This window comes from Inquilinus sp. NPDC058860, assembly GCF_042743185.1.
Classification (GTDB): domain Bacteria; phylum Pseudomonadota; class Alphaproteobacteria; order DSM-16000; family Inquilinaceae; genus Inquilinus.
On the sequence record NZ_JBHYMS010000018.1, the window covers coordinates 11,274 to 120,608 of the forward strand.

108 protein-coding genes are annotated in these 109,335 nt (G+C 70.9%); 51 read left to right on the plus strand and 57 right to left on the minus strand.

What is annotated here, in order from left to right; translation table 11 throughout:
* Positions 1–122: 122 nt before the first annotated feature.
* Both ACFW16_RS14620 and ACFW16_RS14625 read right to left on the minus strand, forming a co-directional pair.
* Positions 123–686 (minus strand): HNH endonuclease, encoded by a 564-nt coding sequence (locus ACFW16_RS14620; protein ID WP_342237145.1) that lies wholly within the window; start codon positions 684–686, stop codon positions 123–125.
* 118 nt (positions 687–804) lie between these two features.
* The gene (locus tag ACFW16_RS14625) at positions 805–1,497 is read right to left on the minus strand and encodes an alpha/beta hydrolase (RefSeq protein WP_380306115.1); all 693 of its coding nucleotides are present in this window, start codon (positions 1,495–1,497) and stop codon (positions 805–807) included.
* A 68-nt stretch (positions 1,498–1,565) separates the two neighbouring features.
* Here ACFW16_RS14625 and gluQRS point away from each other — a divergent pair, with 68 nt between their 5' ends.
* Complete coding sequence (gene gluQRS, locus ACFW16_RS14630) at positions 1,566–2,423, plus strand: tRNA glutamyl-Q(34) synthetase GluQRS (RefSeq protein ID WP_380306117.1); 858 nt, start codon at positions 1,566–1,568, stop codon at positions 2,421–2,423.
* A gap of 35 nt (positions 2,424–2,458) precedes the next feature.
* Positions 2,459–2,920 (plus strand): GNAT family N-acetyltransferase, encoded by a 462-nt coding sequence (locus ACFW16_RS14635; protein WP_380306118.1) that lies wholly within the window; start codon positions 2,459–2,461, stop codon positions 2,918–2,920.
* A 16-nt stretch (positions 2,921–2,936) separates the two neighbouring features.
* On the opposite strand, the gene ACFW16_RS14640 is transcribed toward ACFW16_RS14635, so the two are convergent.
* Both ACFW16_RS14640 and ACFW16_RS14645 read right to left on the minus strand, forming a co-directional pair.
* Positions 2,937–3,137 (minus strand): SHOCT domain-containing protein, encoded by a 201-nt coding sequence (locus ACFW16_RS14640; protein WP_380306120.1) that lies wholly within the window; start codon positions 3,135–3,137, stop codon positions 2,937–2,939.
* Between the two features lie 56 nt (positions 3,138–3,193).
* Positions 3,194–4,072, minus strand: a complete 879-nt coding sequence (locus tag ACFW16_RS14645) for a DUF4743 domain-containing protein (protein WP_380306122.1) — start codon at positions 4,070–4,072, stop codon at positions 3,194–3,196.
* Positions 4,073–4,226: 154 nt separating this feature from the next.
* Between ACFW16_RS14645 and ACFW16_RS14650 the strand changes: the two genes are divergently transcribed.
* From ACFW16_RS14650 to ACFW16_RS14665, 4 genes are all read left to right on the plus strand, one after another.
* Positions 4,227–5,372 (plus strand): hypothetical protein, encoded by a 1,146-nt coding sequence (locus ACFW16_RS14650; RefSeq protein ID WP_380306124.1) that lies wholly within the window; start codon positions 4,227–4,229, stop codon positions 5,370–5,372.
* A gap of 68 nt (positions 5,373–5,440) precedes the next feature.
* Positions 5,441–5,632 carry a twin transmembrane helix small protein gene (locus tag ACFW16_RS14655; protein ID WP_380306126.1) on the plus strand — a complete coding sequence of 64 codons (192 nt, stop codon included), beginning with the start codon at positions 5,441–5,443 and terminating at the stop codon, positions 5,630–5,632.
* A 13-nt stretch (positions 5,633–5,645) separates the two neighbouring features.
* Complete coding sequence (locus ACFW16_RS14660) at positions 5,646–6,209, plus strand: cob(I)yrinic acid a,c-diamide adenosyltransferase (RefSeq protein WP_380306128.1); 564 nt, start codon at positions 5,646–5,648, stop codon at positions 6,207–6,209.
* Between the two features lie 151 nt (positions 6,210–6,360).
* Positions 6,361–7,233 carry a 3-hydroxybutyryl-CoA dehydrogenase gene (locus ACFW16_RS14665; RefSeq protein WP_380306130.1) on the plus strand — a complete coding sequence of 291 codons (873 nt, stop codon included), beginning with the start codon at positions 6,361–6,363 and terminating at the stop codon, positions 7,231–7,233.
* A 15-nt stretch (positions 7,234–7,248) separates the two neighbouring features.
* Here ACFW16_RS14665 and ACFW16_RS14670 read toward each other — a convergent pair whose 3' ends face one another.
* Complete coding sequence (locus ACFW16_RS14670) at positions 7,249–7,761, minus strand: anthrone oxygenase family protein (RefSeq protein WP_380306132.1); 513 nt, start codon at positions 7,759–7,761, stop codon at positions 7,249–7,251.
* A gap of 79 nt (positions 7,762–7,840) precedes the next feature.
* Here ACFW16_RS14670 and ACFW16_RS14675 point away from each other — a divergent pair, with 79 nt between their 5' ends.
* Positions 7,841–8,458: a TetR/AcrR family transcriptional regulator gene (locus ACFW16_RS14675; protein WP_380306134.1), complete on the plus strand. Its 618-nt coding sequence runs from the start codon at positions 7,841–7,843 to the stop codon at positions 8,456–8,458.
* Positions 8,459–8,462: 4 nt separating this feature from the next.
* Here the strand turns inward: ACFW16_RS14675 and ACFW16_RS14680 are convergent, their stop codons facing one another.
* Entirely contained in the window at positions 8,463–8,960 is a 498-nt protein-coding gene (locus ACFW16_RS14680) for an Lrp/AsnC family transcriptional regulator (protein ID WP_380306136.1), read from the minus strand.
* Between the two features lie 114 nt (positions 8,961–9,074).
* Here ACFW16_RS14680 and glyA point away from each other — a divergent pair, with 114 nt between their 5' ends.
* Positions 9,075–10,433: a serine hydroxymethyltransferase gene (gene glyA, locus ACFW16_RS14685; RefSeq protein ID WP_380306138.1), complete on the plus strand. Its 1,359-nt coding sequence runs from the start codon at positions 9,075–9,077 to the stop codon at positions 10,431–10,433.
* 70 nt (positions 10,434–10,503) lie between these two features.
* Here glyA and ACFW16_RS14690 read toward each other — a convergent pair whose 3' ends face one another.
* From ACFW16_RS14690 to fsa, 3 genes are all read right to left on the minus strand, one after another.
* Positions 10,504–11,445 carry a tyrosine recombinase XerC gene (locus tag ACFW16_RS14690; RefSeq protein ID WP_380306140.1) on the minus strand — a complete coding sequence of 314 codons (942 nt, stop codon included), beginning with the start codon at positions 11,443–11,445 and terminating at the stop codon, positions 10,504–10,506.
* Positions 11,446–11,611: 166 nt separating this feature from the next.
* Complete coding sequence (locus tag ACFW16_RS14695) at positions 11,612–12,322, minus strand: DUF484 family protein (protein WP_380306142.1); 711 nt, start codon at positions 12,320–12,322, stop codon at positions 11,612–11,614.
* Positions 12,323–12,332: 10 nt separating this feature from the next.
* Entirely contained in the window at positions 12,333–13,034 is a 702-nt protein-coding gene (fsa, locus tag ACFW16_RS14700) for a fructose-6-phosphate aldolase (protein WP_380306144.1), read from the minus strand.
* A gap of 79 nt (positions 13,035–13,113) precedes the next feature.
* Here fsa and ACFW16_RS14705 point away from each other — a divergent pair, with 79 nt between their 5' ends.
* Positions 13,114–15,333, plus strand: a complete 2,220-nt coding sequence (locus ACFW16_RS14705) for a primosomal protein N' (RefSeq protein WP_380306146.1) — start codon at positions 13,114–13,116, stop codon at positions 15,331–15,333.
* Positions 15,334–15,349: 16 nt separating this feature from the next.
* Here ACFW16_RS14705 and ACFW16_RS14710 read toward each other — a convergent pair whose 3' ends face one another.
* Together ACFW16_RS14710 and ACFW16_RS14715 are read right to left on the minus strand one after the other, a co-directional pair.
* A complete protein-coding gene (locus tag ACFW16_RS14710; protein WP_380306148.1) occupies positions 15,350–15,724 on the minus strand; it encodes a VOC family protein in 375 nt (124 codons plus the stop codon).
* A gap of 52 nt (positions 15,725–15,776) precedes the next feature.
* Positions 15,777–16,580 (minus strand): AraC family transcriptional regulator, encoded by an 804-nt coding sequence (locus tag ACFW16_RS14715; RefSeq protein WP_380306150.1) that lies wholly within the window; start codon positions 16,578–16,580, stop codon positions 15,777–15,779.
* Positions 16,581–16,676: 96 nt separating this feature from the next.
* Here ACFW16_RS14715 and ACFW16_RS14720 point away from each other — a divergent pair, with 96 nt between their 5' ends.
* Positions 16,677–17,114 carry a hypothetical protein gene (locus ACFW16_RS14720; protein ID WP_380306151.1) on the plus strand — a complete coding sequence of 146 codons (438 nt, stop codon included), beginning with the start codon at positions 16,677–16,679 and terminating at the stop codon, positions 17,112–17,114.
* Here the strand turns inward: ACFW16_RS14720 and ACFW16_RS14725 are convergent.
* The 3 genes from ACFW16_RS14725 to gpmI form a co-directional block, all read right to left on the minus strand.
* A complete protein-coding gene (locus ACFW16_RS14725; RefSeq protein WP_380306153.1) occupies positions 17,111–17,608 on the minus strand; it encodes an RNA pyrophosphohydrolase in 498 nt (165 codons plus the stop codon). The genes ACFW16_RS14720 and ACFW16_RS14725 overlap by 4 nt on opposite strands.
* Positions 17,609–17,619: 11 nt before the next feature.
* Positions 17,620–19,071 carry a S41 family peptidase gene (locus ACFW16_RS14730; RefSeq protein WP_380306155.1) on the minus strand — a complete coding sequence of 484 codons (1,452 nt, stop codon included), beginning with the start codon at positions 19,069–19,071 and terminating at the stop codon, positions 17,620–17,622.
* Between the two features lie 189 nt (positions 19,072–19,260).
* Entirely contained in the window at positions 19,261–20,838 is a 1,578-nt protein-coding gene (gene gpmI / locus ACFW16_RS14735) for a 2,3-bisphosphoglycerate-independent phosphoglycerate mutase (RefSeq protein ID WP_380306157.1), read from the minus strand.
* Between the two features lie 69 nt (positions 20,839–20,907).
* Here gpmI and ACFW16_RS14740 point away from each other — a divergent pair, with 69 nt between their 5' ends.
* Genes ACFW16_RS14740 through ACFW16_RS14750 form a run of 3 tightly spaced genes read left to right on the plus strand, consistent with a single transcriptional unit; the run spans position 20,908 to position 22,247 of the window.
* Positions 20,908–21,315, plus strand: a complete 408-nt coding sequence (locus ACFW16_RS14740) for a hypothetical protein (RefSeq protein ID WP_380306159.1) — start codon at positions 20,908–20,910, stop codon at positions 21,313–21,315.
* Position 21,316: 1 nt separating this feature from the next.
* Positions 21,317–21,745 carry a hypothetical protein gene (locus tag ACFW16_RS14745; RefSeq protein WP_380306160.1) on the plus strand — a complete coding sequence of 143 codons (429 nt, stop codon included), beginning with the start codon at positions 21,317–21,319 and terminating at the stop codon, positions 21,743–21,745.
* Between the two features lie 25 nt (positions 21,746–21,770).
* Positions 21,771–22,247, plus strand: coding sequence for a hypothetical protein (locus ACFW16_RS14750; protein WP_380306162.1), 477 nt, complete (start codon positions 21,771–21,773; stop codon positions 22,245–22,247).
* A gap of 3 nt (positions 22,248–22,250) precedes the next feature.
* Here the strand turns inward: ACFW16_RS14750 and ACFW16_RS14755 are convergent, their stop codons facing one another.
* The 6 genes from ACFW16_RS14755 to ACFW16_RS14780 all read right to left on the minus strand — a co-directional run bounded on the left by ACFW16_RS14755 (position 22,251) and on the right by ACFW16_RS14780 (position 27,668).
* The gene (locus ACFW16_RS14755) at positions 22,251–22,661 is read right to left on the minus strand and encodes a DUF2306 domain-containing protein (RefSeq protein ID WP_380306164.1); all 411 of its coding nucleotides are present in this window, start codon (positions 22,659–22,661) and stop codon (positions 22,251–22,253) included.
* 27 nt (positions 22,662–22,688) lie between these two features.
* A complete protein-coding gene (gene rlmH, locus ACFW16_RS14760; protein ID WP_380306166.1) occupies positions 22,689–23,147 on the minus strand; it encodes a 23S rRNA (pseudouridine(1915)-N(3))-methyltransferase RlmH in 459 nt (152 codons plus the stop codon).
* 20 nt (positions 23,148–23,167) lie between these two features.
* A complete protein-coding gene (rsfS, locus tag ACFW16_RS14765) occupies positions 23,168–23,617 on the minus strand; it encodes a ribosome silencing factor (RefSeq protein ID WP_306770139.1) in 450 nt (149 codons plus the stop codon).
* Positions 23,598–24,263 carry a nicotinate-nucleotide adenylyltransferase gene (locus ACFW16_RS14770; protein WP_380306168.1) on the minus strand — a complete coding sequence of 222 codons (666 nt, stop codon included), beginning with the start codon at positions 24,261–24,263 and terminating at the stop codon, positions 23,598–23,600. Before ACFW16_RS14770 ends, rsfS begins: the two co-directional genes overlap by 20 nt.
* Positions 24,264–24,388: 125 nt before the next feature.
* Positions 24,389–25,672, minus strand: coding sequence for a glutamate-5-semialdehyde dehydrogenase (locus ACFW16_RS14775; protein WP_380306170.1), 1,284 nt, complete (start codon positions 25,670–25,672; stop codon positions 24,389–24,391).
* A gap of 52 nt (positions 25,673–25,724) precedes the next feature.
* Positions 25,725–27,668, minus strand: coding sequence for a glycoside hydrolase family 15 protein (locus ACFW16_RS14780; RefSeq protein ID WP_380306172.1), 1,944 nt, complete (start codon positions 27,666–27,668; stop codon positions 25,725–25,727).
* A 250-nt stretch (positions 27,669–27,918) separates the two neighbouring features.
* Here ACFW16_RS14780 and ACFW16_RS14785 point away from each other — a divergent pair, with 250 nt between their 5' ends.
* The 6 genes from ACFW16_RS14785 (at position 27,919) to ACFW16_RS14810 (ending at position 34,137) form a co-directional block, all read left to right on the plus strand.
* Complete coding sequence (locus tag ACFW16_RS14785) at positions 27,919–28,482, plus strand: tetratricopeptide repeat protein (protein ID WP_380306174.1); 564 nt, start codon at positions 27,919–27,921, stop codon at positions 28,480–28,482.
* Between the two features lie 193 nt (positions 28,483–28,675).
* Positions 28,676–29,233 (plus strand): tetratricopeptide repeat protein, encoded by a 558-nt coding sequence (locus tag ACFW16_RS14790; RefSeq protein WP_380306176.1) that lies wholly within the window; start codon positions 28,676–28,678, stop codon positions 29,231–29,233.
* Between the two features lie 94 nt (positions 29,234–29,327).
* Positions 29,328–30,206 carry a helix-turn-helix transcriptional regulator gene (locus ACFW16_RS14795; RefSeq protein WP_380306177.1) on the plus strand — a complete coding sequence of 293 codons (879 nt, stop codon included), beginning with the start codon at positions 29,328–29,330 and terminating at the stop codon, positions 30,204–30,206.
* Between the two features lie 105 nt (positions 30,207–30,311).
* Positions 30,312–30,941, plus strand: a complete 630-nt coding sequence (locus ACFW16_RS14800; protein WP_380306179.1) for a 2Fe-2S iron-sulfur cluster-binding protein — start codon at positions 30,312–30,314, stop codon at positions 30,939–30,941.
* A gap of 3 nt (positions 30,942–30,944) precedes the next feature.
* The gene (locus tag ACFW16_RS14805) at positions 30,945–31,931 is read left to right on the plus strand and encodes an FAD binding domain-containing protein (protein WP_380306181.1); all 987 of its coding nucleotides are present in this window, start codon (positions 30,945–30,947) and stop codon (positions 31,929–31,931) included.
* Positions 31,932–31,938: 7 nt separating this feature from the next.
* On the plus strand, positions 31,939–34,137 hold the full coding sequence (locus tag ACFW16_RS14810) for a xanthine dehydrogenase family protein molybdopterin-binding subunit (RefSeq protein WP_380306183.1): 2,199 nt from the start codon (positions 31,939–31,941) through the stop codon (positions 34,135–34,137).
* 24 nt (positions 34,138–34,161) lie between these two features.
* On the opposite strand, the gene ACFW16_RS14815 is transcribed toward ACFW16_RS14810, so the two are convergent.
* From ACFW16_RS14815 to ACFW16_RS14830, 4 genes are all read right to left on the minus strand, one after another.
* Positions 34,162–34,551, minus strand: coding sequence for a nuclear transport factor 2 family protein (locus tag ACFW16_RS14815; protein WP_380306185.1), 390 nt, complete (start codon positions 34,549–34,551; stop codon positions 34,162–34,164).
* A 10-nt stretch (positions 34,552–34,561) separates the two neighbouring features.
* The gene (gene pyk / locus ACFW16_RS14820) at positions 34,562–36,001 is read right to left on the minus strand and encodes a pyruvate kinase (protein ID WP_380306187.1); all 1,440 of its coding nucleotides are present in this window, start codon (positions 35,999–36,001) and stop codon (positions 34,562–34,564) included.
* A gap of 187 nt (positions 36,002–36,188) precedes the next feature.
* A complete protein-coding gene (locus ACFW16_RS14825) occupies positions 36,189–36,572 on the minus strand; it encodes an ACT domain-containing protein (RefSeq protein WP_380306189.1) in 384 nt (127 codons plus the stop codon).
* Positions 36,572–37,456 (minus strand): DMT family transporter, encoded by an 885-nt coding sequence (locus tag ACFW16_RS14830; RefSeq protein ID WP_380306190.1) that lies wholly within the window; start codon positions 37,454–37,456, stop codon positions 36,572–36,574. The genes ACFW16_RS14825 and ACFW16_RS14830 overlap by 1 nt, the downstream gene beginning before the upstream one ends.
* A gap of 139 nt (positions 37,457–37,595) precedes the next feature.
* On the opposite strand from ACFW16_RS14830, the gene ACFW16_RS14835 reads away from it, so the two are divergent.
* On the plus strand, positions 37,596–38,528 hold the full coding sequence (locus ACFW16_RS14835; RefSeq protein ID WP_380306192.1) for a DUF6454 family protein: 933 nt from the start codon (positions 37,596–37,598) through the stop codon (positions 38,526–38,528).
* A gap of 99 nt (positions 38,529–38,627) precedes the next feature.
* On the plus strand, positions 38,628–39,515 hold the full coding sequence (locus ACFW16_RS14840) for an alpha/beta fold hydrolase (RefSeq protein ID WP_380306194.1): 888 nt from the start codon (positions 38,628–38,630) through the stop codon (positions 39,513–39,515).
* Here the strand turns inward: ACFW16_RS14840 and ACFW16_RS14845 are convergent, their stop codons facing one another.
* A complete protein-coding gene (locus ACFW16_RS14845) occupies positions 39,516–40,304 on the minus strand; it encodes an SDR family NAD(P)-dependent oxidoreductase (RefSeq protein ID WP_380306196.1) in 789 nt (262 codons plus the stop codon). It abuts the gene before it with no gap.
* A 119-nt stretch (positions 40,305–40,423) separates the two neighbouring features.
* Here ACFW16_RS14845 and ACFW16_RS14850 point away from each other — a divergent pair, with 119 nt between their 5' ends.
* The 10 genes from ACFW16_RS14850 to ACFW16_RS14895 all read left to right on the plus strand — a co-directional run bounded on the left by ACFW16_RS14850 (position 40,424) and on the right by ACFW16_RS14895 (position 50,198).
* Positions 40,424–41,212: an N-formylglutamate amidohydrolase gene (locus ACFW16_RS14850; RefSeq protein ID WP_380306198.1), complete on the plus strand. Its 789-nt coding sequence runs from the start codon at positions 40,424–40,426 to the stop codon at positions 41,210–41,212.
* Positions 41,209–42,351 carry a carboxylate-amine ligase gene (locus ACFW16_RS14855; protein ID WP_380306200.1) on the plus strand — a complete coding sequence of 381 codons (1,143 nt, stop codon included), beginning with the start codon at positions 41,209–41,211 and terminating at the stop codon, positions 42,349–42,351. Before ACFW16_RS14850 ends, ACFW16_RS14855 begins: the two co-directional genes overlap by 4 nt.
* Before the next feature lie 39 nt (positions 42,352–42,390).
* Entirely contained in the window at positions 42,391–42,693 is a 303-nt protein-coding gene (locus ACFW16_RS14860) for a DUF1244 domain-containing protein (protein ID WP_380306202.1), read from the plus strand.
* 150 nt (positions 42,694–42,843) lie between these two features.
* A complete protein-coding gene (locus ACFW16_RS14865; RefSeq protein WP_034834984.1) occupies positions 42,844–43,092 on the plus strand; it encodes a DUF2312 domain-containing protein in 249 nt (82 codons plus the stop codon).
* A 44-nt stretch (positions 43,093–43,136) separates the two neighbouring features.
* Positions 43,137–43,676 carry a GNAT family N-acetyltransferase gene (locus tag ACFW16_RS14870; protein ID WP_380306204.1) on the plus strand — a complete coding sequence of 180 codons (540 nt, stop codon included), beginning with the start codon at positions 43,137–43,139 and terminating at the stop codon, positions 43,674–43,676.
* 573 nt (positions 43,677–44,249) lie between these two features.
* Positions 44,250–45,377, plus strand: coding sequence for a LecA/PA-IL family lectin (locus tag ACFW16_RS14875; RefSeq protein ID WP_380306206.1), 1,128 nt, complete (start codon positions 44,250–44,252; stop codon positions 45,375–45,377).
* A gap of 155 nt (positions 45,378–45,532) precedes the next feature.
* Positions 45,533–46,567, plus strand: coding sequence for a hypothetical protein (locus tag ACFW16_RS14880; RefSeq protein WP_380306208.1), 1,035 nt, complete (start codon positions 45,533–45,535; stop codon positions 46,565–46,567).
* 116 nt (positions 46,568–46,683) lie between these two features.
* Complete coding sequence (locus tag ACFW16_RS14885; RefSeq protein ID WP_380306210.1) at positions 46,684–47,784, plus strand: LecA/PA-IL family lectin; 1,101 nt, start codon at positions 46,684–46,686, stop codon at positions 47,782–47,784.
* A 184-nt stretch (positions 47,785–47,968) separates the two neighbouring features.
* Positions 47,969–49,360, plus strand: a complete 1,392-nt coding sequence (locus tag ACFW16_RS14890; RefSeq protein WP_380306212.1) for an MFS transporter — start codon at positions 47,969–47,971, stop codon at positions 49,358–49,360.
* Between the two features lie 199 nt (positions 49,361–49,559).
* Positions 49,560–50,198, plus strand: a complete 639-nt coding sequence (locus ACFW16_RS14895; RefSeq protein WP_380306214.1) for a LysE family translocator — start codon at positions 49,560–49,562, stop codon at positions 50,196–50,198.
* A gap of 3 nt (positions 50,199–50,201) precedes the next feature.
* Here ACFW16_RS14895 and ACFW16_RS14900 read toward each other — a convergent pair whose 3' ends face one another.
* A complete protein-coding gene (locus tag ACFW16_RS14900; RefSeq protein ID WP_380306216.1) occupies positions 50,202–51,188 on the minus strand; it encodes a Bug family tripartite tricarboxylate transporter substrate binding protein in 987 nt (328 codons plus the stop codon).
* Positions 51,189–51,419: 231 nt separating this feature from the next.
* Here ACFW16_RS14900 and ACFW16_RS14905 point away from each other — a divergent pair, with 231 nt between their 5' ends.
* Positions 51,420–52,361, plus strand: coding sequence for a metFprotein (locus tag ACFW16_RS14905; protein ID WP_380306218.1), 942 nt, complete (start codon positions 51,420–51,422; stop codon positions 52,359–52,361).
* Between the two features lie 75 nt (positions 52,362–52,436).
* On the opposite strand, the gene ACFW16_RS14910 is transcribed toward ACFW16_RS14905, so the two are convergent.
* Both ACFW16_RS14910 and ACFW16_RS14915 read right to left on the minus strand, forming a co-directional pair.
* Positions 52,437–52,991, minus strand: a complete 555-nt coding sequence (locus tag ACFW16_RS14910; RefSeq protein WP_380306220.1) for a hypothetical protein — start codon at positions 52,989–52,991, stop codon at positions 52,437–52,439.
* A gap of 190 nt (positions 52,992–53,181) precedes the next feature.
* The gene (locus ACFW16_RS14915) at positions 53,182–54,063 is read right to left on the minus strand and encodes a YihY/virulence factor BrkB family protein (RefSeq protein ID WP_380306222.1); all 882 of its coding nucleotides are present in this window, start codon (positions 54,061–54,063) and stop codon (positions 53,182–53,184) included.
* A gap of 132 nt (positions 54,064–54,195) precedes the next feature.
* On the opposite strand from ACFW16_RS14915, the gene ACFW16_RS14920 reads away from it, so the two are divergent.
* From ACFW16_RS14920 to ACFW16_RS14930, 3 genes are all read left to right on the plus strand, one after another.
* A complete protein-coding gene (locus ACFW16_RS14920; protein ID WP_380306224.1) occupies positions 54,196–56,523 on the plus strand; it encodes a molybdopterin guanine dinucleotide-containing S/N-oxide reductase in 2,328 nt (775 codons plus the stop codon).
* A 233-nt stretch (positions 56,524–56,756) separates the two neighbouring features.
* A complete protein-coding gene (locus tag ACFW16_RS14925) occupies positions 56,757–58,067 on the plus strand; it encodes an O-acetylhomoserine aminocarboxypropyltransferase/cysteine synthase family protein (protein ID WP_380306226.1) in 1,311 nt (436 codons plus the stop codon).
* A gap of 89 nt (positions 58,068–58,156) precedes the next feature.
* Positions 58,157–59,545 carry a M20 family metallopeptidase gene (locus ACFW16_RS14930; RefSeq protein WP_380306228.1) on the plus strand — a complete coding sequence of 463 codons (1,389 nt, stop codon included), beginning with the start codon at positions 58,157–58,159 and terminating at the stop codon, positions 59,543–59,545.
* Positions 59,546–59,571: 26 nt separating this feature from the next.
* On the opposite strand, the gene ACFW16_RS14935 is transcribed toward ACFW16_RS14930, so the two are convergent.
* Genes ACFW16_RS14935 through gnd form a run of 3 tightly spaced genes read right to left on the minus strand, consistent with a single transcriptional unit; the run spans position 59,572 to position 63,179 of the window.
* The gene (locus ACFW16_RS14935) at positions 59,572–60,423 is read right to left on the minus strand and encodes an HAD family hydrolase (protein WP_380306230.1); all 852 of its coding nucleotides are present in this window, start codon (positions 60,421–60,423) and stop codon (positions 59,572–59,574) included.
* Complete coding sequence (gene zwf / locus ACFW16_RS14940; RefSeq protein ID WP_380306232.1) at positions 60,405–61,940, minus strand: glucose-6-phosphate dehydrogenase; 1,536 nt, start codon at positions 61,938–61,940, stop codon at positions 60,405–60,407. The genes ACFW16_RS14935 and zwf overlap by 19 nt, the downstream gene beginning before the upstream one ends.
* 3 nt (positions 61,941–61,943) lie before the next feature.
* Positions 61,944–63,179: a phosphogluconate dehydrogenase (NAD(+)-dependent, decarboxylating) gene (gene gnd, locus ACFW16_RS14945; RefSeq protein ID WP_380306233.1), complete on the minus strand. Its 1,236-nt coding sequence runs from the start codon at positions 63,177–63,179 to the stop codon at positions 61,944–61,946.
* Here gnd and ACFW16_RS14950 point away from each other — a divergent pair.
* The 3 genes from ACFW16_RS14950 to ACFW16_RS14960 all read left to right on the plus strand — a co-directional run bounded on the left by ACFW16_RS14950 (position 63,067) and on the right by ACFW16_RS14960 (position 68,588).
* Positions 63,067–65,514, plus strand: coding sequence for a glucan 1,4-alpha-glucosidase (locus ACFW16_RS14950; protein ID WP_380306235.1), 2,448 nt, complete (start codon positions 63,067–63,069; stop codon positions 65,512–65,514). The two genes, gnd and ACFW16_RS14950, sit on opposite strands and share 113 nt — an antisense overlap.
* Positions 65,515–65,566: 52 nt before the next feature.
* The gene (locus ACFW16_RS14955; protein WP_380306237.1) at positions 65,567–66,355 is read left to right on the plus strand and encodes an ROK family protein; all 789 of its coding nucleotides are present in this window, start codon (positions 65,567–65,569) and stop codon (positions 66,353–66,355) included.
* A gap of 223 nt (positions 66,356–66,578) precedes the next feature.
* Entirely contained in the window at positions 66,579–68,588 is a 2,010-nt protein-coding gene (locus tag ACFW16_RS14960) for a calcium-binding protein (protein WP_380306238.1), read from the plus strand.
* On the opposite strand, the gene ACFW16_RS14965 is transcribed toward ACFW16_RS14960, so the two are convergent.
* A complete protein-coding gene (locus ACFW16_RS14965; RefSeq protein WP_380306240.1) occupies positions 68,492–69,841 on the minus strand; it encodes a helix-turn-helix transcriptional regulator in 1,350 nt (449 codons plus the stop codon). The genes ACFW16_RS14960 and ACFW16_RS14965 overlap by 97 nt on opposite strands.
* 66 nt (positions 69,842–69,907) lie before the next feature.
* Here ACFW16_RS14965 and ACFW16_RS14970 point away from each other — a divergent pair, with 66 nt between their 5' ends.
* Together ACFW16_RS14970 and ACFW16_RS14975 are read left to right on the plus strand one after the other, a co-directional pair.
* The gene (locus ACFW16_RS14970) at positions 69,908–70,756 is read left to right on the plus strand and encodes an alpha/beta hydrolase (protein ID WP_380306242.1); all 849 of its coding nucleotides are present in this window, start codon (positions 69,908–69,910) and stop codon (positions 70,754–70,756) included.
* 29 nt (positions 70,757–70,785) lie between these two features.
* Positions 70,786–72,342: an ABC transporter substrate-binding protein gene (locus ACFW16_RS14975; RefSeq protein ID WP_380306244.1), complete on the plus strand. Its 1,557-nt coding sequence runs from the start codon at positions 70,786–70,788 to the stop codon at positions 72,340–72,342.
* A 3-nt stretch (positions 72,343–72,345) separates the two neighbouring features.
* Here ACFW16_RS14975 and cynS read toward each other — a convergent pair whose 3' ends face one another.
* Both cynS and arfB read right to left on the minus strand, forming a co-directional pair.
* The gene (cynS, locus tag ACFW16_RS14980; RefSeq protein ID WP_380306246.1) at positions 72,346–72,831 is read right to left on the minus strand and encodes a cyanase; all 486 of its coding nucleotides are present in this window, start codon (positions 72,829–72,831) and stop codon (positions 72,346–72,348) included.
* Positions 72,832–72,900: 69 nt separating this feature from the next.
* Positions 72,901–73,317, minus strand: coding sequence for an alternative ribosome rescue aminoacyl-tRNA hydrolase ArfB (gene arfB / locus ACFW16_RS14985; protein WP_380306248.1), 417 nt, complete (start codon positions 73,315–73,317; stop codon positions 72,901–72,903).
* 79 nt (positions 73,318–73,396) lie between these two features.
* On the opposite strand from arfB, the gene ACFW16_RS14990 reads away from it, so the two are divergent.
* From ACFW16_RS14990 to ACFW16_RS15005, 4 genes are all read left to right on the plus strand, one after another.
* Positions 73,397–74,305: a LysR family transcriptional regulator gene (locus ACFW16_RS14990; protein WP_380306250.1), complete on the plus strand. Its 909-nt coding sequence runs from the start codon at positions 73,397–73,399 to the stop codon at positions 74,303–74,305.
* Between the two features lie 94 nt (positions 74,306–74,399).
* Positions 74,400–75,143 (plus strand): gamma-glutamyl-gamma-aminobutyrate hydrolase family protein, encoded by a 744-nt coding sequence (locus ACFW16_RS14995; protein WP_380306252.1) that lies wholly within the window; start codon positions 74,400–74,402, stop codon positions 75,141–75,143.
* Positions 75,143–76,018: a serine hydrolase gene (locus ACFW16_RS15000; RefSeq protein ID WP_380306254.1), complete on the plus strand. Its 876-nt coding sequence runs from the start codon at positions 75,143–75,145 to the stop codon at positions 76,016–76,018. Before ACFW16_RS14995 ends, ACFW16_RS15000 begins: the two co-directional genes overlap by 1 nt.
* Before the next feature lie 3 nt (positions 76,019–76,021).
* On the plus strand, positions 76,022–77,029 hold the full coding sequence (locus ACFW16_RS15005) for a peptidoglycan-binding protein (protein ID WP_380306256.1): 1,008 nt from the start codon (positions 76,022–76,024) through the stop codon (positions 77,027–77,029).
* 116 nt (positions 77,030–77,145) lie between these two features.
* Here the strand turns inward: ACFW16_RS15005 and ACFW16_RS15010 are convergent, their stop codons facing one another.
* Genes ACFW16_RS15010 through ACFW16_RS15025 form a run of 4 tightly spaced genes read right to left on the minus strand, consistent with a single transcriptional unit; the run spans position 77,146 to position 82,230 of the window.
* A complete protein-coding gene (locus ACFW16_RS15010; protein WP_380306258.1) occupies positions 77,146–78,810 on the minus strand; it encodes a dipeptide ABC transporter ATP-binding protein in 1,665 nt (554 codons plus the stop codon).
* A gap of 1 nt (position 78,811) precedes the next feature.
* Positions 78,812–79,687, minus strand: a complete 876-nt coding sequence (locus tag ACFW16_RS15015) for an ABC transporter permease (protein WP_380306260.1) — start codon at positions 79,685–79,687, stop codon at positions 78,812–78,814.
* Complete coding sequence (locus ACFW16_RS15020; RefSeq protein WP_380306262.1) at positions 79,687–80,628, minus strand: ABC transporter permease; 942 nt, start codon at positions 80,626–80,628, stop codon at positions 79,687–79,689. Before ACFW16_RS15020 ends, ACFW16_RS15015 begins: the two co-directional genes overlap by 1 nt.
* Positions 80,629–80,640: 12 nt before the next feature.
* Positions 80,641–82,230 carry an ABC transporter substrate-binding protein gene (locus ACFW16_RS15025; RefSeq protein WP_380306264.1) on the minus strand — a complete coding sequence of 530 codons (1,590 nt, stop codon included), beginning with the start codon at positions 82,228–82,230 and terminating at the stop codon, positions 80,641–80,643.
* Positions 82,231–82,466: 236 nt separating this feature from the next.
* On the opposite strand from ACFW16_RS15025, the gene ACFW16_RS15030 reads away from it, so the two are divergent.
* Positions 82,467–82,922, plus strand: a complete 456-nt coding sequence (locus tag ACFW16_RS15030; RefSeq protein ID WP_380306266.1) for a hypothetical protein — start codon at positions 82,467–82,469, stop codon at positions 82,920–82,922.
* On the opposite strand, the gene ACFW16_RS15035 is transcribed toward ACFW16_RS15030, so the two are convergent.
* Genes ACFW16_RS15035 through ACFW16_RS15045 form a run of 3 tightly spaced genes read right to left on the minus strand, consistent with a single transcriptional unit; the run spans position 82,919 to position 89,296 of the window.
* Complete coding sequence (locus tag ACFW16_RS15035; RefSeq protein WP_380306268.1) at positions 82,919–86,308, minus strand: DEAD/DEAH box helicase; 3,390 nt, start codon at positions 86,306–86,308, stop codon at positions 82,919–82,921. The genes ACFW16_RS15030 and ACFW16_RS15035 overlap by 4 nt on opposite strands.
* A gap of 52 nt (positions 86,309–86,360) precedes the next feature.
* Positions 86,361–87,017: a hypothetical protein gene (locus ACFW16_RS15040; RefSeq protein WP_380306270.1), complete on the minus strand. Its 657-nt coding sequence runs from the start codon at positions 87,015–87,017 to the stop codon at positions 86,361–86,363.
* A 23-nt stretch (positions 87,018–87,040) separates the two neighbouring features.
* Complete coding sequence (locus ACFW16_RS15045; RefSeq protein ID WP_380306272.1) at positions 87,041–89,296, minus strand: ATP-dependent helicase; 2,256 nt, start codon at positions 89,294–89,296, stop codon at positions 87,041–87,043.
* 104 nt (positions 89,297–89,400) lie between these two features.
* Between ACFW16_RS15045 and ACFW16_RS15050 the strand changes: the two genes are divergently transcribed.
* Positions 89,401–89,883: a GNAT family N-acetyltransferase gene (locus tag ACFW16_RS15050; protein WP_380306274.1), complete on the plus strand. Its 483-nt coding sequence runs from the start codon at positions 89,401–89,403 to the stop codon at positions 89,881–89,883.
* Positions 89,884–89,887: 4 nt separating this feature from the next.
* Here ACFW16_RS15050 and ACFW16_RS15055 read toward each other — a convergent pair whose 3' ends face one another.
* From ACFW16_RS15055 to ACFW16_RS15110, 12 genes are all read right to left on the minus strand, one after another.
* Positions 89,888–90,406 (minus strand): hypothetical protein, encoded by a 519-nt coding sequence (locus ACFW16_RS15055; RefSeq protein ID WP_380306276.1) that lies wholly within the window; start codon positions 90,404–90,406, stop codon positions 89,888–89,890.
* A 31-nt stretch (positions 90,407–90,437) separates the two neighbouring features.
* A complete protein-coding gene (locus tag ACFW16_RS15060; protein WP_380306278.1) occupies positions 90,438–90,959 on the minus strand; it encodes a pentapeptide repeat-containing protein in 522 nt (173 codons plus the stop codon).
* Positions 90,960–91,006: 47 nt separating this feature from the next.
* On the minus strand, positions 91,007–91,939 hold the full coding sequence (locus ACFW16_RS15065) for a DMT family transporter (RefSeq protein ID WP_380306280.1): 933 nt from the start codon (positions 91,937–91,939) through the stop codon (positions 91,007–91,009).
* Positions 91,940–92,096: 157 nt separating this feature from the next.
* Positions 92,097–93,023 carry an ABC transporter substrate-binding protein gene (locus tag ACFW16_RS15070; protein WP_380306282.1) on the minus strand — a complete coding sequence of 309 codons (927 nt, stop codon included), beginning with the start codon at positions 93,021–93,023 and terminating at the stop codon, positions 92,097–92,099.
* 69 nt (positions 93,024–93,092) lie between these two features.
* Positions 93,093–94,136, minus strand: a complete 1,044-nt coding sequence (locus tag ACFW16_RS15075; protein WP_380306284.1) for a ribose ABC transporter permease — start codon at positions 94,134–94,136, stop codon at positions 93,093–93,095.
* A gap of 13 nt (positions 94,137–94,149) precedes the next feature.
* Positions 94,150–95,697: a sugar ABC transporter ATP-binding protein gene (locus ACFW16_RS15080; protein WP_380306286.1), complete on the minus strand. Its 1,548-nt coding sequence runs from the start codon at positions 95,695–95,697 to the stop codon at positions 94,150–94,152.
* On the minus strand, positions 95,678–96,937 hold the full coding sequence (locus ACFW16_RS15085; protein ID WP_380306288.1) for an ROK family protein: 1,260 nt from the start codon (positions 96,935–96,937) through the stop codon (positions 95,678–95,680). Before ACFW16_RS15085 ends, ACFW16_RS15080 begins: the two co-directional genes overlap by 20 nt.
* A 203-nt stretch (positions 96,938–97,140) precedes the next feature.
* Positions 97,141–97,533: a GFA family protein gene (locus tag ACFW16_RS15090; RefSeq protein WP_380306290.1), complete on the minus strand. Its 393-nt coding sequence runs from the start codon at positions 97,531–97,533 to the stop codon at positions 97,141–97,143.
* Positions 97,534–97,654: 121 nt separating this feature from the next.
* On the minus strand, positions 97,655–98,380 hold the full coding sequence (locus ACFW16_RS15095) for a class I SAM-dependent methyltransferase (protein ID WP_380306292.1): 726 nt from the start codon (positions 98,378–98,380) through the stop codon (positions 97,655–97,657).
* Between the two features lie 10 nt (positions 98,381–98,390).
* Positions 98,391–99,323: a methylenetetrahydrofolate reductase [NAD(P)H] gene (gene metF / locus ACFW16_RS15100; protein ID WP_380306294.1), complete on the minus strand. Its 933-nt coding sequence runs from the start codon at positions 99,321–99,323 to the stop codon at positions 98,391–98,393.
* On the minus strand, positions 99,320–100,270 hold the full coding sequence (locus ACFW16_RS15105; protein ID WP_380306296.1) for an ArsR/SmtB family transcription factor: 951 nt from the start codon (positions 100,268–100,270) through the stop codon (positions 99,320–99,322). The genes metF and ACFW16_RS15105 overlap by 4 nt, the downstream gene beginning before the upstream one ends.
* A gap of 106 nt (positions 100,271–100,376) precedes the next feature.
* Complete coding sequence (locus tag ACFW16_RS15110) at positions 100,377–101,003, minus strand: HAD family hydrolase (RefSeq protein ID WP_380306298.1); 627 nt, start codon at positions 101,001–101,003, stop codon at positions 100,377–100,379.
* 66 nt (positions 101,004–101,069) lie between these two features.
* Between ACFW16_RS15110 and maiA the strand changes: the two genes are divergently transcribed.
* The 4 genes from maiA to ACFW16_RS15130 all read left to right on the plus strand — a co-directional run bounded on the left by maiA (position 101,070) and on the right by ACFW16_RS15130 (position 104,533).
* The gene (gene maiA / locus ACFW16_RS15115; RefSeq protein ID WP_380306300.1) at positions 101,070–101,711 is read left to right on the plus strand and encodes a maleylacetoacetate isomerase; all 642 of its coding nucleotides are present in this window, start codon (positions 101,070–101,072) and stop codon (positions 101,709–101,711) included.
* Positions 101,712–101,778: 67 nt separating this feature from the next.
* Positions 101,779–103,044: an MFS transporter gene (locus ACFW16_RS15120; RefSeq protein ID WP_380306302.1), complete on the plus strand. Its 1,266-nt coding sequence runs from the start codon at positions 101,779–101,781 to the stop codon at positions 103,042–103,044.
* Entirely contained in the window at positions 103,031–103,921 is an 891-nt protein-coding gene (locus ACFW16_RS15125; protein WP_380306304.1) for an amidohydrolase family protein, read from the plus strand. The genes ACFW16_RS15120 and ACFW16_RS15125 overlap by 14 nt, the downstream gene beginning before the upstream one ends.
* A gap of 27 nt (positions 103,922–103,948) precedes the next feature.
* Complete coding sequence (locus ACFW16_RS15130) at positions 103,949–104,533, plus strand: SOS response-associated peptidase (RefSeq protein ID WP_380306306.1); 585 nt, start codon at positions 103,949–103,951, stop codon at positions 104,531–104,533.
* Here the strand turns inward: ACFW16_RS15130 and ACFW16_RS15135 are convergent.
* Positions 104,530–105,516 carry a quinone oxidoreductase family protein gene (locus tag ACFW16_RS15135; protein WP_380306308.1) on the minus strand — a complete coding sequence of 329 codons (987 nt, stop codon included), beginning with the start codon at positions 105,514–105,516 and terminating at the stop codon, positions 104,530–104,532. The genes ACFW16_RS15130 and ACFW16_RS15135 overlap by 4 nt on opposite strands.
* Before the next feature lie 93 nt (positions 105,517–105,609).
* Between ACFW16_RS15135 and ACFW16_RS15140 the strand changes: the two genes are divergently transcribed.
* Complete coding sequence (locus ACFW16_RS15140; RefSeq protein ID WP_380306310.1) at positions 105,610–106,485, plus strand: LysR family transcriptional regulator; 876 nt, start codon at positions 105,610–105,612, stop codon at positions 106,483–106,485.
* Between the two features lie 90 nt (positions 106,486–106,575).
* Here the strand turns inward: ACFW16_RS15140 and ACFW16_RS15145 are convergent, their stop codons facing one another.
* From ACFW16_RS15145 to ACFW16_RS15155, 3 genes are read right to left on the minus strand one after another with little or no spacing between them, the layout of a single operon-like run.
* Positions 106,576–107,877, minus strand: a complete 1,302-nt coding sequence (locus tag ACFW16_RS15145; RefSeq protein WP_380306312.1) for an O-acetylhomoserine aminocarboxypropyltransferase — start codon at positions 107,875–107,877, stop codon at positions 106,576–106,578.
* A 5-nt stretch (positions 107,878–107,882) separates the two neighbouring features.
* Positions 107,883–108,371 carry a CoA-binding protein gene (locus ACFW16_RS15150; RefSeq protein WP_380306314.1) on the minus strand — a complete coding sequence of 163 codons (489 nt, stop codon included), beginning with the start codon at positions 108,369–108,371 and terminating at the stop codon, positions 107,883–107,885.
* A gap of 7 nt (positions 108,372–108,378) precedes the next feature.
* A complete protein-coding gene (locus tag ACFW16_RS15155) occupies positions 108,379–109,191 on the minus strand; it encodes an enoyl-CoA hydratase (RefSeq protein WP_380306316.1) in 813 nt (270 codons plus the stop codon).
* Between the last annotated feature and the right edge of the window lie 144 nt (positions 109,192–109,335).

A 109,335-nucleotide genomic window follows, 5' to 3' on the forward strand; every position in this document is an offset into this window, starting at 1 on the left:
GCTCGTGCTTTTGTATTTCCGGCCTCGGCTGGGCTTTGGGGTGTTCGGTACGTCAGCCCACCCCCTACAATAATTCGCACGGGACCGGGGTAGGTTGGGTTCGCCTTGGCGAACCCAACACATCAGTGCTCCAGCTCGGTGTCCCAGTACAGGAAGTCGCGCCAGCTCTGGTGCAGAAAATTGGGCGGAAACGCCCGCCCATTCTCCTGCAGCTCATAAGTCGTCGGCTGTTGCGGCGGCGTCAAAGGGTGCATGCCGCAATGGCTGGGCAGCTGGTGCCCCTTGCGCAGGTTGCAGACCGAGCAGGCCGCGACCACGTTGGTCCAGCTGGTGCGCCCGCCGCGGGCGCGCGGCACGACGTGGTCGAAGGTCAGCTCCTGCGACGGCAGCCGCTCGCCGCAGTACTGGCAGCTGAAGCGGTCGCGCAGGAACACGTTGAACCGGGTGAAGGCCGGGCGCCGCGCCGAGGGGATGTACTCCTTCAGCGAGATCACGCTGGGCAGCCGCATCTCGAAGGACGGGCTGCGCACCACCCGGTCGTATTCGGCGATGATGTTGACCCGGTCGAGGAAGACCGCCTTGATCGCCTCGTACCAGGGCCACAGAGACAGCGGGAAGTAGCTCAACGGACGGAAGTCGGCGTTGAGGACGAGAGCCGGGCAGTTTTCGGGTGGGGGAGACACCATCCCACTCCTTCGCCTTCATCTCTGTCCGCGGACCCTCCGCGGATGGCCATGGGTATACGAAGAAACCCACTTGACCGCAATATCCTGCGCCCAAAGGGCAGGAAATGTCACGATCTCGTCACGCCGCTCCGCTCGCTGCCTGCGGCAGGTGCCGGCGCAGCATGGCGAGGCCGGCGACCAGGCCCTCGGGATCGATGCCGTGGCCCAGGCCGGGGCGGGCGAGGGTCTCCGCATCCACCCCGGCGCCGCGCAGCGCCTGGGCCGCCGCGGCCATGGCGGCGAACGGCACCACCGGGTCGTCCTCGCCATGCACCAGCAGCACCGGCGGGCGCGAGACGATGTCGCGGGCCAGGGTGGGGGCGCCCAGCAGCGCGCCGGAATAACCGATCACCGCGGCGCAGGGTCGCGGCCGCCGCAAGGCGGTGGTGAGCGAGGTCATGGTGCCCTGGCTGAACCCGACCAGCGCCAGGTCGGCGTCGGTCAGGCCGCGCTCCGCCAGCGCCTGGTCGAGGAAACCGTTCAGGATCGGCAGCGTCACCTGCAGCCCGGCCTCCATCACCGAGGCCGTCCGGTCCTGCAGGCTGAACCATTGCCGGCCGAAGGGCGCCATGTCGCAGGGCTCCGGCCCATCCGGCGCCAGGAACTCGGCCTCGGGCAGATGGGCGGCCCAATGCGGCGCCAGCCCGATCAGGTCCTGCCCGTCGGCGCCGACGCCGTGCAGCAGGACGACCAGGGCCTTCGCGCGGCCGCTGGCCGGGGCGAGGCGGGGGCCGGAGAGGGGGCGGCCGGAGGAAGGGCGGGTCGTATCCATGCGCCATCTGTCCCGGCGCCGCCGTGTCTTGTCAACCGCGGCCGAGGTTCCGTAGTGCTGTGTCAGCCATGACCGTCGTGACCCGCTTCGCCCCCAGCCCGACCGGCTTTCTGCATCTCGGCCACGCCCATTCGGCGCTGGCCGGCTGGCGCCGCGCGCGAGAGGTGGGGGGCCGTTTCCTGCTGCGGATCGAGGACATCGACCAGGGCCGCTGCCGGCCGGAGCTCGAGGCCGCGATCCTGGAGGACCTGGCCTGGCTCGGCCTCGACTGGGACGGGCCGGTGCGGCGCCAGTCGGAGCATTGGGACGACTATCGCGCGGCGCTGGCGGTGCTGGAGGGGCAGGGGCTGATCTATCCCTGCTTCTGCACCCGGCGCGAGATCCAGGCCGAGATCGCGGCGATGCAGAGCGCGCCGCACGGCCCGGCCGACACGCCGGACGGCGCGCCGCTGTATCCCGGCACCTGCCGCCGCCTGTCGCCGCAGGAACGGGGCGACCGCCTGGCCGCAGGCCGCCCCTACGCGCTGCGGCTCGACATGGCCGAGGCGACGCGGCGCGCCGGACCGCTGGGCTGGACCGACGAGCTGGCCGGCGAACAGGTCGCGCGGCCGGAGCGGCTGGGCGATGTGGTGCTGGCGCGCAAGGAGACGCCGACCAGCTATCACCTGGCGGTGACGGTGGATGACGAGATCCAGGGCGTCACCGTGGTCACCCGCGGCCTCGATCTGTTCGAGGCCACCCATGTCCACCGGCTGCTGCAGGCGCTGCTCGGGTACCGGGTGCCGGTGTGGCGCCACCATGCGCTGCTGACCGATCCGGCCGGCCGACGCCTGGCCAAGCGCAGCGACGCGGCGTCGATCCGCGCCTATCGGGCGCAGGGCAGCTCCGCCGCCGAGGTGCGGGCGCTGGCGGGATTTCCGGACTAGCATCGGCGGCAGGATCCACCGACTCCGGAGCCGAGATGTCCGCCGCACCGACCGTCCGCTTCGTCCGCCCCGCCGATTTCGACCAGTGGCTGCCGCTGTGGGACGGCTACAACGAGTTCTACGGCCGCGTCGGCGAGACCGCGCTGCCGGCGGAGATCACGCGGGCCACCTGGGCGCGCTTCTTCGATGCCTATGAGCCGGTGCATGCGCTGGTGGCGGAGATCGACGGCCGGCTGGTCGGGCTGACGCATTACCTGTTCCACCGCAGCACCACCATGCTGGGGCCGACCTGCTATCTGCAGGATCTGTTCACCAGCGCGGCGGCGCGCGGCCGGGGCATCGGCAAGGCGCTGATCGAGGGCGTATACGAACAGGCCAGGGCCGCCGGCGTCACCCGCGTCTATTGGCAGACGCACGAGACCAACCAGACCGCGATGCGGCTCTACGACCAGCTGGCCGACCGCTCCGGCTTCGTCGTTTATCGCGGGCGGCTGTGAGAGACCTCTCTGACGCCTACTGATCCAGGATCTTTTCGCGCTGCTCTTCGTACTCGTCCTGGGTGATCGCGCCCTGGCGATAGGCGTTGTCCAGGTCGATCAGCTCCTGCCCCGTCGTCGCTCCGGCGCGGCCGGGCGGCGGCGTGTGGCTGCTGCCGCCGCAGGCGGCAACCGGAAGGGCCAGTCCGAGGGCGAGGGCGAGCGGCAGGAATCGCATGAAGGCTCCGGGGTCGAGAATGGCTGTTGAACGCCACGCGGCGGTGTTTGTTCCGGTCAGCGGGCACCACCGCCGGAGGGCGGATCCGTAGGCTCGCGCAGGCCGCGGCACAGCGCCAGATAATCCGGCTCTTCCGGCCCCACGAACCCGCGCCGGATCGCCAGGTCGATGATCACCAGGGCGACGTTGAACTTGAAATCCTCGGTATCGCGCATCCGCTCCAGCACCGCCGCCAGAGGCCGGCGCTCGAAGCTCTCGACCTCGCCGTCGGTGTTGCGCGGCGCGAAGCCGGGTGCCAGCGCCAGGTCGTAGACGAACAGCGTGTCCCGGCGCAGGCCCTCGGCCGTCTCCATCATGTAGGTGATGGCGCCGGCCGGCACCGCCTGCCGCGCCAGCTCCGGCGGGATCGCGGCTTCCTCGGCGCATTCCTTGACCACGTTCTCGGCCAGGCTCAGCCCGTGCGGCTGGCCGCCGGCGACGATGTTGTCGAGCTTGCCGGGCGCCAGCGCCCGGTCGGCCGCGCGCTTCGCGATCCACAGCAGCGGGCCGTCCGCCGCCTCGACCACGCCGTTGAGATGGATGCCGAAGGACTTGATGCCCAGCGCCACGGCGGCGCCGCGATCGACCGTGGCCAAGAGCGGCGCGCCCCATTCGGCCAGCACCGGATAGCGCTCGTTCCGCCGCTTGCGCACCAGCCCCGCCTCGATCAGCCGGTCGGTGACCTCCTCCAGCGCCTCGGCCCGCGCCTCCGGCCCGGACAGGCGCTCGTCCAGCCGCCAGCCGCTTCCCTCCGGCCGCAGCGGCCCGGGCCGCCGGTCGAGCAGGTCGGCCGCGGGCGGGGTGACCCAGCCGGCGACGGTGTCGCCGATCCGCCACGGACGCAGCCGGGCGGGATCATGGGCGGTGCAGGCGCGGATTCGGTCGAGCAGGCTCATGGTTCCGGTCTAGAGCATGTCGGGCGCCCGGGAAACGACGATCCTTCGGCGCCCCGTCCGGGCCGGCACGGGAGGCGTGCAACCGGCGGCGGGAAGGCTTACTTTGGCGCAGCCGCGGCCTGGATGGCCGGATCGGGAATGGAAGGAGTTGCGGGTGCGGCAGGTGGGGATCGGTCGGATCGCGACGACAGGCGGGGCGGCGCTGCTGCTGCTGGCCCTGGCCGGGCCGGCTGCGGCGGCGGTCGATCTCGGCAACCTGTCGGCCGACGACATGCGGGCGTTGCAGCGCATCCTCGAGACCGAACGGACCAATGCGTCGAAACGCCTGCCCTCGGGCCTTTCCGTCACCGTGATCAAGACCCAGACCTCGCCGCGCGTCTGCCGCGTCTTCCGCATCGGCCGCCAGGGCCAGGAGGGACAGGCCGTGGGCTGCCGTGTCGGCGCCCAGCGCTGGGCGCTGAACGCCTCGATCGACGCGGCCCAGGCCGCCCCGGTCGAGGCGTCGCCGGAAGAACCGGTGGTGCGGCCCAAGGTCGTGGCCCAGTCGCGGCCGATCCAGAATTCCGAGGACGAGGGGGTGGAGGAGGCCGGGGCGGTGGCCGCGCCGGCGGCGCCGGCCCGCAGCGCGCCTCCCCAGCCCGCCGCGCCCGACACCGCCGCACCGCCGAAGGAAACGCAGGTGGCGGCGCTGCCGCGGGCGCCGTTCCAGGCCCCCCGTCCGCAGCTCCGGCCGCGCGATGTCGATGCGCCCGAGCCGGCGGCCGCAGGCCCGACCCAGGCGCCGGTGCCGCGGGCCCGGCCGGCGGCAGGAGGCCCGGCCCCCGCCGCGGCGGCCGCCCCGCAGCCTGCCGCGCCGGTGGTCGAGATCGACCCGAGCCTCCGGGTGCTCACATCGCCGCCGGCGGTGCCCCCGCCGTCGCCGCGTCCGGGCGCGACCCGTCCCGTCGCCGCGGCACCGGCCTCGCCGGCCGCCGAGGCCGCTCCGGCTGCGGCGGTCCCGGCACCGGCCGCATCGGCCGTCCCGAATCCCATGCCGGCGGCCCCGGCGCCGGACGGGCCGGAATCGCTGATCAACGTGCCGCCCGCGGCGTTTGCCCCGGCTCCGGCGGCGGAATCGCTGCTGCCCCGGGCCGGAATGGCGGCGGGGCCTGCCGCCCCGGCGCCCTTCGTCGTGCCGCCGCCGCGGTCCCGGCCGGTCGTGGCTGCAGCCCACCCGACCCAGGGCGTGGCGCCGCCCGCGACCCGGCCGCCGCCGCCCGGTGCCGCGGACGTGCCGGTGCCGCGCCGCCGCCCGGGCTGATCCGCGGTGTGTGACGGTTTCGCGCAATCGCCCTGGGCGACACCCCGGGCGCGCCCTATAGTCCTTGCATGAGCATCGTCTTTCTCATCCTGGCCGTGATCTGCATGCTGGGGGTGGTCGCCTCGCTCGCGACCGGCGTCTTCGGCATGGCCCAGAACGGGCCGTTCAACCGGAAATGGGGCAACAAGCTGATGCAGGCCCGCATCGGCTTCCAGGCCCTGGCCATCCTGTTCTTCGTGCTGGCCCTGTGGACGGCCTGACAGGACGGCGCCGATGGTCACGCTGACCCGGATCTACACCCGCGGCGGCGACGCCGGGCAGACCTCGCTTGTCGGCGGCCGGCGCGTGGCCAAGCACGACCTGCGGGTCGAGGCCTATGGCACGGTGGACGAGGCCAATGCCGTGATCGGCCTGGCCCGGCTGCACACGGCAGGCGAGGCCGACGCCATGCTCGGCCGGATCCAGAACGATCTGTTCGATCTCGGCGCCGACTTGGCGACGCCGGAGGAGCCTGATCCGAAATACCCGCCGCTGCGGGTCACCGCGGCGCAGGTGGAGCGGCTGGAGCGCGAGATCGACGCCATGAACGCGTCCCTGGCGCCGCTGAACAGCTTCGTGCTGCCGGGCGGCAGCGCCGCCTCGGCCCATCTGCATCATGCCCGGACGGTGGTGCGCCGGGCGGAACGGCTGGTCTCGGCCCTGATGATGGCCGACGCGGTCAACTCCGAGGCGCTGAAATACGCCAACCGGCTGTCCGACCATCTGTTCGTCCTGGCCCGCCGCATGAATGGCGACGGCAAGGACGACGTCCTCTGGGTCCCCGGAGCGCATCGGTGAGCCCATCTGCTCACAGCTTGGGCAAGATGCTTGCGCGGGCGGCAGTCGCGTTGACAAGCTCTGTCGGACATCACTATCGTTCGACCTCTTTGCTGCACCGCACCAATGCGGGCGGCCGGCGGGACAGGGACGTTCGGAGCGGAACCCAGGCATGATCCAGACGATCGGCGTCATCGGCGCAGGGCAGATGGGCAGCGGCATTGCCCAGGTCGGCGCCCAGAGCGGCTTCACCATCCGGCTCATGGACACTGACCCGAAGGCGTTGGAGCGGGCGCGGGAGTCGATCGAAGGCCATGTCGACCGGCTGATCGGCCGCGGCAAGCTGACCGCCGCGGAGAAGCCGACGGTCCTGGCCCGGATCCACACGGCCTCGGAGTACCAGGCGTTCAAGGATTGCGACCTGGTGATCGAGGCGGCGACCGAGAGCGAGCCGATCAAGCGCGAGATCTTCAAGCAGCTGGTGCCGCATCTGAACGAGCGGGCGATGGTGGCGACCAACACCAGCTCGATCTCGATCACCCGCCTCGCGGCCACGACCGACCGGCCCGAGCGCTTCATCGGCATGCATTTCATGAATCCCGTGCCGGTGATGAAGCTGGTGGAGATCATCCGCGGCATCGCCACTGACGACGCCACCTACGAGTCGATCCGCGACCTGGCGCTGAAGCTGGGCAAGACCCCGGCGGTGTCGGAGGATTTCCCGGCCTTCATCGTCAACCGCATCCTGCTGCCGATGATCAACGAGGCGGTCTACACCCTGTACGAGGGGGTGGGCTCGGTCGAGGCGATCGACACCTCGATGAAGCTCGGCGCCAACCATCCGATGGGTCCGCTGGAGCTGGCCGACTTCATCGGCCTCGACACCTGCCTGTCGATCATGAACGTGCTGTATGACGGCCTGGCCGACAGCAAGTACCGGCCCTGCCCGCTGCTGGTGAAATACGTCGAGGCCGGCTGGCTCGGCCGCAAGACCAAGCGCGGCTTCTACGACTATTCCAAGGACGTGCCGGTCCCGACCCGGTGAGGGGCAGGCCGAAGGTCACGCCATCTGCCGGCCATCCTCGAACCAGACCAGGGCCAGGCACAGCGCGGCGGCGCCGGTCGCGGCTGTCCGCGCCCAGTTCCAGGCGTCCCATGGGCCGAAATAGCGGGCCCGCGCCGCCGCCAGGTCGGCCGCGCCGTCCAGCGGGACCGTCGCCAGCCACTGGTTCAGCGGCACGCTCGCCAGGAAGGTGAGGGCGAAGCCGGCGAGGCCGTACAGGGCCACCGCCGCCGCCAGCCAGATCTCCGGCCGGCCGAACCGGGCGCGGGCCAGCCGCAGCGCCAGCAGCGCCGCCGGGAAGGCGAGGGCGCCGAAGAAGGCGAAGGCGAAGACCGGGTTGCGGACGGTGGCGTTGATCGCCTGCATGGCGGCGATCGCGGCACGGTCGTCGAGCTGCGCCAGCCCGTACAGCACCGAGCAGGCATAGGCGTAGAAGAAGCCCGCCGCCAGCGCCACGGCGAGGGTCGACAGCACCAGCAGGAAACGGTCGAGGTGACGAAGCGGCGGCATCCGGATCTCTCCTGACCTGTACCGTACCGATCGGTACTGATAAGATGATCGGGATGGCCGGCGGGGTCAAGAGGAGCGGATGGCGCGACGAAGCGAGGAGCGGCGGCAGGCGGTGCTGGATGCGGCGCTGGCGGTGCTGGAACGGCGGGGCTATGCCGGGACCAGCATGCTCGACATCGCCCGCGAGGCCCGCGCGTCGAAGGAGACGCTCTATGCCTGGTTCGGCGACAAGAAGGGGCTGTTTGCCGCGCTGGTCGCCGACAACGCGGCGGCCGTGAACGCCGTGATCGAAGCGGTGCCGGCCGGCTCGGAGGAGGCGTCGATCCGCGCCGTCCTGTCGGAGTTCGGCACGGCGCTGCTGGCCCTGCTGCTGGGCCCGCGCGCGGTGGCGATCAACCGGGCCGCGGCGGCGGAGGCCGTCCGGGATGGAGAGCTGGGTCGCCTTCTCGTCGCCTCCGGCCGGGCGGCGACGGGCGGCCGGATGGTGGCCCTGCTGCGGGACCGGGCCGTGCGGGGCGAGATCGAGGCCGACGATCCGGAGGACGCCTTCTCGGTCTTCCTCGGCCTGCTGCTGCGCGACCTGCAGATCCAGGTGCTGGTCGGGGCGGCCACGACGCCGGACGGAAAGGCGCTGCGGCGGCGCGCAGAGGCGGCGGCGGAGCTGTTCCTGAGGCTCTACGGGCCGCGGCCCGGCTGACGCGTCATGCCCCGATCGGCACCTTGGTCTCGTACTTCACCCGGGACAGGTTGAAGCTGGTGCGGAAGCGCTTGATGTTGTGCTCGTTCGCCAGCACGCGCCGGCAGAACAGGTTGTAGGCCTCCATGTCGCGGCAGGTGACGACCAGCAGGTAGTCGATCTCCCCGGACACGAAATAGCATTGCTGCACCTCCGGCTCGGCCGCGATCTTGCGCTCGAAGGCGGCCAGCACGTCCTCGCGCTGGCGGTCGAGCTCGACCCCGACGAAGGCGACGATGGTCTGGCCGACCTTCTCCGGGTCGACCAGCGCCACGTCGCGCACCACCACCCGCTCCTGCCGCAGCCGGCGCACCCGTTTCAGGCAGGCCGGCGGCGACAGGCCGACGCGCTCCGCCAGGGCCAGGTTGGTGATCTGATTGTCCTCCTGCAGCGCATCGAGGATGCGGCGGTCGATGGCGTCGATCTGAGGCGGGGCCGGCCGGTTGCGGTCGGGACTTTTCATCGATTTTCTCGAAGCGGCGTCCACACATTCCACAACGGAAATTCCGGTCGTGCAAATCGAAATCCGTTGCCGATGATTTCGTCATAGCCTCGTTCCATCAAACAGGAGGCAACCATGGACTCGACCGATCTGTCGAACCGCATCGAGGTGCATGACCGGGAGGCGCTGGCGACGGCCCGGGCCGTGCTCGACGCCTGCGCCGATCCGGCGGCGATGGGCGAGGCGGTCAAGGCCGCAGTCGGGCGCAACGCGCAGTGGCGCGGCGAGGACTGCATCAACCTGCTGGCGCCGGAGGCGCCGACCAGCCCCGGCGTGCGGGCGTTGCTGGCGGCGGAGATCGGCACCCGCGCGGCCGAGGGCCATATCGGCCGGGTCAACCGCTGGTTCGCCGGCACCCGCCATATCGACGAGGTCGAGGCGCTGTGCGTCGAGCTGCTGAAGCGCCATTTCCGCTGCAACTACGCCGACCACCGGCTGTGCGCCTCGATGATCGGCAACGCCGTGGTCTACACCGCGCTGACCGCGCCGGGCGACGTGGTGATGACCGCGGCACAGCCCACCGGCGGCCATTCCTCGAACCGGTTCGACGGGCCGGCCGGCGCCATGGGCCGCACCATCGTCGACATTCCGATGGACCCCGACGAGCTGGTGGTCGACCTCGACCTGTTCCGCCGGGCGGCGCCGCTGGCCCGGCCGAAGCTGGTCGCGCTGGGCCTGTCGATGACGCTGTTCCCGCAGCCGGTGGCGGCGATGCGCGAGGTGATCGCGGAGTGGGGCGGCCGCTTCTTCTTCGACGCGGCGCACCAGCTGGGCCTGATCGGCGGCGGCCAGTTCCAGGATCCGCTGAAGGAGGGCGCCGACATCGTCACCGGCTCGGCCGGCAAGACCTTCGCCGGCCCGCAATCCGGCATCCTCTTGTGGGACGACCCGGCGATCACCGAGGCGGTGACGACGGCGGTCTTCCCGGTCTGGGCGGCGACGCACCAGGTCAACCGGGTGGCGGCGCTGGCCCTGGCGACGGCGGAGGCGATCGCGTTCGGCGAGGCACTGCAGGCCCAGATCGTCGCCAACGCCCAGGCGCTGGCGAAGGCGCTGCAGGAGCGCGGCGTGCCGATGCTGGGCGCCCATAAGGGCTTCACCACCACGCATCAGGCGATCGCCGACGCCCGCGGCTTCGGCCGCGGCCTGGCGGCGGCGCAGACGCTGGAGCGCGCCAACCTGATCGTGAACAAGAACCTGCTGCCGGCCGACCGCAAGGAGGACTGGGACTATCCCGGCGGCCTGCGGATCGGCACCATCGAGGTCACCCGCTTCGGCATGCGCGAGCGCGAGATGGAGGCGATCGCCGAGCTGATCGCCCGGGTGCTGGTGCGCGGCGAGTCGCCGGAAGCGGTGCGGCCGGACGCGGTGGCGCTGCGCCACAGCTTCCCGACGATCCACTACTGCTTCGAGAATGGATTGCCGCCAGGCTAGGGCCGGATGGGTTAAGGCCGGAGTGTTTTGCCTCTCCCGCCAGGCGGGAGAGGCAATTGAAGACGCTTCCTCAGCCCCCGCTGCGCCGGGCGCGCGGGTGGGCGTCGGCGTAGACGGTCATCAGCCGGTCGGTGTCGATCCCGGTGTAGCGCTGGGTGGTCGACAGGGCGGCATGGCCCAGGAGCTCCTGGATCGTGCGCAGGTCGCCGCCGCCGGCCAGCAGGTGGGTGGCGAAGCTGTGCCGCAGCGCGTGCGGCGTCGCCGAATCGGGCAGGCCCATGACGGCGCGCAGCTGGCGCATCTGCCGCTCGGCCACGCCGGGGTTCAGCGGGCCGCCGCGGGCGCCCAGGAACAGCGGCCCGCCGGCGGCGAGCGGGAAGGGGCAGGCGGCGATATAGGCGTCGACCGCCTCGCGCACCGCCGGCAGCACCGGCACCATGCGCTGCTTGCGGCCCTTGCCGGTGACCACCAGCGTGTCGCCTTTCGGGGCCTCGCGCCGGGTCAGCCCCAGCGCCTCGCCCAGGCGCAGGCCGCAGCCATAGAGCAGGAAGAGGAGGGCGCGGTCGCGCAGCCCGATCCATTCCTCGGTGGCCAGCGTCTCGACCGTGTCGACCGCGGCCAGCGCGTCGGTCACGGCCAGCGGCCGGGGCAGGCGCTTCGGCAGCTTGGGGTTGCGCAGGGACCCGATCGCCGCGTTGTGCAGCACCCCGGCGCGGTCGAGATGGGCCAGGAAGTTGCGGACGCCGGACAGGCCGCGCGCCCGGGTGGCGGCGCCGGCCCCGCCCGCGGCCCGGCGCGACTGGAAGGCGCGCAGGTCCGAGAGTGCGGCGGCGGACAGGTCGTTCAGGCTGGGCGGCCGGCCGAGATGCTCGGCCAGGAAGCCGACGAAACGGCCGACATCGCCGAGATAGGCGCGCAGCGTGTGCGGCGACACCCGCTTCTCGTCCTCCAGCCAGACCCGCCAGCGGCCGGCGGCGTCGCGCAGATCCGCCGCCGCCGGCCAGCCGGCCATGGAATCGGGGTCAGGGAGTTGCCCCTTTTCTGTCATTGCCGGGCTTGACCCGGCAATCCAGAGAGCGTCGACACCCTCTGGATGCCCGGGTCGAGCCCGGGCATGACAGCAAAAGGAGGCTTCACGTGCATTTCATTGCCAAGAGGCCTTGGCAGAGTCACCGGTCCTAATCCTGCCCGGGGGTCAGCCAGGAGCGGATGCAGCGCTCCAGCACCCGGCCGAGGAAGCCGACCAGCTCGGTCCGCATGCCGGGATGGAACATCTCCGGGTCGCGGCTGCCGAGGGCCAGGACGCAGGGCGGCACCTCCGGCGACACGTTCAGGCGGATCAGCGCCTGGCTGCGCACCAGCCCGGCCCCGGCGCCGAACAGCGCCTCCTCGCCGGCGATGTCCGATTCGAGCATCAGCTCCTGCCCGCCCAGGCGGCGGCCGACCTCGCCCGGCCCGACGATGCGGACCTCGGCGCTGTGCGGCGGCGATTCCTCGCCCTCCGCCGCCTCGACCAGCAGGGTGACCACGTCGAGGTCGAGCAGGACCGCGAGGTCGGTCGACACCGTGTGGATCAGCTGCTCGAAGCTTTCCGCGTCGAGCAGGAACAGGATCGCGGCATGCACCCGGTTCTGGGTGTTGTGGTTGGCGCGGCTGGCGCCGATGAAGGCGCGCTGCTGCTCCTTCAGCCGGTCGACCTGGCCGCGCAGCCTTTCGGCCTGGTAGCCCTGCAGGTCGATCACTCCGTCGCCGCGGTCACGCGGCGGCAGGGCCAGCCGGCCTAGCAGGTCGGGGTGCTGGACCAGGAAGTCCGGATGGGCCAGCAGCCAAGCCGAGACGTCCGCCGCGGTGAGCGCGGGGGCGTCCGGCCGCTTCACTTCCTGTGCCAACGGGCCGCCCTCACGCCGCCGACTTCTGCTGCTTCAGGGCCGCGAGCTCGCTGTCGTCGAGGATGCTCTGGCCGGTCTTCTGCCAGTCGGCCACGAAGGCGGACAGGCCCTTGTCGGTCAGCGGATGGCTGAACAGCGAGCGCAGCGCCGCCGGCGGCAGGGTGCCGACATGGGCGCCGAGCTTGGCGGCCTCGATCACATGCCGCGGCCCGCGGATCGACGCCACCAGCACCTGGGTCTTGATGTCCGGATACTGGCGGTAGATCTGGACGATGTCGGCGATCAGCTGCATGCCGTCCTCGCCGACGTCGTCGAGCCGGCCGACGAAGGGCGAGATGAAGGTCGCGCCGGCCTTGGCCGCCAGGATCGCCTGGCCGGCCGAGAAGCACAGCGTGACGTTGACCATGGTGCCGGCGTCGGACAAGGTGCGGCAGACCTTGAGCCCGGCGGGCGTCAGCGGCACCTTGACCGCGATGTTCTTCGCGATCTTGGCGAGCTTGCGGCCTTCGGCCAGCATGGTGTCGAAATCGGTCGCGGCGACCTCGGCCGAGACCGGCCCCTTCACCACCTCGCAGATCTGCGGGATCAGGTCCAGGAACTTGGCCCCGGACTTGGCGATCAGGGAGGGGTTGGTGGTCACCCCATCGACCAGGCCGGTGGAGGCCAGGTCACGGATTTCGTTGAAGTCGGCGGTATCGATGAAGAACTTCATGGGCCTCGTTCCAATGGCCAGCGGTCGCTTCGGGCCGATGCGCGGCACCGGCGTCGGCCCGCGGGGGCAAGTCTAGCCCATGGCGGAGTCCGAGGCCACAGCAGCGACGCCGGTCGAGGAGGAGAGTGGCGCGATCGCCACGGTCCGGGTGCTGCTGCCGCTGCCCTTGGCAGAAGCTTACGATTACGCGGTGCCGGAGGGCATGGATCTTGCGCCCGGGAGCTATGTCGAGGTGCCGCTCGGCCGGCTGCGGCGCGTGGGCGTGGTCTGGGGGCCGGGCAGCGGACAGGTCGCCCGGGCGCGGCTGAAGCCGGTCGCGCACCGTTTCGACCTGCCGCCGCTGCCGGAGGTGGCGCGCAGCTTCACCGACCGGGTGGCCCGCTACACCCTGTCGCCCCCCGGGGCGGTGCTGCGCATGACCCTGTCCTCGACCGGGGCGCTGGAGCCGCCGAAGCCGATCACGGCCTATCGCCGGGCGGATCTCCCGCCCGAGGGCGCGAAGCTCAGCGCCGCCCGGCGGCGGGTGCTGGCGGTGCTGGCGGACGGGCCGCCGCGGCTGCCGGCCGAGCTGGCGCGCGAGGCCGGCTGCGGCGCCGGCGTGATCAAGGGCATGGCCGAGGCGGGGCTGCTGGAGGTGGTGCTGCTGCCGGGCTTCGACCCGGTGCCGCAGCCCGATCTCGCCCGGCCGCGGGCGGTGCTGGGCGAGACCCAGCGCGAGGCGGCGGACCGGCTGATCGACGCCGTCGCCGATGGCGGCTATTCGACCACGCTGCTCGACGGCGTCACCGGCTCGGGCAAGACCGAGGTCTATTTCGAGGCGGTGGCGGCGGCGCTGGCGGCCGGCCGGCAGGTGCTGGTGCTGCTGCCGGAGATCGCGCTGTCGGCGCATTGGCTCGACCGTTTCGCCGCCCGCTTCGGCGTGCGGCCGACCGAATGGCATTCCGAGCTGAACTCGACCCAGCGCCGGCGCAACTGGCGGGCCGTGGCCTTCGGCGAGGCCCGCGTGGTGGTCGGCGCCCGCTCGGCCCTGTTCCTGCCCTATCCCGATCTCGGCCTGATCGTGGTCGACGAGGAGCATGAGAGCGCCTTCAAGCAGGAGGACGGCGTCGTCTACCAGGCCCGCGACATGGCGGTGCTGCGCGGCCATCTCGGCGGCTTTCCGGTGGTGCTGGCCTCGGCCACCCCGTCGCTGGAGACGCTGGCCAATGTCGAGGCCGGGCGCTACGCCGCGCTGGAGCTGCCGTCGCGGCACGGCACGGCGCGGCTGCCGGCGGTGAGCGCGATCGACATGCGCCGCGAATCGCCGCCGCGCGGCCGCTTCCTGTCGCCGACCCTGCGCGAGGCGGTGGTGGAGACGCTGGCAGCGGGGGACCAGGCGATGCTGTTCCTGAACCGCCGCGGCTACGCGCCCCTGACCCTGTGCCGGCATTGCGGCCATCGTCTCGAGTGCCCGCACTGCACCGCATGGCTGGTCGAGCACCGCCTGGCCGGGCGGCTGGAGTGCCACCATTGCGGCCACCGGGCGCCGCTGCCCAAGGCCTGCCCGTCCTGCCAGGCCGAGGGCAGCTTCGCCGCCTGCGGCCCGGGGGTGGAGCGGATCGCCGAGGAGGTCGACGCGACATTGCCGGAGGCGCGCTGGCAGATCGTCGCCTCCGACACCTTCTCCGGCCCCCAGGCGATCGCCGACCTGACCGCCGACCTCGACAGCGGCGCCGTCAACCTGCTGATCGGCACCCAGATCCTGGCCAAGGGCCACAACTTCCCAGGCCTGACGCTGGTCGGGGTGGTCGACGCCGATCTCGGCCTCGCCGGCGGCGACCTGCGGGCGGCGGAGCGGACCTGGCAGCTGCTGCACCAGGTCGGCGGCCGGGCCGGGCGGGGCGAGAAGCCGGGGCGGGTGCTGCTGCAGAGCTTCATGCCCGACCATCCGGTGATGCAGACCCTGGTGGTCGACGACCGCGACGGCTTCCTGGCGTCGGAGGCGGAGGCGCGGCGGTCGCGCGGCCTGCCGCCCTACGGCAAGCTGGTGGCGCTGATCGTCTCCGGCCCCGATCGCGGCGCGGTCGACCGGGTGTCGCAGGATCTCGGCCGGGCCGCCCCGCAGGGCGACGGGCTGATGGTGCTGGGCCCGGCCGACGCGCCGCTGGCGATGCTGCGCGGCCGCCACCGCCGCCGCCTGCTGCTGAAAGCGGACCGGCGGATCACGGTGCAGCCGCTGGTGGCGGAATGGGTGTCGCGGGTGCAGGTGCCGGGCACCGTCCGGGTGCAGGTCGATATCGACCCGTACAGCTTCCTTTAGAAGCCGTTTGGCCGCATCAGCGCGGCGGTTCGCTCAGCTCCAGCCGGTTGCCGGCCGGGTCGCGGGTGAACAGGCGGCGATAGCCGACGGGCGGCCGCGGGTCGTCCTCGATCGGCGCCCCGGCAGCGCGCAGCCGGGCCTCGGCCGCATCCAGATCCGTAACGGTCAGGCACAGATGGCGGTCCGCCGCCATCTGCTCCGCCCGGCCCGGCGCGTCCGGCGACAGGTGGATCTCGGCGGCGCCGACCCGCAGCCAGGCGCCCTGGCTGCGCCGGCCCTGCGGCTTCGGCAACTGTTCCAGCCCCAGCGTCTCGACATAGAAGCGCACCGTCTCGGCCTCCAGCTCGGCCGGGAAGGTCAGGTTGGCGTGGTGCAGGGCGAGGATGGTCACGGCCGGGCTCTCCGATCGGGAGGGCCGATCATCAGCCGCATGCCGGCCGGGATCAACGGGCGTCGCGGTACCGGGCCGGCGTGATCCCCAGGGTGCGGCGGAACATGGCGGTGAAGGCGCTCGGGCTGTCATAGCCGAGCTCCAGCGCCACGGCGGTGACGCTATGGCCGCGGCCGAGCAGGTCGAGCGCCGCCAGCAGCCGGGCCCGGCGCTGCCACGCGGCCACCGACAGGCCGGTCTCGGCGCCGAAGCGGCGCTCCAGCGTGCGCGGGCTGGCGGCGGCGAGGCGCGCCCATTCGGCCAGCGGGCGGCGAACCCCCGGCGCCGCCAGCAGCGCGAGGGCCAGGCGCCGGGCGCGGCGGTCGCGCGGCATCGGCAGCAGCAGCCGGGTGGGCGGAGCCGCCGCCATCTCGTCCAGCATCACGGCGACGACGCGGCGCTGCCGGTCGTCCAGCGGCCGGGCCGGCGCCCAGGTGGCGGCGCGCAGCGCCAGCTCGCGCAGCAGGGGAGAGAAGGGCAGGACCCGGCAGTCGGCGGGCAGCCCGGCCGCCGCCTCGGCCGGGACCTGGATGCCGTGCATGTGCAGGCCGCCGTCGGTGCTGGCGTCGTGCATCAGGCCGGGCGGCATCCACAGGGCACAACCGGTCGGCACGCACCAGCGGCCTTCGGCGGTGCCGATCACGGCGCTGCCCGCCTGGGGCCAGAAGATCTGGCCGCCGCGATGGGCATGGGCAGGCGTCTCGAAGGCGTCGTCGATCCGCACCTCCAGCCGCACCATCTGGTCCGCCAGCCGGTCGAGCATCGTCGCCTCGGGCGAGTCCGGGGCCATGCGGATGACCGTTTCGCGATAGGACATGGCCCGGCCTCGTGCGATCGGGGGGCCGCGATCCGATAGGGTGGTTCAACCCTGGCCGGTTCACGGCCGTGATATGCAAATGAGAGTAATTATCACATGATGCCGCAGATCACCAAGTCGCACCCCGAGGCCGCATCGCCCCTGTTCGACCTCAGCGCCTTCCCGCTGGTGCGGCTGCCGATGCCGGAGCCCGGGATCGCCGGCACTGGCGAGCGCTGGGCCGCCGAGTTCGACGCCATCCTGGGGCGGGGAGAGCGGTTCGTCCTGCTCAGCATCGGGCCGATGCCGGAGGACGAGGCGCATGAGGACCGCAAGGCCCGCACGCTGTGGCTGAAGCGGCGGCGGGCGGATCTCGGCCGGCTCTGCCTGGCCCATCTCCATGTCGAGCGCGATCCGGACCGGCGCGCGGCGATGCAGGATCGCGCCGCCAAGATGGCCGGCGCCTTTCCCTATCCGCTCGCGCTGTTCGACTGCGAGGATACGGCGCTGGACCGGGCCTGGACGCTGCTGCGGGCGGTGCCGCTGACCCTCTAGCCGGCCTCGCCCCGCCCCAGCAGCGATGCGAAGGCGGCCAGCACAGCGGCGTAGACGTCGCGCTTGAACGGCACGATCTCGGCCAGCACCCGGTCCGGCGCCGACCAGCGCCAGGCGTCGAACTCGGGGTGCTCGGTCTCGATGTCGATGTCGCGGTCCTCGCCCAGGAAGCGCAGCGCCACCCAGCGCTGCTCCTGGCCGCGGTAGCGCCCGCCCCAGACCTTGCCGACCAGATGGTCCGGCAGGTCGTAGCGCACCGTCTCCGGCGCCTCGGCCAGGAACTCGGCCCGGTCGGTGCCGATCTCCTCCTTCAGCTCGCGGAAGGCGGCCTGCCGCGCCGTCTCGCCGGAGTCGATGCCGCCTTGCGGCATCTGCCAGCCGTCGGGCGTGTCGCGGCGGCGCGCCACGAAGACGCGGCCGTCGCGGTCGAGCAGCATGATGCCGACGCAGGGCCGGTAGGGCAGGGAGGCCCCCGGTTTGTCCGTCGTCGGCATGGCGCGGCGGCTCAGCCCGCCTGCCCCTTCTGGAACAGCGACAGGCCGCGCAGCAGGTCGAGCGCCCGCGACAGCTGGTAGTCGACATCCGCCGGCTTGTTCGCATCGGCCGCGCCGTCGGACGGCGGCGACGCCGCCTTGTCCTGGCCCGGGGTGGCGGGCTTGTCGGTCGAGGCGCCGCCGCCCGGAGGCGTCGTCGGGGCGCCGCCCGGCGGCGTCGTCGGGGCCTTCTGGTCGGCGCCGCCCTCGCCCGGCGCGGTCTGCTTGTTGTCGTTGTTCAGGGCGCCCTTCAGGTCGGATTCGCGGTAGCCGCGCATCTGCGCGATCTCCTCGATCCGGGCCTGCTGCACCTCGATGTCCGGGGTGATGCCGAGCTGCTGGATCGACCGGCCGGACGGGGTGTAGTAGCGCGCCGTGGTCAGCCGCATCGCGCCATGGCCCGGCAGCGGGATGATGGTCTGGACCGAGCCCTTGCCGAAGCTCTGCGTCCCCATCAGCACGGCGCGGTGGTGGTCCTGCAGCGCGCCGGCCACGATCTCGGAGGCCGAGGCGGAGCCGCCGTTGATCAGCACCACCAGCGGCAGCCCGTCGGCCATGTCGCCCGGGGTGGCGTTGTAGCGCTGCGCCTGGTCGGCCTTGCGCGACCGGGTCGAGACGATCTCGCCCTTGTCGAGGAAGGCGTCGGACACGGCGATCGCCTGGTCCAGGAGGCCGCCCGGGTCGTTGCGCAGGTCGAGGACATAGCCCTGCAGCTTGTCGCCGAGCTTCTTCTTGATGTCGGCGATGCCGCGCTTCAGCCCGTCCTCGGTGCGCTCGGTGAAGCTGGTGATGCGGATGTAGCCGATGTCGCCCTCGGTCCGCCAGCGCACCGATTCCACCGGGATGGTGGCGCGCGCCAGGGTCAGGTCGAAGGGCTCCGCGTCACCACGGCGGACGGTGATGACGATGTTGCTGCCCACCGGGCCGCGCATCTTATCCACAGCCTCGTTGAGGCTCATATTGACGATCGGCTTGCCGTCGATGGCGATGATCAGGTCGCCGGCCTGGACCCCGGCCTTGGCGGCGGGGGTGTCGTCGATCGGCGACACCACCTTCACCACCCCGTTCTCCATCGTCACCTCGATGCCGAGGCCGCCGAAGCTGCCCCGGGTCTGGGACTGCATGTCCTGGAACTCGTCCGAGTTCAGGAAGTTGGAGTGCGGGTCCAGCGAGGTCAGCATGCCGTTGATCGCGGATTCGATCAGCTGCTTGTCGCTGACCTGCTCGACATACTCCGCGCGCACCCGCTCGAACACCTCGCCGAACAGGTCGAGCTGCTTGTAGGTGTCGGTGGAGTCGTTGCTCGTCGCGGCCTTGTCCGGCGCCTTGTCCTGCGCCCAGCCCTGGAAGGTCAGGGTATGCCCGCCGACGAAGGCCAGGCCCATCAGGGCCCCGATGGCAACGGCGTTCAGGTGCTTCTTCATGCTTGCCCTCGCTGACGGCCGGGCCGCCAGGCGCTCGAGTCAATCGGCCGACCGGCCGTCTCCGGTACCGGAGGGGCGGCTGGCCAGGGTGGACGCCACTCGATGATATCTGCCGGGTTTCGGCGGGATCAAGTTACCTGACGTCCATATTTGCGGTTTCGCGTCACATTGGCGCCCCGAATCCGGCCGTCAGGCGGCGTCGATGAGGCTGCGACCGGTCATCTCCTCCGGCTGCGGCAGCCCCATCAGCTGCAGCAGGGTCGGCGCCACATCGGCCAGCCTGCCGTCATGCAGGGCGCGGCGCGGCCCCCCTGCCTGGGATCCGGGCGCATTCACCAGGATCACCGGCACTTTATTCAGCGTGTGCGCGGTGTGCGGGCCGCCGGTCTCCGGGTCGCGCATCAGCTCGGCATTGCCGTGGTCGGCGGTGACGAGCATGGCGCCGCCCTGGCGCCGCACCGCGGCCTCGACCCTGCCGAGGCAGGCATCGACCGTCTCGCAGGCCTTGATCGCCGCCGCCAGGATCCCGGTGTGGCCGACCATGTCCGGGTTGGCGAAGTTGACCACCACCAGGTCGTATTTGCCGCTGTCGATGGCGGCGACCAGCTTCTCGCAGACCTCCGGCGCCGACATCTCCGGCTGCAGGTCGTAGGTGGCGACCTTGGGGGAGGGGACCAGGATGCGGTCCTCGCCGGGGAATTGCGTCTCCTCGCCGCCGTTGAAGAAGAAGGTGACGTGCGGGTACTTCTCGGTCTCGGCGGTGCGCAGCTGGGTCCTGCCGGCCTCGGCCACCACCTCGCCCAGACCCCTGTCGATCGATTTCGGCGGGAAGATCGCCGACATGAAGCGGTTCAGCAGGTCGGAATACTCGACCATGCCGCAGGCGTCGGCGAAGCGGACCGGGGGGCGGGCGAAGCCGTCGAAGGCCGGGTCCAGCAGCGCCTGCAGGATCTCGCGCACCCGGTCGGCGCGGAAATTGGCGCACAGCACGCCGTCGCCATCCTTCATGCCGGCATAGCCGCCGATCACGCTGGGCAGGATGAACTCGTCGCCGGTATCGGCGCGGTAGGCGGCCTCGACCGCGGCGACCGGGTCCGGCGCCGCCTCGCCCCTGGCCTCGGCGACGGTGCGATAGGCCTTCTCCACCCGCTCCCAGCGCTTGTCGCGGTCCATGGCGTAGTAGCGGCCGTCGACGGTGGCGACACGGGCGTTCGGCAGCCCTTCGATGTCCTTCAGGAAGCGGCGGAGATAATCGGCGCCCGCGCGCGGCGGGGTGTCGCGGCCGTCGGTGTAGGCGTGGACCGCGACCGGCACGCCGGCCTCGGCGACGATCTTCGCCAGCGCCGCGATCTGGTCCTGATGGGCGTGCACGCCGCCGGGCGACAGCAGGCCCATCAGGTGGCAGGTGCCGCCGGAGGCTTTCAGCGCCTCGATGTGCTTCCGCAGCGCCTTGGCCTTGGCCAGCGAGCCGTCGGCGATGGCGTTGAAGATCATCTGCAGATCCTGGAACACCACCCGGCCGGCGCCAAGATTCATGTGCCCGACCTCGGAATTGCCGATCTGGCCGTGCGGCAGGCCGACCGCCTCTTCGCTGGCCTGCAGGAAGGCATGCGGCTCCCCGGCCCACAGCCGGTCGAAATTCGGCGTGTCGGCCAGGCGCACGGCGTTGTCCGCCTCCTCCTCGCGCCAGCCCCAGCCGTCGAGGACGCAGAGGACGACGGGCCGAGGGACGTCTGGACGGGGTGGGGTCGCGGCTGCTGCGCTCATCGCATGTCCTTTCTCGGAATCCGCCCTTCATGTATCGGTTGATGCTGCCAACGCAAGGGGGGCACCGACATGGGCGAGAGAACGGCACCGGTCCGCGGCCGCTGGCTGGCCGCGGCGCTGGTCCTGGCCGGATGGGGCGGGTCGATGGCCGGCGCGGCCGGCGGCGAGGCCGATCCGGTCGAGCGCTGGCAACAGCTGGTGCGTGCCAACATCGCTCGCTATGTCTGCGGCGCAGCCCCGCGCGATGCGGGCCGGCAGGTCCACTTCGCCTACGCCTTGAGCGATGCCCGGCTCCAGGCCCTCGCGACGCTGGCCCAGCGTGCGAACGCGCCGACGAGCGATCCGGCGGTGCTGGCCGATCTCGACCGGCGCCGGGCCGGGCAGGAGAGGGCGGCGCGCGATGCGGTGGCGCAGCGCGGCTGCGCCGATCCGCAGGTCACGGACCTGATCGGCGTCGCCGATCGGGCGTCCAACTGACATGCGCGACCGGATGGCATCGCGCGGCAGCCGCCGGCTGTGGGCAGTCCTGCTCCTGGCCGGTCCGCTGCTTGCCGGCTGCGCCGGCCCGGTGACCGGCGCGGCCTATGACACCAAGGATCCGGTCGACCGCTGGCAGGCGGCGCTGCGCGCCAACGCCGCGCGCTATGTCTGCGGCGCGCCGCTGGCGGAGGGGCGCGAGGCCCGGCTGGCCGACGCCATGATCGAGGCCCAGCATCAGGCGGAAGCGGCGCTGGCGAAGCGGGAGGGCACGGCGCCGACCGATCCGGAGGTGCTGGGCGACATCGCGTCCCGCCGCACGCAGCAGGAGCGGGTGGTGCGCGATGCGGTCGCAGAGCGCGGCTGCTCCGATCCGCAGATCATGGATCTGATCGCCCTCGCCGAACGTTTGTCCGCCGGTCAGGCCTGATCTGAGATTGATGATGGAGAACGCGATGCGCATCTGGCGCTTCGGACCGGCGGCGATGGTCGCGGCCCTCGCCCTCGGGGGCTGCAATGAGCAGGGCTATATCGACCCCGGCTACCCCGGCCAATCCGGCACCCCCGGCTATTCCAGCTATTCCGGGGCAGGGCGGGTGCCGCAGCAGGCGGGCTATGCCGGCGATGCGCTGCAGCGCTACGACGCCATGGTCCGGGCCGAATCCGCGGCGCGATCCTGCCGGGTGCAACTCGACCCGCGGCAGGAGCAGCGCTTCGGGCAGGTGCTGTCGCAGGCGGAATCCGAAGCGGCGGGCCAACTTGCCGGCGCCTCGGGCGCGCCGGGCGGCGAATCCGCGGTCTGGCAGGAGCTGGGGTCCCGCCGTGCGGCGAATGAGCGCGACGCCGCCAGCCTGGCCCGCCAGCGCGGCTGCCGCTCCGGCCCGGTGGAGGAGCTGATCGGTGCCTACCGCAACTTCGCGGCGACAGGTTGACGGTCAGGGGCCGAACAGGACCCGGAACATGATGCGCCCGGGAACGGCGAAGGCCACGATCAGCGGGATGCCGAGGGCGAAATAGGCGATTCTTCGCATGATCCGGCGGTGGCGTTCGACGTCGTGCCGCCGGGCGGCGCTGACCGCCTGCCACAGGCTGGCCAGGGTCAGCACGGCGAGCAGGTGAAGCCAGCTGACCGGCCCGACATGCGGCGGGACCGGCCGGTCCAGGATGAAGAGCGCGCTGACGCAGCCGGCGACGAGCGCCGCGACCCAGATCCAGCCCGTGGCGCGGTGGCGCGGCGTCCCCTTCGGCAGGATCAGCTGCAGCGGCGCCAGGACGACGGCGATGCAGACCGCGGCGACGTGAAGCTGGATGACGAGCGGGGCGTCCAGCAGCGGCGCAAGCGACATGGTCTTCCCGCCCCCTCCGTCACGCCCTTATGCCCGGTGATACGGATGTCCGCTCAGGATGGTCTGGGCGCGGTAGATCTGCTCCGCCAGCATCGCCCGGGCCAGCATGTGCGGCCAGGTCAGGCGGCCGAAGGACAGCAGCAGCTCGGCCCTGTCGCGGACCGCATCGTCATGGCCGTCGGCGCCGCCGATCAGGAAGGCCGCTTCGGCCCGGCCCTCGTCGCGCCAACGGCCGAGCAGGCGGGCGAAGCCGGCGCTGTCGAGGTCGCGGCCGCGCTCGTCCAGCGCCACCACCGCGGCCCCGGTCGGCACCGCGGCCAGCAGCAGCGCGGCCTCCTCCCGCTTCAGCGCGGCGCCGGACAGGCCTTTGCGGGCCTCGACCTCACGCAGCGTCAGCGGCCAGGCGGACCGGCCGGCATAGTCGTCGAACAGGTCGCGCGACGGCCCGGGGCGGGCGCGGCCGACCGCGGCGATGGTCAGCCGCATTCAGGACCGTCCGGACCGGCTCAGGCCGTGCCGGCGATGCGGGTCACCCGCTCGGCGTCGTCGTCCCACATCTTCTCGAGGGCGTAGAAATCGCGCACCTCGGGGCGGAACAGATGGACGACCACGTCGCCGGCGTCGATCAGGACCCAGTCACCGCGCGCCTGGCCCTCGACCTGGACCGGGCCGGGCGCCAGCGGCTTCAGCTTCTCCAGCAGATGGTCGGCCATGGCGGCGACCTGGCGCGAGGAGCGGCCGGTGGCGATGATCAGGCTGTCGGCGATGGAGGACCGGCCGGTCAGGTCGATCACGACCAGATCTTCGGCCTTGTCGTCGTCGAGCGACGTGAGGGCAGTCTCGAGCAGGGGCCGGGCAAGGCTGGCGGCGAGGCCCGGCGGCAGACGCCCGGCTTCGGCCCGGGGCGTCTCGGTGTTCGGTCGTATGGCGTTCACCTCATGGTTGTGCGGCGGCACGGCGCCGATGCGCCGCGGCGTCGACGGAGTCGGGGCGAAGCTGCCGCGCGGCCCTCAGCGCCGTGGCCGAGGCCGGGTGACGCTTCGCCAGGAAGAACACCCAGGCCGGTGGGGCCGTTCCGGCCAGAGCCCGGGTGTGATCCTGGTCGATCCGCGCCCGCGCGAACCGCTGCGCCGCCAATCCCGACAACGCCCTTAGAGAATAGGTAGGACGGTCGTAGACGGCAACCGGCACGGTCTCGAAGATTTTCGTCCAGCGCTGCCAGTGGCGGATCTGCGCCAGGTTGTCGGCCCCCATCAGCCAGACGAACTCGGTCCGCGGGAAGCGGGCGGTCAGCGCCCGCAGCGTGTCGGCGGTGAAGCGGGTGCCGAGCTCGGCCTCGATCCCGGTGACGACGATGCGCGGGTGGCGGGCGGCGCGTCGGGCGGAGTCGATCCGTTCGGCGAAGGGCGCCATGCCGTCGGCCGATTTCAGCGGGTTCTGCGGTGACACCAGCCACCACACGGCGTCCAGGCCCAGCCGCTTCATCGCCTCCAGGCTGATGTGCCGGTGCCCGGCATGGGCCGGGTTGAACGACCCGCCGAGCAGCCCGACGCGGCAGCCGTCCCAGATCCGGCCGTGCCGGGGATTGGGCGGGGTCAGCATGGCTGCGCCCCAGCCCCGCGTAGGTTGGGTTCGCCGAGGCGAACCCAACATTCTGCCGGTGCCGCTGCCAACAACCCTGTTGGGTTCGCGTGCCGCGAACCCAACCTACGGAACAGGGTCTTCATTCAAGGGCGCGTCTGGCCGGTGCCGCGGACGAGGTACTTGTAGCTCGTCAGCTGCTCGGTGCCGACCGGGCCGCGGGCGTGCAGCCGGCCGGTGGCGATGCCGATCTCGGCGCCCATGCCGAACTCGCCGCCATCGGCGAACTGGGTCGAGGCGTTGACCAGCACGATGGCGCTGTCGACCCGTGCCAGGAACGCTTCGGTCGCCGCCTCGTCGGCGGTGACGATGCCGTCGGTGTGGTGGCTGCCGTGCAGGTTGACGTGCTCGATCGCGGCGTCCAGCCCGTCCACCGTCTTCACCGACAGGATGGCGTCGAGATACTCGGTGTCCCAGTCGTCGTCGGAGGCGGCCAGCACCCGCGGGTCGATCGCCTGGACCACGGTGTCGCCGCGGATCTCGCAGCCGGCCTCGATCAGGTCGTCGAGGATCGGCCGCAGCATGGTCCCGGCGACGCTGCGGTCGATCAGCAGCGTCTCGGTGGCGCCGCACACGCCGGTGCGCCGCATCTTGGCGTTGTAGACGACGCGCCGCGCCATCTCCGGGTCGGCGGCCTCGTGCACATAGGTGTGGCAGATGCCGTCCAGGTGCCACAGCACCGGGATCCGGCTGTCCGCCGCCACCCGGGCGGTCAGCGACTTGCCGCCGCGCGGGATCACCACGTCGACGAATTCGGTCAGGCCCAGCAGCTCGCCCACCGCGGCGCGGTCGCGGGTCGGCACCAGCTGCACCGCGCTGCGCGGCAGGCCGGCCTTCTTCAGCCCGTGCCCGATCGCGGCGGCGATGGCGGTGGAGCTGCGGAAGCTCTCCGACCCGCAGCGCAGGATGCAGGCGTTGCCGGATTTCAGGCACAGCGCGGCGGCGTCGGCGGTGACGTTGGGCCGGCTCTCGAAGATCACGCCGACGACGCCGAGCGGCACCCGCACCCGCTGGATGCGCAGGCCGTTCGGCTGGGTCCAGTCGGCCAGCACCGTGCCGATCGGGTCGGGCAGGGCGGCCACCGCCTCCAGCCCCTGGGCGATCGCCTCGATCCGCTTGTCGTCCAGCGCCAGCCGGTCGAGGAAGGATCCGGCGACGCCGTTCTGCCTGGCCTCCGCCACATCCTCGGCATTGGCCGCCAGGATCAGCGCTCGGTCGTCGCGGATCGCCGCCGCCGCCGCCGTCAGCGCCGCGTCCTTCTGCGGTCGCGGCGCCAGGGCCAGCGCGGCAGCGGCGCTGCGCGCGGCGGCGCCCAGGCGGCGCATCAACTCGGCGGTGCTCTCGGTCTCGGCGTCGAACAGGGCGGTCATCACGAGGTCTTTCAAACGCGATGCCGCAGCCTAGCGCAGGTTTCCGCCGGTTTCACTGCGCTTCGGCCGCAACGGCGCCATGTCCGTCATGGCTGCGGTCCTCGGACGGGCCGCGGAACTCGGCCAGGTTCAGCGCCGTGTTGATCACGCCGATATGGCTGAAGGCCTGCGGGAAGTTGCCGAGCTGGCGTCCCGCGATCGGGTCGTACTCCTCGGCCAGCAGGCCGACATCGTTGGCCAGGCCGACCAGCCGCTCATACAGGGCGGTGGCCCGGTCGGCGGCGCCGATCATGGCCAGCGCGTCGGCCAGCCAGAAGCTGCAGACCAGGAAGGTGCCCTCCTCGCCGGCCAAGCCGTCGACGCCCGACTCCGTCTCGTAGCGCCGGACCAGCCCGTCGACGGTCAGTTCGCGCTCGATCGCCTCGACCGTGCCGATCACCCGCGGGTCGTCCGGCGGCAGGAACCCCACCATCGGGATCTGCAGCAGCGCCGCGTCCAGCATCTCCGAGCCGTAGGACTGGACGAAGGCGTTGCGGTGCGCGGAGAAGCCCTGGGCGCAGACCTCGGCATGGATGCGGTCGCGCAGCGCCCGCCAGGCCCGGACCGGCCCCTCCAGCCCGAACTGCTCGACCGCCTTGATCGACCGGTCGAAGGCGACCCAAGCCATCACCTTGCTGTGCACGAAGTGGCGGCGGGGCCCGCGGATCTCCCACAGCCCTTCATCCGGCTTGTGCCAGATCTTCTCGAGATAGCCGAGCAGCACCCGCTGCACCCGCCAGGCGTCGTGCGGATGGGTCAGGCGCTTCTTGCGAGCGACGTGGATCGCGTCCAGGAGCTCGCCATAGACGTCGAGCTGCAGCTGGGCGTGGGCGCCGTTGCCGACCCGGACCGGCTTGCTGCCCTCGTAGCCGGACAGCCAGGGGATCTCCAGCTCGGTCAGCCGGCGCTCGCCGGCCAGCCCGTACATGATCTGCAGCTGCTCCGGCCGCCCGGCCGCGGCCCGGCGCAGCCAGTCGCGCCAGGCCGCCGCCTCCTCGGTGAATCCGGCGCCGAGAAGGGCGTACAGCGTCAGGGTCGCGTCCCGGATCCAGCAGTAGCGGTAGTCCCAGTTGCGCTCGCCGCCAAGCTCCTCGGGCAGGGAGGTGGTGGCGGCGGCGACGATGCCGCCGGTCGGGGCGTAGGTCAGCGCCTTGAGAGTGAGGGCGGAGCGCAGCACCGCGTCGCGATAGGGGCCGTCATAGGTGCAGCTGTGCGCCCAGCCCTGCCACCAGGTCTCGGTGTCGATCAGCGACCGGAACGGATCGATCACCCCGGGCTCCGGCAGATGCGACGGATACCAGGTCAGGATGAAGGGCAGGCGGTCGCCGGCCTCGACGGTGAAGTCGCCGACCGTCTTCATCGCTTCGCCATGCAGCGCGATCGGCGACCGGAAGCGCAGGGCGTCGGGTCCGGCGATGGCGACGATGCCGTCCGGCCGGTGCCGCACCCAGGGAACGATGCGGCCGTAGTCGAAGCGGAACGCCGCCTCCAGCCGCATCGACACCGTGCCGCTGCGGCCCTCGACCAGCCGGATGATCGAGATCTCGTCCTCGCGATGCGGCAGGGGCATGAAGTCGATCACCGCGACCGTGCCGGTGTCGGTCTCGAACTCCGTCTCCAGCACCAGCGTGTTGCCGCGGTAGCGGCGGCGGGTCCGGGTGGCGAGGTGGTCGTCCGGCGCGATCTGCCAATGGCCGTTCTCGACGTCGCCGAGCAGCCGGGCGAAGCAGGCTTCGGAATCGAAGCGCGGCAGGCACAGCCAGTCGATCGACCCGTCGCGCCCGACCAGGGCCGCGGTGCGGCAGTTGCCGATGATCGCATAGTCCTCGATCCGCCCGGCCGGGCCCGTGAAGCGCCCCTCGGTGCGGACCCGCGGCTGCTTGCCGGTGGCACGCCCCTCGGCGCCGTCGGCGGCCGGGGTGGGGACTGCGTCCGGGTGCCCTGTCGTTGACGCCATGTCGATCTCCGCTCTCGTCGTCCTGCCGGGGAAGGTGGGAAGGGCCGGTTTGTTCCGCTGCGCTGGCCCCTCGCGCCGCGACGGAACGCCGCGCGCCCGGCCGCCTGCGATCGATCCGATCACCATAGCGGTCCCGACCGCGATGTCGAATAATGCGCTGACCGATCCCTTGCATCGGACGCGCAGCGGCTTCTCGGTTATTGCATTCTTTGATGTTGTCTTCTCAGGAATTGGTCCCAATCTTCTGATTATGAAGGCGTTGCGCATCCTGGCCCTGATCGCGGCCATTCTCGCGGCGCCGTACGGGACCCTCTCGGCGGCGGATGCGCCGACTCGTCTCGACACGCTCCTCGACCAGCTCCGGACCACCGAAGACGCGGCGGAGGCGCAGCGGCTGGAGCGGCAGATCTGGACCCTGTGGCTGACCTATGAGGGCGCCGATCCGCTGGTGCCGGACCTGCTGCGGCGCGGCAACGCCGCCCTGCTGCAGCGCGACTACGCGCTGGCCGAGGCCGCCTTCACCGCGGTGGTCGAGCGGGCGCCGGAGTTCGCCGAAGGCTGGGATCGCCGGGCGGTGGTGCGCTTCCTGCGCGGCGACTGCGACGGGGCGATCCAGGACATCGGCCGGACCCTGGCGCTGGAGCCGCGGCATTTCGGGGCGATGTTCGGTCTCGGCCTGTGCCGGACGGTCCAGGGCGACCACCAGGCCGCGCTCGACGCCTTCGAGCGGGTGCTGGCGCTGGACCCGCACTACGCCCCGGCGCAGAGCCAGGCGGCGCTGATGCGCAGGTATCTCGCCGGCTACCCGCTCTGACAGCCCGCCCGATACTGCTACTGGCGCGGCCGTCTGATGGCGGGCTCGAGCGCTTCCGGTGCTCACGGACTCAAACGTCCGCTGCGCGCCGGTTCTCGAAACCGCCACCAGCCGACTCACGCCAGCGCATTCTCAAACGGGCTGATCCGGTCCGCCTCTTGCCGAGGAGGCACGCCCGACCGATCTCCATCCCATGCGCCGCATCCTCGCCCTGCTGCTGCCGATGGTGCTGTTCGTCCTGGCCGGCCCGGCCGTCGCCCAGGACAAGACGGCGCAGCTGGACGCGCTGTTCGACAGGCTGAAGACGGCGGCGCCGGAGGAGGAGCCGGGGCTGCAGATCCGGATCTGGCAGCTCTGGTTCGCCTATGACGGCAAGGACCCGGACGTCCCGGGGCTGATGGAGCGCGGCAACACCGCGATGGCGAGCGACGACCACGCCGTGGCCGAGGCTGCCTTCACCGCGGTGATCGAGCGCGATCCCGCCTATGCCGAGGGCTGGAACCGGCGGGCCACAGTGCGCTATCTGCGCGGCGACATCCAGGGCTCGATCGCCGATATCGACCAGGTGCTGGCGCGCGAGCCCCGCCATTTCGGCGCGCTGTCGGGCCTCGGCCTGTGCCGGATCAGGCTCGGCGACATCCCGGGCGCGATCGACGCCTATCGGCGGGTGCTGGCCGTCGACCCGCAGATGGCCACCGCCCATGCCCAGATCGAGCGGCTGCAGAAGCTCCAGGCCGGGGACCCGATCTAGCTTCGCCGGCGCGGCGATCCGACGCGACCGGTGCAACCGAACGTCCGGAACCCCACATCGGGAAGATCCGCCCCCCGCCGGAGGTCCAGCCGCCATGTCGATCCGCCCCATCTTCGGCGACGGGCAGATCCGGGCCTGCGAGGACAGGACGGTCCAGCTGCACCAGGCCTCCTGGTTCGGCTCCCGGGTGCTGTTCGACCACCGGCGCTGGCTGTGCCGGGAGGTGGAGATGCGCTGGGCGGCGCCGCGGCACCTCCTGGTCCTGACCGACGCGGGCGGGACGGCCGGCACCCGCGTCCAGGCCGACGGCCGGCTGCTGTTCGACGGCCCCGACCGGCCGGGCGTCTTCAGCTTCGTCCCGGCGGGGGCCGAGCGCACCGGCGTCTACCGCGATGCGGACCTTCTCTATTCCGCCCTGTGGATCGACCCCGACTGGGATCGCGCCGATCGCCTGGCCGACCTGCCGATCCTGGTGAACCGCGGCGACGCCGTGATCGGCGCGCTGATCGGCGCGCTGCAGGCCGAGATCGCGCTCGGCTGCCGGCCCGACGCCGCCTATGTCGAGCATCTCGTGGCCCTGCTGGGGTTCCGGCTGGCGGCGCTGGACCACGCCCCGCCGCCGCCGTCGCGGCACGGGCGGCTCGGTCGCCGCGCCCTGGCGCGGGTCCGGGACCATGTCGACGCCCACATCGCCGACGACGTCTCGCTGACCGGCATGGCCGAGGCCGCCGGCATGGGCGCGGACAGCTTCGCCCGCCGTTTCAAGGCCACGACCGGCATGGCGCCCTATGCCTTCGTGCTGGAGGAGCGGATCCGCCGGGCCGAAGCGCTGCTGGCCGACGCCGCCCTGCCGATCGGGACCATCGCCATCCGCCTCGGTTTCTCGAGCCAGAGCCACTTCACCGCCACCTTCCGGCGCCTCCGCGGCACCAGCCCGCGGGCCTATCGGATGCGGATTCTTCCCGAATCCTGACAGTCCGGCCGGCTTCCTGACAGCGGCCGGGCCGCGCCGTCCCCACCTCCCCGGCATCGACGAGGGCGGGCTTCGGCCGCCTCGTTCCGCAGACGGGGATGCTCCATGGCCGCAGCTGACGGCAACACCGGGCCGACGCGCCGTTCCGTGCTGGAGGCCGGCGCCGCGGCCAGCCTGATCTTCACCGCCGCCGCGCCCGCCGCGGCGCAGCCGGCGCCCGCGCCGATCCGGACGGCGGCGCTGCGCCTGTCGATCAACGGGCAGGAGCGGGCGGTCGAGCTGGACACGCGGACGACGCTGCTCGATGCGCTGCGCAACACGCTCGGCCTCACCGGGTCGAAGAAGGGCTGCGACCACGGCCAGTGCGGCGCCTGCACCGTGCTGGTGAACGGCCGGCGCATCAACGCCTGCCTGACCCTTGCGGTGATGCATGAGGGCGACGAGATCACCACCATCGAAGGCCTGGCGAGCGGCGAGGCGCTGCACCCGATGCAGGCCGCCTTCGTGGCCCGCGACGCCTTCCAGTGCGGCTACTGCACGCCGGGGCAGATCTGCTCCGCCATCGGCATGCTGCGCGAAGTCGAAGCCGGATGGTCGAGCCATGCCGGCGCCGATGTCGCCGCCCGTGCCGAGCTCGGCGACGCCGAGATCCGCGAACGGATGAGCGGCAACATCTGCCGCTGCGCCGCCTATCCCAACATCGTCGCGGCGATCCGCGACGTGGCGGAGGCGTGACCGATGCAGCCCTTCACCTATGAGCGCGCCGTAGACGCGCAGGGCGCGGCCGCGGCAGTGGCGGCCCGGCCCGGGGCCCGCTTCATCGCCGGCGGCACCAACCTGCTCGACCTGATGAAGCTGGGGGTCGAGCGGCCGACCCATCTGGTCGACATCAGCCGGCTGCCGCTCGACCGGATCGAGCCGACGCCGGAAGGCGGCCTGCGCATCGGGGCGCAGCTCCGCAACAGCGACCTCGCCGCCGACCCGACGGTGCGGCAGCGCTACCCGGTGCTGGCGCAGGCGCTGCTGGCCGGGGCGTCGGGGCAGATCCGCAACAAGGCCTCGACCGGCGGCAACCTGCTGCAGCGCACCCGCTGCCCGTACTTCCAGGACCTCGCGCTGCCCTGCAACAAGCGCAGCCCCGGCTCCGGCTGCGCCGCGCTGGACGGCTTCAACCGCATGCACGCCGTGCTCGGGGCGGGCGACGACTGCATCGCGGTCCACCCCTCCGACATGGCCGTGGCCCTGGCCGCGCTCGACGCGCGCATCGAGACGATCCGCCCGGACGGCGGGACGCGCGCGATCCCGGTCGGCGAGCTGCACCGGCCTGCCGGCACGACTCCGGATGTCGAGACTGCGCTCGACCCCGGCGAGATGATCACGGCGGTGGTCCTGCCCCCGCCGCCGCCCGGCCGGCAGCTCTACCGCAAGGTGCGGGACCGCGCCTCCTACGCCTTCGCCCTGGTTTCCGTCGCGGCCATCGTCGAGGCCGAGGGCGGCCGCATCCGCGCCGCCCGCATCGCCCTGGGCGGGGTGGCGCCGAAGCCCTGGCGCGCCGAGGCGGCGGAGCGGGCTCTGGCCGGCGCCTCTGCGGCGGACGACAGCTACCGCGAGGCCGCCGCAGCCGCCCTGGCCGATGCGCAGGGGCGCCCCGGCAACGACTTCAAGATCCAGCTGGCCCAACGGACGCTGCGGCACACCCTGGCCGCGGCTGTCGAACGCGCGTGAGGGAATGATGGCGAAAGACATCGCAGGAGACGGGGCCGTGATCGGCAAGCCGGTCGACCGGGTCGACGGCCCCCTCAAGGTCACCGGGCGGGCGACCTACGCCTATGAGCATGTGCCGGACGAGGTGCCCGCCTATGGCGTCATCCTCGGCGCCGCCATCGCCAAGGGACGCATCGCCGCGATTGACACGACGGAGGCGGAGCGGACGCCGGGCGTGCTGCATGTGATGACGCATCGCAACGCGCCGCCCCAGCCCGACTTCGGCCCGCCGGTGACCCCGACGCCGCCCGAGGTGTTCACCCGCGCCCGGCCCGTGCTCGCCGACGACCGGGTGCGATTCCACGACGAGCCCGTGGCGCTGGTGGTGGCCGAGAGCTTCGAGGCCGCCCGCGCCGCCGCCGGCCTGATCCGGACCCGCTATGAGGAGGAGCCCGGCGCCTTCGACCTCGCGTCCCGCCTGGCCGAGGCCTATGCGCCGCCGCGGGCGAATGCCGGGCTGCAGACCGACAGTGCCGTCGGCGACTTCGAAGGGGCGTTCGCCGCGGCGCCGGTCCAGGTCGAGGCGCTGTACCGGACGCCCTATGAGCACCACAACCCGATGGAGCCGCACGCCACGCTGGCCGAATGGTCCGGCGACACGGTGACGATCCGGACCGGGGCGCAGACCCTGGCCTATTTCCGCGGCGGCATGGCCAGCACCCTCGGCATCCCGCCGGAGAATGTCCGGATCGTCAGCCCCTTCGTCGGCGGCGGCTTCGGCGCCAAGCTGATCGCGCATGCCGACGCGGTGCTGGCCGCCCTGGCCGCGCGGGTGCTGCGGCGCCCGGTCAAGATCGCGCTGACCCGGCAGCAGATGTTCGGCAATGCCGGGCATCGGGCGGAGATGATGCATCTGGTCCGCCTCGGCGCGGACCGGGACGGGCGGCTGACCGCGCTCGGCCATGACGTCTGCTCGGCCACCTGCCGGTTCGAGGAGTATTGCGAGCAGACCGCGGTCGTCACCCGGTCGCTCTACGCCGCCCCGAACCGGCTGACCCGGCACCGGCTGGTGCCGGTCGATCTCCGCCGCGGCGAATGGATGCGCTCGCCCGGCGAGGCGCCGGGGCTGATGGCCTTCGAATGCGGCATGGACGAGCTGGCCGAAAAGCTCGGCCTCGACCCGATCGAGCTTCGCATCCGCAACGAGCCGGCCGAGGATCCGGAGCGTCGCGTCCCCTTCGCCAGCCGGAACCTGGTCGGGTGCCTGAAAGAGGGGGCACGGCGCTTCGGCTGGGACCGCCGCAGCGCCGCGCCGGGACAGCTCCGCGAGGGCCGCAGGCTGATCGGCATGGGCGTGGCGGCGGCGATCCGGCCGAACTATCTCGGCGCCGCGACCGCCCGGGTGGCGATCGACGCTCGGGCTCGCGTCACCGTGCGGCTCGACATGACCGATATCGGCACCGGCACCTACACGATCCTGGCCCAGATCGCGGCCGAACGGCTCGGCGTGCCGCTCTCGGCGGTGACGGTCGAGCTCGGCGACAGCCGCTTCCCGCGCACCGCCGGCTCCGGCGGCTCCTGGGGCGCGGCCAGCTCCGGCTCCGCCGTCCACCAGGCCTGCCTCGCCCTCCGGGCCAAGATCGCCGAGGCCGCAGGGACCGGCGACGGCATGCCGTCGGCGGATCTCCTGGCCCGCATCGCCCCGGACGGGCTCGAGGCCGAGGGGGCGTCCACCCCGATGACCACGAACCCGGACTACAAGGATTTTTCCCAGCACTCCTACGGCGCGCAATTCGCCGAGGTCGCGGTCGACATCGACACCGGCGAGGTCCGGCTGCGGCGCATGCTGGCGGTGATCGATGCCGGCCGCCTGCTCAACGCCAAGACTGCGCGCTCGCAGGTCATCGGCGGCATGACCTGGGGCCTCGGCGCGGCGCTGATGGAAGAGACGCATCTCGATCCCCGCAACGGCCGCTTCGTCAACCGCGACCTCGCCGAATACCACGTCCCGGTCCATGCCGACGTGCCGGCGCTCGAGGTCGTGTTCCTGGAGCAACCCGACGAAAGGGCGAACCCGCTCGGCGCCAAGGGGATCGGCGAGCTCGGCGTCTGCGGCGCCGGGGCGGCGGTGGCCAACGCCGTCCACAACGCCACGGGCGTACGGGTGCGGGACTTCCCGATCACGCTCGACAAGCTGCTGCCCGGCCTGCCCCTGGCGGATGTGTGATCCCGGCCGTTGGCCGGCGGCTCGTCAGTGGATGGTGCCGGCCGGCCTGGCGGGGGCGGGGGCGGCTTCGCGGGTCGGGCCGGCCTGGTGATGCACCAGGCGCCAGCCCTCGGGCTCGCGGCTGAAGACGTTGGTGGCGGCAAGCCGGTTGTCGCCGATCTTCTCGATGCACAGCACGATGGCGGTGTCGCCGTAGTCCAGCAGCCGCGCCGCGTCGACGGCGATGCGCGGCGGGTCCTTCAAGATCGCGGCCCAGCTCTTCATCACCGCCTCGCGCCCGGCCAGGACCGGCCAGCCCGGATGGATGCAGGCCACCGGCTGGCGGCGCGACCACAGCGCCTCCATGGCCGCCGCGTCGCCCTGCGCCAGGGCAGCGTAAAAGGCTTGGTTGGCGGCGATCGGGGAACTGGTCATCGGCGGGCGGTCAATCCTCGATCCAGGCGATGCGCAGGACGTTGGTGTTGCCGGGGGTGCCGAAGGGCACGCCGGCGGTGACCACGATGCGCTGCCCGGTGCTGCCGAAGCCGTCATGCTTGGCCAGGCGGCAGGCCTTGCCGACCATCTCGGTGAAGTTGCTGACATCCTCGGTGTGCACCGAATGCACGCCCCAGCACAGCCCCATGCGGCGGGCGGTCTGCAGGTTCGAGGTCAGGCACAGGATCGGCACCTCCGGCCGCTCGCGCGCGGCGCGCAGCGTGGTCGAGCCCGAGGTGGTGTAGGTCGCGATCGCCACCGCGCCGATGGTGTGCGCCACCTGCCGCGCCGCGGCGGTGATGGCGTCCGCCGCCGTGCTCTCCGGGTCGTAGTGCACCGCGTCGAGAATGGTGCGGTAGATCGGGTCCTTCTCCACCCGCCGGGCGATGCGGTCCATCATCGTCACCGCCTCGAGCGGGTATTCGCCCGAGGCGGTCTCGGCCGACAGCATCACCGCGTCGGCGCCGTCGAACACCGCGGTGGCGACGTCGGAGGCCTCGGCCCGGGTCGGGGTCGGGGCCATGATCATGCTCTCCAGCATCTGGGTCGCCACGATCACCGGCTTGCCGGCCTGGCGCGAGGCGCGGATGATCCGCTTCTGCAGCGACGGCACGTCCTCGGCCGGCATCTCGACGCCGAGGTCGCCGCGGGCGACCATCACCGCGTCGGTCAGCTCGACCAGCTCGTCCAGGTGCTGGATCGCCGCCGGCTTCTCCAGCTTCACGATCACCTGGGCGCGGCCGGCGATCAGCTTGCGCGCCTCGGCGACGTCCTCCGGCCGCTGCACGAAGGACAGCGCCACCCAGTCGACATCGATGTCGAGGGCGAAGCGCAGATCCTCGCGGTCCTTGGCGGTCAGGGGCGACAGCGGCAGCACCGCGTTCGGCACGTTGACGCCCTTGCGGTCGGACAGGCGCGAGCCGGCCTCGACCACGGTGTCGGCGAAGTCCGGGCCGCAATCGACGACCTTCAGGCGCACCTTGCCGTCGTCCAGCAGCAGGGCCTGCCCGGGCTCCAGCGCGGCGAAGATCTCGGGATGCGGCAGGGTCACGCCGGTGGCGTCGCCCGCGCGCTGCTGCAGCGACAGGCGGAAGCCCTGGCCCTCGGTCAGCTTGATCGGGCCGTCGGCGAAGGTGCCCAGGCGCAGCTTCGGCCCCTGCAGGTCGGCCATCACCGCGATCGGGTGGTCGAACTCGCGCTCGACCTCGCGGATCAGGGCCAGCCGGGCGGCGTGGTCCTCCTGCTTGCCGTGGCTGAAGTTCAGGCGGAAGACGTCGACGCCCGCCTCGAACAGCGTGCGGATCGCCTCGGCCGAGCTGGTGGCGGGGCCCAGCGTGGCGACGATCTTGGTCTGGCGCGTGCGGCGGAACGACGGGCGCTTCTTGGGCATGGCGGAACTCCGGGTCGCGTGCCGGCGCGCCGGGTCCAGCCCTGCACCGACGGGCGGGAAGAAATCACATCCGCGGCCCTTCGCCAACGTCGAATGTGCGCGGAGATTCGGATATTACGCGGACTTAATATTTCGTCTCGGGCCTGATCTGCGCGGAAACGCCCGGCTTAGAGGCCGGTGTTGCGGGTCAGACACGCACCGTGTTTTCCAGCCGCAGCACCGCCGTGGCGGCCTCGAGGTCGCCTGCGCGGACCAGCAGGTAGTCGGTGTCGTAGGTCGAGATCGCGAAGATACTGATCCCGGCCTCGGCCAAAGGCGCCGCGAGTCGGGCCAGGATGCCGGTCAGGGCGAAGTCCAGCGGCCCCTCGACCTTGAAGCCGCGCCAGCCGCGTTCGGCCTGCGCGTCCGCCGGCACCCGCGCCTCCGGGCACGCCACCGACAGCTCGTCGCGGGTGCGGCTGACGGTGACGAAGGGATCGGACCAGTCGATCCAGCCGGGCAGCGCCGTTCCCGCCGGCAGCCGGGCCACCGCCAGGGGCTCCGGCAGCAAGCTGAGGGTCAGGCGGGTCATCATGCCCTCCGCGCCAGGAGAATCCCGGCCAGCACCAGGGCGCCGCCCAGGCCCTGCGCCGGGCCCAGCGGCTCGGCCAGGACGATCCAGGCCAGGGCCGCGGCGGCCACCGGCTGGATCAGCAGGGTGAGGGAGGAGAAGGCCGGCGGCAGCCAGGCCAGCGCATAGGTGATCAGGCTCTGGCCGGCGACCTGGGAGACCCAGGACAGGCCGACCAGCACCGCCCAGCCGGCGAGCGTCGGCGGCAGCAGGGTGGGCTCCATCAGCAGCGCCAGCGGCAGCGTCGCCGCCGCCGCGACGGCGCTGGTCCACAGCATCACGGTGGCGACGGAGAAGCGGTCGCGCAGCCGCCCGACCGCCAGGATGTAGCCGCCGTAGAACACGGCGGCGAGGGCGGCCAGGGCGTCGCCGGCCAGGGCGCCGTCGCCGAAGCCGCCGCCCTTCAGCACCACCACGCCGGCGATGGCCACCGCCAGGCCGGCGGCGAAGACCGGGCGGATCGGGGTGCGGAACAGGACGAAGGCGCCGAGGGTGACGAAGATCGGCGCCAGATTGGCCAAGAGCGTGGCGTTGGCGACCGAGGTGATGGCCAGCGCCCAATGCCAGGCCACCAGGTCGGCGGCGATGAACAGGCCGGGCAGGGCCAGGGCGGCGCAATCGGCGAGGCTGCGCGGCCGCGCAGCCTCGCCCCGCGCGCGTTCGGCCCGGTACCACAGGAACAGGATCGGCAGCGCCAGGGCCACGCGCCAGACCGCCGTCGCGATCGGCCCCACCTCCGACAGCCGCACGAAGATCGGCGAGCTGCCGATCGCCAGCCCGCCCAGGATCAGGGCGGGCAGCGCCAGGCGCTGGGCGGGGGAGGGGGACAGGACGGCGTCGCTCATGATGGGCCGGAGCTTAGTCCCGAGGGCCTGTCGCCAGCCACGGCAGGGCGCGCAGGGGAGACCGGCGCGCCGCGCGGGACCATCATCAAACCGTCACGGCGCGGCGGCAGGATGCGCGCGCCGCAAACGGGGATTCGCCATGCATCGCTTCGCCGCTCCGGTCGCCGGGATCCTCCTGGCCGCCGCCACCGCCACCACCGCCCTCGCGGCCGATCCGGACGTTCTGGGCCAGAGGATCGGGGGGCTGTCGCGCTCGACCCCGTGGCGGCTGGTCGAGACCATCCCGGTGCCGTTCGACACCTATCACCCGCAGGGCTTCGCCCGGGCCGGCGACGCGCTCTTCGCCTCCTCGGTCGAGATCGCGGTGCCGACCAGGCGCTATGCCCAGCCACAGGACGGCATGGACCGCGACACCGGCCAGGGCACCGGTCACCTGTTCAAGCTCGACGCCAGGGGCCGGCAGATCGGCCATGTCACGCTGGGCGAGGGCTCGATCTACCATCCCGGCGGCATCGACTTCGACGGGCGCTGGCTGTGGGTGCCGGTCGCCGAATACCGGCCGAACAGCCGCTCGATCCTGTACCGGGTCGACCCGCAGACGCTGGAGGCGGTCGCGGTCGGCCGCGTCGACGACCATATCGGCGGGCTGGTGCACGACACCGACCACGACACGCTGCACGGCGTCAGCTGGGGCTCGCGCCGCTTCTACACCTGGCGCCTGGATGCGGAGGGCAAGGTCGACGCCTCCGCCCCGCCGGTGGTGACTTCGAACCCCGAGCACTATCTCGACTATCAGGATTGCGCCTATCTGCCGGTCGGCCGCGCCATCTGCACCGGCATCACCGAGTTCCGCCGCACGCCGGACGCGCCGGTCTTCGGCCTGGGCGGGATCGAGATCGTCGACCTCGCCGCCGGGCGGCCGACCTTCCAGGTGCCGGTGCTGCTGTGGACCGAGGACGGCACCGCGATGACCCGCAACCCGGTGCTGGTGGAGGCGACGCCGGGCGGCCTGCGCCTGACCGCGATGCCGGAGGACGGCCGATCGCGGATCTTCGTCTACGAGACGCCCTGAACTTTTTTGAGGGGGATGTCGGAGCCGCCCCGGCGGCGGCGTCCTTGGGCCATCGCATCACGGCGGGCAGCAACCCGCCAGCCAGGGATGGAGCCCGACATGCTGAAGACGATCCTGACCGGTGTTCTGGCGGCTGCGGCGCTGGTCGCCGTGCCCGCCGCCGCCCAGACCCAGGCGGTCCGCAGCGGCCATGCCGAGGCCGGCGGCATCAGCTACTACTATGAGGTCCAGGGCCAGGGCGAGCCGCTGCTGCTCCTGCATGGCGGGCTCGGCTCGATCGACATGTTCCGGCCGCTGCTGCCGACGCTGGCGGAGAAGCGCCAGGTCATCGCCGTCGACCTGCAGGGCCATGGGCGCACGCCGCTGGGCGACCGTCCGATCGACCTGGTGGCGATGGGCGCCGACATGGCCGCGATCCTGCGCCAGCTCGGTATCGAGAAGGCCGATGTGCTGGGCTATTCGCTGGGCGGCGGCGTCGGCTTCCAGCTGGCGGCGCAGCATCCGGAGATGGTGCGCCGCCTGGCCCTGGTCTCGGCCGGCTACGCCTCGGACGGCTTCTATCCGGAGATGCTGCCGCAGCAGGCCGCGGTCGGCGCCGGCATGGCCGAGATGATGAAGAACACGCCGATGTACACCTCGTATGTCGCGGTGGCGCCGAAGCCGGAGGACTTCCCGCGGCTGCTCGACGCCATGGGCGCGCTGATGCGCAAGCCCTACGACTTTTCGGCGGATGTGCCGAAGCTGACCATGCCGGTGATGCTGGTCTTTGGCGACAGCGACATGTACCGGCCGGAGCATGTGGTGAAGTTCTACCAGCTGCTCGGCGGCGGGCTGCGCGACGCCGGCTGGCAGCGCGAGCACATGTCGAAGAACCGCCTGGCCATCCTGCCCGGTGCGACCCATTACGACATCTTCCTGTCGCCGCAGCTGCCGGCGACGGTGCTGCCCTTCCTGAACGGGGAGAGCAGCACCGCCGATTGGAAGTAGCTACGGCATGTACTGGCCGCCGTTGATCTCGACCATCTGGCCGGTGACGTAGCCGCTGGCGGCCTCGGAGGCGAGGTACAGGAAGGCGGCGGCGCAATCCTCGGACGCGCCCAGCCGGTTCATCGGGATCGTCGCCTGCATCGCCGCCAGCTGCTCCGGGGTCGAGAAGCGCTCGTGGAACGGGGTGGTGATGACGCCGGGCGACACGGCGTTGACCCGGATCCCGTCCTTCACCAGCTCCTTGGCCCAGCCGCGGGTGGCGACGGCGACGAAGCCCTTGGCCGCGGCGTAGATCACCGAGCCGGGGCCGCCGCCATGCCGCGCGGCGATCGAACTGAGATTGATGATCGACCCGCCGCCGCCCTGCCGGCGCATCTGGGCCGAGCCCTCGCGCATGAAGCGGACGACGTGGCGGACATTGACGTCCAGCACCGCGTCGACGAACTCGTCGGTATAGTCGGCGACCGGGGTGCGCTTGACCAGGGCGCCGGCATTGTTGACCAGAACGTCGAGCCGGCCGAAGGCGGCCACGGTCTGCTCGACCAGGGCCTGCGCCGTCTCCGGCTTCGTCACGTCGCCCGCGGCCAGGATCGCCTCGCCGCCGGCGGCCTTGATGTCGGCGACCACGGCCTCGGCCGCCTCGCGGCTGGAGTTGTAGTTCACCGCCACCCTGGCCTTGTTCTGGCCGAAGGCGCGGGCGGCGGCGGCGCCGATGCCGGTGCTGGCGCCGGTGATCAAGACGGCCTTGCCGGCGAGATCCGGGAAGACGGGGAGGGTGGGGGCGGTCATCGGCTTACCTCGGATGGCGTTGATGCGTCCTATGATGTCCGACAATTCGCCGCCATGCACCCTGGCGTTGCGTCGCGCCGCCCTCCACAGCCTCGCGGCGCCCTGCTAGGGTTCCCGGGATGATGCTCCTCGGACCCGACGACCCGCCGCCCTTCGAGCTGGTGAACCCCGACGGCAAGGCCTGCGCCCTGCTGGTCGCCGACCATGCCGGCCGGGCCTTCCCGCAGTCCCTCGGTACGCTGGGGGTGGATCCGGGGACGCTCGACCGCCACATCGCCTACGACATCGGCATCGAGGCCTTTTCCCGCCGTCTGGCCGAGCGGCTGGACGCGCCGCTGCTGCTGCACCGCTATTCGCGGCTGATCCTCGACCCGAACCGGCAGCTGGACGACCCGACCTCGATCTGCGCCATCAGCGACGGCGCGATCGTGCCCGGCAACGCCAGGCTGACCCGGGAGGACGAGGCCGCCCGGGCCGACGCCTTCTTCCACCCCTATCACGACGCCATCGCCGCGCAGCTGGACCGGATCGCGGCGCGCTGCCCGGCCCCGGCGCTGCTGTCCCTGCACAGCTTCACGCCGGTGATGCGCGGCTTCGCCCGGCCCTGGCAGGTCGGGGTGCTGTGGCGCGACGACGGCCGCATCCCGCTGCCGCTGATGGAGGCGCTGCGTCGCGACCCGGAGATCACGGTCGGCGACAACCAGCCCTATTCCGGCCGCAACGAGCACGGCTACACCATCCACCACCACGCCGAGCCGCGCGGCCTGCCGCATGTGCTGATCGAGATGCGGCAGGACCTGATCGCGGCCGATGCGGCGGCGCAGGCCTGGGCCGACCGGATGGCCGGGATCTTCGCCCCGATCCTGGCCGACCCGGCGCTGTACCAGCCGCTGCAGGCCGTGGCATGACCGAGCCTTCTCTCACCCTCGGCATCGAGGAGGAGTACCTGCTGGTCGACCCGGTCAGCCGCGACCTGGTGCCCGACCCGCCGCCGGAGCTGGTGGAGGCGCTGGAGAACCGGCACGAGGGCGCCGTCGCCCGCGAGTTCTTCCGCTGCCAGGTCGAGGTCGGCACCCCGGTCTGCCGCAGCATCGCCGAGGCGCGGGCCGAGCTGACCCGGCTGCGCCGGTCGGTGGTGGAGGAGGCCGAGCGGCACGGCCTGGCCCTGATCGCCGCCTCGACCCACCCCTTCGGCACCTGGCGGCCGCAGAAGCACACCGACCGCAGCCGCTACGACCAGCTGGCGCGCGACCTCGGCGTGCCGGTCCGGCGCCTCTTGATCTGCGGCACCCATGTCCATGCCGGGATCGAGGACCCGAATCTGCGCATCGACCTGATGCGGCAGATCCGCTACTTCCTGCCGCATCTGCTGTCGCTGACCACCTCCTCGCCCTTCTGGCAGGGCACCGACACCAAGCTGAAATCCTACCGCCTGGCCGTGTTCTCGGAGCTGCCGCGCACCGGCATGCCGGAGGAGTTCCAGAGCTATGGCGAATACGAGGCGGCGCTGGCGGCGCTGGTCCAGGCCGGGGTGATCGAGGACGGCAGCAAGATCTGGTGGGACATCCGCCCCTCCGCCCGCTTCCCGACGCTGGAGATGCGGGTCACCGACGTCTGCACCCGGGTCGAGGACGGGCTGACCGTCGCCGCCCTGTACCAGTGCCTGCTGCGCATGCTGTGGCGCCTGCGGGCCCAGAACATCGCCTGGCGCCGCTACCGCAGTGTGCTGATCGAGGAGAACCGCTGGCGCGCCATGCGCTACGGCTTCGAGGAAGGGCTGATCGACTGGGGCAAGGGCAAGCTGGTGCCCTATGCCGAGCTGCTGGAGGAGGTGCTGGCGATGGTGGCGGAGGACGCGGCGGAGCTGGGCTGCGAGGCGGAGATCGCGCATGCGCGCACCATCCTGACCCAAGGCACCTCGGCCCACCGCCAGCTCGCCGCCTATTACGAGGCCCTGGCGCAGGGCGCCGACGAGGCCGAGGCGCTGCGCCGCGTGGTCGACCGGCTGATCCTGGAGACCAAGGAGGGGCTGCAGCCCGCCGCCTGAGACCCCACATCCTGAATTCCGGAACCCGTGGACACCGCCATGACCGAGATCGACGCCAAGACCCGCACCGAGCTGGAGGCCGCCGCCTTCCGCACCCTGGTCGAGCATCTGCGCCAGCGCACCGACGTGCAGAACATCGACCTGATGAACCTGGCCGGTTTCTGCCGCAACTGCCTGTCACGCTGGTACCGCGAGGCGGCGGAGCAGCGCGGCATCCCGCTGCCCGACGCCGAGGCGCGCGAGGTCGTCTACGGCGAGCCGTATGAGAGCTGGAAGGCCAAGCACCAGAAGGAGGCCTCGGCCGGCCAGCAGAAGGCATTCGACGCGGCGAACAAGCACTGAGGGTCCGCTCCGAATCGGGGCGGCCGGGCGCGCCCGCCGCCGGCCGGCATCCCGCGCCGGCGCTGGGCCGGGACAGCCTGCTTGCCGGCTCGGCCCGGCCGCTTTATGGTCCCGCGCCCTGAAAGCCCAATTCCCTGTTGAGGACCAGCCATGTCGGATGTCGGTGGTATCGCCGCGGATCGCCTGAAGTCGTTCATCGAGCGCATCGAGCGCCTCGAGGAGGAGAAGGCGGGGATCGCGGGCGACATCAAGGATGTCTATGCCGAAGCCAAGGGCACCGGCTTCGACGCCAAGATCATCCGCCAGATCATCCGCCTGCGGAAGATGGAGCAGGACGACCGCCGCGAGCAGGAGGAACTGCTCGACCTCTACAAGCAGGCCCTCGGCATGCTCGAATAAGAGACCGCCTCGGTCTCCAGGCGATCGGGGCGGAGCGACGGATCATGCGATTCGAAACCCCACGGCTGATCCTGCGTCCCTGGGAGGACCGCGACCGGGCGGGTTTCGCCGCGATCAACGCCGATCCGGAGGTCCGCCGCTACTATTATCCCAGCGTGCTAACGCCGGCGGAGACCGATGCCGTGATCGACGAGGCGGCGGCTGCGCTGGCGGAGCAGGGCTTCGGTTTCGTCGCGGTCGAGCGCAAGGCCGACGGCGCGCTGGTCGGCGGCGGTGGGCTGTCGCGCCCCGGCCCCGAGGTGCCCGGCGACCATCCGGCCGAGATCGGCTGGATCCTCGGCCGCGCCTTCTGGCGCCAGGGCTACGCCACCGAGATCGGCCGGGCCTGCCTGGACGCCGCCTGGGCCCGCTTCGGCCTGCCGGGCGTCATCGGCTACACCTCGGCCATCAACACGCCCTCGCGCCGCGCCATGGAACGGCTGGGCCTGGCCTATGTCGCCAGCGGCGATTTCGAGGACGCCACCGTCCCGCCCGGCGACCCGCTGCGCCCGCATGTGCTGTACCGGATGGCCCGGCCGGGATAGGGGCGGGGCATTTCCCGACGGAATCGTCATCGCGAAGCGCGCTGCGGGACGCGGCGGCCCCAAGGCTGCAAGCCGCGCGGGCGGTGGCAAATCTCTTCATAGGTAAGTTATCTTATGATAAGATTTTGAGGATTGTATGACACGCCGATGGCCGTGTCATCGGCCTTCCGCCTGCGCATTGCAAGACGCCGGCCGCCGTCAGCGGTGCTTGTTGTTTGTTAATAAATACGGCATCTTCGGAAAATTGATATCAAATAATTACTGAAGCACAATGACAAAATCCTCATATTAATTTCTCATTAATTCGAAATTTCAAATTTCTACAGCATGTTGACTCTGATCTTTTGATATGAACTTATACATATAGTTTCGGCGAGAGGGATCTGGCCGGAAGTTATGTCGGACATCGGCGGAATTTGTTTGAGCGTCCTGATTCTGGACTGCCGCCGGCTGCGCCCGTCTGGCGGGTGGCCTGCCGGACATGCGGCCTCGCGGCGCAGGCCGTGCGCGGTGTCCGGACGTGCCGGGGCGGTCTCGCACGGAATTTCGACAAGGCTGAAATAGGAGAGAGAAATGCCCGACGCCCTGAAGAAGGTCGACCTGGTGGTCCTGATCGACACCAGCGCGTCGATGAAGGACGAGGCCGAAGCGCTGAGCAAAGGCATGGTCACGGCGATCGAGGACGCCAAGAAGGCCTGTCCGTCCGACCTGCGGGTCCAGTTCCTCGGCATCGAGGGCACCTTCGCCAGCACCGAATTCACCAAGACCGCCCGGCAGCACCTGACCGGCATCGGCGTCGACGCCGGCCAGCTGGCGGCGCGGGCGCATGGCGGGGCGAAGGATTCCAGCGCCCAGGAGCAGATCGCCCAGACCGTGGTCGACGTCAGCCGGCATTTCGACTGGCGGGCCGGGGCCGAGCGCGCCCTGTTCGTGCTCGGCGACGAGAGCCTGGACGGCGGTGGTCTGACCATCGGCGCCAAGGCGGTCAAGCTGACCGACCGGGCGATCGCGGCCGCGGTCGACAACGAGGTCAAGGTCCACGCCTACCAGACCACGCTGCCGGCCCAGCCGACCCCGGAGCAGGCGGCGGCGCTGACCGCGGAGTACAAGCGCCTGGCCCTGCGCACGGGCGGCGAATACTACATCAACACCCAGGGCCTGGCCGATTTCGGGAAGGTGCTGCAGGACGCCATCTGCGCCAGCCAGGTGCCGGTCGAGGAGACCATCAAGGACAAGGAGAAGGAAGCCGACGAGATCGAGGGCGGGGCCGCCTCCGGTCCGGCCGGCGGAGGCGACAAGCCGGCCGCGCGTCCGGCGCCGTGGACAGGACGGCTCGACGCCAAGAACGAGGCGGGCATCAAGACCGGCGTGACGGTGAAGAAGGGCGATCTCCTCACCATCGTCGCCTCCGGCTGGGCCCGCTCTGGAAACGTCAACATGCAGGATTACCCCTGGCACGGCCCCCAGGGCGACAAGAATTGGCGATTCCAGGCGCAGAGCGAGGCCAATTTCCTGCTCCCCCTCACGCTCGGCGCCCTCCTGATCCAGATCGGCTCCAGCCTCCACTACATCGGCACCGGCGCCATCGACTGGGAGGCCCCGGCCGACGGCGAGGTCGTCTTCCGCTTCAACGACAGGCCCAGCGTCTATCACGAGAACGACGGCGCCTACGACATCGCCATGCGCTACGAAGCGGCCTGATCCGGCCGGGGCGGTGACCGTCCGCGCCTGCCCGGACGACCGGAAGGTCACCGCCATCCCGACGATCCACTGAAACAGCGGCAGCCGGCGACGTGGAGCCCGGGAGGTCCTGCGTGTCCCGCGCAGGCTCCGTCATCATCGAAGAGGAAAGAGAAATGCCTGACGCCCTGAAGAAGGTCGACCTGGTGGTGCTGATCGACACCAGCGCCTCGATGAAGGACGAGGCCGAGGCCCTGAGCAAAGGCATGGTCACGGCGATCGAGGACGCCAAGAAGGCCTGTCCGTCCGACCTGCGGGTCCAGTTCCTCGGCATCGAGGGCACCTTCGCCAGCACCGAATTCACCAAGACCGCCCGGCAGCACCTGACCGGCATCGGCGTCGACGCCGGCCAGCTGACGGCCCGGCCGCGCGGCAAGGCGAAGGACTCCAGCGCGCAGGAGCAGATCGCCCAGACCGTGGTCGATCTCAGCCGGCACTTCGACTGGCGGGTGGGTGCCGAGCGCGCCCTGTTCGTGCTCGGCGACGAGAGCCTGGACGGCGGCGGCCTGACCATCGGGCCGAAGGCCAGCCTGGCCAACGACAGGGCGATCGAGGCCGCCCTCGCCGCCAAGGTCAAGGTCCACGCCTACCAGACCACGCTGCCGGCCCAGCCGACCCCGGAGCAGGCGGCGGCGCTGACCAAGGAGTACAAGCGCCTGGCGCTCAGGACCGGCGGCGAATACTACATCCACACCCAGGGCCTGGCCGATTTCCGCAAGGTGCTGCAGGACGCCATCTGCGCCAGCCAGGTGCCGGTCGACGACAGCATCGGCGACAAGAGCGACGAGGCCGATACGGTCGAGAAAGAGGCATCGGCCGGCGCGGCACACGGGCAGGAATGCACGATGTGCAAGTCCCAGACCGGGATCGTCCAGCTGAACGGCCCGGGCTCGCCCGTGACGAAGGGCGGAGACCTCGGCGCCTTCACGTCGGTGACATTCCCCAAGCCCTACCCGGCGGGCTCCAAGGTGATCGTCATCCCGATGGTGCAGACCTTCAACGGCCCCGACACGCCAGGAATCCGGATCGCCGACGTGACGCCCGAGGGCTTCAAGATCAGGATCAACGAGCTCGTACAAAGCGCCACGCCTCTGTCCGACGGCAATCATACGACCGAAACCATCGCCTGGCTGGCCTGCCTGGTCGAATAGCGACGCGATCGAGGCTTCGCCCGGGCGATCCGCCAGGGCAGGGGCGGGGCGGGCATCGCGAAAAGCGCGCGCCTCGAAGACATGCACCCATCATTACTTTGAAGAGGTGATTAGAGATGGCTGATCTCAAGAAGGTCGACCTGGTGGTGCTGATCGACACCAGCGCGTCGATGAAGGACGAGGCCGAGGCCCTGAGCAAAGGCATGGTCACGGCGATCGAGGACGCCAAGAAGGCCTGCCCGTCCGACCTGCGGGTGCAGTTCCTCGGCATCGAGGGCACCTTCGCCAGCACCGAGTTCACCAAGACCGCCCGGCAATACCTGACCGGCCTCGGCGTCGACGCCGGCCAGCTGGCGGCGCGGGCGCATGGCGGGGCCAAGGACTCCAGCGCCCAGGAGCAGATCGCCCAGACCGTGGTCGACGTCAGCCGGCACTTCGACTGGCGGGCCGGGGCCGAGCGCGCGCTGTTCGTGCTCGGCGACGAGAGCCTGGACGGCGGCGGCCTGACCATCGGCGCCAAGGCGGTCAAGCTGACCGACCGGGCGATCGCGGCGGCGGTCGACAACGAGGTCAAGGTCCACGCCTATCAGACCACGCTGCCGGCCCAGCCGACCCCGGAGCAGGCGGCGGCGCTGACCGCGGAGTACAAGCGCCTCGCGCTGCGCACGGGCGGCGAATACTACATCAACACCCAGGGCCTGGCCGATTTCGGCAAGGTGCTGCAGGACGCCATCTGCGCCAGCCAGGTGCCGGTCGAAGAGACCATCAAGGACAAGGAGAAGGAAGCCGACGACCTCGAGGGCTGCCCCGCGCCCCCCGCCGGCGTCGACGAGCTGGAGGGCTGGCAGGGATCGCTCTCGGCCAAGAACGAGGAAGGCATCAAGACCGGCGTGACGGTGAAGAAGGGCGATCGCCTGACCATCGTCGCCAGCGGCTGGGCCAAGGTCGGGCCGGACTGGCCGTGGCACGGCCCGCAGGGGGACAAGAACCATCCGTACCAGCAGCAGATGGAGTCCAAGTATCTGCTGCCCACCACGGTCGGCGCCCTGCTTGCCCAGATCGGCTCGACCCTCCACTACATCGGCAGCGGCGTGATCGACTGGGAGGCCCCGGCCGACGGTGAGATCGTCTTCCGCTACAACGACATCGGCGGCGCCGGCGAGTTCGCCAACAACGATGGTGCCTTCGACATCACCCTGCGCCGCGAAACGGCCTGACGCCGGATCCGGTCGGAGCAGGGAAGGGGGACCGGGCGCCGTGGCGCCCGGTCCGAGGCAGACAGACCCGTCCCGGCCCGGCATGATGCCGCCCGGAGCGACGGGCGCAGGGTTTTCAAAGCGATTGCTTTTCTAATCCGCCCGATATAGCAAGAAGAAGCTTGCAAAAATAAGAGGCGGGATCATGGAGGAAGCGATCGACGGCCGGTGGGGCGAACTGCTGACCCGGCGCTATGCCGCGACCGTCACCACGCTGTGCCTGGGCGTGGCGCTCTACGCGCTCAACGCTTTCCTGGTCTCGACCTCGCTGCCCACCGCGGTGGTCGAGCTCGGCGGCGTCGGGCTGATCAGCTGGGCCTTCACCGTCTTCCTGGTCGCCGCCATCGTCGGCGGCGCCGCCTCGGCGATGCTGAAGCAGCGCTTCGGCACCCGCCCGGCGCTGCTGCTGGCGGCGCTGGCCTTCCTGGCCGGCACGCTGGTCTGCGGCTTCGCCACATCGATGCCGATGGTGCTGGTCGGCCGCCTGGCCCAGGGTGCGGGGGAGGGGGTGATCGCCGCCGTCTGCTACGCGCTGATCCCCGAGATGTTCCCGTCGCGGCTGATCCCCAAGGTGTTCGGGGCGGAGGCGATCGTCTGGGCCGCCGCCGCCTTCGGCGGGCCGCTCCTGTCCGGCGTGCTGACCGAGACCGTGTCCTGGCGTGCCGCCTTCCTGATCAATGTGCCGCTGATCGCGGTCTTCGCCGTCCTGGTCGGGATGGTGGTGCCGGCCGAACGGGGCCGGGGCGGCGGCACGGTGCCGGTGCTGCGTCTCTCCGGCTGCGCCGCCGGCATCATGCTGGTCTCGGTCGCCGGGATCGTGCCGCACAGCTGGCAGGCGGCGCTGTGCGTCGCTGCGGCCCTGTTGCTGCTGGCCGTCGTGGTGCTGGCCGACCGGCGCAGCCGCGACCGGCTGTTCCCCTCCGACGCCTTCACCTTCGGCTCGACCGTCGGCGCCGGCCTCTGGGTCGTGCTGCTGATGCCGGTGGCCCAGGCCGCGACCACGGTCTATCTCAACATCACCATCCAGCATCTCTGGGGCTACGGCCCGACCATGGCCGGCTATGTCAGCGCGCTGATGGCGCTGTCCTGGAGCGGCTCGGCCGTGCTGGTCGCCGGCATTGTCCGGCCGGAGGGGCAGCGCCGGCTGATCCGGCTCGGGCCGTTCCTGCTGGCGCTCGGCCTGCTCGGGGTGATGGCGGCGCTGGCGACGGGCCAGCCCTGGCTGCTGATGCTGTGCCAAGTGCTGATCGGCGCCGGCTTCGGCATCTCCTGGGCCTTCCTCAGCCAGGCGGTGATGGAGGCGGCGCAGCCGGGCGAGCGCGACGCCGCCTCGGCCCTGCTGCCGACGCTGCAGTCGGGCGGCTACGCCATCGGCGCCGCGGTGGCCGGGCTGATCGCCAACGAGGCCGGCATGGCCGCGGCGCTGACCCCGGGGGCGATCGTCCATGCCGCCACCTGGGTGTTCGGCATCGCCGCGCTGCTCGGGACGCTGGGGTTCCTCGCCAGCTTCGGGGTGCGGCCTGGGCGCCCGTCCTGAAATTCGCCCCGACGGCCATCTGACGCGGTTTTCTCCGCTTCCGGTGCTCACGGACCAATGTCCGCTGCGCTCCGGTTCTCGAAAACCACGCCAGCTGACTCATCGGAACGAGTTTCAGGACGGGCGCCGACGCTGTCCCCCTCGACTCCCAGCAGGCCGCGCCGCTACCGTCGCCCGATCGCAGAACGGGAGGACGGCGATGCTGGCGAGTTCGGTCCTGGCGTTTCTCGGGGTGTCGGCGCTGGTCATCGTCACGCCGGGCCCCGACACCGCGGTCACCGTGCGCAACGCCCTGCTCGGCGGCCGCGCCGGCGGCATCTGCACCGCCCTCGGCGTCTCGGTCGGCCAGGCGGTCTGGGCCTTCGCCACCAGCCTCGGCATCGTCGCCCTGCTGGTGGCGTCCGAGCCGCTGTTCCTGGCGGTGAAATATGCCGGCGCCGCCTATCTGATCTGGCTCGGCCTGCACGCGCTGCGATCGGCGTGGCGGCCGGAAGAGGGCGGGGAGGGTGTCACCGCCACCCGGCCGGCCCGGCGCCTCGGCCGCGGCGCGGCGTTCCGCCAGGGGCTGGTCAGCGATCTCGGCAACCCGAAGATGGCGGTGTTCTTCGCCAGCCTGCTGCCGCAATTCGTGCCGGCGGGACAGCCGGCCTTCACCGCCTTCCTCGCCCTCGGCCTGGTGTTCAGCCTGATGACCTTCACCTGGCTCGCCGCCTATGCCGTCGCCGTGGCCAAGGCCGGCGACGTGCTGCGCCGGCCGCGCATCCGTCGCGCCATCGAGGGCGTCACCGGCGCCCTGCTGGTCGGGCTCGGGCTGCGCATCGCCGCCGAGCAGCGCTGACGGTTACTGCGCGGTGGCGCCGGAGGCCTCGACGATCGGCTTGTACTTCGCCTTCTCGGTCTTGATGTAGGCCGTGAACTCCGCGGCGGTGCTGCCGATCGGCTTGGCGCCCAGGGGCTCGATCCGCGCCCGGATCTCGGGCAGGCGCATGATCCGCTGCACCTCGGCGCTGAGCTTCTCGACGATGGCGGGCGGCGTGCCGGCCGGCGCCAGCAGGCCCTGCCAGGAGGTGATGTCGAAGCCGGGGATATATTCGGCCATCGCCGGTACGTCGGGCAGGGTCGGCGTGCGCTCCAGCCCGGTCACCGCCAGCGGGCGCACGGTGCCGGCGCGAGCCTGCTCCATCGCCGTCGGGATGTTGTCGAAGATCATGTCGACATGGCCGGCGACGACGTCGCCCAGCGCCTGGGCGCTGCCCTTGTAGGGCACATGCGTCATGTGCGAGCCGACATGGATCTCGAACGCCGCGGCGGCGAGGTGGATCGAGGTGCCGAAGCCGGAGGAAGCGTAGCTGTGCCCGTCCGGCTCGGCCTTCAGCAGCGCGATCAGCTCCGGCACCGACTTGGCCGGGAAGGACGGGTTGACCACCAGCAGGTTCGGCAGGGTCGCGGCCAGGGAGATCGGGGCGAAATCGGCCTCGGCGTCGTAGCCCAGGTCCTTGAACACCCAGGGGTTGATGGCGTGGGTGCCGACCGTGCCCATGCCCAGCGTATAGCCGTCCGGCTCGGCCTTGGCCAGCTGCTCGGTGCCGATGCCGCCGCCGGCGCCCGGCTTGTTCTCGACCACGAAGGGCTGGCCGAAGGTCCTGCTCATCTCGTCGGCCAGGAGGCGGCCGAACAGGTCAGTGTTCCCGCCCGGGGCGAAGGGCACGATGATGGTGACCGGCTTGGCCGGCCAGGCCGCCGGATCCTGGGCGGAGGCCCGGCCGAACGGCAGCAGGGCGGCGGGCAGCAGGACGGCCAGGCAGGCGCACAGCGCTGACTTGGACATGGTTCCCCCTTCGGTGACGGCGGCCTCGCGCGGGCCCGCTTCCAGTCCTACTATGCCAAAGCCCGCTGCCGCTGGCACGCGCGGGACGCCGCCGCCGCAGGGTGTCGCAATCGCGCCGCGGTGTCGCCTTCCGGACAGTTCCGGTCGTCGGCGATGCAGCGCGGAGGCGCCGGCATCACCATCTTGTCAGCCAAGCGCCGGTGATGGCGCCGTGCTCACGGAGGACGGTGGATGCTGGGGTTCAATCGGTCGGCCAAGGTCGTCTCGCTGCCGACGCCGAAGACCGCGGTGGTCGACCTGTTCCGCGGCCTGTCGATCGAGACCGCGCCCGGCATCGCTGCCAAGACCGCCAGCTACGGCGCGCATCTGCCGGCCGGCACCCCGGTCTACATCACCATGCTGCCGGGCGCCGATCTCGGCGAGATCGTGCAGACCGCGGCGCGGCTGCGCGGCGAGGGCCTGGTGCCGGTGCCGCACATCGCCGCCCGCAGCCTGGAGAGCCGGGCCCAGCTCGACGACTACCTCCGCCGCCTCGCCGGCGAGGCCGGGGTCGACCGGGTGCTGGTGATCGGCGGCGGCGTGTCGACGCCCGCCGGCCCGTTCGACTGCACCATGCAGGTGCTGGAGACCGGCCTCCTGCAGCGGCACGGCATCAAGTCCATCGGCGTCGCCGGCCATCCCGAGGGCAGCAAGGACATCCCGGCGGAGGAAATCGCCCGCGCGGTGGCCGAGAAGAACGCCTATGCCAAGGCGACCGGCACCGAGCTGTACATCGCCACCCAGTTCTGCTTCGACGCCGAGGCGATCATCGCCTGGGACCGCGAGCTGCGCCGCGCCGGCAACGAACTGCCGATCCATCTCGGCCTGGCCGGCCCGGCCAAGCTGAAGAGCCTGATCCACTATGCCGCGATGTGCGGCGTCGGCCCGTCGATGCGGTTCCTGACCCGGCAGGCGATGAACATCGCCAAGCTGGCCTCCGTGTCCATGCCCGACAAGCTGCTGACCGAGCTGGCGGATGTCCGCGCCAAGGACCCGGACTGCGGCATCGCCCAGCTGCACCTGTTCGCCTTCGGCGGGCTGGAGCGCTCGGCCCGCTGGGTCAAGGCGATGCAGGAAGGCCGCTTCACCCTCGACGGCCGCGGCGGCTTCGCCATGGACGAGTCGCTGGACTGATCGCGGGTCCCGATCCCGGAACGGAAACGGGCGCCCCTGGGGCGCCCGTCGCGTTTCCTGGCGGTGCCGGACGCCTCAGGAGGCGTCCGGGATCAGCTTGGCGCGCAGCGACCGGCGCGCCTCGTGGTCCAGGCGTTGCAGCGCCTCGCGGATCTGCTGGGTGATGGCGCCGGCCTCGGCGTCCGGGTTGCGGAAATAGGCCTGCGCCTCGGCGATCAGGACCGGCAGCGCGGCGGCGGCGGCCTTGGCCGCGGCGGCCGGCGACGACGCCTTCGCCGCCATGCCGCGGATGCTGGTGGCCAGCTCGGCCGCCGAATTCTTCCAGCCGGCGGGGCCGGTGTCGGACAGGTCGGTCGCCGCCTCCTCGACGATCTGGTCGATCAGCACGCCCGAATCCCGGGCCCCGGACCAGGAGGCGGCGAGGCGCCCGTCGCGGTCGCGCACCTCGGTCCAGCGGAAGGTCTGGCGTTCCTCGTCGGTCAGGATGCGCTCGACCCGCGCGAACATGCCGCTGACCGGCCGGGACCAGGCGGCGGGAAGGGCCGCAAGCTGTTCCCGCACCCTGGCATCGACGCGCGCGCCGCAACTCTTGAGCAACTGCTTCAGACGCTGTGGGGCCCGCTGCTTCATCGCCATCTCTCTTCGCTCTCCCTACTGCCGACCTGCGTACGCCCCGGCGCATTGCTCCCGTCGTTCAGGGGCGCCACGACTCCAGACGTTCCAATCAAATGGTCTTCGCACCATAGAATCAAGTCACAGCCGGTCGCGATTGGCGAGTCATTCCTTGGGTTTAGGGCCTTGGGTTTACGGCGAATGGGGATCAGGGGCCGCGCCGGCCCTTGCGGTCCCGCTCGCGCTCGATCTCGGAGTTCAGCTCGGCGCCGATCAGGAAGATCACCGTCGACAGCCAGATCCAGGTCAGGAAGCCGATGACGGCGCCGAGCGAGCCGTAGGTGGCGCCGTAATTGGCGAAGCGGGCGACGTACCAGGAGAACAGCATCGAGCCGCCGAGCCAGACGGTTGCGGCGATCACGCCGCCCCAGTTCAGCCAGTGCTCGCGCCGGCCGCCGGGGCCGTAGCGGTAGACCAGGGTCAGCGCGGCGATCGTCGCCAGGTACAGCGCCGGCCAGCGCAGCAGCCAGATCAGCGTGCCGGCGACCGAGCCGAGGCCGACGAGGTTCAGCACGATCGGCACCGCCACCACCACCGCCAGGGCCAGCGCGGCGAAGACGATGGCGCAGAGCGTGAACAGCAGGGACACCGTGTTGAGGCGGACGAAACCGCGCCGCTCCTCCTCGTCATAGGCCACGTTCAGCGCGTCGAACATCGCCTTGACCCCGGCATTGGCGCTCCACACCGAGATCGCGAGGCCGGCGAAGAAGGCGAGGCCCAGGCTCTTCGGCGGCTGGCTGGCGATGCGCTGCAGCTGCCCGGCGATCAGCTCCAGGCTGCCGGCCGGCAGGATGAGGGCGAGGTCCTCGATGTTCCGCTGCACGGTCGAGACGTCGGCCACCAGCCCGTACAGCGACACGAACACGCCGATTGCCGGGAACAGCGCCAGCAGGGTGTAGTAGGCGACGCCGGCGGCCAGCGCGAACACCCGGTCCTCGCCGATCTCGCCCCAGACCCGCCACAGCACGACGCCCCCGCGCCGCACCCTGCGCTTCCACCGCCGCTCCGTCGTCCTGGTCTCCGCCGCCATGGCGATTCGGCGCCTCCACCCGTCCCATCGACCATAAGTGTTGGCGGCCATGACGGAAATCCGGTTGACGCCGGCATTTCGGCTGCGACCATCTGGGGGCCGCCGTGCCCGCGATCGACCAGGAGACCTGCCGTGCCCCGTCTGAGCCCGTCCTCCAGCCACTACGGCGCCGTCATGGCGGTCGTCGAAGGCGACAAGATGGTCGGCATCCAGCCCTATGCCAGCGACATCGACCCGTCGCCGATCATCAACTCGCTGCCCGGCATGGTGCACGGGGCCTTGCGCATCCCGCAGCCGATGGTCCGGGCCGGCTGGCTGGCGAAGCGGCACAGGAGCGACGGCAGCCGCCGCGGCGCCGACGCCTTCGTGCCGGTATCCTGGGAGACGGCGCTGGAGCTGGTGGCGGGCGAACTGCAGCGGGTGCGGACCGGGCATGGCGCCGAATCCATCTATGGCGGCAGCTACGGCTGGGGCAGCGCCGGCCGGCTCCACAACGCGCCGACCCTGCTGCGCCGCATGCTCGGCTTCACCGGCGGCTATACCGCCTCGGTCAACAACTACAGCTTCGGCGCCGCCCTGCCGCTGATGCCGCACATCATCGGTGACTTCAACCGGGTGCTGGTCGAGACCACCGACTGGCGCAGCATCGCCGGCGACGGCCGGCTGGTCGTGGCCTTCGGCGGCATGCCGCCGCGCAACAGCCAGATCGCCTCGGGCGGCACCGGAAAGCACACGCAGCGCGACTGGAACCGCCGCAGCCGCGAGGCCGGGGTGCAGTTCGTCTATATCGGCCCGGTGCGCGACGACATGGCGGAGGAGGCGGGGGCCGAATGGCTGGCGCCGCGGCCGAACACCGACACCGCGATCATGCTGGGCCTGGCGCACACGCTGGTGGCCGAGGGGCTGTACGACCGCGGCTTCGTCGACCGCTGCACCACCGGCTTCGACCGCTTCCTGCCCTACCTCATGGGCCGGTCCGACGGCACCGCCAAGGACGCCGACTGGGCGGCCGCGATCTCCGGCCTCCCGGCCGACACCATCCGCGGCCTGGCCCGGCGCATGGCCTCGCAGCGCACCATGATCAGCCTCAGCTGGTCGCTGCAGCGCTCCGACCACGGCGAGCAGCCCTACTGGATGGGCACGGTGCTGGCGGCGATGCTGGGCCAGATCGGCCTGCCCGGCGGCGGCATCGGCTACGGCTACGGCGCCGAGGCCAATGTCGGCTCGGCCAGCGACGGCCGCAGCCGCGCCCGCATCGTCCCAGGCCCGAACCCGACCGGCCGCTATATCCCGGTCGCCCGCATCTCCGACCTGCTGCTGCGGCCGGGCGAGACCGACGACTACAACGGCCACAGGATCACCTATCCGGACACCCGGCTGGTCTACTGGGCCGGCGGCAACCCGTTCCACCACCACCAGGACCTGAACCGCCTGCTGCGCGCCTGGGCGAAGCCGGAGACGGTGATCGTGCAGGAGCCGTGGTGGACCCCGGTGGCCCGCCGCGCCGACATCGTGCTGCCGGCCACCACCAGCTTCGAGCGCAACGACATCGGCGGCGCCGCGCGCGACCCCTACATCCTGGCCATGCCGCAGGCGATCCCGCCGGTCGGCCAGTCGCGCAGCGACTTCGATATCCTGACCGAGCTGTCGGACCGGGCCGGCGCCCGCGAGGCCTTCACCGAGGGCCGCGACGAGATGGGCTGGGTCCAGCACTTCTACGAGAACGACCGCCGCACCGCCGCCGAATCCGGGATCGAGCTGCCGGGCTTCCAGGAGTTCTGGGAGATCGGCCATGTCGAGCTGCCGCTGTCGAAGAAGCCGAAGATCCTGCTCGAGGCGTTCCGCGCCGATCCGGTGGCCAACAAGCTGCCGACGCCGAGCGGCCGGATCGAGATCTTCTCCGACCGCATCGCCGGCTTCGGCTATGACGACTGCCCGGGCCACCCGACCTGGTTCGAGCCGGCGGAATGGCTCGGCTCGCCGGAGACCGGGCGCTTCCCGCTGCACCTGATCTCGAACCAGCCGAAGACCCGGCTGCACAGCCAGCTCGACGCCGGCGTGACCAGCCGCAGCGAGAAGGTGGCCGACCGCGAGCCGGTCTGGATCCACCCGGCCGACGCCGCCGCCCGCGGCATCCAGGACGGCGACGTGGTGCGGCTGTTCAACGACCGCGGCGCCTGCCTGGCCGGGGCTTTGGTCACCGACCGGGTGATGCAAGGCGTGATCCAGCTCGCCACCGGCGCCTGGTACGACCCGGAGGTGCCGGGCCAGGTCGGGGCGCTGTGCAAGCACGGCAACCCGAACGTCCTGACCCGCGACCAGGGCACCTCGCGGCTGGGGCAGGGGCCCAGCGCCCACACCTGCCTGGTCGAGATCGCCAGGCTCGAAGGCCCGGCACCCCGCGTCACCGCCTTCGACCCGCCGGTGATCCTGGCTCCCAGGGCCGAGGCGGCGGAGTAGGGGCCTCTCCCCCATTTGTCATTGCCGGGCTTGACCCGGCAATCCAGGGGCCACCCAGAACGGCATCGACATTCCCTGGATGCCCGGGTCAAGCCCGGGCATGACAGTTTACGCATACTAATTTTGTGTGTTTTTTCTTAAAACAACAAATAGGAATGGCAATTTCAAATTGAGCCTCACGGCTTTCATGTTAATCTTCTTCCCGACGCCGCTGCCTTCCTCGGGAGAAACCCATGTCCGAACCGGCGCTTCGCCCTGAAACCCTGGCCCTCCATGCCGGCTGGCGGGCCGATCCGGCGACCGGCGCCGTGGCGGTGCCGATCTACCAGTCCACCTCCTTCCAGTTCCAGGATACCGAGCACGCGCGGAAGCTGTTTGCGCTGGAGGAGCTGGGCAACATCTACAGCCGCATCGGCAACCCGACCGTCGACGTGCTGGAGCAGCGCATCGCGGCGCTGGAGGGCGGGGCCGCGGCGCTGGCCGTCGCCTCCGGCCAGGCGGCCTCGGCCTTCTCGGTGCAGAACCTGGCCCGCGCCGGCGACAACATCGTCAGCTCGACCGACCTCTATGGTGGCACCTGGAACCTGTTCGCCAACCGCCTCAAGGACCAGGGCATCGAGGTGCGCTTCGTCGACCCGGCCGACCCGGAGAACTTCCGCCGCGCCGTCGACGACCGCACCCGCGCTTTCTACGCCGAAAGCCTGCCGAACCCGAAGCTGACGGTGTTCCCGGTCGCCGAGGTCGCCGCCATCGGCCGCGACCACGGCATCCCGCTGATCGTCGACAACACCGCGGCGCCGGTGCTGCTGCGGCCGCTCGAGCACGGCGCCGCCGTGGTGGTGTACTCGACCACCAAATACATCGGCGGCCACGGCACCTCGATCGGCGGGCTGATCGTCGATGGCGGCAATTTCGACTGGGCGGCGCATCCGCAGCGGCAGCCGGCGCTGAACACGCCGGACCCGAGCTACCACGGCGCGGTCTGGGTCGAGGCGACGAAGCCGCTCGGCCCGGTCGCTTACATCGTCAAGGCGCGGACCACGCTGCAGCGCGACCTCGGCGCCTCGCTGTCGCCCTTCAACGCCTTCCAGATCCTGCAGGGGCTGGAGACGCTGCCGCTCAGGATCGAGCGGCACTCCCGCAACGCCGGCGCGGTCGCCGCCTTCCTGGCGCGGCGCAAGGAGGTCACGCGGGTGATCCACCCGTCGCTGCAGACCGGCGCCGCGCGGGAACGCGCGAAGAAATACCTCAAGGGCGGCTATGGCGGCCTGGTCGGCTTCGAGCTGGCCGGCGGGGCCGCGGCCGGGCGGCGCTTCATCGACGGGCTCAGGCTGCTGTACCACGTCGCCAATATCGGCGATGCCCGCAGCCTGGCGATTCACCCGGCCTCGACCACCCATTCGCAGCTGACCGCGGAGGAGCAGCGGGCCAGCGGCGTGACCGAGGGCTATGTCCGCCTGTCGGTCGGCATCGAGCATATCGACGACATCCTGGTGGACCTGGAGCGCGGCCTGGCCGCGGCGCGGCTGGCCGAGGCGGCGTAGAACGCCGCAGGGGCTTGGCGATCCGGCTTCCATTTGCGACCGTTGGAGCGCCGGGCCTCGACCGCCCGGTCCCCATCGGAGGCCAGGGCATGACACGGGACGCGGCGATCGCCGGGGCGGCGCGCTATTTCGACGAGGGCGGCTTCAAGGCCGATCTCGACCGCCGCATCGGCATCCGCACCGAGAGCCAGGCGACGGACCGCGCGCCGCTGCTCGACTACCTCCAGCGCGAGATCGGCCCGAGCCTGGCCCGGCTCGGCTTCGCCCTGCATCTCGTCCCCAACCCGGCAGCGCCCGACGCCCCGGCGCTGATCGCCCGGCGGCAGGAGGGCGACGGCCTGCCCGGCGTGCTGTGCTACGGCCATGGCGACGTGGTGCTGGGCGCGCCGGAGCGCTGGCGGGCCGGGCTCGACCCCTGGCGGATCACGGTCGAGGGCGACCGTTGGTACGGCCGTGGCACCGCCGACAACAAGGGCCAGCATTCGATCAACCTCGCCGCGGTCGAGCAGGTGCTGCAGGCGCGCGGCGGCCGGCTGGGCTTCAACATGGCCTTCCTGGTCGAGACCAGCGAGGAGATCGGTTCGCCCGGCCTCGACGAGATCTGCGCCGCCAACCGCGACCTGCTGGCGGCGGACGTGCTGATCGCCTCGGACGGGCCGCGGCTCGACGTCGCCAGGCCGATGATCGCGCTCGGCACTCGCGGCGTGATCAATTTCGACCTGCGCCTCAGCCTGCGCGAGGGCAGCCACCATTCCGGCAACTGGGGCGGCCTCTTGCCAAACCCGGCCACCATCCTGGCCAACGCTGTCGCGGCGCTGGTCGACGCCCGCGGCGCCATCCGCGTGCCCGGGCTGAGGCCGCCGCCGGTCCCGGACTCGGTACGCCGCGCGCTGGCCGATGTCGCCATCGCCCGCGACGCCGAGGGCGCGAAGCTGGCCGAGGGCTGGGGAGAGCCGGGGCTGAGCCCGGCCGAGCGGGTGTTCGGCTGGAACGCGCTGGAGGTGCTGGCCTTCACCGCCGGCACGCCGGACGCGCCGCAGAACGCGATCCCGCCCTCTGCCCGGGTGCATTGCCAGCTGCGCTTCGTCGTCGGCACCGATGTCTCGGACCTGCCCGGCACCGTCCGGGCCTATCTCGAAGCACAGGGCTTCGGCGGCATCGAGGTCAGCGAATCCGGCACGCCGATGCTGGCGACGCGGCTCGACCCCGACGACCCCTGGGCGCGCTGGGCCGCGGCATCGATCGCCGCCACCACCGGCGCGGCGCCGATGGTGCTGCCCAATGTCGGCGGGTCGCTGCCGAACGAGGTCTTCGCCGGCACGCTGGGCCTGGCCACGGTCTGGGTGCCGCACTCCTATGGCGGCTGCCGCCAGCACGGGCCCGATGAGCACCTGCTGGCCCCGCTCGCCCGCGAAGGGCTGCAGATGATGACGGGATTGTTCTGGGATCTCGGCGAGGCGGACGCTCCCCGGCCGTAGGTTGGGTTCGCGACCGCGAACCCAACCTACTCGGACCTCGGCCCTCGCGGCAGCAGGAACCGGTCCACGGCCTGAGCGAAGCCGTCGGAATCGTTGCCGGCGGTGGTGAAATGCGCCAGCGCCTTGACCTCGTCGATGGCGTTGCCCATGGCGATCGACAGGCCGGCGGCCCGGAACATCGGCGCGTCGTTGGCGGCGTCGCCGATCACCGCCACTTCCGCCGGATCCACCCCCACCGCCGCGGCGATGCGGCTGACTGCGTGGCCCTTGTCGGCCTGGGGGTGGTTGACGTCGAGGTAATAGCGCTGCGACCGGGCGGCGATGGCGCTGCCGCCCAGCAGACCGCGCAGCTCCGCCTCGCAGCGAGCCAGCATCTCGAAATCCTCGGACGAGCCGACGATCTTGCCCGCCCGCCCGAGATAGGGCCCGAAATCGCCGACGATGGTCGGCTCGAACCCCACCGTGTGCCGCTCCAGCGGCACATAGGGCCCGTCCGGGTCCATCGTCAGCCACTGGTTGTCGGCGAACACCCAGGCATCGGCGCCGAAGCGGCGCAGCGTTTCCAGCGTGGTCCGCGCCGCCGGCTCCGGCACCGTCAGCTCCGACATCACGCTCAGGTCCGGCCGGACCACGGCACCGCCATTGAAGCCGCCGAGCGGCAGGGTCAGGCCGAGTTGCCCGATCAGCCCAGCCAGGCCGCGCGGCGGCCGGCTGGAGACGATCGAGAAGCCGATGCCCGCCTTGCCCAGCCGGCGCACCGCCGCGACGGTGGCCGGGGTCAGCGCCTTGTCCGGGTCGACCAGCGTGCCGTCGACATCGGAGATCAGCAGGGCGATGCGCCCGGCCGGGGCGGGGGCGATCACGTCAGCGGCAGCCATGCGTACCCGTCCCGTGCCAGCAGTTCGTCGGCGCAGGCCGGGCCGTCGCTGCCGGCCGGGTAGAGGTCCGGCGGGTCGGTCAGCCCGGCCCACAGCGTCTGGATCGCCTGCACCTCGAACCAGCCGGACTCGATGTTGTCGGCGCGCTGGAACAACGTCGGGTCGCCGGTCAGGCAGTCGTAGATCAGCGTCTCGTATCCGGTCTGCGGCTCCGCCTTGAAGTGCTCGGCGTAGCGGAAATCCATCTCGACCTGGCCGAGCCGCATCTCCCGCCCCGGCACCTTGGCGGCGAAGCGCAGCGAGATGCCCTCATCGGGCTGGATGCTGATCACCAGCAGGTTCGGCGTCGGGGCGTTCACCGCGTCGCGGAACAGCACCGCCGGCGCCCGCTTGAACTGGATCGCGATCTCGGTCCGCCGCACCGCCAGCGACTTGCCGGTGCGCAGGTAGAAGGGCACGCCGGACCAGCGCCAGTTGTCGATCGCCAGCTTCATCGCGACATAGGTCTCGGTGCGGCTGTCCGGCGCCACGTCCGGCTCCTGCCGATAGGCCGCGCGGGGCTTGCCCAGGACCATCCCCGCATCGTACTGGCCGCGCACCACCACCCGGGCCGCTTCCTCGGGCGTCAGGTCGCGCAGCGCCTCGACCACCTTGGCCTTTTCGGTGCGCACCGCATCGGCATCGAAGGAGTTCGGCGCCTCCATCGCGGTCATGGCCAGCAGCTGGAACAGATGGTTCGGCACCATGTCGCGCAGCGCCCCGGTGGCGTCATAGAAGCGGCCGCGCCGCTCCACCCCCACCGTCTCGGCCGCGGTGATCTGCACGCACTCGATGTGGTCGCGGTCCCAGATCGGCTCGAAGATGCCGTTGCCGAACCGGAAGGCCATGATGTTCTGGACCGTCTCCTTCCCGAGATAATGGTCGATCCGGTAGATCTGCTTCTCGGTGGCGACGGCCAGCAGCCTGGCGTTGAGGTCGCGGGCAGAGGCCAGGTCGGTGCCGAACGGCTTCTCCACCACCAGCCGGCGGAAGGCGGTGTCGCTCTCGTCCAGAAGGCCGGCGGAGGACAATGCGGCGGCGATCGGGGCGAAGAAGCGCGGCGCCACCGCCAGGTAGAACACGGCGTTGGACGTGCCGGTGGCCTTGGCCCGCTGTGCCAGATGCTCCGCCAGGCGCCGGTAGGTGCCGACATCGCCGAAGTCGCCGGTCAGGTAGCGGACGCCGGCGGCCAGCCGGTTCCAGGCGGCTTCGTCGATGCCGTTCCGGGCGTCGCTCCCCAGCGTGTGCAGGGCTTCGCCCAGGGTCTTGCGGAAGGTCTCGTCGTTGTTTTCGACCCGGTCGACCCCGAGGATCTCGAAGCCCGAATCCAGCAGCCCCTCGCGCTCGAGGTGATAGAGGGCGGGGGTCAGCAGACGGCCGGTCAGGTCGCCCGAGGCGCCGAAGATGACGAAGGTGCAGGGCGGGGCCGGCGGGGTGCCGGCCGGCGCCGCGGGCGAGGGCGAGATCATCGCGGCCATGGCTCAGCCGCCCGCCGCCCGCTCGACATGGCCGCCGAACTTGTTGCGCATCGCCGACAGCAGCTTCTCGCCGAAGGTGTGCTCCTGGCGCGAGCGGAAGCGGACGTAGAGCGCGGTCGACAGCACGTCGGCCGGCACCGCCTCCTCCAGCGCCGCCATGATGGTCCAGCGGCCCTCGCCGGAATCGGCGACCGACCCGGTGTAGTTCGACAGGGTCTCGTTCTCGGCCAGCGCCATGGCGCTGAGGTCGAGCAGCCAGGAGGAGACGACGCTGCCGCGGCGCCACACCTCGGCGATGTCGGCGAGGTCCAGCTCGTAGCGCTCCGCCTCCGGCAGCTCGGCCGAATCCTTGTTCTTCAGGATGTCGAAGCCCTCGGCATAGGCCTGCATCAGCCCGTATTCGATGCCGTTGTGCACCATCTTGACGAAGTGCCCGGCGCCGGCCGGCCCGGCATGGATGTAGCCCTTCTCGGCCCGCGGGTCGCGGCCCTCGCGGCCCGGCGTGCGCTCGACCGTGCCCAGGCCGGGCGCCAGTGCCGCGAAGATCGGGTCCAGGTGGTCGACCGCGGCCTTGGTGCCGCCGATCATCATGCAGTAGCCGCGCTCCAGCCCCCAGACGCCGCCGGAGGTGCCGACGTCGACATAGTGCAGGTCCTTCGGCTCCAGCGCCGCGGCGCGGCGGATGTCGTCCTTGTAGAAGCTGTTGCCGCCGTCGATGACGATGTCGCCGGGGCTCAGGAGGCCGGCCAGCGCCGTCACCGTGTCCTCGGTCGGCGCCCCGGCCGGCAGCATCACCCAGACCGCGCGCGGCGCCGCCAGCCCGTCCACCAGGGCCTTCAGGTCGGCGGCCGGCTTGGCGCCGTCGGCGGCCAGCGCCTTGATCGCCTCGGCGCTGCGGTCGTAGACGACGCATTCATGGCCGGCGCGCATCAGTCGCCGGGCGATGTTGCCGCCCATGCGGCCGAGTCCGATCACCCCGAGCTGCATTCCGTCGATCCTCTCGTTTCCTTCCGGTGCGCTGATGGTAGCGTACCGACGCGTGATGACGTCGATGGTGCGCCCGCGCCGCGCCGGTTTCGAGTCCGAAAGCCGGGACCGCGGCGATCGGGCGCCGGGGAGGGATGCGATGGATCGAGGCGATCGGCCGCCGGGCGCGCCCGGCGGGCCGGCGCGGTGGACCTCCAGCGCCAAGTCGGGCGTCGGCACCGCCCTGTCCGGCACCAGCCGGGTCTGGTTCACCCTCAGCCACGGCATCCTGAACGAGATCTACTTCCCGCGAATCGACACCGCCTGCGTCCGCGACCTCGGGCTGATCGTCACCGGCCCCGGCGGGTACTTCGCGGAGGAGAAGCGCGACGCGCGGTCGGAGACCCGGATGATCGAGGCCGGCGTGCCGGCCTTCCGGCTGGTCAACACCGCGCTGGACGGGCGCTGGCGGATCGAGAAGTCGGTGCTGGCCCATCCGCGCGGCCCGGTGCTGCTGCAGGAGGTCGTCTTCACGCTGCACGAAGGCGAACCCGCGGACCACCGGCTGTTCGCCCTGCTGGCGCCGCATCTGGTCAATGCCGGCGCCGACAACGCCGGCTGGGTCGATGACACCAAGGGCACGCCGATGCTGTTCGCCAGCGGCACCGGCGGCGTGTCGCTGGCCCTGGCCGCCTCGGTGCCCTGGCGCGCCCGCTCGGTCGGCTATGTCGGCGCCTCCGACGGCTGGCAGACGCTGTCGCGGACCGGCGCGCTGAACCCGGCCTGGCGCCGGGCCGAGGCCGGCAACATCGCCCTGGCCGGGGAGATCGATCTGGCGCAAGCCCCCGGCGGCCGCTTCCTGCTGGCGCTCGGCTTCGGCGAACGGCCGGAGGAGGCGGCGCACCACGCCCTGGCCGGACTGCAAGGCGGCTTCGCCGAGGCGCAGGACGCCTATGTCGAGGGCTGGCGGCGCTGGCAGGCCGGGCTGCTGCCGCTCGACGGCACCGCGGGCTCCGGACCCGGCGCCTACCGCACCAGCACCGCGGTGCTGGCCAGCCATCAGACCATCGAGTTCCCCGGCGCCGCCATCGCCTCGCTGTCGATTCCCTGGGGCTTCCACAAGGGCGACGAGGATCTCGGCGGCTACCATCTGGTGTGGCCGCGCGACCTGGTCGAGACCGCGGGCGGCTTCCTGGCCGCCGGGGCGGTGGCCAAGGCCAAGGCGATCCTCGGCTACCTGCAGGCGATCCAGGAGGCGGACGGCCACTGGTCGCAGAATGTCTGGCTCGACGGCACCCCCTATTGGAACGGGGTGCAGATGGACGAATGCGCCTTCCCGATCCTGCTGGCCGACATGCTGCGGCGCGAGGGCGGCCTGGCCGGGGACGAGCTGGCCCGCTTCGTGCCGATGGTCCGGCGCGCCGCCGGCTTCATCCTGCGCAACGGCCCGGTCACCGGCCAGGACCGGTGGGAGGAGGATGCCGGCTACTCGCCCTTCACCCTGGCGGTGGAGATCGCGGCGTTGCTGGCCGCGGCCGACATCCTCGATCTCTCCGGCCAGGCGGAGGCGGCGCGCTGGCTGCGCCAGACCGCCGACACCTGGAACGACGAGGTCGAGCGCTGGACCTTCGCCGAGGGCACGGCGATCTGCGGCAAGCTCGGGCTCAAGGGCTACTATGTCCGCATCGCCCCGGCCGATGCGGCGGATGCCGCGTCGCCGCTCGACGGCTATGTGCCGGTGAAGAACCGGCCGCCGGGCGACGATGCGCGCAAGGCGGCGCTGCTGATCAGCCCCGACGCCCTGGCCCTGGTGCGCTTCGGCCTGCGCGCGCCGGACGATCCGCGCATCGTCGACACGGTGCGGGCGATCGACGCGGTGCTGAAGGCGGAGCTGCCGCAGGGCCCGGTCTGGTACCGCTACAACGACGACGGCTATGGCGAGCATGCCGACGGCGCGCCCTTCGACGGCACCGGCATCGGCCGGGCCTGGCCGCTCTTGACCGGCGAGCGGGCGCATTACGAGCTGGCGGCCGGACGCGTGGACGTCGCCAAGGCGCTGCTGGCGACGCTGGAACGCTCGGCCGGGGAGGGCGGGCTGCTGCCGGAGCAGGTGTGGGACGCCGACGATGTGCCGGAGCGCGAGCTGTTCCGCGGCCGGCCCTCGGGCAGCGCCATGCCGCTGGTCTGGGCCCATTCCGAGCACATCAAGCTGCTGCGCTCGCTGCGCGACGGCCGGGTGTTCGACCTGCCGCCGCAGCCTGTGCGGCGCTACCAGGTCGACAAGGTCGTCTCTCCCGCCCGGTGCTGGCGCTTCAATCAGAAGCGGCGGGCCTTGCCGGCCGGCAAGGTCCTGCGCCTGGAGCTGCCGGCGGCGGCGACGGTGCACTGGACCCTGGACGATTGGGGCACGATCCGCGACGACGCCACGGCCGAGACCCCCTTCGGCCTGCATGTCCTCGACCTGCCGACCGCAGAGGCGCCGCCCGGCACGCGCATCCGCTTCACCTTCCAGTGGCGCGACGCCGGAAGGTGGGAGGGTGCGGATTTCCTGGTGCTGGTCGACGGCGAGACCGGCATTGCGGCCGGCCACGCGGCCACCGGAGGTTGACGCCGCCTGACATAGCCCAACATGCTGACAGGACCACCAAGGAGGAACGCGCGTGAAGCCTGGCATCCTGGCGATCGATGTGGGGGGCACGGGGCTGAAGGCCGCCGTGATTGACGACCGCGGCCAGATGCGGTCGGACCGGCAGCGTGTGCCGACGCCGCATCCCTGCCCGCCGAAGCTGTTCCTCGACACCATCGCGGCGCTGGTCAAGCCGCTGCCCGAATTCGACCGCATCGCCGTCGGCTTTCCCGGCGTGGTCCGCGATGGGCGGGTGATCACCGCCCCCAATCTCGGCACCGGGGACTGGGCCGGCTTCGCCTTGGCCTCCGCCCTGTCGAAGCGGCTGGGCGGCGCCCCTGTGCGGATGGTCAACGACGCCGAGATGCAGGGGCTGGCCCTGGTCGAGGGCCGCGGGCTGGAGCTGGTGGTCACGCTCGGCACCGGCGTCGGCACGGGGCTGTTCCGCGACGGCGTGCCGACCCCGCATCTGGAGCTGGCGCACCACCCGCTGTCCAGGGGCGGCAAGACCTATGACGAATACCTCGGCAACGCCGCCTACGAGAAGATCGGCAAGAAGCGCTGGAACAAGCGCGTGAAGCGGATGCTGGAGGTGCTGGAGATCCTGCTGCATCCGGACCGGATTCACATCAGCGGCGGCAACGCCAAGCGCATCGATTTCGAGCTGCCTAAGGGTGTCACCATCGCCTCGAACGACGCCGGGATCGAAGGTGGCGCCGGGCTGTGGCGCGAACCGGCGGCCAGGCGCAAACCGGCGGTCAGACGCCCGGCCTCGAAGAGCGCCCCCGCCAAGCGCCCGGCGACCCGCCGCGCGAAGGCCTGACCGGCCGGTCGGCGCCGGGGCAGCAGCCCCGACGCCGTCCACCTACGCCGCCGCGGCTCGCATCTGTCGCGCCGCCGCGACCATGTTGGCCAAGGCCGGCCGCACCTCCGCCCATTCTCTTTCGATCTGATCAGGAACAATCAGATTTCTTGCAGGTTATTACCTGTTGCCGATACGGCGTATTTTTTGAAAATGTCCAACAAATCAGTAAATGGGGGGCGCAATGGCCGATATCAACGGCACGAACGGCAACGATTTCATTCACCGCGCCGACGACAGCACGCCGACGCCGCCCGGCTACACCGAAATCGAAGGAACCGGTGACGAGCCGGATACGGTCAATGGCCTCGGAGGCGACGATATCGTGTTCGCCAGCGTCGGCACCGACACGATCAACGGCGGCGACGGCAACGACTCCCTGTCCGGGCAGGAACAGAGCGACATCGTTCAGGGCGATGCCGGCAACGATACGGTGGTCGGCGGAGCGGCTGCCGATCAGGTGTTCGGCGACGCCGGGGCCGATACGCTCTACGGCGATTTCGAATTCGTCAGCGGAACGGGGAGTGCCGACACGGTCTCGGGCGGCGACGGCGACGATCGGATCTATGGCGGCGGCCTGACCGACACGCTCGCCGGGGGCAACGACAACGACGCCTTCCTGATCCGGACGGTGAGCGAGATCGATGGCCGGGCGGAATCGATGGATGGCGGTGCGGGGACCGATCGGCTCGAATTCGAAGGCGCCGGCGGCACGGTCAACCTTGTCGGCGCGATCTTCACCAGCGTGGAAGGACTGGTCCTCAATGGACAGACCGCCACGTTGACGGCGGCCCAGATCGGCGCGTTCCTCACCATCAGCGGCTCGGCCGCGACGGACCAGATCGTCCTGGCCGCAGCGGGAACGGTCGACCTCTCGAATGCCACCGTCGCCGGCATCGATGCTTTCATCGGATCGGCGGGCAACGACATTCTGGATTTCTTCGGCGTTGCCGCGGGCCAACGGCTGGAAGGCGGTGGCGGTGACGACGATGTGTTGGGCGGCTCCGGGGTGGACACGCTGATCGGCGGTGCCGGCGACGACATGCTGCGCGGCCGTGCCGGAGCCGACATCCTGGACGGCGGCGACGGCTCGGATTTCGCCAACTTCCAACAGTCCGGCGCCGCGGTGACGGTCGACCTCCTTGCCGGCAGCGGATCCGGGGGCGACGCCCAGGGGGACCAGCTCAGCAACATCGAGAACCTGTACGGATCAAGCCACGACGATCAGCTGACGGGCAACGACATCCGCAACATCATCGGCGGCGAGCTCGGCGACGACACGCTGGCGGGGAACGGCGGCGACGACAGCCTCTCGGGCGAGGCGGGCGACGACGGCCTCGATGGCGGCGACGGCAACGACCGGCTCGTCGGCGGCGCCGGCATCGACACCGCCCGCGGCGGCATCGGCAACGACTCGGTCGACGCCGGCAGCGACGACGACCGGGTCTTCGGCGAGGCCGGCGACGACATGATCGTCGGCGGCGCAGGCCATGACGAGATCGACGGCGGCGACGGCAACGACATCATCGAGGCCGGGGCCGACGCCGACACCATCATCGGCGGCGCCGGTATCGACACGGCGTCCTATGCCGGTTCTGCCGAGGCGGTGACCGTCAGCCTCCAGGCTGGCGCCGGCACGTTCGGCGACGCCGGCGGCGACACGCTGACCGGGGTCGAGCAGGTCATCGGATCCGCCTTCGCCGACAATCTCGCCGGCGACGCCGGCGCCAACACCCTCTGGGGCGGGGCCGGCAACGACCGTTTCGTCTACAGCAACGTCAACGAAAGCACCGTGGCCGCGTCCGGCAAGGACACGATCACGGATGTCTCGACCGGCGACCGGATCGACCTGTCCGCGATCGACGCCGACGGCAACGACGCCAATGGCGACACCGCCTTCACCTTCGGCGCCGGCGGCTTCACCGGCGCGGCAGGCGAGCTGCGGATCGTGGCTTTCGGCGACGGCCGCCAGGGCGTCTATCTCGACGTCGATGGCGACAGGACGCAGGACGCGCCCGGGCCGTCTGCTGAGGACTGTCCCGGCGCAGCCGCGTCGGTTGGGTTCGCATCGCGAAACCACGGTCGGCTCCGCCGTGATCAGCCGCCCTGCGGCGGTGGTCGATGGGCCGATGGGGTCAGCCGGTTCACCAGGGTGACGAGCTCCGAGCGTCGCGAGACTCCGATCTTGGCGTAGAGATGCTGGCAGTGGGTCCGCATCGTGGCCTGGCTGACGCCCAGGGCGGCGGACGCCTCGGCGATGGTCTCGCCCGCGGTGAGCCGGCGCAGCAGCCTGGCCTCCGCGGCGGTCAGCCCGAACAGGCGCGCCACGGTGTCGAGATCGGCGGGCAGCGGGGTTCCGGCGGCCACGATGAAGACCGCTGCCACGGCCTGCGGAACCAGCCGGGTCCGCAGGTCGCCGCGGGCCAGTGGCAGGACATGGGCCGTGGCGGCCGCCATGCCGTCACGGAGAAGCGGCACGCCGATGCCCGCGGCGCCGATGCCGGCCTCGTCCGACCGGGCCAGCGCGATCGCCCTTGCCAGCTCCCTGTTGGCCTCGGGATGCAGGGCGGCGAGACAGCCGCGCAGTGAGACGACCGGGGACCGGGCCTCGATCATGCGGCGCGCGGCATCGTTGGCGTGAAGGATCCGGGCCTTGGCGCCGACCACCACGACGCCGGTGGTGACGGTGTCGAGCGTGGCCCGCAGCACCTGCGCCTCGAGAGTCTTCATGTCCATCAGGTCGCCGATGGTGACGGCGCGGCGGATGTGCGGAGCCAGGAGCCGCATGGTGCCGAGATTGTCGTCGGTGACCGGGCCGGAGCTCTTGTGCCGCGACAGCGTGAAATCGCCGAGCCGGGTCGGCTCCCGCAGAAGCAGCAAAGCCAGGACATCGATGATGCCTCGCGGGCGAGCCCATTCGATGTTGTAGCGGGAGTTCTCGACCACGTCGTGCGGCAGCTCGCGCCGAACCGATGCCGGCTCGTCCAGCGGGCGCGAGCGGAGGTTGGGAACCGCGGCCCAGAACGCCGCGATCCCGGCCGCGTGGCCGGACATGTCGCTGAGGGTGGCGGGATCGTAGTTCCATGTCTGCACGAGATGCAGCCGCGAGTTTTCGAGGTCGCTGACCCTGATCGCGCCCGCCATGCAGTCGGTCACGCCGCAAATGGTCGCAATCGTATCCGGCCAGAGTGTCGGGTCGATCGTGCAATCATAAATGGATCCAATCAGCTCCGAGTATTGCTCCATGCTTTGAAATTTCATGAAGCCCTCGTCACAGAGAGTTTGGATTTTCAATAATACATTGCCGTGTTTGGCGCAGCAATACGGCCTGCGCCGGGAGGCGCTTCGGGAGAGGCAAGGGGAGGGGCCGCGCGCGTCCGCGCGGAGCGCGTTCGAGTTTTGCGTTTCCAGATCATGAAAGAGCCGGAACTTCGGATGGATCGCCATAGTGGTGCTTTTCATGCGCCTAAAAACATGGCTCACTCTCCGGAGCAGCGGGGCAGGGGAGGCGTCATGGCGCGGCCGCACGGGCACGGACGGGTGCTGACATCCAGCGATTTCGGGGCGACCACGGTCTATGCCTGCGGTCTCGACCAGCGCTTCAGCTACTGCGCCTATGTGCCGGAGGATTACGACGAGGACGGCCACGACCGCTGGCCGCTGGCGGTGATCGTGCACGGCACCGAGCGCGGCATGCAGGCCTATCGCGACGGCTTCGCCGATTTCGCCGAGCGGCACGGGGTGATCGTGCTGGCGCCCTTGTTCCCGGTCGGCATCACCGAACCGGGCGACCTGTCCAGCTACAAGCTGCTGCGCGCCGGCGACCTGCATTACGACGCGGTGCTGCTGGCGATGATCGCCGAGACCCGGGCCCGGTACCGGGTCGAGGGCGACCGGGTGCTGATGTACGGTTTCTCCGGCGGCGGCCACTTCACCCACCGCTTCCTGTACCTGCATCCGGAACGGCTGCTGGGCGCCTCGATCGGCGCGCCTGGTGTCGTCACCCTGCTCGATTTCGAGCATGACTGGTGGGTCGGGGTGCGCGACTTCGAGGCGGTGTTCGGCAAGCCGCTCGACCTCGACGCCATCCGCCGGGTGCCGGTGCACATGGTGATCGGCGGCGACGACACCGAGACCTGGGAGATCACGGTCAAGCCGGGCGACGCCTGGTGGATGCCGGGCGCCGACATCGCCGGCCGCAACCGCCAGGACCGGATGCGGTCGCTGCGCCGCAGCCTCGAGGCGCAGGGCGTCGCCGTGCAGCAGGACACCATCCCCGGCATCGCCCATGACGACCGCAAGCTGCTCGGTGCGGTGAAGAGCTTCTTCGGGGAGGTGCTGGCGCGGCGAAAAGCGGTCTGACAGTCAACAACGACAAACAGGGGGCAGTGATGAAGGCGATGTTCGGCGGGCTCGCGCTCGCCCTGGTCCTGGCTGCCGGTGCTTCGGCCCAGGACACGCCGCGCGACGGCGGCACCATCACCGTGGCGCTGAATGCGGATATCCGCAGCAGCGACCCCGGCATCAACCGCGACGGCAACACCGACACGGTGATGCAGCATGTGGTCGAATCCCTGGTCGGATACCGCGAGGACCTCACGGTCGGCCCGGCCCTGGCGGAGTCCTGGACGGTCACGGATGACGGCCGCACCTACGACTTCAGGATCCGCAAGGGGGCGCTGTTCCACAACGGCAAGCCGGTCACCTCGGCCGAGGTGAAATGGAGCTGGGACCGGCGCTGGGCGACCGACAGCTGGACCTGCCGGCCGGTCTTCGACGGCAGCGCCGGGCTCAAGGTCGAGGCGGTGGAGACGCCGGACCCGCAGACCATCCGCTTCCGCCTGGCCGAGCCGAACGCCCTGTTCCTGGCGCAGCTCGCCAACGTCCAGTGCTTCGCCACCGGCACGGTCAGCCCCGACAGCCTCAACCCGGACGGCAGCTGGAACGCGCCGGTCGGCACCGGCCCGTATAAGCTGGCGTCCTGGAAGCGCGGCGAGGCGGTGGTGCTGCAGCGCTTCGCCGACTACAGGCCGCTGCCCGAGCCCGGCAGCGGCTATGCCGGCGCCCGCATCGCCCATGCCGACACCATCCGCTTCCAGATCGTGCCCGACCCGGCAACGGCGGAGGCGGCGCTGGCCACCGGCGGGGTCGACCTGCTGCCCAGCCTGGCGCCGGGGCAGATCGACCAGGTCAAGGCCAATGGCGGGACGGTCGAGACCGCCCAGGGCCTCGGCTGGTCGGTGATCCTGGTCCAGACCGCCGATCCGCTGCTGTCCGACCTGCGCATCCGCCGGGCCATCGCCCATGCGCTCGACCTGAAGCAGATCGCCCAGGCGCGGTCCTACGGCCTGGCCGAGGCCAACCCCTCGGCCGTGGCCCGCAGCAGCACCTTCTTCGACGAAAGCTTCCTCGACTGGCCGGCCTATGACCCGGCCAAGGCGCAGGCGCTGCTGCAGGAGGCCGGCTACAAGGGCCAGCCGATCACCATCCAGACCAACAAGCGCTATGACGGCATGTACGACAATGCCGTGATGGTCCAGGCGATGCTGGCCGCGGCCGGGATCGACGCGCGGCTGGAGGTGCTGGACTGGGCGACGCAGCTCGACAACTACATCGCCGGCAAGTTCCAGCTGCAGTCCTTCGCCTTCTCGGCCCGGCTCGACCCGTCGCTGCTCTACGGCATCCTGATCGGCAGCAAGGCGGAGGATCCGGGCAACCAGTGGGACGACCCGAAGGCGGCGGAGCTCCTGGCCCGATCGATCCGCACCGAGGATCCCGCGCAGCGCAAGCAGGCGCTGATGCAGCTGCACGCGCTGATGGCGCAGCAGCTGCCGATCATCGGCCTCTACTACGATCCGGCGGTCGACGCGGTCGGGCCGAAGCTGAAGGGCTACAAACCCTGGGCGGCCGACAAGCCGCGGCTCTGGGGCGCCTGGAAGGCGGAGTAGGGGCTACTCCTCCCGATAGCCGAACCTCGGCGCGTTGCCGGTGGCGCCGTAGTAGCGGTAGGGCAGGAACTTGCCGGACATCGTCATCTTCACCCGGTCGCCGGCCGGGTCGGGCTGGCGCTCGATCTGCAGATCGAAGTCGATCGCCGACATGATGCCGTCGCCGAACTCCTCCTGGATCAGCTCCTTCCAGGTGGTGCCGTAGACCATCACCAGCTCGTAGAAGCGGTAGATCAGCGGGTCGGTCGGCGGCGCCTGGAACGACCCGCGATAGGGCGGCTCGTTCAGCATCCGCTGCTCCGCCGGGGACAGGCCGAACAGGATCGCGGCTTCCGCTGCCTGCGGCTTGGTCAGCTTCATCTGGCCGAGCAGGGCGGCGGTGACCAGCACCGGCGAATGGCCGCCGATGGTCTCGGCGATCTCGCGCCAGGTCCAGCCCTTCTCGCGCTTGATGTCCAGGATCTTCTCGGTCAGCTCCTCGCGCTTCATGGCGGCATCCTTTCCGGTCGGTGGTCGCGAACCGATCGGAGTCCCACGCAACTGCCATGCCAGCGGCGATCAGTCGTCGCCGGTGCTGCCGCGCAGCCGCTTCACCGACGACCGTTTGCTCTTGGAATCGAGCCGCCGGATCTTGCTGCCCAGCGTCGCCCGGGTCGGACGGCGCTTCTTCGGCGCCACCGCGGCGCGCTGGAACAGGTCGACCAGCCGGGCCAGCGCCTCGGCCCGGTTGCGCTCCTGGCTGCGGTGCTCGCGGGCGGTGATCACCAGCACGCCGTCCTTGGTCAGGCGCTGCCCGGCCAGGGTCTCCAGCCGCGCCCGCATGTCCTCCGGCAGCCCGGCGCGATCGATCGGGTAGCGCAGCTGCACCGCGGTCGCGACCTTGTTGACGTTCTGCCCGCCCGGGCCGGAAGCGAGGATGAAGCTCTCCTCGAAGTCGCGCTCGTCCAGCGCGATGCGGGCGGTGATGCGGATCATGGCCGGGACCCTCGCACGGCCGGGCGCGCTTGTCATGCCCCCGCCGCTGTGCCATCCCGGTCCGGGCGGAGGAGACGCGATGACCATCAGGCTGAGGCATATCGAGGCGCTGCAGGCGGTGCAGAAGGCCGGGTCGATCACCGGCGCGGCCGAGCTCTTGAACGTCTCGCAGCCGGCGGTCAGCAAGCTCTTGCGCCATGCCGAGGACCAGCTGGGGCTGCGCCTGTTCGAGCGGGTCAAGGGCAAGCTGGTGCCGACCCGCGAGGCCAAGCTGCTCGAGGTCGAGATCGACCGCACCTTCGCCGGGCTGGAGCGGATCTCCAGCATCGCCGCCAACCTCCGGCGCGGGCGCGAGGGCCATGTCCGCATCGCCTGCCTGCCCAGCCTCGGCTTCGGCTTCATGACCGAGCAGATGGCGTCGTTCCACCGCCGCCACCCGGGCGTCAGCTTCGACCTGCGCACCCACCACACCCGCGAGATCCTGGAGCTGATCGCGACCAACAGCCTCGACCTCGCCATCGCCTACGAGCCGGCGCTGCCGCCCGGCATGCGCAAGATCGCGATCGGCACCTCGCGGCTGGTGCATCTGTCGACCGCGCCGCTCGGGCCGGGCGAGGCGGCGGCGATCACGCTCGACCGGATCGACGTCGAGACGCTGATCGGCGTCGACCCCGACACCTCGATCGGCGCCACCCTGTCCGACGCCTTCGACCGCGCCGGCATCCGCTACGCCCCGAAGAACCTGATCCAGACCTACTACCTGGCCCTGCCGCTGGTGCGCTACGGCGCCGGATCGGCCATCGTCGACGAGCACACGGCCCAGGCCTGGGCCGTGCCGGACGTCACCGCCCGCGCCATCGTGCCGGAGATCACCCTGCCGATCACGGCGCTGCACCACGAGAACTACCCGCTGTCGCAGGCGGCGCACCTGTTTCTCGACCACCTCACCGGCAAGCCGACGCAGCGCACCCGCAGCGCCAGGCGATAACGCCCGATGCGGAGGCCATAACCGGCCGGAATTTGACAGCCGCCGGGGCGCCGGGCATCACGAAGGACCCGTTCCGCTTCCGCACAGGACGATCATGCCCCCCTCCTCGAAACATGGGCCCGTCATCGGAGTGACCCTGGATGCCGAGGAGCCGGGCGGCTACTCCTCCTCGCCCTGGTACGCGCTGCGGCAGAACTACTGCGAGTCGCTGGCCGAAGTCGGCGCCGTGCCGCTGGCGCTGCCGCATCTGGTCGATGCGGTCGACCGCTATCTCGACCTGTGCGACGGCGTCGTCGTCACCGGCGGCGGCTTCGACGTCGACCCCGCGCTCTGGGGCGCAAGCTCGGTGCACGAGACGGTGAAGACCAAGCCGGTGCGCACCCAGTTCGAATGGGCGCTGGTGCAGGGCGCGGTGGCACGCAACAAGCCGGTGCTCGGCATCTGCGGCGGCGAGCAGCTGCTGGCGGTGGTGCTCGGCGGCACGCTGGTGCAGCACATCCCGGCCGAGATCGACAACGCGCTCGACCACAGCCCGGAGCGCAAGATCCACGACCCGGCCGGCTGGAAGGCGGCGCATGAGGTCGAGATCACGCCCGGCACGCTGCTGTCCCGCATCACCGGGGCGGCGCGCTTCGGCGTCAACAGCTCGCACCACCAGGCGGTGAAGGCGGCCGGGCCCACGCTCATCGTCTCCGGCGTCGCCCCCGACGGTGTGGTCGAGGCGGTGGAGCATCCGGGCCAGCGCTTCTGTCTCGGCGTGCAGTGGCACCCGGAATATCTGCGCAGCGAGGCCGACCGTGCCGTGCTCGCCGCCTTCGTCGCCGCCTGCGCCGGCTGATGGACGCCGCGCTGATCCGGGACCTGCTGGACGAGTTCAAGGGCGAGGTCGGTCCCGAGGATTTCGGCCTGACGGTCCGGCTCTATCCCGGCCGGCTGCGCGACGGCGCGACCGACCGCTATTCCGCCGGGCCGGTCTTCGGCCATCGCGACGACATCTCGGTCTATCCGGCCAGCACCTGCAAGAGCTTCTACCTGGTCGCCTTCCAGCACTGGGTCGAGACGGGGCAATTGCAGCCGGACGAGGAGGATCTGCGCGCCCTGTCGGCGATGATCCGCCAGTCCAGCAACGACGCCACCACCTACCTGTTCGGCCGCATGACCGGCACCACGCCGGGCGGGCCGCTGCCGGAGGCGGAGATGGCGGCGTGGTGGGACAGGCGCCAGGCGATCCAGCGCTGGTTCGAAGGCTGGGCCTGGCCCGAGTTCGACCGGCTGCGGCTGTGGCACAGCACCTACGAGGATTCACCCTATGGGCGCGAGAAGGCGGCGCGCATCCATGGCGGCAACCTGATCGCGCCGCGCGCGGCGGCGGCGCTGCTGCACGGCATCGTCGCCGGACAGCTGGTCTCGCCCGCGGCCTGCGGCCGGATGATGGACCTGCTCGACCGCGAGCATGAGCGCGACCCGGACCAGTTGCCGCCGGGCTACGAGGACCAGGTCCGCGGCTTCCTCGGCGAAACCCTGCCGCGCGACGTCCGGCTGTGGTCGAAGGCCGGCTGGACCGGCGAGACCCGGCACGACATGGCCTATTGGGAGGCGCCGTCCGGCCGCAGCCTCGTCGTCGCGGTCTACACCGTCGGCCCGCACATGGCCCAGAATCGGCGATTCCTGCCGGCGGTCGGCGCCCGGCTGCACACGCTGCTCGAGGCGTAGGGGATGTCCATGCCGCCTGTCTGGCACGATGACGACCGTTCGCCGAACTACGCCCATCTGGCGGCGCCCTTCGCCGACACCGTCTTCACGGCGGATACCGGGGCCTTCGAGACCCTGTGCCGGCTGTCCCGCTTCCGGCCACGAGGGACGACGATCCTGTTCGGGCTGCGCGGCTGTGCCTTGTCCGAGCCGGACTCCGCCGGCTTGTGGTCCGAGGCGCTGCGGCTGCGCGAGGCGCGGCCGGACCATCGTGCTCCGCGCTGCGTCCTCGGGGTCTGGGACCGGCCGGCGGGCCGGCTGATCGCCTGGCCCGGCTCGACGGTCCCGAACGCGCACTACATGCGCCTCCAGGCCGAGGCGCCGGACCGGCGGATCGCCAACATGCTGGCGCCCGGGCTGCATCCCTATGTGGTCGGTCCGCATGTGCCGGCCGGCCGCCCGGCGGAGGAAGGGGCGTTCCAGCTCGACCGCACCGTCGAGGTGCCGGTCTGGCGCTCGCCCGACGCCGCCGGCTACGACCTGTCCGGCCGTTTCGACATCTGCGTGCCGGAGGACAACATCCACGCCGCCGGCTGGCCGGGCGACGGCATAGAATTTTCCTCCGCCGGCTGCCAGACCCTGCCGGGCCGGCATCTGCCGCCGGCCGACCCGACCGGCAACTACGCCGCGTTCCGCGTGGCGGCCGGCCTCGCCGCCAGCCCGGACCCGACCGAGATCGGCCTGGCCTTCGACGACCTGCTGATCACGGGCCGGCACCTGCGCTTGGTGGCGGAGCGGGGGGCCGCGTCCGGCCTGGCGCGGCTGATGCCGGGGTCGAGCGGTCCCGAGGTCCGGCTGCTGCAGGACGCCTTCATCGCCCTTGGCCGAATCCCGGACTGGGGCTTCACCGCCGGCGTGTTCAACGGCTTCACCGCCAAGGCGGTCTACGACTGGCAGCTCTCCTCCGGCCGGGCCGCGGACGGCGTGCTGCGGCCGGAGGAGGCGGCGGCGCTGGGCTTCACGCTCGGCTGAACCGCAACCCCGGGTCAGCCGCGTAGGTTGGGTTCGCCGCGGCGAACCCAACATGGCGTTGGCCGTTGCGGCCGGATGTTGGGTTCGCTTGCCGCGAACCCAACCTACGATTGAGCTCAGGCCTCGGCGGCCGCCAGCGCCACCGGGCGGAAATTGGCGAAGTCCCAGTGCCGGCCCGGCGCCGCCTCGAACAGCTGGCGGGTGTAGGCGTCGCGCGGGCGGCGCAGCACCTCGGCCGCCGGCCCGATCTCCACCACCCGGCCCTGGCGCATCACCGCGACCTCGTCGCAGATCTGCGCCGCGACGCGCAGGTCGTGGGTGATGAACAGGATGGCGATGCCGAGCCGGGCCTGGATCTCGTCCAGCAGCGCCAGCACCTGGGCCTGAACCGAGACGTCGAGCGCCGAGACCGCCTCGTCGGCGACCAGCAGGTCCGGCTCCATCGCCAGGGCCCGGGCGATGGCGATGCGCTGGCGCTGGCCACCGGAGAACTGGTGCGGGAAGCGCTCCAGCGCCGTGGCGTCGAGCCCGACCAGCGGCATCAGCCGCCGCGCCCGCTCCAGCGCCTCGGTGCGCGGCAGGCCGAAATTCATCGGCCCCTCGATCAGGGTGTCGGCGATCCTCAGCCGCGGATTGAGCGACCGGTAGGGGTCCTGGAACACGATCTGCGCCCGGCGGCGATGCGGCCGCAGCCGCCGGCGCGACAGCCCGGCCACATCGGTGCCGCCGATCCGGATCTCGCCGGCGGAGGGTTCGATCAGGCGCATGACGCAGCGCGCCACGGTCGACTTGCCCGAGCCGGACTCGCCGACGATGCCGAGGGTGCGGCCCGGCGCCAGACGCAGGGTCACGCCCTCGGCGGCGGCGACCTCGCGCGTCCGGGCGAGGCCGGACCGGCTGCGATAGGTCTTGCCCAGGCCGACCGTCTCCAGGACCGGCGGGGCGGCGACCGGCGCGCGCGGCGCCCGCGGCACCAGGCTCGGCACCGCCGCGATCAGCTCGCGGGTATAGACCTGGGCCGGCCGCCGCAGGATGTCCTGCGTGCCGCCGGTCTCGACCAGCCGGCCGCGCCGCATCACCACGACGCGGTCGGCGATCTCGGCGACCACGCCCATGTCGTGGGTGATGAACAGCACGGCCGTGCCCTGCTGCTCCTGCAGCTCGCGGATCAGGCTCAGGATCTGGCGCTGGGTGGTGACGTCCAGCGCCGTGGTCGGCTCGTCGCAGATCAGAAGGCGCGGCCGCAGCACCAGCGCCATGGCGATGACGATGCGCTGGCGCTGCCCGCCCGACAGCTGATGCGGGTAGGAGGCGAAGAGGCGGTCGACCTCGGGCAGGTGCACCTGCTGCAGGATCTCCAGGATGCTGGCGCGCCTTTCGGCGGCGCCGAGGCCGGTGTGGGTGCGCAGCACCTCCTCGATCTGCCGGCCGACGGTGGCGACCGGGTTCAGCGCCGTCATAGGCTCCTGGAACACCATGGCCATGCGGGTGGCGCGCAGGGCGCGCAGCCGCGTGGGCGAGGCGCTCAGCAGCTCCTCGCCCTCCAGCCGGATCGACCCCGCCGCCGGCTCCAGCGCCCGGCGCGGCAGCAGCCCCATGGTGGCCAGCGCGGTGACCGACTTGCCGGAGCCGCTCTCGCCGACGACGCAGACGGTCTCGCCGGCCCGGACCTCGAGCGAGACGTCTTCGACCACCCGCGGCAGGCCGGCCGGGCCGGAGATGCGGACGGCGAGGTTGCGGATCTCCAGGACGGGTGAGTCAGGGGCGGTGGTGTCCGGCATCTCAGCCCCTCTTCGCCATGCGCGGGTCCAGCGCGTCGCGCAGCGCATCGCCGACCAGGTTGACCGACAGCACCGTCAGCGACACCAGCAGGCCGGGCCACAGGATCAGCGTCGGCTTGACCAGGAAGTAGTTGCGGCCCTCGGCGATGATGTTGCCCCAGGTCGGGATCTCCGGGCTCAAGCCCGCACCGAGGAAGGAGAGGATCGATTCCGTCAGGATCGCCGAGGCGCAGACATAGGTGCCCTGGACGATCAGCGCCGGCAGGGTGTTCGGCATCAGGTGCCGCCACAGGATCCGGGGCAGCGAGGTGCCGGCGGCGATCGCGGCCTCGACATAGGGCTCCTCCCGCGCCGACAGCACCACCGACCGCACCAGGCGGACCACGCGCGGGACCTCCGGGATGGTGATGGCGACCAGCACGGTCCAGAGCGTGGCGCCGGACAGCGCGACCACGGCGATGGCGAGCAGGATGTTCGGGATCGCCATCAGCCCGTCCATAACCCGCATCACCACGGCGTCGACGGCGCGGAAGAAGCCGGAAACGAGGCCGACGGCGAGGCCGATGGCGACGCTGACCGCGGCGGCGCCGATGCCGACCACCAGCGACACCCGGGCGCCGTAGACGATGCGGGAATAGACGTCACGGCCATAGGCGTCGGTGCCCAGCCAATGTTCCCAGGTGCTGGGCTTCAGCCGCAGCGCCGGGGCCATCGCCGCCGGATCCTGGGTGAACAGCAGCGGCGCGAACAGGGCGCCGAGGATGATCAGCACCAGGACCAGCGCTGCGATCAGCGTCGGCAGGTTGGCGGTCAACGCCGTGGCCGCGGCCTGGAGCGGGCCGCGCTGCGGCAGGTCCAGAGGGGCGTCGGCGGCCATCAGTAGCGGATCCTCGGGTCGAGCGCGGTGTACATCAGGTCTATGGCCAGATTGACCGCGACATAGACGAAGGAGGTCAGCAGGATCACCGCCTGGATCACCGGATAGTCGCGCGCCAGCACCGCCTCCACCGTCAGCCGGCCGATGCCGGGCAGGTTGAACACGCTCTCGGTCACCACCACGCCGCTGATCAGGAGGGCTATGCCGATGCCGATCACAGTGACGATCGGCACCGCCGCGTTGCGCAGGGCGTGACGGAACAGCACGGCGCGCTCGCTGATGCCCTTGGCCCGCGCGGTGCGGACATAGTCCTCGCCCATCACCTCGATCACGCTGGTCCGGGTGATGCGGGCGATCAGCGCGATGTAGACGAGGCTGAGCGTCGCCACCGGCAGGATCATGCGCTGCAGGAACGGCCAGAGGCCGTCGGCCAGGCTCTTGAAGCCCTGCACGGGCAGGAGCTTCCATTCGATCGCGAACAGCAGGATCCAGAGATAGCCGACGACGAAGACCGGCACCGAGAAGCCCAGCACCGAGACCGACATGGTGATGCGGTCGACCCAGCCGCCCTGGCGCCAGGCGGCGAGGGTGCCGAGCGGCACCGCCACCGCGACGGCGACGACGATGGTCAGCACGGCCAGGCTCAGGCTCGGCTCCAGCCGCTGGCCGACCATCTGCACCACCGGAACCTTGGAGATCAGCGACACGCCGAAATCGCCGTGCAGCAGCCGGCCGATCCAGCCCAGGAACTGGACATGGAGCGGCTGGTGGAGGCCGAGCGCCGCGCGGATGGCGGCCAGTTGCTCCGGCGACGCCTGGTCGCCGGCGATGATCGCCGCCGGGTCACCGGGCGTCAGCCGCAGCAGCAGGAACACCACCAGCGCCACCACCAGGATCACGGGCAGGGTGGCGAGGATGCGGCGGGCGAGATAGGTCAGCACGGCGCCCGTCCGCTATTCGGCTTTATCGATGTTCCAGAAATAGGGGGCGGGGCCGTTCAGCACTCCGGTCAGGACGTTCCGCCAGGCGGTGGGGACGCTGTACTGGCCGAGCGGCAGGTACATCACCTCGTCATAGACATGCTTCTGCAGTTCTTCGGCGATCGCCTTCTGCTCGGCCGGGTCTTGGCTGCGGGCGAAGCGGGCGCGCAGGGTCTCGGCCACCGGGTCGGTCGGCCAGCCGAACCAGCCGCCCTTCGGCCCCTTGCCGTTCAAGGGGAAGCTGGACAGCGGGTCGGCCATGTCGGAGGTGACGAAATTGGTGAAGAACAGGTTCCAGCCGCCGTCCTTCGGCGGCGCCTGGCTGGCGCGGCGGGTCACCAGCGTCTGCCAGTCCATCGCCTGCATGTCGACCGTGAAGCCGGCCTGGCGCAGCGACTGGGCCGCGACATTGGGCTGGATGCTGACGGTCGGGACGTCGGTCGGCGCCATCAGCACCACCGGCGTGCCGTCATAGCCGGCCTCCTGCAGCAGCTGCTTGGCCTTGGCGATGTCCGGCTGCACTGCCCCGGCTTCGCTCGCCAGCACCGTGCCGCAGCCATAGATCGAGCCGCAGAGCTGGTAATAGTCCGGGTTGCCGGTCATCGCGTCCATGAAGTCCTTGGGGGTCAGCGCGTAGAGCGCCGCCTGGCGGATCTTCTTGTTGTCGAAGGGCGGGTACAGGAAGTTCATCCGCCCGATGTTCTGGAAGCCGAGCGTGTTGGCGATGTGGACGGTGATCTCGTCATTGCCATCGAACAGCGGCAGCAGATCGATCGGCACCTGCTCGTAGAAGTCGATCTCGCCGGTCAGGAGGGCGTTGGCCGCGGTCTGCTGGTCGCTCATCGCCACCCATTCGACCCGGTCGACCTTCACGGCCTTGCCGCCGGCCGCCCAGCTCGCCGGCTCGGTCCGCGGCACGTAGTCGGCGAATTTGGCGTAGACCGCCTTGACCCCGGGCTGGAACTCCTCGGTGACGAAGCGGAAGGGGCCGGAGCCGGTATAGTCGGTGATCGGCTGGTCGGCCGGCGTCTCGGCGACCCGCTTCGGCATCATGAAGGGAACGATCGAGCTGGGCTTGCCCAGGGCCTGCAGCACCAGGCCGTAGGGCTCCTTCAGGGTCAGGACGATGGTGCGGTCGTCCTTCGCCTCCAGCGACGCAGTCTTCTCCAGCAACAGCTGGCCCAGCGTGTCGCGCTGGCCCCAGCGGCGCAGCGAGGCGACGCAATCCGCCGCCGTCACCGGCTGGCCGTCATGCCATTTGAGGCCGTCGCGCAGGGTGAAGCTGTAGGTCAGGCGGTCGTCGGAGACCGTCCAGTCCGCCATCTGCGGCTTGACCTCGAAATGCTCGTCCATGGCGACGAGGGTGTCGTAGATCATGTAGCCGTGATCGCGGGTGATGTAGGCGGTGGTGATGATCGGGTCCAGCACCCGCAGCGCCGAATGCATCACCGCCGTGATCGTCTTGCCTTCGGCCGCGGCCGGCGACAGGCACGCGGCAGTCGCCACAAGCGAAAGCATCGCGACGCGGGCCAGCTTGAACAGGCCTGCGAGGGAGAACGTCATGCCGAAGCCTCCAGATTTATTTTAATTTTTTCGGATTTCTTCCGCTCCCTGCCGTCAGAATTCTTTGGTTCTGATGGGGGAGGATCACTGTTGGTGAACGAATGATGGGAAGGGAGTCCGGATCGAGTCAACAGCTTTCGGCGTCGCCGCCCGATGCGCGCGGCACCATCCGGCATATGCGAAAGGCACCGGTTCCCGCAGGCGTGGTCCCACCTAGATTCATGGCAAACGACGGAATGCTCGCGATGAAGGCGCTGCAGTTCCTGGCCGTGGTGCTGACCGCCCTGGCGCTGGTTCCGGGCGGCGCGCACCTGCTGGCCATGCCGAACAAGCTGGGCCTGGACGGGGCCGCCTATTTCTCGGTCCAGGGGATCTATCGCGGCTGGGCGCTGCTCGGCATCGTGCCGATCGCGGCGATCGCGGCCGATATCGCCCTGGCGATCGGAGTGCGGCGGCAGCCGGCACCGTTCCGGCTGGCCCTGGCCGGTGCCCTGTGCCTCGCCGCCACCCTCGCGGTCTTCTTCCTGTGGACCTACCCTGCCAACCAGGCCACGGCGAACTGGACCGCCGTGCCGAACGACTGGGCGGCGCTGCGGCGGCAATGGGAATACTCCCACGCCGCCAGCGCGATACTGACGTTCGTTGCCCTGTGTCTGGTCACGCTGTCGGTCCTGCGCTGGCGGCCTGGCTAGGGCGCGCCGGTCAGGTTTCCCAGGACGTCGAGGAATTCCTGTGGCGACATGCGGTGGAGCTTGTCCCGTGCCGTCCGGAAATACGGCTTGCCGCCCCAGAGGCTCCGATCGCCGATGATGTAGAAGCCACGCTTGGCCCGGGTCGCGGCGACATTCAGCAGATTGGGTTTCGACGATGCCCAGTCGGCGCTGTTCGCATGGGCATGGTCTGCACCGAGCACCATCAGCACCAGGAACTCCTCCTTGCCCTGGAAGGTATGGACCGTGCCGATGCGTTCCTTGCACCAGTTGGCGAGATCCGTCCTTTTGGGGACGGCCGAGCCGAGCGGAGCGAGCCGCTCTTTCCAGCACTCGATATCGCTGAGCCGCCTCGTCAGGGCCTGCTTGACGCTGCGGAACGGTGAGATGAGATAAAGGGGCGGCAGCACGCCTCGACCGAGGCGATAGAGATCCAGCACGGCTTGGACGGCGATCTCGATCTGCTCGGGAACGACCTGCCTGCCCTCTCGGACCAAGCCCGCGACGTCGACCCAGCCTGCATATCCGTCCTCATCCGGACGGGTGGCGAAGATCATCTTGCCGTCATAGGCGATGGCGTTCGCGATATCGAACATGGTCCTGGCGCAGCGCCGATGGACACGCAAGGGGCTGCCGATCCAGATGCTCCCGTCCTGGTCGTTGGCGGGAACCATCGCCCCATAGGGATTGGCCCGATCGGCGAGTTGCTGCACCGAGATGCGGTTGGGCGCGTAACGCCCCTCCTGGACCGCCGCGACACCATCCGACAAGGCCTCGATCAGCCGGGCCGGAACCGTGTACACGGGCTCGATCTGCAGCGGATCGCCCACGACCACCGCGCGCTTGGCTCGCCACAACGCACCGACTGCAGCCTGAGGCGGGGCTTGGCCGGCCTCGTCGATGAACAGCCAGCCGATGTCACCCGGCCCCAGATCCTGGAACTGGCGGCCGAAGGACGCGAAGGTCGAGGACACGACCGGAACGACCATGAACAGGCTCTGCCAGATCAGCCTGGCGTGGTCGGCGTCGATCGGGCGCCCGCCCTTCAGCATCCGGCTGATGGCGGTCAGATTGCCGCCGAAGCCATGCCCGCCCTTGTCCTTGTGTCTGCCGGCCTCCGCCAGCCACGCCTCATGCAGGGCCAGCGCGGCTTTGAACAAACTCGAACGCAGCTCGGCGAGGCGATCGTCATGCCAGAGTCCTCTCTCCTGGACGGTCTCCCTTTCCAGATCCGTCAGTTCCGAAAGCCCCAAGCGGTCTTGCAGATCCTTCCAACGATCCTGCTTGCGCGACCACTCCACTGTCGCCGCATCGCGCGCCGATCGGGCCGTTTCGAGTGCCGCCGTGGCTGTGGTGAGCGTGGCTGAGGCGGAGGCTGCTTGCGCTTCCAGCACCCGCAGGCGCCTGCGGCGGGATAGCTGCTCTTCGGCATTGGCCCGGCGGCTCTCCTTGAAGGCCCGATGCTTGGACGGCCGGAACAGCCAGGCCAGGCGACCAGGCGCCTGGCGATCGATCAGCCGTTCCTCCTCGGCGAGATCGGCCAGCTTCCTCTGGCACTGCGCGAGTTCGGACTCGATCGTGGCGAGCCTCGCCATGGCGGCTTGCTGCGCCGCCTCGGCCGCTTCTGCCTTCGTCGCCGCGGTGCTCAGGATGTCCGTCGCATCCGACGACAGCATCTCGGTCGCGATGTCGGCTTGCTCCGTCAACACCGCGATCTGCGTCGACACGGTTTGATCCGCCTCGCGGAACGACCGGGCAGCAGCGGCGAAGGACGGGCCGTCGTAAGCGTCGATCCATTCGCGAATGGTCGCTACCGGGTCTCGCAGGGCGGGCTTGCGGCCCCGCTGCTCCACCCTGAAGAATACCCGATCCGCAAAATCCCGGCGGTTCGCGAACTTGCCCAGCGCGCAGGAAATCAAACCCCAGGGCGCATCATCGGGCTCGGCGGGTTCCTTGAGCCTCCCGTTTCCTTGCTGGACCACGACCTTGTGAGCGACCGGCCGCAGATAGCTGGTGTTCCTCCAGCCCTCACCGAGCGCCCCGCGTTTCGGCAGATCCTTCGAGATGTTCTCGACCGCCGTGTTGTTGGAGGAGCCGACAACCATCTCATGGCCGACGAGCTCGGGAGAAAGCTGACGGATCCAGGCCGGATCATCCGACCGCGCGAAGGCCGCACGGATCGAGGCGTTGATGAGGGTGTCGGCAACCGTCTCGAAGCCGGCCAGAGCGCGCGCCCGACGGACGATGATCTCTGCGATGATGTCGCCGAGCAGAGTGGTCTTCCCGGTGCCCGGCGGGCCGTTGACCGAGAACACGCCGTCGGAGCCGAGGCGTTCGAAGGCGGCGTTGATCGCGAATTGCTGCATCAAGCTCATGGCCTGTTCCGGCGTTCGCAACCAGCGCCCTGAAGGCTGATGGCCCGGATGCAGCATATCGAAGATCGCCCGACGTCCCGCCCCGGAGTAAAGGTCGATCCTCTCTGACGTCGGCGGATCGAGATAGGCGGCCAGGGCAGCCGGGACCTCGCCCCGGCGCAGCGCGGCCATCGCCCGATCCAGATCCCGGATGTAGAAGCTGTTCAGGATGTCGATCCCGGCATCCGTGGCGACGATCTCGTCATCGTCGCCATCGGTCGGCTTCTCACCGGCTTCGGCGTGCTCCGGGCCGGTCTGATCCGCCGCTCGGTGAGCCGGCTCTGATCTCTCCGAAATTCTCTTCTTCTTTGTTACGACCTGCAGCACGGCGGCGTCCGAGTGCTTGGGGGAAAAGCCGGCCCAATCCTGGAGCAGCCCGAGGAGGGAGATGAGATCAGAGCCGCTCAGTCCTGCTGGCTGCTTGTCACCCGCTTTCAGCAGCCGCTTGGTCTCGGCACCGCGCAGGCGCTCACCGAGGTCAGCGAAGGCATCGGCGCGGTTCTGGTCCGTCAGTGCGTCCCAGTCTTCATGGTTGGCGCGTCCGATCGCCCATGGCACCGTCGACACCGAGATCGAGTCGAGATCCGGCACGCCGCCTGGTGTCAGCTTCAGCCTGGCGAAGCAGGTGTCGCCTTCGGTGTCGGCACGTTCGGCGTCTTCGTTTTCCCCGTTCCCGGCGACCGCCTTGCTGCGGAGCCCTTTCGCGAGCTGGTCGATTTCCGCCTTGGCGAAGACCCCGAGATAGAGATTGAACCCGGCGATCTCCTCGTCTTCGCCGATGGAGACATCCCAAAGATCGAACGCGGTCTTCTTGGCCAGCGTGGCAGAAGCGACCGCAATGCACTCGCTTCTCTTCTCTTCGGTGACTTGCTTGAGGTCGAAGGGGATGAAGAACTCGATCCTGTGCCAGTAAGCCAGAATCTCGAGAAGCTTTGCGGTCTCGGCTTCGGCCATGGCTCGTCTCCGCTGGAGAGGGGGCTCGAGGGTCAGCGTGCCGTCACTTCCCTCACTGCCCGCCACTCTTCAGCACCAGCGGCGACAGGTCGGTGATCTGGTCCTTCACCGCCGCGACCAGCCCGGCCGGGCAGGCGGTGCCGACGCCGGACAGGCTGCATAGGCGCAGATCGTCGATGTCGGCCCCGCCTTCGGCGATCTGTGAAGACGACAGCGGCAGATGGGCCTTGTCATAGGCCGCCAGCGGCCAGATCCGGCGCGCGACATAGATCGCCTCGCGGCCGACGGCGATGTGCAGCAGCTGCATCTCGCCCTGGCCGTCGGCCTTGCGCCTGGTGCAGCCCAGCGCGGTGCGGACGGTCCCGGCCGGTCCGGTCCGGACCTGGCCCTGGACCACATCGTCGCAATCCTGCTTCAGGGCGTCCGCGCTCTCGCGGATGAAGTCGGCCGGGTCGCTGCTGCCCAGCCCGCCGATGCGGGTCACGGTGATGCTGCCGTCCGCAGCCGCGGCCGGGTCATCCTTGCGCCACTCGACCACGGTGGTGCTGCCCTCGGTGCCGGCGAAGCTGCGGGCCCAGCCGGTCGGCAGGGCCAGGGCCAGGATCTCGCCGTTGCCGCCGGGCAGGACCAGCGTGCTGCCCGTCTCCGCCGCGGCCGCGCCGGACGCCGCCAACGCGCCGAGCAGCGCCAGCGCCGCGCCTCGAACCATCATCCTCATCCTGCTTGTCCTACTCAACCTGCCTCGGCGGCGGGGACGACGAAGCTGTCCATCACCCGCTTCTCGCCGGAATGGTCGAAGGCGATGGTCAGCTTGTCGCTGTCGACGCTGCGGACCTCGCCATAGCCGAACTTCTGGTGGAACACCCGGTCGCCGATAGCGAAGGCGCGGGCCGGGCGCGGCCGGGACTGCACCTCGTAGCCGCTGCCCTCGATCACTGTCGGGGCGCGGCGCATGAAGCCGCCCTGCGGCGGTGCCGTCCACAGCCGGGTCGGCGCCGTCTCCGCGAAACGGCCATAGCCGGTGTCGCCGAAGCCGGTCTCGGAGGTGACCTCGACATGGGCGTCCGGCAGCTCGCCGACGAAGCGCGAGGGCAGGGCGGTCTGCCACTGGCCGTGGATGCGGCGGTTGGCGGCGGCCGAGACATAGGCGCGGCGCTTCGCCCGGGTCAGGCCGACATAGGCCAGGCGCCGCTCCTCCTCCAGGGCGGCGATGCCGCCGTCGTCCAGTGCGCGCTGGTTCGGGAACACCCCTTCCTCCCAGCCCGGCAGGAAGACATGGGCGAATTCCAGCCCCTTGGCCGCGTGCAGGGTCATCAGCGTCGCCTGCTCACCGGTCTGGCCGGCCTCGTTCTCCATCACCAGGCTGACATGCTCGAGGAACGCCTGGAGGGTCTCGAATTCCTCCAGGGCGTTGATCAGCTCCTTCAGGTTGTCCAGCCGGCCCGGGGCCTCGGGTGACTTGTCGGCCTGCCACATGGCGGTGTAGCCGCTCTCGTCCAGCACGGTCTGGGCCAGCTCGACCTGCGACGCCTGCTCCGACAGGCGGCGCCAGCGCTCGAAATCGCCCATCAGGGCGCGCAGCGCGCCGCGCGGCTTCGGCTTCAGCTCGTCGGTCTCGATCAGCCGTAGCGTGGCTTCGGTCAGCGCCACGCCCTGGGCGCGGGCGACCGTGTGCAGCAGCTGGACGGTGGCGTCGCCCAGGCCGCGCTTCGGCACGTTGACGATGCGCTCGAAGGCCAGGTCGTCATCCGGCTGCGCCACCACGCGCAGATAGGCGATCGCGTCGCGGATCTCCTGCCGTTCGTAGAAGCGCGGGCCGCCGATCACGCGATAGGGCAGGCCGAGAGTCAGGAACCGTTCCTCGAACTCGCGCATCTGGAAGCCGGCGCGGACCAGCACGGCGACCTCGCTCAGCGGCACCTTCTGCTGCTGCAGCCGCTCGATCTCGTCGCCGACCCAGCGCGCCTCCTCCTCGCCATCCCAGACGCTGCGGACGACGACGCTATCGCCGCCCTCCGCCTCGGTGAACAGGGTCTTGCCCAGGCGGCCCTGGTTGTGCGCGATCAGCCCGCCGGCGGCGCCCAGGATGTGGCTGGTGGAGCGGTAGTTCTGCTCCAGCCGGATCACGGCGGCGCCGGGGAAATCCTGCTCGAAGCGCAGGATGTTGCCGATCTCGGCGCCGCGCCAGGAATAGATCGACTGGTCGTCGTCGCCGACGCAGCACAGGTTGCGGTGCTTCTGGGCCAGCAGGCGCAGCCACAGATACTGCGAGACGTTGGTATCCTGGTACTCGTCGACCAGGATGTAGCGGAACCGGTCCTGATAGTCGGCCAGCACCTCCACATGCTCCTGGAAGATGGTCAGGTTGTGCAGCAGCAGGTCGCCGAAATCGCAGGCGTTCAGCGTCCGCAGCCGCTCCTGATAGGCGGTGTACAGCTGCAGCATGCGGCCCTGAGCCACCTCGCCGGCATCGGCCGGTTTCAGCTTGGCGGGGGTCAGGCCGCGATCCTTCCAGCGCTCGATCACGCCCAGCAGCACCCGGGCCGGCCAGCGCTTCGAATCGATGCTGTCGGCCTCGATCAGCTGCTTGATCAGCCGGATCTGGTCGTCGGTGTCGAGGATCGAGAAGTTCGAGCGCAGCCCCACCAGCTCGGCATGCCGGCGCAGGATGCGGGCGGCCAGGGCGTGGAAGGTGCCCATCCACCAGCCCTCGGTCGGGGTGCCGAGCAGGTGCGAGACGCGCTCACGCATCTCGCGGGCGGCGCGGTTGGTGAAGGTGACGGTCAGAACCTGGCTCGGCCAGGCCCGGCGGGTCGACAGGATATGGGCCAGGCGGGTGGTCAGCACCCGGGTCTTGCCGGTGCCGGCCCCGGCCAGCACCAGCACCGGGCCGTCCAGCGTCTCGACCGCCTGGCGCTGCGCCGGGTTCAGGTTCTGCAGATACGGCGGCTCGAAGCCGGCCGGCATGTTCCGGGAAAGTTCGACCATGCGTCTCCTATAGCATGACCGGGCTGCGTCGGAACCTTCGGCGTCCGGTTGACGCAGCCTGGAGGCGCGTCGAGGATCGCCGCGACCCGAACCGAGAGCCTGCCATGACCGACCTCGTCATCCGCCCCGCCGAGCCCCGCGACGCCAGGGAGATCCTGGCGATGATCACCGAGCTGGCGGTGTTCGAGAAGGAGCCCGACGCGGTGCTGGCGACCGAGGCCGACCTGCTGCGCGACGGCTGGGGCCCGAACCCCAGATTCGAGGCGCTGATGGCCGAGCGCGGTGGCGAGGTGCTGGGCTTCGCCCTGTTCTTCTCCAGCTACTCGACCTGGGAGGGGCGGGAGGGGATCTATCTCGAGGACCTCTATGTCCGCGACGCCGCCCGCGGCCTCGGCGTCGGCCGGGCGCTGGTGACCCGGATCGCGCAGCTGGTGGTCGAGCGCGGCGGCAAGCGGCTGGACCTCTCGGTGCTGACCTGGAACCCGGCGCGGGACGTCTACGAGCGGCTGGGCTTCGAGCACAAGTCCGACTGGACCGGCTACCGCCTCAGCGGCGACGCGCTGGCCGCGCTGGCGGAGAAGGGCTGACGGGCTACCGGTTCCGCTGCCGGAAGAACTCCAGGATGATGCAGAGGACCACCGGCACCAGGTTGAGCGCGACGATCGTCCCGGCCAGGCCGGTGCCGAGATAGAGGCCGAGCGACAGCGCTCCCTGGAACGGGTCCAGGCCGATGCCGTAGGACGGCGTGATCGACATCGCCGAGGCGCCGGCGACCAGGGTCACCGGCAGCCGCGCGATCATGTGGAAATGGTAGGCGACGCCGGCGGTGTAGAGGATCGGGATCTGGCTGGCCTGGACCAGCAGCGACAGGGCATAGCCGAGGCGGCGGCGATTCCACAGCAGGGCGCCGGCGGCGATGCAGAGCAGCATCAGCAGCGCCGCGGCCGCCAGGACCAGCCACTGCGTCACGGCGATGATCGCCGAGCCGTCGCGATAGATCCGCTCGCCGATCTCGGTCAGGCCGGCGATCCCGCCGACGATCTGGATCACCGCGATGACGCGGTCGAGGGGGAGGGCGAAGCCCCGGGGAGTGCGGTCGGTGCTGGTCATCGGTTGCTCTGTTCGCTCTTCGGCGGCCGCGCTATTCGCACAGCCCGATCGAGCCCTCGGCGCAGATCTTGGCGCCGTCGGTCCAGGTGGCGCCGGACAGGTCGGCGCCGCGGAACACGGTGCCGCGCAGCTCGGCCCCGGTCAGGTTGGCGCCGCGCAGCCTGGTGCCGACGAAACGGGCGTTGCGCAGATCGCTCTTGCTCAGGTCGGCGCCGGTCAGGTCGGCGTCGGTGAAGTCGGTGTTGGTCAGGCGCGCGGAATCCAGCTTGGCACCCTGCAGGATGGTGCGGATGAACTTGGCGCCATAGGCCTCGGCACCGGTCAGGACCGCCCCGTCCATCGTCGCCCGGGTCAGGCTGACGTCGCGCAGCTGGGCGCCGGTCAGGTCGACGCGGCTCAGGACCCGTCCGTCCTGCAGGCAGCGCCGCCAGTTCACCCCCGGCGCCGCGGCATCGGTGCAGCCGGCCCATGCCGTCGCAGCGGGGCCGAGCAGCAGGGCGACGGAAAGGGTGAGGGCCCGGGCGACTCGGGAACCGAGGGATGCGACCGACATGGCCGGACAGTCACCGATTCCCGGGACTCAGCGCAAGCGCGCCGACGTCACATGGATTTGCCGACCGGGCGGACGATCCGGCGCTGCCGCTCGCGGAAGGCGATGAACAGGCTGGAGCCGACGATCACCGCGGTGCCGAGCAGCTCGATCGGCGTCGGGAACTCGCCCCAGGCGAGGAAGCCGAGGCCGAGAGCGAAGACCAGAGAGGCGTAGTCGAAGGGCGCGATCACCGAGGCCGGGGCCAGCTGGTAGGCCTTGGTCATCAGGATCTGGGCGATGCCGCCCAGCACCCCGACCGCGACCAGGATGGGGATGTCGATCAGATCCGGCCAGACGCCGACGAAGGGCAGGGTGGCGGCCCCGACCACCGCGCCGGACAAGGTGAAGTAGAAGACGATGGTGACGTTCGATTCGGTGTCCGCCATCTTGCGGATCGAGACCATGGCGAAGGCGGTGGCCAGCGCCCCGGCGAGCGCGACCAGGGCGCCGAGCGAGACGCCGGTGGCGGGGGTCGGATGCACCACCAGCAGCACGCCGACGAAGCCGATCACCACCGCGCTCCAGCGGTAGATCCGGACCGTCTCGCCGAGCAGCGGGATGGCCAGGATGGTGATGAACATCGGCGCGGCATAGCCCAGCGCCGTCGCGGTCGCCAGCGGCAGCAGGCTCAGCGCGGTGAAGCCGCAGAACATCGAGACGAGGCCGGAGCCGGAGCGGCGCAGATGCCCGCCCAGCCGCTCGGTCTTCAGCACCCGGAAGCCGCCGAGGCGGTGCACCAGCCACAGCACCGGGATCATGGCGAAGAAGCTGCGGACGAAGACGATCTGCCCGACCGGGTACTGGTCGCCGAGCTGCTTGATCAGCGCCGACATGCAGGTGAAGAGGGCGGCCGAGGCCAGCTTGTAGCCGATGGCGGGCAGAATGGAGGCCGGGGCCGCTGCGTCGGCGGGCCCTTTCGGTTCGGCCTGGGAGATCGTCATCGGAAACGGGGCCCGTTGCGGCTCGATCGTTCCCCAAGACTTACGCGGGACGAATCGCCAGGGCCATGGCCGATCGCGCCGGGTCTGCCATGCATGTCGTTGGAATGGAGACGTCGGTTGGGCTCGCAGTCCGCGAACCCAACCGACGCGGTCGGTTTTACTCGCCCGTCCAGCCCTTGTAGTCGTTGACGTTGTCGCGGGTGACGAGGGTCGAGGGGATCAGGGTCGGGTCCTGAGCGGGCTTCTGGCCGTTGAGCAGGCCGACGCCCTCCTGCACCGCCTTGCGGGCCATGAAGAACGGGTCCTGGGCCGAGGATGCCTGGACCAGGGTGTTGCCCTTCAGCGCGGCGACGATGTCCGGCGCGCCGTCGACCGAGGTGATGATGATGTCGCTGCGGCCGAGCTGCTTGGCCGCCAGGTCGGCGCCGATCGCGGTCGGGTCGTTGATGGCGAAGACGCCGTCGATCTTCTCGAACCGGGTCAGCAGGCTCTGCATCACCGCCAGGCCGCCGTCGCGCGAGCCCTTGGCGTCCTGGTCGCCGGACAGGATCTTCAGGTCCGGCAGCTTGTCCCAGACGTTGTGGCAGCCCTTGACCCGGTCGGTCACGGCCGAGACCTGGGGGCCGTTGACGATGACGACGTTGCCCTTGTTGCCGAGCTTGTCGGCGATGTACTTGCAGGCGATCTCGCCGGCCTGGACGTTGTCGGTCGTCACCGTGGCGTCGGCGCCCTCGGCCGCGGTGTCGACCGCGACCACGGTGATGCCGGCCGCCTGGGCCTTCCGGATCGCCGGGCCGATCGCCTTCGGATCGCCGGGGTTGAGGAGGATCATGTCGACGCCGGCGGCGATGAAGTTGTCGATCTGGGTGAACTGCTTGCCCAGGTCGTAGTCATAGCCGACCGCCTGGACCTCGACATCCGGGTTGGTCTTCTTCGCCTCGAACTCCGCGCCCTTGGCCAGGGCGACGAAGAACGGGTTGCCCATCGAGCCGAGCGAAACGCCGATCTTCTTCAGGTCCTTGGCCTCGGCGGCGCCGACCGAAAGCGCCAGCGCGACGCCGGCGAGCAGGATGTGTTTCAGCACGTGGTTCCTCCCCTGGTCTGTGCGATGGAGCCGACGGGGCGACCAGAGATCCCGCCGGCGCTGGGAACCTCAGGTGCGGGCCGATCCCTGCAGGCGCAGCCGGTCGAGCGCGACGGCGCCGATGATGATCAGGCCCTTGATGATGTACTGCCAGACGTCGGGCACCCCGACCAGGATCAGCCCGTTCGACAGCACGGCGATGATCAGCGCGCCCACCAGCGTGCCCCAGATCGAGCCGATGCCGCCGACGAAGGAGGTGCCGCCCAGGATCACCGCGGCGATCGCGTCGAGCTCGTAGCTGGTGCCGAGCTGCGTGCCGTTGGCGGCGTAGAGCCGCGCGGCCGACATCACCCCGCCGAGGCCGGCGAGCAGGCCGGAGGCGCCGTAGACGAACAGCAGCACCCGCCAGACCTTGATGCCCGACAGCCGCGCCGCGTCCGGGTTGCCGCCGACCGAGTAGATGTGCACACCCAGCACCGTCCGCCGCAGCACCAGCCAGGACAGCACGATCACCAGGAAGGCAATGATCACCAGCCAGGGCACGCCGAACAGGGTGCCGTTGCCGATGAAGTCGAAGGACAGGGACGGGTTGAAGACGGTGGTGTCGCCGCCCAGCAGCCGGGCGATGCCGCGCACCGCGGTCAGCGAGCCGAGCGTGACGATGAAGGGCGGCAGCCGCAGGAAGGCGATCAGCACGCCGTTCGCCAGGCCGAAGGCCAGGCCGGCGAGCAGCCCGAACAGGATGCCGAGCAGCCCGAGATCCGTGAGCAGGAATTCGCCCAGCCCGAAGGGAAGGCTGAGCGTGAGATCGGGGATCAGCGACCCGATGACCGCGACCATGGCGGCGGCGGCCAGGATCGAGCCGACCGACAGGTCGATGCCGCCGGTCAGGATGACGAAGGTCATGCCGGCGGCCAGCACGGTGTTGATCGAGGCCTGCTGCATCACGATCGAGGCGTTCTGCCAGGAGGCGAAGCGGCCGTTCATGAAGTAGAAGGCGAGGCACAGCAGGATCAGCACCGGCAGCATGCCGACGGTCCGGATCAGGCCCTGGATCATCAGCCGGCGTTCGGCGTCGCGGTTGACGGCGGAGGTTGCGGCGTTGTCGGCCATGGATGACGATCCCTTACTGGACGGTGACGGGGTCGGTGATGCCGGTGGCGAGGGCCATGATCGCCTCCTGGGTCAGGGGGCGGCCGGAGGCGCCGCCGACCTCGCCCTCGATCCGGCCTTCGCGCATCACCAAGGCGCGGTCGGCGATGCCGATCACCTCCGGCAGCTCCGAGGAGATGACGATGACGCCGATCCCGGCCTTCGCCAGCCCGTCGATGATGCGGTAGATCTCCGACTTGGCGCCGATGTCGACGCCGCGCGTCGGCTCGTCGAGGATCAGGATGCGCGGCTTGGTCTCCAGGAGGCGCGACAGCAGCACCTTCTGCTGGTTGCCGCCGGACAGCGCGCCGACCGTGACCTCCGGGTTGGCCACCCGGATCTTGAGGGCGGCGATGGCGTCTTTCGCCCGGACCTTGGCGCGGGCGCGATCAAGGATGCCGCCGACGCCGGCATCGGTGCCGCAGACCACGAGGTTGATGTTGTCCTGCACCGACATGTCGAGGAACAGGCCCTGGCCCTTGCGGTCCTCGGTCAGGTAGGCGATGCCGGCGGCGATGGCGTCGCCCGGCCCGTGGGTCTGCAGCGGCTGGCCGTCGAGGCTGACCTCGCCGGTGGTCTTCGGCTCGGCGCCGAAGATCAGCCGTGCCAGCTCGGTGCGGCCGGAGCCGACCAGGCCGGCAATGCCCAGCACCTCGCCCTCGTGCAGCTCGAAGCTGCAGCCGCGCACCCGGTGCCCGTCGCCGATGTCGCGGACCGAGAACACCACCCGGCCGCGGCTCTGATGCGCGTCGTGCTCCTTCTTGTAGAAGCCGGAGATGTCGCGCCCGACCATCATCCTGACCAGCGCCTCGGCCGACAGGCCGTCGCGGTCCAGCGTGCCGACATAGCTGCCGTCGCGCAGCACCGAGACGCGGTCGGACAGCTCGTAGATCTCCGACATCCGGTGGCTGATGTAGATGATCGCCAGCCCCTCGGCTTTGAGCCGGCGGATCAGCTCGAACAGCCGGTCGGTCTCGCGCGCCGACAGCGCCGTGGTCGGCTCGTCCATCACCAGGATGCGGGCCTGGGCGTGGATGGCGCGGGCGATCTCGACCAGTTGGCGCTCGGCGATCGACAGAGTGCCGACCAGGGTGGTCGGGCGGAAGCCGGCGCCCAGCCGCTTCAGCACGTCCTCGCAGCCGGCCAGCATCGCCTTGCGGTCGACGAAGGGGCCGGATTTCGGCTCGCGGCCGAGATAGATGTTCTCCGCCACGCTCAGGTTCGGCGACAGGCTGAGCTCCTGGTAGATCACGGCGATGCCGAGCTGCTTGGCGGCGAGCGGCCCGTCGATCGTCACCTCGCGGCCATCGAGCCGGATGGTGCCGCCGGCATCGGCCTGGTAGGCGCCGGACAGGACCTTCATCAGGGTCGACTTGCCGGCGCCGTTCTCGCCCATCAGGGCGTGGATCTCGCCGGGGTAGACGGTCAGGTCGACCCGGGTCAGCGCCTTCACCCCCGGGAAGGTCTTGGAGATGCCGTGCATCTCCAGGATCGGAGCGGGGCTAGTCTGCGGCTGCAGCATGGTCGCGCCATCCTCTCTCGTCGGCGCTGCGGGTCAGGATCGAGGCCCGCGGCGAGAAGCTGAAGAACATCGGCAGGCTGGCGGCGCCGATGGCGCCGGCGTCGCAGCCGAAGGAGCCGTGCAGCAGGCGCGGCGGCTGGCCGGCCTCCGGCACGGTGGCGGCCAGCCGCGCCTGCAGCCGGCCGATCAGGGCGTCGATCAGCCCGTCGTCGATGTCGGCGTCGATGATCACGCTGCGCACCTCCAGGAGGGCGGTGGCGGACCAGATCGCGTCGGTCAGGGCGTCGACGCAGTCCCCGACCCATTCCGCCACCGCCGGCCGGCCGGCGGCGATCGCGGCCTTGAGGTCGGCGCGGCCATCGCCGGGCAGGCCGTGGAAGGCGAGGTGGCGCGACAGCGCGTTCAGCGAGGCGCGGGTCAGCAGAATGTCGCGGCCGTCGGCGGGGGAGGGGGCGGAGGCGAGGCGCCCCGGCCCGACCGGCAGCAGCGCCACGTCGCCGGCATTGCCGGTCGGGCCGCGCAGGCAGTCGCCGCCCAGCACCACGCCGCCGCCGATGGCGGGGCCGATGAACAGGTACAGGAAATCGTCGATGCTGCGGCCGATGCCGTAGAACAGCTCCGCCACGGCGGCGGCGGTGCCGTCGTTCTCGCCGAAGACGGGCAGGCCGGTCGCCGTCTCCAGCATCGCCGCGAAATCGACCGTGTCCCAGGCTGCGAAATCGGCCGGCGGCAGGTCCAGCTGGTGCAGCCAGGCGCCGAGATTGTAGGGCTGGGCCAGGCCGATGCCGGCCAGCTTCGGCCGGTCGGTCGGGGACAGGACAGCCAGCAGCTCCTCCACGTCCCGGCGGGCGATGCGCAGCGTCTCGGCGGGGGCGGGCAGGAGGCCGTCATGGCTGCGGCGGGCGATCACGGCGCCGCCGAAATCGATCAGCACCGCCTCCATGCTGCGCCGGTCCAGACGTACGCCGATGCCGTAGGCGCCTTTGGGGGCGAGCCGGTACAGGGTGGCGGGCTGGCCGCGGCCGCCGTCGTGGCGCTTGCCGAGCGAGACGATCAGCCCATCTCTTTCGAGTTGCGCGATGATGCCGCCGATCGCAGTGTTGGTCAGGTCGGCCAGCCGGGCCAGCTCGGCCTTCGACGCCTCGCCGGCGCGGCGCAGGGTCTGCAGCACCAGCCGCTCGTTGTAGCGGCGGAGCTGCACCGAATTCGTGCCGCGGCGGATGGCGGACGACCGTCGCACTTCCTGACCTTCCTCCTGGGCATCGGTTGATATTAATTGAACGCGATGGAATTAATCCCGATGCGCTGTCCTCGTCAAGGGACGGTTTCTCTCGTTCCTGCGTCGGGCTGCGACAGGAGGTTGCCGAGACGGCGAGCTCCATTGTCGATCAAGGCATACCTCTCGGTCACCTTGTCACGACACCTTCGGGCCGCTCGTGCAGCCTACTCCTCGAAGCGGCCCGTGGCGTCACGATCGCGGTCGTACCGTCTCGTGAGCGGAAACGGCGGCAACCAGGACTCCCGACGGACGATCCAGCTTTCGTAGGTCGGCATCCGCTGGTCGGGGGCATCCAGGGACCCCAGGTTGACTTCGATCTCGTCTGCGCTGCGAGCGAAAACGGAGGAACCGCAGCGGGGGCAGAAAAACCGCCCGGCATAATCGCGTGTCTCGCCATCGATCGTCACCGCATCCTGAGGGAACACCGCGGAAGCGCTGAACAGGGCACCGTGATGCTTGCGGCAGTCGAGACAGTGACAAAGGCCGACCCGGTATGGGCGGCCCGACGCCACAATCCGGACGTTGCCGCACAAGCAGCCGCCAGTGAAGCGGTCCATGCTGCACCTCCTCTGAAATCAAGCGGGCGGAATGGTTGCAACGAACGGCACTGTCATTGCAATGGCCCGCTGCGGGCGGCGCAGCGGCACGAATGTCGCGGTTCGCGGATGCGAACCCGGCCTATGCGGGGCCGGGCACTGGCAGCTCGGCGATCCGCCACAGGCCCAGCGCCTTGTCGCGATAGGCGCCGCCCTCCTCGGTGCAGCCCTCGACGATGACGCGGTGCGGCGCCGGCAGGCCGAAGGGCGGGCGCTTGAGGTTCAGCGGCCGCCAGTCGCCGTCGGCGATGGCGCGGTTGCCCTGCAGCTCCAGGAAGGTGGTGGTCAAGAGCCAGGTCGAGCCGGAGCGGCGGAGATTGGCGAAGGCGGCGGCGATGCTCTCGGCCGAGAGATGCACCAGGCAGTCGCGGCACAGCACGACGTCGGCCTTCGGCAGCAGGCCGCGCGTCAGGTCGAGGCGCAGGAAGCGGCGCCGGCCGGTCTCGCCGTACCGCATGATGTTCTTGGCGACCAGGTCGGCGACGATGTCGCCGCCGGTATAGGCGATGCCTTCGAGATCGGTCCTGCTCATCCAGCCGAAATCGCCGCAGGGCAGGTCGAGCAGCGAGGCGGCGCCGAGCTCGCGCAGCAGGGCCGGGATCGCGGCGCGCAGTGAGGCGGTGCCGTCCAGGCCGGAGCCGAGGCCCGATCGCGACTCCTCGGCGCCCCAGACATTGTTGCGCCAGATGTAGTCGAAGGTGTCGGCCAGGCCCAGCCCGGCCAGCGCCCCGGTGTGCCGGCGGTAGACGCGCTGGGCCAGGGCCTCCGGCCGGTCGGCGTCCGCGAGCGGCTTGGTCTCATCCGTCATCGCGGGCCTTTCAGGCGGCGCAGGCCTCGGCGCGGCGCGGGCGGATGCCGAGGAAGCGGCAGATCGCCAGAGTCAGCTCGGCCCGGTTCAGGGTGTAGAAGTGGAACTCCTCCACCCCGTGGGTCTGCAGCAGCCGGCACTGTTCGACCGCGACCGAGGCGGCGACCAGCTGGCGCGTGTCCGGCGTCTCGTCCAGCCCTTCGAACAGCATCTCCAGCCAGTCCGGGACGGCGGCGCCGCAGGCGCCCGCGAACTCCCTGGTCCGGGCGAAGTTGGTGATCGGCAGGATGCCGGGCACGATCGGCAGGCCGATGCCGGCCGCGGCGGCGCGGTCGCGGAAGCGCAGGAACGCCTCGGTGTCGAAGAAGAACTGGGTCAGGGCCCGGTCGGCGCCGGCATCGGCCTTGCGCTTCAGGTTGTCGAGATCGAATTCGGCCGAGGGCGCCGCCGGATGCGTCTCCGGATAGGCCGCGACCGAGATGTCGAAGGGGGCGATGCGGCGCAGCCCCGCCACCAGGTCGGCGGCATAGGCGTAGCCGTCCGGCCGCACCTCGTAGGGCGCGCCGCCGGGCGGGTCGCCGCGCAGCGCCACGATGCGGCGGATGCCGGCGGCCCACAGGGCGCGGGCGACGCCGTCGATCTCCTCGCGCGAGGCGCCGACGCAGGTCAGGTGCGAGGCGGTGGGCAGGCCGCTGCCGTCCTGGATCCTGGTGACGATGCCGAAGGTGCGGTCGCGGGTCGACCCGCCGGCGCCGTAGGTGACCGAGACGAAATCCGGCGCCAGCGGCGCCAGCCGCGTCACCGTTTCCATCAGCGTCGCCTCCGCCGCTTCGCTCTTCGGCGGGAAGAACTCGAAGCTGACGATCGGATCACGGCGGCCGATCTCGGCCGCGGCCGGATCGCGGCGGCCGGCTTCGGACACCGTGTTGGCGGGGGTGGTCATGCCGCGGCTCTCCGTTGCGCCGCCCGCCGGGCGGGCCAGATGGTGACGGTGAGGGGGGCACCGGGCAGATGCACCGGCGGTTCGGACTCGAAGCCGGCCCGCTCCAGCCAGCGGGCGAAGATGTCGTCGGGAAAGCCTAGCCAGCGATGGGCGTGCTCGCTGCGCAGGTTCTCGACATCGTGCGGCGCGAAATCGGCGACGAGCAGCCGGCCGCCGGGGCGCAGCACCCGCGCCGCTTCGGCGATCGCCGCAGCGGGGTCTTCGAGATGGTGCAGCACGTGGTGCACCAGCGCGACGTCGAAGGATTCGCCGGGCAGCGGCAGCTGGTACAGGTCGCCCTGCCGCACCTGGCAATGCCGCTGCAGCCCGGCGCGCTCGATATTGGCGCGGGCCACCGACAGCATCTCGCGCGACAGGTCGATGCCGACGGCGCGCCGCACCCGGTCGCCGAGCAGGATCAGCATCCGGCCGCTGCCGGTGCCGAGGTCCAGCAGGTCGCCGATCTCGCCGGGCGGCAGCAGGTCGACGATCGCCTGCTCGACCGCGCTGTCGGCGATGTGCAGGGTGCGGATCTCGTCCCAATGCGAGGCGTTGTCGCGGAAGTAGCCGGCGGCCATCTCGGCGCGCTGGCGCTTCACCGCCTCCAGCCGCTCCAGGTCCAGCCCGACCGTGGCGTCGGCGTCGGGGATCAGGTCGACCAGGCTGCGCGCCAGCTCGGCCACCGCGCCGGTCTCGGCCAGGCGGAAGAAGGCGAAGGTGCCCTCGCGGAACCGGTCGAGGAGGCCGGCCTCGGCCAAGAGCTTGAGGTGGCGCGACACGCGCGGCTGGCTCTGGCCCAGGATCTGCGTCAGGTCGGTGACCGACAGATCGCCATGGGCGCACAGCATCAGGATCCGAAGCCGTGTCGGCTCGGCCGCCGCCCTCAGCCCCTGCAGCAGACGCTCCACGACCTTCCGGCCTCCCGCTCAGCACCACACCGAGAGGCACGATACCAAACTCTCAGCAAGACATAAACATGTCTTTATGTGTTTGTGCGAGGAGGCTGGCTCTGCCCTACAGCGCCCCCATCCCGGTCAGCTCCCGCCGCGCCTGCTCCGGCGATTCGAAACGGATCGCGCGCATGCCGACGGCGCGGGCGCCGACGACGTTGTCCGGGTTGTCGTCGATGAAGATGCAGTCGGCGAGGGTGAGGCCGAAGCGGCTCTCCAGCAGCCGGTAGATCCGCGCATCCGGCTTCAGCAGCTTCTCATGGGCCGAGACGATGACGCCGTCGAACCAGCCCAGGAACGGCCATTTGGTCAGGGCCAGCGCGAACTTCTCGGCCGAGAAGTTGGTGATGGCATAGACCTTGTCGCCGCGGTCCTTCAGCCCCCTCAGGATCTCGACCGTGCCCTCGATGACATGGGGCACCATCTCCTCCCAGCGCTCGTCGAAGGCGCGGATCAGGGGCTCGTGATGCGGGAATTCGGCGACCTTGGCGGCGATCGCCTCGGTGAAGGGCGTGCCGGCATCCATCGACAGATTCCAGTCATGGGTGCAGACTTCGGTCAGGAACGCTTCCATCGCCGCCTCGTCCGCGAACAGCTTGCGATAGAGATGCCGCGGGTTCCACTCGAGCAGCACGGCACCGATGTCGAAGACGACGGTGGGGCGCCCCGAGGGCGGGTGTGACGAGGACATGGCAACAGGCTCCGCTTCGGGCTATGTGGATTCGCTGGTAGCACGCGGGGAAAGCCGACCCAAGCCATGAAGCTGCACACCTATTACCGCTCCTCCGCGGCCTATCGGGTCCGCATCGCCATGGCGCTGAAGGGGCTCGACTATGATTCGGTGTTCCATCATCTGCGCCGGGGCGAGCAGGCGGCCGAGCCCTACCGGTCGCTGAACCCGCAGAAGCTGGTGCCGGCGCTGGAGGGCGAGGGGGCGGTGATCACCCAGTCCCTCGCCATCATCGAATATCTCGAGGAAACGCACCCCAACCCGCCCTTGCTGCCGCCCGACCCGGCGGGCCGCGCCCGGGTGCGGTCGATCGCGCTGTCGATCGCCTGCGAGATCCATCCGATCAACAACCTGCGCGTGCTGCGCTATCTGCGCTCGCCGCTCGGCCATGACGAGGCGGCGATCGAGGAGTGGTACCGGCACTGGGTGGCGGAGGGGTTCGGCGCGCTGGAGACCCAGCTGTCACGGTCGCCGGAGACCGGCGCCTTCTGCCACGGCGCGATGCCGACCGTCGCCGATTGCTGCCTGATCCCGCAGCTCTACAACGCCCGCCGCTTCGACTGCGATCTCAACCCCTATCCAACGCTGCTCGGGATCGAGGAGCGGGCGGTGGCGCTGCCGGCCTTCGCCGAGGCGGCGCCGGAGCGCCAGGGCGACGCCGAAGCCTGAGGCCGATACCGGCGGCCCCGGGGGCGCGCCGAATCCGCCGGATGCGGCGGCAATGACGAGGGGCAGCATGACCACCGGGACGCTCGACACCAGCCCGACCGCCTGGTTCCAGGAGATGACGCCGCCGGAGCGGCGGACCTTCTGGGCCTGCTTCGCCGGCTGGGGCCTGGATGCGATGGACGTCCAGATCTACAGCTTCGTGATCCCGACCATCGTCGCATTGTGGAGCCTGACCAACGCCCAGGCCGGCCAGATCGCCACGGTGACGCTGCTCTGCTCCGCCGTCGGCGGCTGGGCCGCGGGCCTGCTGGCCGACCGCATCGGCCGGGTGCGGACGCTGCAGCTGACCATCCTGTGGTTCTCGGTCTTCACCTTCCTGAGCGGCTTCGCCCAGAGCTTCGAACAGCTCTTGATCGCCCGCGCCCTGATGGGCTTCGGCTTCGGCGGCGAATGGGCCGCCGGCGCCGTGCTGATGGGCGAGGTGATCCGGGCCGAGCACCGCGGCAAGGCCGTGGGCACGGTGCAGTCGGGCTGGGCCATCGGCTGGGCGGTCGCGCTGATCGTCAAGACGGTGCTGTTCCTGGCCTTCGACCCGTCCGTCGCCTGGCGCTACCTGTTCTTCATCGGCATCCTGCCGGCGATCCTGGTGTTCTTCCTGCGCCGCTTCGTCGACGAGCCGCCGGTGTTCGCCGAGACGCAGCGCCGGATCGCCGAGACCGGCGACCGGCCCGGGCTCCTGGAGATCTTCTCCGGCCCGGTCCTGAAGACCACGATCCTGACCTCGCTGCTGACCACCGGCGCCCAGGGCGGCTACTACGCCATCACCACCTGGCTGCCCAGCTACCTCAAGGGCCAGGGCCTGTCCGACATCGGCAGCAGCGGCTATCTCGCCGTGGTCATCGCCGGATCGTTCACCGGCTATCTGGTCGGCGCCTACCTGGCCGACCGGATCGGGCGGAAGAAGCTGTTCTTTCTGTTCTCGGCTTGCGCCATCGTCATGGTGTTCGCCTATACCAGCCTCGACCTGAGCAACGAGGTGGTGCTGCTGCTGGGCTTCCCGCTCGGCTTCTTCGGCTCCGGCTATTTCAGCGGCGTCGGCGCCTTCCTGACCGAGCTGTTCCCGACCCGGCTGCGCGGCTCCGGCCAGGGCTTCGCCTACAACTTCGGCCGCGGCGTCGGCGCCCTGTTCCCGATGCTGGTCGGCACTCTCAGCGCCGGCATGCCGCTGGGCCGGGCGATCGCGGTGTTCGCAATCGGCGCCTACGCCCTGCTGTTCGTCGCCGCGCTGGCCCTGCCCGAAACCAAGGGGAAGACCCTGCATGCCGACGGCTGACCCGCTGCCCACGGCTCCGCTGTGCCAAGCGCCCGACCCAGCGCCGCATCCGCCGCGCCGGATCGTCCTGCCGGCCGGGGCCTGCGACACCCACGCCCATGTCATCGGCGGGCCGCCCGGCTATCCGCTGGTCGCCAGCCGCAGCTACACCCCGCCCGAGGCGTCGCCGGAAGCCTATCTCGGCATGCTCGACGCCGTCGGCATGGCGCGCGGCGTGCTGGTCCAGGTCAGCGTGCACGGCACCGACAACCGGCTGATGGTCGAGACGCTGACGGCCAACCGGAACCGGCTGCGCGGCATCGCCGTGGTCGAGGCCGACGCGCCCGACGCCGAGCTGGCCCGGCTGAAGGACGCCGGCGTGGTCGGGCTGCGGCTCAACGTGCTGTTCGGCGGCGGCGTCGGCTTCGACCAGCTGGAGCGCCTCGGCGACCGCTGCCGCGAGCTGGGCTGGCATCTGCAGTTCCTGCTCGACGCGCGGACCTTGCCGGAGCTGGCGCCGCGGCTGGAGCGGTTGCCGGTGCCCTTCGTCGTGGACCACATGGGCCACATGCCGGTCTCCGCCGGCCTCGACCATCCCGGCTTCCAGGCGCTGCTGGGCCTGCTGCGTCGGGGCAAGGGCTGGGTCAAGCTGTCCGGCGCCTTCCGCGTCTCGACGGCCGGTCCGCCCTATGCCGACACCGTCCCCTTCGCCCGCGCCCTGGTCGCGGCCGCGCCGGAGCGGATGGTGTGGGGCAGCGACTGGCCGCATGTGGCCCATCCCGGCCCGATGCCGAATGTCGGCGATCTGCTCGACCTGCTGGCCGACTGGGTGCCCGACCCGGCCCGGCGCGACGCCGTCCTCGCCGCCAACCCGGCCCGGCTGTACGGCTTCGGCTGATCGGGCTGGGCACCAGGAGAAGGGCCGATGTGCAACGAGTACAGCTCGAAAGTGGACGCCGCGACCATCAACGAGGACTTCACGGCCGCGGGGGTCGATCTCCGTTCCCCCGAGGGCACGCCGAACATCGAGGCCCGGGACAGCATCAAGATCACCGACATGGCCCCGATCGTCCGTATGAGCGAGAACAGGGCGGGCGACCTGGTCCAGCGGCGCTGGAGCTGGCCGGGGCCGGGCGGCAGGCCGGTCTACAACTTCCGCTCCGACGGCCGCGAATTCGCCACCGGCCGCTGTCTGATCGTCGCCGACGGCTTCTACGAGTTCACCGACCCGGCGGATCCGGCGAAGAAGCGGAAGGACAAGTGGCTGTTCACCAGGGCGGGGGAGCCGTGGTTCTGCATCGCCGGGATCTGGAGAGCCGCCCCGGAGGTCGGCGAGGCCTTCACCATGCTGACCACGGCCCCCGGGTCGGACATTGCGCCCTATCACGACCGCCAGGTCGCCATCCTGGACCGCGCCGACTGGGTCGCCTGGCTGGACCCCGCGGTGTCGGCGAAGACCCTGCTGAAGCCGCTGCCGGCAGGGAGCCTGACGGTCGGGCAGGTCGGCTAGGTCTCCAGCAGCACCGACCCGCTGGTGCGGCCGGCCTCCAGCGCCCGGTGGGCTGCGGCCGCCTCGGCCAGGGGATGGACCGCGCCGATCAGCGGCCGCAGCCCGGCCTCGACCTCGGCCAGCACCTCGGCCGCGGCGCGCGGATAGACCACGGGATCGGGCAGGTAATGGCGCAGCACGCTGGGCCGGGCCAAGCCGATCGAGCGCGCCGGCCCCAGCTCGCCGACATCGATCGTCGGCAGGCTGCCGCCGACCTGGCCCAGGCTGGCGATCAGGCCGTAAGGCGCCATGGCGTCGAAGGTCCTGATCAGCGTGTCGCCGCCGACGCCGTCGATCGCCATGTCGGCGCCGCGCCCGCCCGTCGCCTCGCGCACCGCGGCGACGAAATCGGTCTCGCGGTAGAGGATCGCGTGGTCGACGCCATGCGCCTTCGCCAGCTCGGCCTTGCGGGCGTCGCCGACCGTGCCGATCACGGTGGCGCCGCGGCGCTTGGCCCATTGCGTGGCGATCACGCCGACGCCGCCGGCCGCGGCCTGGATCAGCACCGTGTCGCCGGGGCGCAGCGGCCGCACCCGCTCGAACAGCATATGCGCGGTCAGGCCGCGAACCAGCACCGCGGCGGCGACATCGAAGCCGATGCCGTCGGGCAGGCGGATGGCGCGGCCGGCCGGCAGCAGTCGGCGTTCGGCATAGCTGCCGGTCGGCAGCCCGGCATAGGCGATGCGATCGCCCTCGCGGAGGCCGGTCACGCCCGGCCCGACCCGCTCGACCGTGCCGGCGCCCTCGACGCCCAGCCCGGCCGGCAGGGCTGGCTGACCGTAGAGGCCGGTGCGGTGATAGATGTCGACGAAATTGACCCCGGCGAAGCGCTGCCGGACCAGGATCTCGCCTGGGCCCGGCTCGGCCAGGGTGACGGTGTCGAGCGACAGCACCTCCGGCCCGCCGGCGGCGTGGATGCGGATGGCGCGGGTGGTGGTGGACATGCGGCCTCCTCGGTTCGGTCGGCCGAAGATGGATCCTGTACGCTCCGTTCGGAAGTCCGGGAATTCGCACGCGATCCGTGCAAGAATGCACGGATGGAATGGGGTGACGTCCGCTACTTCCTGGCCCTGGCGCGGGCCGGATCGCTCTCCGCCGCCTCGCGCCGGCTGGGCGTCGAGCACACCACCGTCGCCCGCCGGGTCGACGCGCTGGAGGCGGCGCTCGGCACCCGGCTGTTCGACCGGCTGCCGCGCGGCTGGCGCCTGACCGCGGAGGGCGAGCGCCTGGTCGACGACGCGGTAAGGCTGGAGGAGGAGGCACTGGCCTTCGCCCGCCACGCCGCCGGCGGTGCCGGCGTCGCCGGCCCGGTCGCGGTCTCGGCCCCGCCCTTCCTGGCCAACCACTTCGTGGCGCCGCGGCTGGGGCCGTTCCTGGCCGCCCATCCCGGCATCGTGCTGACCCTGATCGGCGAGAAGCGGGCGGCGCTGCTGGGCCAGCGCGAGGCCGACATCGTGCTGCGCCTGTCGCGGCCGGCCGAGCACGGCGCCGTGGCCCGCCGGGTCGGCACCATGGCCTTCGGCCTCTACGCCGCGCCGTCCTATCTGGCGGGCCGGCGGCCGGAGGATTGGGTGTTCCTGGGCGATGACGACTCCTCGGGCGAGCTGCCGCAGCATCGCTGGATGCTGGCCTATGCCGGGCCGCGGCCGCTGGTGCTGCGCAGCAACGACATGGCGACGCTGCTCCAAGCCGCCCGCGCCGGCATCGGCATCGCCGCCTTGCCCTGCTTCGTCGGCGAGGCCGATGCCGGCCTGACCTGCGTCGAGGCCGATCGCGACGGCGTCGGCAGCCGCGAGATCTGGATCGGCATCCATGAGGACCTCCGTCGCTCCCCGCGGATGCGGCTGGCGATGGATGCGATCGTCGCGATCTTCACCCGCGAGCGCCGGCTGCTGGAAGGAGCTGCCTCGTAGGTTGGGTTCGCGGTGGCGAACCCAACAGTCCGAGCCGGCCGCGGGATGTTGGGTTCGCCGAAGCGAACCCAACCTACGCGCTGACGGCAGTCACACCCCCGTCGCGGCCCGCAGCGCCTGGTCGAGGTCGGCGATGATGTCGCCGACGGATTCCAGGCCGATCGACAGACGGATCACCTCCGGCCCGGCGCCGGCGGCCTTCAGCCCCTCCGGCGTCAGCTGGCGGTGGGTGGTCGAGGCCGGGTGGATGATCAGCGACCGGGCGTCGCCGATATTGGCCAGGTGGCTCAGCAGCTCGACGCCCTCCACCACCTTCACGCCGGCGTCGAAGCCGCCCTTGACCCCGAAGGTGAAGACCGCGCCGGCGCCACGCGGCAGGTACCGCTTTGCCAGCTCATGGTACTTGGACGACGGCAGGCCGGCGTAGTTGACCCATTCCACTGACGGATGGGTGGACAGGAACTCCGCCACCTTCTGCGCATTCTCGATGTGCCGATCCATCCGCAGCGACAGCGTCTCGATGCCGAGCAGGGTGAGGAAGGCGTTCAGCGGCTGCTGGTTGACGCCGAGGTCGCGCAGGCCGACGGCGTGGCCGTAGAAGGTGTAGGCCAGGTCGCCGAAGGTCTCGTGGAAGCGCAGGCCGTGATAGCCCGGCTCCTCCCCTGTCAGGCCCTTGAACTTGTCGGACTGCGCCCAGTTGAAGCGGCCGGAATCGACCACCACGCCGCCGATCGAGGTGCCGTTGCCGGACAGGAACTTGGTGGTGGAGTGGACGATGATGTCGGCGCCGTATTCGATCGGCCGGCACAGATAGGGCGTCGCCATGGTGTTGTCGACGATCAGCGGCACGCCCAGCTCCTGCGCCACACGGGCGATCGCCTCCAGGTCGCTGACCACGCCGCCGGGATTGGCCAGGCTCTCGACGAAGATCGCGCGGGTCTTGTCGTTGGCGGCGCGGCGGAGGTTGTCGGGGTCGTCGGCGTCGACGAAATGCGTGGTCCAGCCGAAGGCGCGCTTGAAGCTGTTGCCGAGCTGGTTGATCGACCCGCCATACAGCTTGTTGGCGGCGACGATCTCGGCCCCCGGCTCCATGAACGGGAACAGGGCCAGCAGTTGGGCGGCGTGGCCGGAGGCGGTGGCGATGGCGCCGACGCCGCCCTCCAGCGAGGCCAGCCGCTCCTCCAGCACCGACACGGTCGGGTTGGTCAGGCGGCTGTAGATGAAGCCCAGCTTCTGCAGGTTGAACAGCGAGGCGGCGTGATCGACATCCTCGAACACGTAGGAGGTGGTCTGGTAGATCGGCGTCTGCCGCGCCCCGGTGGTCGGGTCCGGCCGCGCGCCGGCATGGATCGCCAGCGTCTCGAAGCCCGGGCCGCTGCTGCTGTCGGACATCATCCTCACCCTTTTCGCTGAATTTTCGACGAGATCACGCGCGACGAGGTGCCCATCCAGCTCAGCTCGCCGTTCAGCCGCGCCCATTCGATCTTCGGGCAGCGGTTCATCACCACCTGGATGCCGGCGGCCTCCGCCTTCGCCGCGGCGGCGTCGTTGCGCACGCCGAGCTGCATCCAGATCACCTTGGGCCTGGCCGGCAGGGCCAGCGCCTCGTCGACCACCCCCGCCGCGGCCTCGCTGTTGCGGAAGATGTCGACCATGTCGACCGGCTGCGGCACGTCGGCCAGCCGGGCATAGACCGTCTTCTTCAGGATGGTCTGGCCGGCGACGCCGGGGTTCACCGGGACGACCTTGTAGCCCTTGCCCTGCAGATAGGTCATGGCGAAGTAGCTGGGCCGGTTCCAGTTCGGGCTGGCCCCGACCATGGCGATGGTCTTCACCCCGCGCAGGATGCCGCGGAGATAGCCGTCGTCGTAGCGCTCGTGGTCCATTCCGGTCTCAGCGTCCTTGCCAGACGGGCGGGCGCTTGGCGATGAAGGCGTCGATGCCCTCCTCGGCGTCGCGGGCCAGCATGTTCCGCACCATCACCTCGCTCGCATATTCATAGGCGCCCTGCAGCCCCATCTCGGCCTGCTCATAGAACGCCTCCTTGCCGATCGCCAGGGTCAGCGGCGACTTGGCCGCGATCTGCCGCGCCAGGGCCATGGTCTCCTCGGCCAGCCGCCCGGCCGGCACCACCCGGTTGACCAGGCCCAGCTCGCGCGCCCGGTCGGCGGTCACGGCGTCGCCGGTCAGCAGCATCTCCATCGCCGGCTTGCGGCCGACGGCGCGCGACAGGGCGACCATGGGGGTGGAGCAGAACAGGCCGATATTCACGCCCGGCGTGGCGAAGCGCGCTTCGGCCGCGGCGACGGCCAGGTCGCAGGTGGCGACCAGCTGGCAGCCGGCGGCGGTCGCCATGCCCTGCACCTGGGCGATCACCGGCTTGGGCAGGCGGGTGACCGCCAGCATCAGGGCCGAGCACTGGGCGAAGATGCGCTCGTAATGCTCGCGGCTTGAATCGGCGCGCAGCTCTTTCAAATCGTGGCCGGCGCAGAAGGCCGGGCCGGATGCCGCCAGCACCACGACCTTGACCGACCCGTCCTGGCGGATCGCCTGCAGCTCGGTCTCCAGCGCCAGCATCAGCGCCAGCGACAGGGCGTTGCGCGCCGCCGGGCGGTTCAGGGTCAGCACGGCGACGCCGTCGGCATCCTGCCTCAGCAGCGGGGCATCCTCCGCCGGAGAAGCGGCGGGCAGCGGGGCGGCGGACATGGCGGTTCCTCGGGTCCGGTCGGTGCGGCACGCACTCTACCGCGATGCCCGGCGGATGAAACAGGGCCGACGGCTTTTCGTGTTCACGGGCCGAGCCGCGTGCCCTAGAGTTAGGTCTGATTTCCTCGGCACGGCTCGATGAGG

Bases quoted from the DNA above. Each gene is read 5' to 3' on its own strand.
- ACFW16_RS14860 (WP_380306202.1), top strand. From the start codon at position 42,391: ATGACCGAGATCGACGCCAAGACCCGCACCGAGCTGGAGGCCGCCGCC.
- rlmH (WP_380306166.1), bottom strand. From the start codon at position 23,147: ATGCGGCTGACCATCGCCGCGGTCGGCCGCGCCCGCCCCGGGCCGTCG.
- gpmI (WP_380306157.1), bottom strand. From the start codon at position 20,838: ATGAGCGCAGCAGCCGCGACCCCACCCCGTCCAGACGTCCCTCGGCCC.
- ACFW16_RS14785 (WP_380306174.1), top strand. From the start codon at position 27,919: ATGAAGGCGTTGCGCATCCTGGCCCTGATCGCGGCCATTCTCGCGGCG.
- ACFW16_RS15050 (WP_380306274.1), top strand. From the start codon at position 89,401: ATGACCGACCTCGTCATCCGCCCCGCCGAGCCCCGCGACGCCAGGGAG.
- arfB (WP_380306248.1), bottom strand. From the start codon at position 73,317: ATGATCCGCATCACCGCCCGCATCGCGCTGGACGAGCGCGACTTCGAG.
- ACFW16_RS14950 (WP_380306235.1), top strand. From the start codon at position 63,067: ATGGATCGAGGCGATCGGCCGCCGGGCGCGCCCGGCGGGCCGGCGCGG.
- ACFW16_RS15130 (WP_380306306.1), top strand. From the start codon at position 103,949: ATGTGCAACGAGTACAGCTCGAAAGTGGACGCCGCGACCATCAACGAG.
- ACFW16_RS14995 (WP_380306252.1), top strand. From the start codon at position 74,400: ATGCCCCCCTCCTCGAAACATGGGCCCGTCATCGGAGTGACCCTGGAT.
- ACFW16_RS15015 (WP_380306260.1), bottom strand. From the start codon at position 79,687: ATGGCCGCCGACGCCCCTCTGGACCTGCCGCAGCGCGGCCCGCTCCAG.
- ACFW16_RS14895 (WP_380306214.1), top strand. From the start codon at position 49,560: ATGCTGGCGAGTTCGGTCCTGGCGTTTCTCGGGGTGTCGGCGCTGGTC.
- ACFW16_RS14660 (WP_380306128.1), top strand. From the start codon at position 5,646: ATGGTCACGCTGACCCGGATCTACACCCGCGGCGGCGACGCCGGGCAG.
- ACFW16_RS14925 (WP_380306226.1), top strand. From the start codon at position 56,757: ATGTCCGAACCGGCGCTTCGCCCTGAAACCCTGGCCCTCCATGCCGGC.
- ACFW16_RS15065 (WP_380306280.1), bottom strand. From the start codon at position 91,939: ATGACGATCTCCCAGGCCGAACCGAAAGGGCCCGCCGACGCAGCGGCC.
- ACFW16_RS14755 (WP_380306164.1), bottom strand. From the start codon at position 22,661: ATGTCGCTTGCGCCGCTGCTGGACGCCCCGCTCGTCATCCAGCTTCAC.
- ACFW16_RS14970 (WP_380306242.1), top strand. From the start codon at position 69,908: ATGGCGCGGCCGCACGGGCACGGACGGGTGCTGACATCCAGCGATTTC.
- ACFW16_RS14975 (WP_380306244.1), top strand. From the start codon at position 70,786: ATGAAGGCGATGTTCGGCGGGCTCGCGCTCGCCCTGGTCCTGGCTGCC.
- ACFW16_RS15120 (WP_380306302.1), top strand. From the start codon at position 101,779: ATGACCACCGGGACGCTCGACACCAGCCCGACCGCCTGGTTCCAGGAG.
- ACFW16_RS14635 (WP_380306118.1), top strand. From the start codon at position 2,459: ATGTCCGCCGCACCGACCGTCCGCTTCGTCCGCCCCGCCGATTTCGAC.
- ACFW16_RS15040 (WP_380306270.1), bottom strand. From the start codon at position 87,017: ATGGTTCGAGGCGCGGCGCTGGCGCTGCTCGGCGCGTTGGCGGCGTCC.
- ACFW16_RS14840 (WP_380306194.1), top strand. From the start codon at position 38,628: ATGCTGAAGACGATCCTGACCGGTGTTCTGGCGGCTGCGGCGCTGGTC.
- ACFW16_RS14790 (WP_380306176.1), top strand. From the start codon at position 28,676: ATGCGCCGCATCCTCGCCCTGCTGCTGCCGATGGTGCTGTTCGTCCTG.
- metF (WP_380306294.1), bottom strand. From the start codon at position 99,323: ATGACCACCCCCGCCAACACGGTGTCCGAAGCCGGCCGCCGCGATCCG.
- ACFW16_RS14720 (WP_380306151.1), top strand. From the start codon at position 16,677: ATGATGCCGCAGATCACCAAGTCGCACCCCGAGGCCGCATCGCCCCTG.
- ACFW16_RS14905 (WP_380306218.1), top strand. From the start codon at position 51,420: ATGCTGGGGTTCAATCGGTCGGCCAAGGTCGTCTCGCTGCCGACGCCG.
- cynS (WP_380306246.1), bottom strand. From the start codon at position 72,831: ATGAAGCGCGAGGAGCTGACCGAGAAGATCCTGGACATCAAGCGCGAG.
- ACFW16_RS15090 (WP_380306290.1), bottom strand. From the start codon at position 97,533: ATGGACCGCTTCACTGGCGGCTGCTTGTGCGGCAACGTCCGGATTGTG.
- ACFW16_RS14865 (WP_034834984.1), top strand. From the start codon at position 42,844: ATGTCGGATGTCGGTGGTATCGCCGCGGATCGCCTGAAGTCGTTCATC.
- ACFW16_RS14825 (WP_380306189.1), bottom strand. From the start codon at position 36,572: ATGACCCGCCTGACCCTCAGCTTGCTGCCGGAGCCCCTGGCGGTGGCC.
- ACFW16_RS14800 (WP_380306179.1), top strand. From the start codon at position 30,312: ATGGCCGCAGCTGACGGCAACACCGGGCCGACGCGCCGTTCCGTGCTG.
- ACFW16_RS15055 (WP_380306276.1), bottom strand. From the start codon at position 90,406: ATGACCAGCACCGACCGCACTCCCCGGGGCTTCGCCCTCCCCCTCGAC.
- ACFW16_RS14665 (WP_380306130.1), top strand. From the start codon at position 6,361: ATGATCCAGACGATCGGCGTCATCGGCGCAGGGCAGATGGGCAGCGGC.
- zwf (WP_380306232.1), bottom strand. From the start codon at position 61,940: ATGGCCGCGATGATCTCGCCCTCGCCCGCGGCGCCGGCCGGCACCCCG.
- ACFW16_RS14640 (WP_380306120.1), bottom strand. From the start codon at position 3,137: ATGCGATTCCTGCCGCTCGCCCTCGCCCTCGGACTGGCCCTTCCGGTT.
- ACFW16_RS14850 (WP_380306198.1), top strand. From the start codon at position 40,424: ATGATGCTCCTCGGACCCGACGACCCGCCGCCCTTCGAGCTGGTGAAC.
- ACFW16_RS14910 (WP_380306220.1), bottom strand. From the start codon at position 52,991: ATGAAGCAGCGGGCCCCACAGCGTCTGAAGCAGTTGCTCAAGAGTTGC.
- ACFW16_RS15060 (WP_380306278.1), bottom strand. From the start codon at position 90,959: ATGTCGGTCGCATCCCTCGGTTCCCGAGTCGCCCGGGCCCTCACCCTT.
- ACFW16_RS15010 (WP_380306258.1), bottom strand. From the start codon at position 78,810: ATGCCGGACACCACCGCCCCTGACTCACCCGTCCTGGAGATCCGCAAC.
- ACFW16_RS14740 (WP_380306159.1), top strand. From the start codon at position 20,908: ATGGGCGAGAGAACGGCACCGGTCCGCGGCCGCTGGCTGGCCGCGGCG.
- ACFW16_RS14965 (WP_380306240.1), bottom strand. From the start codon at position 69,841: ATGGCGATCCATCCGAAGTTCCGGCTCTTTCATGATCTGGAAACGCAA.
- ACFW16_RS15005 (WP_380306256.1), top strand. From the start codon at position 76,022: ATGTCCATGCCGCCTGTCTGGCACGATGACGACCGTTCGCCGAACTAC.
- ACFW16_RS14810 (WP_380306183.1), top strand. From the start codon at position 31,939: ATGGCGAAAGACATCGCAGGAGACGGGGCCGTGATCGGCAAGCCGGTC.
- ACFW16_RS14815 (WP_380306185.1), bottom strand. From the start codon at position 34,551: ATGACCAGTTCCCCGATCGCCGCCAACCAAGCCTTTTACGCTGCCCTG.
- ACFW16_RS15155 (WP_380306316.1), bottom strand. From the start codon at position 109,191: ATGTCCGCCGCCCCGCTGCCCGCCGCTTCTCCGGCGGAGGATGCCCCG.
- ACFW16_RS15080 (WP_380306286.1), bottom strand. From the start codon at position 95,697: ATGCTGCAGCCGCAGACTAGCCCCGCTCCGATCCTGGAGATGCACGGC.
- ACFW16_RS14960 (WP_380306238.1), top strand. From the start codon at position 66,579: ATGGCCGATATCAACGGCACGAACGGCAACGATTTCATTCACCGCGCC.
- ACFW16_RS14795 (WP_380306177.1), top strand. From the start codon at position 29,328: ATGTCGATCCGCCCCATCTTCGGCGACGGGCAGATCCGGGCCTGCGAG.
- ACFW16_RS14990 (WP_380306250.1), top strand. From the start codon at position 73,397: ATGACCATCAGGCTGAGGCATATCGAGGCGCTGCAGGCGGTGCAGAAG.
- ACFW16_RS14645 (WP_380306122.1), bottom strand. From the start codon at position 4,072: ATGAGCCTGCTCGACCGAATCCGCGCCTGCACCGCCCATGATCCCGCC.
- ACFW16_RS14935 (WP_380306230.1), bottom strand. From the start codon at position 60,423: ATGGCTGCCGCTGACGTGATCGCCCCCGCCCCGGCCGGGCGCATCGCC.
- ACFW16_RS15030 (WP_380306266.1), top strand. From the start codon at position 82,467: ATGCTCGCGATGAAGGCGCTGCAGTTCCTGGCCGTGGTGCTGACCGCC.
- ACFW16_RS15125 (WP_380306304.1), top strand. From the start codon at position 103,031: ATGCCGACGGCTGACCCGCTGCCCACGGCTCCGCTGTGCCAAGCGCCC.
- ACFW16_RS14725 (WP_380306153.1), bottom strand. From the start codon at position 17,608: ATGCCGACGACGGACAAACCGGGGGCCTCCCTGCCCTACCGGCCCTGC.
- ACFW16_RS14705 (WP_380306146.1), top strand. From the start codon at position 13,114: ATGGCGGAGTCCGAGGCCACAGCAGCGACGCCGGTCGAGGAGGAGAGT.
- ACFW16_RS14730 (WP_380306155.1), bottom strand. From the start codon at position 19,071: ATGAAGAAGCACCTGAACGCCGTTGCCATCGGGGCCCTGATGGGCCTG.
- maiA (WP_380306300.1), top strand. From the start codon at position 101,070: ATGAAGCTGCACACCTATTACCGCTCCTCCGCGGCCTATCGGGTCCGC.
- ACFW16_RS14625 (WP_380306115.1), bottom strand. From the start codon at position 1,497: ATGGATACGACCCGCCCTTCCTCCGGCCGCCCCCTCTCCGGCCCCCGC.
- ACFW16_RS14885 (WP_380306210.1), top strand. From the start codon at position 46,684: ATGGCTGATCTCAAGAAGGTCGACCTGGTGGTGCTGATCGACACCAGC.
- ACFW16_RS14900 (WP_380306216.1), bottom strand. From the start codon at position 51,188: ATGTCCAAGTCAGCGCTGTGCGCCTGCCTGGCCGTCCTGCTGCCCGCC.
- ACFW16_RS15110 (WP_380306298.1), bottom strand. From the start codon at position 101,003: ATGTCCTCGTCACACCCGCCCTCGGGGCGCCCCACCGTCGTCTTCGAC.
- ACFW16_RS14835 (WP_380306192.1), top strand. From the start codon at position 37,596: ATGCATCGCTTCGCCGCTCCGGTCGCCGGGATCCTCCTGGCCGCCGCC.
- ACFW16_RS14750 (WP_380306162.1), top strand. From the start codon at position 21,771: ATGCGCATCTGGCGCTTCGGACCGGCGGCGATGGTCGCGGCCCTCGCC.
- ACFW16_RS15135 (WP_380306308.1), bottom strand. From the start codon at position 105,516: ATGTCCACCACCACCCGCGCCATCCGCATCCACGCCGCCGGCGGGCCG.
- glyA (WP_380306138.1), top strand. From the start codon at position 9,075: ATGGACTCGACCGATCTGTCGAACCGCATCGAGGTGCATGACCGGGAG.
- ACFW16_RS14655 (WP_380306126.1), top strand. From the start codon at position 5,441: ATGAGCATCGTCTTTCTCATCCTGGCCGTGATCTGCATGCTGGGGGTG.
- ACFW16_RS14870 (WP_380306204.1), top strand. From the start codon at position 43,137: ATGCGATTCGAAACCCCACGGCTGATCCTGCGTCCCTGGGAGGACCGC.
- ACFW16_RS14745 (WP_380306160.1), top strand. From the start codon at position 21,317: ATGCGCGACCGGATGGCATCGCGCGGCAGCCGCCGGCTGTGGGCAGTC.
- ACFW16_RS15000 (WP_380306254.1), top strand. From the start codon at position 75,143: ATGGACGCCGCGCTGATCCGGGACCTGCTGGACGAGTTCAAGGGCGAG.
- fsa (WP_380306144.1), bottom strand. From the start codon at position 13,034: ATGAAGTTCTTCATCGATACCGCCGACTTCAACGAAATCCGTGACCTG.
- ACFW16_RS14715 (WP_380306150.1), bottom strand. From the start codon at position 16,580: ATGTCCTATCGCGAAACGGTCATCCGCATGGCCCCGGACTCGCCCGAG.
- ACFW16_RS14680 (WP_380306136.1), bottom strand. From the start codon at position 8,960: ATGAAAAGTCCCGACCGCAACCGGCCGGCCCCGCCTCAGATCGACGCC.
- ACFW16_RS15025 (WP_380306264.1), bottom strand. From the start codon at position 82,230: ATGACGTTCTCCCTCGCAGGCCTGTTCAAGCTGGCCCGCGTCGCGATG.
- ACFW16_RS15095 (WP_380306292.1), bottom strand. From the start codon at position 98,380: ATGACGGATGAGACCAAGCCGCTCGCGGACGCCGACCGGCCGGAGGCC.
- ACFW16_RS14875 (WP_380306206.1), top strand. From the start codon at position 44,250: ATGCCCGACGCCCTGAAGAAGGTCGACCTGGTGGTCCTGATCGACACC.
- ACFW16_RS14930 (WP_380306228.1), top strand. From the start codon at position 58,157: ATGACACGGGACGCGGCGATCGCCGGGGCGGCGCGCTATTTCGACGAG.
- ACFW16_RS14690 (WP_380306140.1), bottom strand. From the start codon at position 11,445: ATGGCCGGCTGGCCGGCGGCGGCGGATCTGCGCGACGCCGCCGGCCGC.
- ACFW16_RS15150 (WP_380306314.1), bottom strand. From the start codon at position 108,371: ATGGACCACGAGCGCTACGACGACGGCTATCTCCGCGGCATCCTGCGC.
- ACFW16_RS15140 (WP_380306310.1), top strand. From the start codon at position 105,610: ATGGAATGGGGTGACGTCCGCTACTTCCTGGCCCTGGCGCGGGCCGGA.
- ACFW16_RS15035 (WP_380306268.1), bottom strand. From the start codon at position 86,308: ATGGCCGAAGCCGAGACCGCAAAGCTTCTCGAGATTCTGGCTTACTGG.
- ACFW16_RS14915 (WP_380306222.1), bottom strand. From the start codon at position 54,063: ATGGCGGCGGAGACCAGGACGACGGAGCGGCGGTGGAAGCGCAGGGTG.
- ACFW16_RS14880 (WP_380306208.1), top strand. From the start codon at position 45,533: ATGCCTGACGCCCTGAAGAAGGTCGACCTGGTGGTGCTGATCGACACC.
- ACFW16_RS14770 (WP_380306168.1), bottom strand. From the start codon at position 24,263: ATGCTGACCCCGCCCAATCCCCGGCACGGCCGGATCTGGGACGGCTGC.
- ACFW16_RS14855 (WP_380306200.1), top strand. From the start codon at position 41,209: ATGACCGAGCCTTCTCTCACCCTCGGCATCGAGGAGGAGTACCTGCTG.
- ACFW16_RS14780 (WP_380306172.1), bottom strand. From the start codon at position 27,668: ATGGCGTCAACGACAGGGCACCCGGACGCAGTCCCCACCCCGGCCGCC.
- ACFW16_RS15145 (WP_380306312.1), bottom strand. From the start codon at position 107,877: ATGTCCGACAGCAGCAGCGGCCCGGGCTTCGAGACGCTGGCGATCCAT.
- ACFW16_RS14620 (WP_342237145.1), bottom strand. From the start codon at position 686: ATGGTGTCTCCCCCACCCGAAAACTGCCCGGCTCTCGTCCTCAACGCC.
- ACFW16_RS15075 (WP_380306284.1), bottom strand. From the start codon at position 94,136: ATGGCCGACAACGCCGCAACCTCCGCCGTCAACCGCGACGCCGAACGC.
- ACFW16_RS14830 (WP_380306190.1), bottom strand. From the start codon at position 37,456: ATGAGCGACGCCGTCCTGTCCCCCTCCCCCGCCCAGCGCCTGGCGCTG.
- gluQRS (WP_380306117.1), top strand. From the start codon at position 1,566: ATGACCGTCGTGACCCGCTTCGCCCCCAGCCCGACCGGCTTTCTGCAT.
- ACFW16_RS14675 (WP_380306134.1), top strand. From the start codon at position 7,841: ATGGCGCGACGAAGCGAGGAGCGGCGGCAGGCGGTGCTGGATGCGGCG.
- ACFW16_RS14845 (WP_380306196.1), bottom strand. From the start codon at position 40,304: ATGACCGCCCCCACCCTCCCCGTCTTCCCGGATCTCGCCGGCAAGGCC.
- pyk (WP_380306187.1), bottom strand. From the start codon at position 36,001: ATGCCCAAGAAGCGCCCGTCGTTCCGCCGCACGCGCCAGACCAAGATC.
- ACFW16_RS14775 (WP_380306170.1), bottom strand. From the start codon at position 25,672: ATGACCGCCCTGTTCGACGCCGAGACCGAGAGCACCGCCGAGTTGATG.
- ACFW16_RS14805 (WP_380306181.1), top strand. From the start codon at position 30,945: ATGCAGCCCTTCACCTATGAGCGCGCCGTAGACGCGCAGGGCGCGGCC.
- ACFW16_RS14670 (WP_380306132.1), bottom strand. From the start codon at position 7,761: ATGCCGCCGCTTCGTCACCTCGACCGTTTCCTGCTGGTGCTGTCGACC.
- ACFW16_RS14890 (WP_380306212.1), top strand. From the start codon at position 47,969: ATGGAGGAAGCGATCGACGGCCGGTGGGGCGAACTGCTGACCCGGCGC.
- ACFW16_RS15045 (WP_380306272.1), bottom strand. From the start codon at position 89,296: ATGGTCGAACTTTCCCGGAACATGCCGGCCGGCTTCGAGCCGCCGTAT.